The organism is Lacipirellulaceae bacterium, from assembly GCA_040218535.1.
GTDB lineage: Bacteria > Planctomycetota > Planctomycetia > Pirellulales > Lacipirellulaceae > Adhaeretor.
In genome coordinates, this window is record JAVJRG010000005.1 from 115,344 (window position 1) to 230,686 (window position 115,343).

At 56.1% G+C, this 115,343-nt stretch carries 92 protein-coding genes, 3 tRNA genes, 1 other RNA gene and 1 pseudogene (2 of these 97 cut by a window edge); 48 read left to right on the top strand and 49 right to left on the bottom strand.

Going from position 1 to position 115,343, the window contains the following annotated elements; all coding sequences use genetic code 11:
* Positions 1-1,144, top strand: the end of a protein-coding gene (locus RIB44_00665; GenBank protein ID MEQ8615085.1) for a hypothetical protein. Its footprint begins 2,405 nt before the window's first position; the window shows 1,144 of its 3,549 coding nt (coding positions 2,406-3,549); its start codon lies off the left edge, out of view; its stop codon occupies positions 1,142-1,144.
* 13 nt (positions 1,145-1,157) lie between these two features.
* Here RIB44_00665 and RIB44_00670 read toward each other — a convergent pair whose 3' ends face one another.
* Complete coding sequence (locus RIB44_00670; GenBank protein ID MEQ8615086.1) at positions 1,158-2,603, bottom strand: sulfatase; 1,446 nt, start codon at positions 2,601-2,603, stop codon at positions 1,158-1,160.
* A gap of 216 nt (positions 2,604-2,819) precedes the next feature.
* Here RIB44_00670 and RIB44_00675 point away from each other — a divergent pair, with 216 nt between their 5' ends.
* From RIB44_00675 to RIB44_00690, 4 genes are all read left to right on the top strand, one after another.
* The gene (locus tag RIB44_00675; protein MEQ8615087.1) at positions 2,820-3,971 is read left to right on the top strand and encodes a GntR family transcriptional regulator; all 1,152 of its coding nucleotides are present in this window, start codon (positions 2,820-2,822) and stop codon (positions 3,969-3,971) included.
* Between the two features lie 76 nt (positions 3,972-4,047).
* Positions 4,048-7,224 carry a glycoside hydrolase family 38 C-terminal domain-containing protein gene (locus RIB44_00680; GenBank protein MEQ8615088.1) on the top strand — a complete coding sequence of 1,059 codons (3,177 nt, stop codon included), beginning with the start codon at positions 4,048-4,050 and terminating at the stop codon, positions 7,222-7,224.
* An 11-nt stretch (positions 7,225-7,235) separates the two neighbouring features.
* A complete protein-coding gene (locus tag RIB44_00685; protein MEQ8615089.1) occupies positions 7,236-8,528 on the top strand; it encodes a glycoside hydrolase family 71/99-like protein in 1,293 nt (430 codons plus the stop codon).
* Positions 8,529-8,617: 89 nt separating this feature from the next.
* Positions 8,618-10,603 carry a hypothetical protein gene (locus tag RIB44_00690; GenBank protein ID MEQ8615090.1) on the top strand — a complete coding sequence of 662 codons (1,986 nt, stop codon included), beginning with the start codon at positions 8,618-8,620 and terminating at the stop codon, positions 10,601-10,603.
* 409 nt (positions 10,604-11,012) lie between these two features.
* Here the strand turns inward: RIB44_00690 and RIB44_00695 are convergent, their stop codons facing one another.
* Positions 11,013-13,043 (bottom strand): transglutaminase domain-containing protein, encoded by a 2,031-nt coding sequence (locus RIB44_00695; protein ID MEQ8615091.1) that lies wholly within the window; start codon positions 13,041-13,043, stop codon positions 11,013-11,015.
* 587 nt (positions 13,044-13,630) lie between these two features.
* Between RIB44_00695 and RIB44_00700 the strand changes: the two genes are divergently transcribed.
* Positions 13,631-13,978 carry a hypothetical protein gene (locus RIB44_00700; GenBank protein MEQ8615092.1) on the top strand — a complete coding sequence of 116 codons (348 nt, stop codon included), beginning with the start codon at positions 13,631-13,633 and terminating at the stop codon, positions 13,976-13,978.
* A gap of 149 nt (positions 13,979-14,127) precedes the next feature.
* On the opposite strand, the gene RIB44_00705 is transcribed toward RIB44_00700, so the two are convergent.
* The gene (locus RIB44_00705; GenBank protein MEQ8615093.1) at positions 14,128-15,567 is read right to left on the bottom strand and encodes a folylpolyglutamate synthase/dihydrofolate synthase family protein; all 1,440 of its coding nucleotides are present in this window, start codon (positions 15,565-15,567) and stop codon (positions 14,128-14,130) included.
* Positions 15,568-15,751: 184 nt separating this feature from the next.
* Positions 15,752-16,303: a hypothetical protein gene (locus RIB44_00710; protein MEQ8615094.1), complete on the bottom strand. Its 552-nt coding sequence runs from the start codon at positions 16,301-16,303 to the stop codon at positions 15,752-15,754.
* A 593-nt stretch (positions 16,304-16,896) separates the two neighbouring features.
* On the opposite strand from RIB44_00710, the gene RIB44_00715 reads away from it, so the two are divergent.
* From RIB44_00715 to RIB44_00735, 5 genes are all read left to right on the top strand, one after another.
* Positions 16,897-18,687 carry a serine hydrolase domain-containing protein gene (locus RIB44_00715; GenBank protein ID MEQ8615095.1) on the top strand — a complete coding sequence of 597 codons (1,791 nt, stop codon included), beginning with the start codon at positions 16,897-16,899 and terminating at the stop codon, positions 18,685-18,687.
* Positions 18,688-18,904: 217 nt separating this feature from the next.
* A complete protein-coding gene (locus RIB44_00720; GenBank protein ID MEQ8615096.1) occupies positions 18,905-19,447 on the top strand; it encodes a sigma-70 family RNA polymerase sigma factor in 543 nt (180 codons plus the stop codon).
* A complete protein-coding gene (locus tag RIB44_00725; protein ID MEQ8615097.1) occupies positions 19,444-19,695 on the top strand; it encodes a hypothetical protein in 252 nt (83 codons plus the stop codon). Before RIB44_00720 ends, RIB44_00725 begins: the two co-directional genes overlap by 4 nt.
* 26 nt (positions 19,696-19,721) lie before the next feature.
* Entirely contained in the window at positions 19,722-20,648 is a 927-nt protein-coding gene (lepB, locus tag RIB44_00730; GenBank protein MEQ8615098.1) for a signal peptidase I, read from the top strand.
* Positions 20,649-21,228: 580 nt separating this feature from the next.
* Positions 21,229-22,269, top strand: coding sequence for a hypothetical protein (locus tag RIB44_00735; GenBank protein ID MEQ8615099.1), 1,041 nt, complete (start codon positions 21,229-21,231; stop codon positions 22,267-22,269).
* A gap of 50 nt (positions 22,270-22,319) precedes the next feature.
* Here the strand turns inward: RIB44_00735 and RIB44_00740 are convergent, their stop codons facing one another.
* Positions 22,320-22,739, bottom strand: a complete 420-nt coding sequence (locus RIB44_00740) for a secondary thiamine-phosphate synthase enzyme YjbQ (GenBank protein MEQ8615100.1) — start codon at positions 22,737-22,739, stop codon at positions 22,320-22,322.
* 467 nt (positions 22,740-23,206) lie between these two features.
* Here RIB44_00740 and RIB44_00745 point away from each other — a divergent pair, with 467 nt between their 5' ends.
* Positions 23,207-23,437 (top strand): hypothetical protein, encoded by a 231-nt coding sequence (locus RIB44_00745; GenBank protein MEQ8615101.1) that lies wholly within the window; start codon positions 23,207-23,209, stop codon positions 23,435-23,437.
* An 88-nt stretch (positions 23,438-23,525) separates the two neighbouring features.
* Here RIB44_00745 and RIB44_00750 read toward each other — a convergent pair whose 3' ends face one another.
* Both RIB44_00750 and RIB44_00755 read right to left on the bottom strand, forming a co-directional pair.
* A complete protein-coding gene (locus RIB44_00750; protein ID MEQ8615102.1) occupies positions 23,526-23,783 on the bottom strand; it encodes a carbon storage regulator in 258 nt (85 codons plus the stop codon).
* Between the two features lie 809 nt (positions 23,784-24,592).
* Positions 24,593-25,927: a chitobiase/beta-hexosaminidase C-terminal domain-containing protein gene (locus RIB44_00755; protein MEQ8615103.1), complete on the bottom strand. Its 1,335-nt coding sequence runs from the start codon at positions 25,925-25,927 to the stop codon at positions 24,593-24,595.
* A 626-nt stretch (positions 25,928-26,553) separates the two neighbouring features.
* On the opposite strand from RIB44_00755, the gene RIB44_00760 reads away from it, so the two are divergent.
* Both RIB44_00760 and RIB44_00765 read left to right on the top strand, forming a co-directional pair.
* Entirely contained in the window at positions 26,554-28,380 is a 1,827-nt protein-coding gene (locus RIB44_00760) for a DUF1553 domain-containing protein (GenBank protein ID MEQ8615104.1), read from the top strand.
* A 148-nt stretch (positions 28,381-28,528) separates the two neighbouring features.
* Positions 28,529-29,803 (top strand): DUF1501 domain-containing protein, encoded by a 1,275-nt coding sequence (locus tag RIB44_00765; protein MEQ8615105.1) that lies wholly within the window; start codon positions 28,529-28,531, stop codon positions 29,801-29,803.
* A gap of 103 nt (positions 29,804-29,906) precedes the next feature.
* Here RIB44_00765 and ychF read toward each other — a convergent pair whose 3' ends face one another.
* Positions 29,907-30,998 carry a redox-regulated ATPase YchF gene (gene ychF, locus RIB44_00770; GenBank protein ID MEQ8615106.1) on the bottom strand — a complete coding sequence of 364 codons (1,092 nt, stop codon included), beginning with the start codon at positions 30,996-30,998 and terminating at the stop codon, positions 29,907-29,909.
* Between the two features lie 149 nt (positions 30,999-31,147).
* The gene (locus RIB44_00775) at positions 31,148-34,063 is read right to left on the bottom strand and encodes an FAD-binding and (Fe-S)-binding domain-containing protein (protein MEQ8615107.1); all 2,916 of its coding nucleotides are present in this window, start codon (positions 34,061-34,063) and stop codon (positions 31,148-31,150) included.
* A 76-nt stretch (positions 34,064-34,139) separates the two neighbouring features.
* Here RIB44_00775 and cutA point away from each other — a divergent pair, with 76 nt between their 5' ends.
* On the top strand, positions 34,140-34,454 hold the full coding sequence (gene cutA / locus RIB44_00780; GenBank protein MEQ8615108.1) for a divalent-cation tolerance protein CutA: 315 nt from the start codon (positions 34,140-34,142) through the stop codon (positions 34,452-34,454).
* Between the two features lie 105 nt (positions 34,455-34,559).
* Here cutA and RIB44_00785 read toward each other — a convergent pair whose 3' ends face one another.
* The 8 genes from RIB44_00785 to wecB all read right to left on the bottom strand — a co-directional run bounded on the left by RIB44_00785 (position 34,560) and on the right by wecB (position 45,990).
* On the bottom strand, positions 34,560-35,933 hold the full coding sequence (locus RIB44_00785) for a hypothetical protein (GenBank protein MEQ8615109.1): 1,374 nt from the start codon (positions 35,931-35,933) through the stop codon (positions 34,560-34,562).
* A gap of 161 nt (positions 35,934-36,094) precedes the next feature.
* Positions 36,095-37,003 carry a sulfotransferase gene (locus tag RIB44_00790; GenBank protein ID MEQ8615110.1) on the bottom strand — a complete coding sequence of 303 codons (909 nt, stop codon included), beginning with the start codon at positions 37,001-37,003 and terminating at the stop codon, positions 36,095-36,097.
* Positions 37,004-37,060: 57 nt separating this feature from the next.
* Positions 37,061-38,248, bottom strand: coding sequence for a glycosyltransferase family 4 protein (locus tag RIB44_00795; protein ID MEQ8615111.1), 1,188 nt, complete (start codon positions 38,246-38,248; stop codon positions 37,061-37,063).
* On the bottom strand, positions 38,245-39,153 hold the full coding sequence (locus RIB44_00800; GenBank protein ID MEQ8615112.1) for a sulfotransferase: 909 nt from the start codon (positions 39,151-39,153) through the stop codon (positions 38,245-38,247). Before RIB44_00800 ends, RIB44_00795 begins: the two co-directional genes overlap by 4 nt.
* Positions 39,150-40,334 (bottom strand): glycosyltransferase, encoded by a 1,185-nt coding sequence (locus RIB44_00805; GenBank protein MEQ8615113.1) that lies wholly within the window; start codon positions 40,332-40,334, stop codon positions 39,150-39,152. Before RIB44_00805 ends, RIB44_00800 begins: the two co-directional genes overlap by 4 nt.
* A 64-nt stretch (positions 40,335-40,398) precedes the next feature.
* A complete protein-coding gene (locus RIB44_00810) occupies positions 40,399-41,940 on the bottom strand; it encodes an MraY family glycosyltransferase (protein MEQ8615114.1) in 1,542 nt (513 codons plus the stop codon).
* Positions 41,941-42,387: 447 nt separating this feature from the next.
* Positions 42,388-44,724 carry a hypothetical protein gene (locus RIB44_00815; protein MEQ8615115.1) on the bottom strand — a complete coding sequence of 779 codons (2,337 nt, stop codon included), beginning with the start codon at positions 44,722-44,724 and terminating at the stop codon, positions 42,388-42,390.
* 117 nt (positions 44,725-44,841) lie between these two features.
* Complete coding sequence (gene wecB, locus RIB44_00820) at positions 44,842-45,990, bottom strand: UDP-N-acetylglucosamine 2-epimerase (non-hydrolyzing) (GenBank protein ID MEQ8615116.1); 1,149 nt, start codon at positions 45,988-45,990, stop codon at positions 44,842-44,844.
* A gap of 245 nt (positions 45,991-46,235) precedes the next feature.
* Here wecB and RIB44_00825 point away from each other — a divergent pair, with 245 nt between their 5' ends.
* Complete coding sequence (locus RIB44_00825) at positions 46,236-47,276, top strand: glycosyltransferase family 9 protein (GenBank protein MEQ8615117.1); 1,041 nt, start codon at positions 46,236-46,238, stop codon at positions 47,274-47,276.
* Between the two features lie 88 nt (positions 47,277-47,364).
* Here the strand turns inward: RIB44_00825 and RIB44_00830 are convergent, their stop codons facing one another.
* Together RIB44_00830 and RIB44_00835 are read right to left on the bottom strand one after the other, a co-directional pair.
* Positions 47,365-48,492, bottom strand: a complete 1,128-nt coding sequence (locus RIB44_00830; protein MEQ8615118.1) for a glycosyltransferase family 4 protein — start codon at positions 48,490-48,492, stop codon at positions 47,365-47,367.
* 101 nt (positions 48,493-48,593) lie between these two features.
* On the bottom strand, positions 48,594-49,232 hold the full coding sequence (locus RIB44_00835) for a DUF4254 domain-containing protein (GenBank protein ID MEQ8615119.1): 639 nt from the start codon (positions 49,230-49,232) through the stop codon (positions 48,594-48,596).
* Positions 49,233-49,430: 198 nt separating this feature from the next.
* Between RIB44_00835 and RIB44_00840 the strand changes: the two genes are divergently transcribed.
* The 3 genes from RIB44_00840 to RIB44_00850 all read left to right on the top strand — a co-directional run bounded on the left by RIB44_00840 (position 49,431) and on the right by RIB44_00850 (position 51,712).
* Positions 49,431-50,540 (top strand): M28 family peptidase, encoded by a 1,110-nt coding sequence (locus tag RIB44_00840; protein MEQ8615120.1) that lies wholly within the window; start codon positions 49,431-49,433, stop codon positions 50,538-50,540.
* Between the two features lie 10 nt (positions 50,541-50,550).
* Entirely contained in the window at positions 50,551-50,910 is a 360-nt protein-coding gene (locus tag RIB44_00845) for a hypothetical protein (protein ID MEQ8615121.1), read from the top strand.
* Between the two features lie 145 nt (positions 50,911-51,055).
* Positions 51,056-51,712: a hypothetical protein gene (locus RIB44_00850; GenBank protein MEQ8615122.1), complete on the top strand. Its 657-nt coding sequence runs from the start codon at positions 51,056-51,058 to the stop codon at positions 51,710-51,712.
* 29 nt (positions 51,713-51,741) lie between these two features.
* Here RIB44_00850 and RIB44_00855 read toward each other — a convergent pair whose 3' ends face one another.
* Entirely contained in the window at positions 51,742-52,056 is a 315-nt protein-coding gene (locus RIB44_00855) for an ASCH domain-containing protein (GenBank protein MEQ8615123.1), read from the bottom strand.
* A gap of 523 nt (positions 52,057-52,579) precedes the next feature.
* Between RIB44_00855 and RIB44_00860 the strand changes: the two genes are divergently transcribed.
* The 5 genes from RIB44_00860 to RIB44_00880 all read left to right on the top strand — a co-directional run bounded on the left by RIB44_00860 (position 52,580) and on the right by RIB44_00880 (position 57,201).
* A tRNA-Gly gene (locus RIB44_00860) sits at positions 52,580-52,651 on the top strand.
* 174 nt (positions 52,652-52,825) lie between these two features.
* Positions 52,826-54,295, top strand: coding sequence for a trigger factor (tig, locus tag RIB44_00865; protein MEQ8615124.1), 1,470 nt, complete (start codon positions 52,826-52,828; stop codon positions 54,293-54,295).
* An 84-nt stretch (positions 54,296-54,379) separates the two neighbouring features.
* Positions 54,380-55,024, top strand: coding sequence for an ATP-dependent Clp protease proteolytic subunit (locus RIB44_00870; protein ID MEQ8615125.1), 645 nt, complete (start codon positions 54,380-54,382; stop codon positions 55,022-55,024).
* Positions 55,025-55,088: 64 nt separating this feature from the next.
* Positions 55,089-55,676 (top strand): ATP-dependent Clp protease proteolytic subunit, encoded by a 588-nt coding sequence (locus tag RIB44_00875; protein ID MEQ8615126.1) that lies wholly within the window; start codon positions 55,089-55,091, stop codon positions 55,674-55,676.
* 160 nt (positions 55,677-55,836) lie between these two features.
* Positions 55,837-57,201 carry a hypothetical protein gene (locus tag RIB44_00880; protein MEQ8615127.1) on the top strand — a complete coding sequence of 455 codons (1,365 nt, stop codon included), beginning with the start codon at positions 55,837-55,839 and terminating at the stop codon, positions 57,199-57,201.
* Between the two features lie 399 nt (positions 57,202-57,600).
* Here RIB44_00880 and RIB44_00885 read toward each other — a convergent pair whose 3' ends face one another.
* Positions 57,601-59,196 (bottom strand): adenylate/guanylate cyclase domain-containing protein, encoded by a 1,596-nt coding sequence (locus RIB44_00885; GenBank protein MEQ8615128.1) that lies wholly within the window; start codon positions 59,194-59,196, stop codon positions 57,601-57,603.
* Positions 59,197-59,208: 12 nt separating this feature from the next.
* Positions 59,209-59,910: a haloacid dehalogenase-like hydrolase gene (locus tag RIB44_00890; protein ID MEQ8615129.1), complete on the bottom strand. Its 702-nt coding sequence runs from the start codon at positions 59,908-59,910 to the stop codon at positions 59,209-59,211.
* A 107-nt stretch (positions 59,911-60,017) separates the two neighbouring features.
* Here RIB44_00890 and RIB44_00895 point away from each other — a divergent pair, with 107 nt between their 5' ends.
* Positions 60,018-60,275, top strand: a complete 258-nt coding sequence (locus tag RIB44_00895) for a hypothetical protein (protein MEQ8615130.1) — start codon at positions 60,018-60,020, stop codon at positions 60,273-60,275.
* Between the two features lie 20 nt (positions 60,276-60,295).
* Here RIB44_00895 and RIB44_00900 read toward each other — a convergent pair whose 3' ends face one another.
* From RIB44_00900 to RIB44_00910, 3 genes are read right to left on the bottom strand one after another with little or no spacing between them, the layout of a single operon-like run.
* Entirely contained in the window at positions 60,296-60,793 is a 498-nt protein-coding gene (locus tag RIB44_00900; protein MEQ8615131.1) for a peptide chain release factor-like protein, read from the bottom strand.
* 33 nt (positions 60,794-60,826) lie between these two features.
* Entirely contained in the window at positions 60,827-61,513 is a 687-nt protein-coding gene (bshB1, locus tag RIB44_00905) for a bacillithiol biosynthesis deacetylase BshB1 (protein ID MEQ8615132.1), read from the bottom strand.
* 37 nt (positions 61,514-61,550) lie between these two features.
* Positions 61,551-62,030, bottom strand: coding sequence for a DUF1569 domain-containing protein (locus RIB44_00910; GenBank protein MEQ8615133.1), 480 nt, complete (start codon positions 62,028-62,030; stop codon positions 61,551-61,553).
* Between the two features lie 118 nt (positions 62,031-62,148).
* Between RIB44_00910 and RIB44_00915 the strand changes: the two genes are divergently transcribed.
* The 6 genes from RIB44_00915 to mutY all read left to right on the top strand — a co-directional run bounded on the left by RIB44_00915 (position 62,149) and on the right by mutY (position 70,320).
* The gene (locus RIB44_00915) at positions 62,149-63,675 is read left to right on the top strand and encodes a carboxypeptidase M32 (GenBank protein ID MEQ8615134.1); all 1,527 of its coding nucleotides are present in this window, start codon (positions 62,149-62,151) and stop codon (positions 63,673-63,675) included.
* 237 nt (positions 63,676-63,912) lie between these two features.
* The gene (locus tag RIB44_00920; protein ID MEQ8615135.1) at positions 63,913-65,823 is read left to right on the top strand and encodes a hypothetical protein; all 1,911 of its coding nucleotides are present in this window, start codon (positions 63,913-63,915) and stop codon (positions 65,821-65,823) included.
* Positions 65,824-66,011: 188 nt separating this feature from the next.
* Entirely contained in the window at positions 66,012-67,232 is a 1,221-nt protein-coding gene (locus RIB44_00925; GenBank protein ID MEQ8615136.1) for a Re/Si-specific NAD(P)(+) transhydrogenase subunit alpha, read from the top strand.
* A gap of 145 nt (positions 67,233-67,377) precedes the next feature.
* Positions 67,378-67,644: an NAD(P) transhydrogenase subunit alpha gene (locus RIB44_00930; GenBank protein ID MEQ8615137.1), complete on the top strand. Its 267-nt coding sequence runs from the start codon at positions 67,378-67,380 to the stop codon at positions 67,642-67,644.
* A gap of 43 nt (positions 67,645-67,687) precedes the next feature.
* Entirely contained in the window at positions 67,688-69,157 is a 1,470-nt protein-coding gene (locus RIB44_00935; GenBank protein MEQ8615138.1) for an NAD(P)(+) transhydrogenase (Re/Si-specific) subunit beta, read from the top strand.
* 77 nt (positions 69,158-69,234) lie between these two features.
* Complete coding sequence (mutY, locus tag RIB44_00940; GenBank protein ID MEQ8615139.1) at positions 69,235-70,320, top strand: A/G-specific adenine glycosylase; 1,086 nt, start codon at positions 69,235-69,237, stop codon at positions 70,318-70,320.
* Between the two features lie 48 nt (positions 70,321-70,368).
* On the opposite strand, the gene RIB44_00945 is transcribed toward mutY, so the two are convergent.
* From RIB44_00945 to RIB44_00975, 7 genes are all read right to left on the bottom strand, one after another.
* Positions 70,369-71,901: a dicarboxylate/amino acid:cation symporter gene (locus tag RIB44_00945; protein MEQ8615140.1), complete on the bottom strand. Its 1,533-nt coding sequence runs from the start codon at positions 71,899-71,901 to the stop codon at positions 70,369-70,371.
* A 239-nt stretch (positions 71,902-72,140) separates the two neighbouring features.
* Positions 72,141-73,883: a tetratricopeptide repeat protein gene (locus tag RIB44_00950; GenBank protein ID MEQ8615141.1), complete on the bottom strand. Its 1,743-nt coding sequence runs from the start codon at positions 73,881-73,883 to the stop codon at positions 72,141-72,143.
* A 99-nt stretch (positions 73,884-73,982) separates the two neighbouring features.
* Complete coding sequence (locus tag RIB44_00955) at positions 73,983-75,254, bottom strand: hypothetical protein (GenBank protein ID MEQ8615142.1); 1,272 nt, start codon at positions 75,252-75,254, stop codon at positions 73,983-73,985.
* An 82-nt stretch (positions 75,255-75,336) separates the two neighbouring features.
* Positions 75,337-75,873, bottom strand: a complete 537-nt coding sequence (locus tag RIB44_00960; protein ID MEQ8615143.1) for a hypothetical protein — start codon at positions 75,871-75,873, stop codon at positions 75,337-75,339.
* A complete protein-coding gene (locus RIB44_00965; protein MEQ8615144.1) occupies positions 75,870-78,725 on the bottom strand; it encodes a protein kinase in 2,856 nt (951 codons plus the stop codon). The genes RIB44_00960 and RIB44_00965 overlap by 4 nt, the downstream gene beginning before the upstream one ends.
* Before the next feature lie 12 nt (positions 78,726-78,737).
* Entirely contained in the window at positions 78,738-79,349 is a 612-nt protein-coding gene (locus RIB44_00970) for a sigma-70 family RNA polymerase sigma factor (protein MEQ8615145.1), read from the bottom strand.
* A 138-nt stretch (positions 79,350-79,487) separates the two neighbouring features.
* Entirely contained in the window at positions 79,488-80,249 is a 762-nt protein-coding gene (locus RIB44_00975) for a hypothetical protein (GenBank protein ID MEQ8615146.1), read from the bottom strand.
* 178 nt (positions 80,250-80,427) lie between these two features.
* Between RIB44_00975 and RIB44_00980 the strand changes: the two genes are divergently transcribed.
* The gene (locus RIB44_00980; protein MEQ8615147.1) at positions 80,428-81,519 is read left to right on the top strand and encodes a DUF1080 domain-containing protein; all 1,092 of its coding nucleotides are present in this window, start codon (positions 80,428-80,430) and stop codon (positions 81,517-81,519) included.
* Positions 81,520-81,630: 111 nt separating this feature from the next.
* Here the strand turns inward: RIB44_00980 and RIB44_00985 are convergent, their stop codons facing one another.
* Together RIB44_00985 and prfB are read right to left on the bottom strand one after the other, a co-directional pair.
* The gene (locus RIB44_00985; protein ID MEQ8615148.1) at positions 81,631-82,233 is read right to left on the bottom strand and encodes a hypothetical protein; all 603 of its coding nucleotides are present in this window, start codon (positions 82,231-82,233) and stop codon (positions 81,631-81,633) included.
* Positions 82,234-82,423: 190 nt separating this feature from the next.
* Positions 82,424-83,482: pseudogene (gene prfB / locus RIB44_00990) on the bottom strand (peptide chain release factor 2).
* Between the two features lie 255 nt (positions 83,483-83,737).
* Here prfB and mnmA point away from each other — a divergent pair.
* Positions 83,738-84,850 (top strand): tRNA 2-thiouridine(34) synthase MnmA, encoded by a 1,113-nt coding sequence (gene mnmA, locus RIB44_00995; protein ID MEQ8615149.1) that lies wholly within the window; start codon positions 83,738-83,740, stop codon positions 84,848-84,850.
* Between the two features lie 88 nt (positions 84,851-84,938).
* Positions 84,939-85,928: a flotillin-like protein FloA gene (floA, locus tag RIB44_01000; protein ID MEQ8615150.1), complete on the top strand. Its 990-nt coding sequence runs from the start codon at positions 84,939-84,941 to the stop codon at positions 85,926-85,928.
* 11 nt (positions 85,929-85,939) lie between these two features.
* Here the strand turns inward: floA and RIB44_01005 are convergent, their stop codons facing one another.
* Positions 85,940-86,485 (bottom strand): SpoVG family protein, encoded by a 546-nt coding sequence (locus tag RIB44_01005; protein MEQ8615151.1) that lies wholly within the window; start codon positions 86,483-86,485, stop codon positions 85,940-85,942.
* A 33-nt stretch (positions 86,486-86,518) separates the two neighbouring features.
* Positions 86,519-87,517: a 4-(cytidine 5'-diphospho)-2-C-methyl-D-erythritol kinase gene (locus tag RIB44_01010; GenBank protein ID MEQ8615152.1), complete on the bottom strand. Its 999-nt coding sequence runs from the start codon at positions 87,515-87,517 to the stop codon at positions 86,519-86,521.
* Positions 87,518-88,091: 574 nt separating this feature from the next.
* Here RIB44_01010 and RIB44_01015 point away from each other — a divergent pair.
* Positions 88,092-89,033, top strand: a complete 942-nt coding sequence (locus RIB44_01015; GenBank protein MEQ8615153.1) for a DUF368 domain-containing protein — start codon at positions 88,092-88,094, stop codon at positions 89,031-89,033.
* 70 nt (positions 89,034-89,103) lie between these two features.
* On the opposite strand, the gene tmk is transcribed toward RIB44_01015, so the two are convergent.
* From tmk to ffs, 6 genes are all read right to left on the bottom strand, one after another.
* Positions 89,104-89,709, bottom strand: a complete 606-nt coding sequence (gene tmk, locus RIB44_01020; GenBank protein ID MEQ8615154.1) for a dTMP kinase — start codon at positions 89,707-89,709, stop codon at positions 89,104-89,106.
* A 49-nt stretch (positions 89,710-89,758) separates the two neighbouring features.
* On the bottom strand, positions 89,759-90,745 hold the full coding sequence (locus RIB44_01025; GenBank protein ID MEQ8615155.1) for a WYL domain-containing protein: 987 nt from the start codon (positions 90,743-90,745) through the stop codon (positions 89,759-89,761).
* Complete coding sequence (locus RIB44_01030; protein ID MEQ8615156.1) at positions 90,687-93,146, bottom strand: TolC family protein; 2,460 nt, start codon at positions 93,144-93,146, stop codon at positions 90,687-90,689. Before RIB44_01030 ends, RIB44_01025 begins: the two co-directional genes overlap by 59 nt.
* A 330-nt stretch (positions 93,147-93,476) precedes the next feature.
* Positions 93,477-95,744 carry a hypothetical protein gene (locus RIB44_01035; protein ID MEQ8615157.1) on the bottom strand — a complete coding sequence of 756 codons (2,268 nt, stop codon included), beginning with the start codon at positions 95,742-95,744 and terminating at the stop codon, positions 93,477-93,479.
* Between the two features lie 132 nt (positions 95,745-95,876).
* Positions 95,877-97,772 (bottom strand): DNA polymerase III subunit gamma/tau, encoded by a 1,896-nt coding sequence (gene dnaX, locus RIB44_01040; protein MEQ8615158.1) that lies wholly within the window; start codon positions 97,770-97,772, stop codon positions 95,877-95,879.
* Positions 97,773-97,932: 160 nt separating this feature from the next.
* Positions 97,933-98,027, bottom strand: an RNA gene (ffs, locus tag RIB44_01045) — signal recognition particle sRNA small type.
* Between the two features lie 175 nt (positions 98,028-98,202).
* Here ffs and RIB44_01050 point away from each other — a divergent pair.
* From RIB44_01050 to RIB44_01080, 7 genes are all read left to right on the top strand, one after another.
* On the top strand, positions 98,203-99,165 hold the full coding sequence (locus tag RIB44_01050) for an alpha/beta fold hydrolase (protein ID MEQ8615159.1): 963 nt from the start codon (positions 98,203-98,205) through the stop codon (positions 99,163-99,165).
* A gap of 71 nt (positions 99,166-99,236) precedes the next feature.
* Positions 99,237-100,109 carry a triphosphoribosyl-dephospho-CoA synthase gene (locus tag RIB44_01055; protein ID MEQ8615160.1) on the top strand — a complete coding sequence of 291 codons (873 nt, stop codon included), beginning with the start codon at positions 99,237-99,239 and terminating at the stop codon, positions 100,107-100,109.
* Positions 100,110-100,149: 40 nt separating this feature from the next.
* Positions 100,150-100,641, top strand: coding sequence for a 6-pyruvoyl tetrahydropterin synthase family protein (locus RIB44_01060; protein MEQ8615161.1), 492 nt, complete (start codon positions 100,150-100,152; stop codon positions 100,639-100,641).
* Positions 100,642-100,773: 132 nt separating this feature from the next.
* Positions 100,774-101,763: a flagellar motor switch protein FliG gene (fliG, locus tag RIB44_01065; GenBank protein ID MEQ8615162.1), complete on the top strand. Its 990-nt coding sequence runs from the start codon at positions 100,774-100,776 to the stop codon at positions 101,761-101,763.
* A gap of 90 nt (positions 101,764-101,853) precedes the next feature.
* Positions 101,854-101,926: transfer RNA gene (locus tag RIB44_01070), tRNA-Ala, on the top strand.
* Between the two features lie 250 nt (positions 101,927-102,176).
* Positions 102,177-102,314: a hypothetical protein gene (locus RIB44_01075; protein MEQ8615163.1), complete on the top strand. Its 138-nt coding sequence runs from the start codon at positions 102,177-102,179 to the stop codon at positions 102,312-102,314.
* Positions 102,315-102,617: 303 nt separating this feature from the next.
* Positions 102,618-103,007: a hypothetical protein gene (locus RIB44_01080; protein ID MEQ8615164.1), complete on the top strand. Its 390-nt coding sequence runs from the start codon at positions 102,618-102,620 to the stop codon at positions 103,005-103,007.
* Positions 103,008-103,679: 672 nt separating this feature from the next.
* Here the strand turns inward: RIB44_01080 and RIB44_01085 are convergent.
* Positions 103,680-104,894 carry a sulfatase-like hydrolase/transferase gene (locus tag RIB44_01085; protein ID MEQ8615165.1) on the bottom strand — a complete coding sequence of 405 codons (1,215 nt, stop codon included), beginning with the start codon at positions 104,892-104,894 and terminating at the stop codon, positions 103,680-103,682.
* Positions 104,895-105,185: 291 nt separating this feature from the next.
* Between RIB44_01085 and RIB44_01090 the strand changes: the two genes are divergently transcribed.
* Positions 105,186-105,419 (top strand): hypothetical protein, encoded by a 234-nt coding sequence (locus RIB44_01090; protein MEQ8615166.1) that lies wholly within the window; start codon positions 105,186-105,188, stop codon positions 105,417-105,419.
* 56 nt (positions 105,420-105,475) lie between these two features.
* Positions 105,476-106,600, top strand: coding sequence for a radical SAM family heme chaperone HemW (gene hemW, locus RIB44_01095; GenBank protein MEQ8615167.1), 1,125 nt, complete (start codon positions 105,476-105,478; stop codon positions 106,598-106,600).
* Between the two features lie 68 nt (positions 106,601-106,668).
* Here hemW and RIB44_01100 read toward each other — a convergent pair whose 3' ends face one another.
* Both RIB44_01100 and RIB44_01105 read right to left on the bottom strand, forming a co-directional pair.
* On the bottom strand, positions 106,669-107,238 hold the full coding sequence (locus tag RIB44_01100) for a hypothetical protein (protein MEQ8615168.1): 570 nt from the start codon (positions 107,236-107,238) through the stop codon (positions 106,669-106,671).
* A 507-nt stretch (positions 107,239-107,745) separates the two neighbouring features.
* A complete protein-coding gene (locus tag RIB44_01105) occupies positions 107,746-108,561 on the bottom strand; it encodes a uracil-DNA glycosylase (GenBank protein ID MEQ8615169.1) in 816 nt (271 codons plus the stop codon).
* A 217-nt stretch (positions 108,562-108,778) separates the two neighbouring features.
* Here RIB44_01105 and der point away from each other — a divergent pair, with 217 nt between their 5' ends.
* Complete coding sequence (gene der / locus RIB44_01110) at positions 108,779-110,164, top strand: ribosome biogenesis GTPase Der (GenBank protein MEQ8615170.1); 1,386 nt, start codon at positions 108,779-108,781, stop codon at positions 110,162-110,164.
* A gap of 14 nt (positions 110,165-110,178) precedes the next feature.
* Here the strand turns inward: der and RIB44_01115 are convergent, their stop codons facing one another.
* A complete protein-coding gene (locus RIB44_01115) occupies positions 110,179-110,343 on the bottom strand; it encodes a hypothetical protein (GenBank protein ID MEQ8615171.1) in 165 nt (54 codons plus the stop codon).
* 295 nt (positions 110,344-110,638) lie between these two features.
* On the opposite strand from RIB44_01115, the gene RIB44_01120 reads away from it, so the two are divergent.
* Positions 110,639-110,712 (top strand) — tRNA-Val (locus tag RIB44_01120).
* Positions 110,713-111,155: 443 nt separating this feature from the next.
* The gene (locus tag RIB44_01125; GenBank protein ID MEQ8615172.1) at positions 111,156-111,533 is read left to right on the top strand and encodes a hypothetical protein; all 378 of its coding nucleotides are present in this window, start codon (positions 111,156-111,158) and stop codon (positions 111,531-111,533) included.
* Between the two features lie 30 nt (positions 111,534-111,563).
* Here the strand turns inward: RIB44_01125 and RIB44_01130 are convergent, their stop codons facing one another.
* The 3 genes from RIB44_01130 to RIB44_01140 all read right to left on the bottom strand — a co-directional run bounded on the left by RIB44_01130 (position 111,564) and on the right by RIB44_01140 (position 114,838).
* A complete protein-coding gene (locus RIB44_01130) occupies positions 111,564-112,412 on the bottom strand; it encodes a carbohydrate ABC transporter permease (GenBank protein ID MEQ8615173.1) in 849 nt (282 codons plus the stop codon).
* A gap of 112 nt (positions 112,413-112,524) precedes the next feature.
* A complete protein-coding gene (locus tag RIB44_01135) occupies positions 112,525-113,928 on the bottom strand; it encodes an extracellular solute-binding protein (GenBank protein MEQ8615174.1) in 1,404 nt (467 codons plus the stop codon).
* A 10-nt stretch (positions 113,929-113,938) separates the two neighbouring features.
* Entirely contained in the window at positions 113,939-114,838 is a 900-nt protein-coding gene (locus tag RIB44_01140; GenBank protein MEQ8615175.1) for a sugar ABC transporter permease, read from the bottom strand.
* Between the two features lie 191 nt (positions 114,839-115,029).
* Here RIB44_01140 and RIB44_01145 point away from each other — a divergent pair, with 191 nt between their 5' ends.
* Positions 115,030-115,343: the 5' portion of a penicillin acylase family protein gene (locus tag RIB44_01145; GenBank protein MEQ8615176.1), read on the top strand. 2,005 nt of this gene lie beyond the right edge of the window; 314 of the gene's 2,319 nt are visible here — the first part of the coding sequence; the start codon lies at positions 115,030-115,032; the stop codon falls past the right edge of the window.

A 115,343-nucleotide genomic window follows, 5' to 3' on the forward strand; every position in this document is an offset into this window, starting at 1 on the left:
CGACGTTGGCGCTGGCAGCCTGAATATTCAGTACGATTCGACGACGTCGGCTTTCCAGCCTGCCACGCCGGTGACTCTCACCAATAACGGACAGTGGCGGACGGCACGCTTTTATTTGGACGACGCCTTCTTCGGTAACCGCCAGAATGCCGCGGCAGATTTTCGTATCGTGGGCAGTAACATCCCTATCGACCGCGTGCGTGTCTTGCACTCCTTCGCCGATCTTATCGATCCGGAATTGCAAGCAGCCATAGCTACGTCTAATCCGGCGCAGAATACGGCCACCGTGCAGTGGTCGCTAGCTGACGATTGGAAAACCGGTGCGATGGACGAGTGGACAGTGCGTGAAGATATGCAAGCGTTGCTCGAGTGGTCGAACAATGGCGGTACCTCATGGAACGCTCTGGATCACGTCTATCAACACGCCAGCGGAACTTCGCAGACAGGCTATGACATGGCGACGGGGCGTAGCACCTGGTCCGACGAATTTGCTTGGGATACCTCAAGCTTGGCGTCGGGGACGTATCAAGTGCGCGTGACACCCACTGATGGACAAGGCAATCTTGGTGCGAGCATGGTGACTGCCGCGCTCGAAGTAAATCTGCCTCCCGACTTGCCGGGCGACTACAACTATGACGATGGCGTGGATACTGGTGATCTCACCGTTTGGACCGACAACTACGGGACGAGCGTACCGGTGGGGACTGGCCCGGACGGTTCGATGAATGGTTTGATTGACGGCGGCGATTTCCTCACTTGGCAACGAAACTTCGGGGCATCGGCTGCAGTTTCATCTGGGGTTCAGACTTTGAGCACAATTACGACAGGCACGGCTGTAGTAGCAAGTGAGATAGAGGCAACCAAGCCATCGGAACCACAACCAACCTCGCGACTCGCAGTTCTCGACGCTAGCTTCTCGCAACAAGCACTCAACCGAGAAAGTAAAGAAGTTGAGACAGTTGAAGAAGAGTCAGAAGCGTTTGTCGAGAAACTTACTCGTTTCACCACGAACCATTCGGAGCTTCCTAGCTCAAACGAAGCGGCACCGGAAAATGCGGTTTTCGACGAAGTTTACTCTGAAGAGGAAGAGTCCATCAATGCATTCTTCACACAAGGCGATCCTTTGAAGATTGCATGGGGCTAATAGACAAACAGGTCTAGTTCAAGGCGGGGAAGCCCTGTTTCAATAACTTGTCCATCCGCTCGCGCACCTCCGCGAAGTCAGGGTCGTCAGCTAGGTTGTAGTAGCCCGCGTGATCTTTGGAATGATCATAGAGTTCGTACCCACCTTGTCCTTTCTTACCCCATTGCGTGAAGCGGTAGGAACCTTGGCAAACGCTGTAGCCCATGCCTACTTCACCGCGTGTGACTTGCGTATAAGCTGACTGGTCCCATGTCTTGGCAGGTTCTTCCAGGACGGGACGTAAGCTCTTGCCCGAGAGCTTATGCGGATTTTCTAGCCCGCAGTAGTCGATAAGCGTCGGGTAAAGGTCGAGAAATTCAACGACAGAATCAGTCGGCTGCCCCATCCCTTTTTCTCCCGGCACCCAGATCATCATCGGCCCGCGGGCACCGAGTTCGAAGACGGTTACTTTGTTCCACCAGCCGTGCTCACCCAAATGGTAACCGTGGTCACCCATCAGGACGACGATCGTGCTGTCCCAAAGCTCCAGTCGATCGAGGGTCTCAAACAATTTTCCCACCTGGGCATCGGCAAAAGTGGTGCAGGCACGATAGGCACGCTTGATCTCACGGCAATCTTGATCGTTGAACTTGGAAAAGTCGTAGCTATGGATTGGCAGCGCATGTCTTAGTAACGGAGTTCGATCAGCAGGATTCTTAGCCAGCTTGACCTGATCCAAAGGATAAGGCTCGAAGTATTCCTTTGGTGCGTGAAACGGATCGTGGGGCTTGTGAAATCCGACGCTGATGAAGAAAGGGTTATCACGGTTTTCTTCAAGAACTCGTACCGCCTCGCTGGCCAGCATGCCATCGGGCTGCGCCTCGTCGCCCCCTTCCGCGGCCAGCCACGAACACCAAGGGATGCTCTCACCGCCTACCTTGCGACCTTTTCCTTCGTGCCCGATGGCTGGGCTCTTCCCGAGCGCACGGTAAAAGTGATCGAAAGAAGCCATGTCACGAAACAGTGTTTTCTTGCCTGTGTCATCGAGTCCTACGTGAAAGAGCTTTCCTAGTCCGGCGGTGTAATAACCGTTGTTGCGGAAGAGTTGCGGAAGCGTAACCAAGTCGGGCCACTTCTGCCGCAGCGAAATTTCATTATTCAAGATTCCGAGCTCATCAGGGCGTTTGCCTGTGAGAAAAGAAGCGCGGCTCGGATTGCAAACCGGGTACTGACAATAGGCGTGGTTGAATTTCACGCCTTTCTTCGCCAGGCGGTCCATGTGGGGCGTAACCATCGATGCTTTGCCGTAGCATTTAACTTCGGGACGCAGGTCGTCGACCACGATGAACAAGACGTTGAGTTTAGGGGCCGCCGTAGCCATGCCTGTAAGCACTGCGCTGACCAATAAGACGCTCAAACCAGTCGATGAATTGCGAAATGCTGATTGAAGAAGGCGGCTGGTTGCGACTTTGGACTTCATTCTCGCGACCTCATGTTCGTGCGTGAGATATCCGAGCGGCAGCAGGGAAGAGAGTTTTGGGAGACGAATCTGATGATGGACAAAATATACCAAATTTGGTACACATTGCAAAATCGTTGGGGTAATTAGCCACAAAACCAGTGAAATTCGTGCGGGATGTTTCAAAAAAGGCTCGTCGAGACTATCATGTTCTGTATACCAACTTTGGACTACCCGATGGTCTACGTCACCTCCGAGATGTCTCACTTCGAGTCAGCGCATCTTGAAGAATTGGCGATAACCCACACTCCTGCAATGAAGCACCTCCGCATTGCCAATCTGCTCGAACGCAGAATCCAGAAAGGGGATTATGCCCTGAATGGGATTCCTGCCGAACGCGATTTGGCCGACGACATTGGAGTCAGTCGAGTTACCCTTCGCAAAGCACTCGACGACTTGGAGCAAAAGGGCCTTCTCGAAAGGGCTGCGAATCGTCGACTTGTGCTTAGTCCGAATGCGCGCGCGAAAGTTGGTGGGATGCAGATTGCATTCGTCTCGCCGAGCATCGCCCCGAAGTCATTCTCACCTGACTTGCAACTTTGGCTAGCGGCTATGGAAAGTGTGGCACGTAAACGAGGGGATCGCGTGCGTGTGATTAACTACCACCACTGGGACGATCCGGCGATTACCGAATCGATACGGGCCTTCGATGGTGTTTTTCTCGTCACCAGTTCTGAGCCAATCCCTGCGTGGACGGCTGAGTTGCTTACCGAAGCGAATGGAGTGGTTGCACTATCTGAGGATTTGACGCACTTCGATATGCCGTCGATTGTCCTGTTCCCGCCGCGATTAACTGATTCCATGATTGAGCGTTTGCAAAATCTCGGTCATCGACAGATCGATTGCATCAATGTTCAAGGCCACAACACAATTACGCAAGCAAGAATCGACGAGTGGACCAAATGGAGCGAGGGTGAATCAGTTGGCGGACGGCTCTTTGATGAGCCGTGTGACGTCGATCGAAACATCTTCGACGTTGGTGTCGAGGTCGCGCGTAAATGGATTCGCGAGAAGGATAAGCAAACCACGGCTGTCTTCTGCATCACTTTACCGGCAGCGATGGGCGTAGTCCGAGCCGCTAGCGAAGCCGGCATCTCGATCGGCGATGAGCTATCCGTCTGCACGATTGACTGCGAAGGCATTGGAAAGTTTATCAATCCGCCGATCGCGTCTTTCGAACGTCCTGAAGCCGTGGACTACATGAATACCTGTGCTGATTGGTTTGCTGGCGGAGGTGAAGTAGATAACTGGGATGGGCCGCTCTTGATCGAACCGCAGGAACTCAAAATCTTCGATGGCGGTTCAATCGGGTCACCGACAACGAAATAAACGCCACTTCTGGAATCACCTAACGTCTTTTTGCTGACGCCTTCAGCACGAACAACTCCTTTTCTAATTCACGACCATGCACCAACAGCAGGACAAGCCGAGAGTTGAGCGCGCACCTGATGCTCCTCAGCGAAGCCATCCTGCTGGCTCGCCTCCCTTCGTTGGTGAAAGTACTTACATTGAAGGTCGCGTAAAGGTTCTAAAAGATCGGCTCGCCCAAGCAATCTACCCTCGGCGATCACCGGTCAAATCAATCGAGTTTGCCGGACCTGTTGAACGCATTTCCTTTGATGAAGCGAAAGACCTTAATTTTCGTCCGACAGAAATCGGCGTATCACTTGGGCCGACCTTCGCGACTTACTGGTTTCGACTCAAAATTCAGATCCCGGAAGATTGGCAGGGCGAGCGGATCGATTTCGCTTGGAGCAGCAACAGCGAAGCAGAACTCTGGATCGAGGGGCAAGCGGTTCACGGTTTCAATCCGGGTCGCGAAACGTCACAACTTATCAAAGTGGCCGAAGGTAATGAGGAACTGACTCTCTTCGTCGAGGTGGCTTGCAATCATTTGCTCGGTGCCGACGGAGTGCCCGGCCTTCCCTGGCCGACTCCCTCGCCACGCTCTTCTCACTGGCTCGAAACTTGCGAGATTCGCTGTTTTGATCGAGCGGCATGGGATCTCTATCACGACATTCGAGTGCTCTACGAACTTCTCGTTGACCGCCTGCCGGCACAGGAGTCGCGTGCCATCAATCCGGGTCAGAAAGCGTTGTCTCGACCGGCGCTCGACACTGCTTGGGCAGGCCAACTTCTCTATGATTTGAATGCCGTCTGCAATTCGTTGGACCCAGACAATCGCCAAACGTGGGCGGCAGCTCGTGAACAACTTTCCCAATTGCTTTCTGTCGGCAACGGCTCAGTTTGCCACGAGCTCAGCGCAATCGGACACGCCCACATCGATACCGCTTGGCTGTGGCCCTTGGCGGAAACGTATCGCAAGACCGTACGAACTTTCAGTTCCGCTGTCCGCAATATGGATGACTATCCTGAGTTTCTGTTCGCATGCTCACAAGCCTATCAGTACGAGTGCATCCAGCAGCGAAACCCCGATCTCTTCCGCCGGATTCAAGAAAAGGCTGACGCCGGTCAATGGATTCCCGTGGGAGGGACCTTTATCGAGCCCGACTGTAATCTGCCTTCTGGTGAGTCACTCTGTCGGCAGTTCCTTTTTGGGCAGCGCTACTTCGAGAAACACTTTGGGCGTCGCTGTACCGAATTCTGGAATCCCGATGTCTTTGGATACGCAGGGCAACTTCCGCAGATCATGCGTCTGGCAGGTATCGATAAGTTCCTGACGCAGAAGCTCTCTTGGAACCGCTTCACATCGCCCCAGCATCACACATTCTACTGGGAAAGCCCCGACGGCAGTCGAGTCCTTACGCACTTCCCACCCGCCGACACTTACAACGGCACTTGCGAGGTCGAGGAACTCCGCTATCACGCGGCAAACTACAAGAATGCTGACCGTGGCCGCGATGCTTATTACCTTTTCGGGCATGGCGATGGTGGTGGGGGGCCGACGACCGAGATGCTGGAGACGTTGCGCCGCACGAAAAACTTGCTAGGTGTCCCGAAGTGCGAGCATCGTACGCCGGAAGACTTCTTCCAGCGACTTGAGAAAAATACACGGTCGATTCCCAGCATCGTCGGCGAACTATATTTCGAGCTGCACCGTGGCACTTACACCAGCCAGGCGATGATGAAGCGCGGTTTGCGAAAAAGCGAGCGGCTATTGCATGACATTGAGTTGGTCGGTGTCTTGGCTCGCCACCAGTCGCAAGCGAGTTACCCCAAGGAGCGGGTTGATCAGCTTTGGAAGAAGCTGCTGCTGAACCAATTTCACGACATCCTGCCGGGTTCTTCGATCGCTGAAGTTCACGAACAGGCCCGCGGCGACTTTGCTTCGATTTTGGAGTTCGGACAAGCCATCCGCGAAGAATTGCTTGATCAACTTTCGCACGGAGAGTTGGAAAGCGGAGAACCAGAAGGCAGTACCTTGCTGCCGCTGAATACCACCAGCTTCCCGCGACGTGAAGTCGTCGAGACGGCTGATCGAGGGTTGCATTTGGTAGACGCACCGTCTGTTGGTTTTGGTGAATTCTTGCCGCGCAACGAGCCACGTATGCCGGTAACCATCGAGCTTCGTGATGGCGTGCTGCATTTGCAAAATGAGTCACTCTCGGCAAAGCTTTCCGAGAGTGGAGAGCTGTTAGAACTGAAGGAAACCGAATCGGGTCGGCAAGTTCTCAGTGGACCTGGCAATAAATTCGTTCTCTACGACGATCATCCCAGCCTCTGGGACGCCTGGGATGTTGAACCTTCGATTCTTGAAACAGGTCATGACTGCCAACCTGCCTCGCGGTGTCACATCCAAACTCCCGGACCCCTACGGGCGGAAGTCGTTTTTGAGCGAGCCATCGGCACGAGTAGCTCATTAAAACAGACCGTCCGTTTGGACGCTGATTCACGACGGTTGGAGTTTCACTGCGAGGTCGATTGGCAAGAAAAGCACAAGCTGCTCAAAGTGCATTTCCCAACCACGGTTCGCGCTAGTAACGCCACTTTCGAGATGCCCTTCGGTTTTGCTGAACGACCCACACACTGCAATACTTCTGCCGACGCAGCCCAGTTCGAAGTCCCGGGGCATCGTTGGGCAGATCTTTCAGAGCCAGGCTACGGAGTTGCCTTGCTTACTGATTGCAAGTACGGCTATAGCGTGAGTCGCGGTGATCTTGCTCTGAGCTTGCTGCGTGCTCCGACTTATCCTGACGAGCAATGCGATGTCGGTAAGCACCAATTTGCCTATGCTGTCGTGCCGCACCAAGGTGATTGGCGGTCTGGCGACGTCGTTCGCGAAGCGACCAGCTTCAACCAGCCATTGCTGTGGGCAAAGCGACCGGAAATTGAGGCTGGCCGCTCGCTATTTACCGTCGAAGGCGGTCTCGTGCTCGATACCGTCAAGCCTGCCGAAGACGGCGAAGGAGTGGTTGTCAGGCTTTACGATCCCTACGGCTCAAGCGGGCGAGCGGTCCTGAAAACACGCTTGCCATTCTCTTCCGCGTGCAAGTCCAACATCCTTGAGGACAATCTCGGGCACGTTGATCTTTTCGAGGAGATGTCCAGTGAAGGCGAACCTTGGCGTTGCCTCTCGCTCGACTACCGACCCGCGGAAGTCGTTTGCCTGCACCTTATCTAACGAGTACTTCAGTGACTGATCGGAAGACGCAACTCACTCTCTTCGCACTGCTTCTTCTCGTCCCGTTCAGCATGGCTGCCGAGAGCCAAGCAGTACCACCACTGCAGAACAACGAACTGGACGGGAAGGTTTTCTGTGGCTATCAAGGCTGGTTCGGTGCGCCTGGGGATGGCACGGAGATCGGTTTCGATAACTACCGTTTCGCAGGTAAGTTTGAGCCCGGTACGTGCGTCATTGACTATTGGCCCGATCTGAGCGAGTTCGACGAGTATGAAAAATACGGAACGTCTTTCCGTCATGCGGATGACTCAGTCGCTCACGTATTTAGTGCCGCTAATGCGAGAACTGTTGATCGTCACTTCCAATGGATGAAAGAATACGGCATCGACGGCATTTTCCTGCAGCGTTTTGGTTGGGCTCTCAAGCAGCCAGAAACGCTAGCACATCGCAATCAAGTTCACGAGAACGTCCGTAAAGCGGCTGTTAAACATGGTCGAATCAGGGCACTGATGTACGATCTCACTTCGCTGGAAGCGGGAGACATCGAAAAGTACGTTATCCCCGACTTCAAGCGAATTGCGCGACGAGAGAACCTCGCCAGCGACTCCTCCTATGTCCGTTTCCACGGTCAGCCTGTGGTGGCTGTGTGGGGCATCGGGTTTAACGACAATCGTGCTTACAGTCTGGAAGAGTGCAGCCGACTTATCGAGTTCCTCAAGAACGATCCGGTCTTCGGAGGCAACGCGGTCATGCTGGGCGTGCCTTACTACTGGCGGGAGCAAGGCCCCGATACCGTGGATGATCCGCGGTTCATCGAAGTCATCAAACAGGCGGACATCATCTCACCTTGGGCCGTGGGCCGTTACGGCACAGTCGAGGATGCCCAAAACCTGATGAGTGAAACGCTGAAAGCCGATGCCCAGTGGACGAGCCAGAACGATCAAGGCTACTTGCCGGTGATCTTCCCAGGATTCAGTTGGCACAACTTGACAACGGCTGAGGGTAAACCCAAGCCACTCAACCGAATACCACGCCTAGGCGGTAAGTTCTTGTGGACGCAAGCGGCCGAAGTCAAGCGAGCAGGCATCGATATGGTTTACGTCGCGATGTTCGATGAAATGAACGAAGGAACCTGCGTGTTCAAATGCACGAACGATCCGCCCGTTGGTGAAAGTCCTTTTCTAACCTACGCCGTCGATCAGCTTCCTTCGGATCATTATCTCTGGCTAACGGGAAGAATTGGCGATTTGATGGGAGGTGAACTCGCCGATTTGATTGAACTGCCTCAGCGAAATCCCGAATAACTTGAAATACAACTCTTCATACCTCAATCAGCCACTTCGTCTCACTCTTCTGCATTGTCGGCACATTTCTCTGAAAGAACCCCTCCAGTATGTCCGACTACCTGAACCACTTCGATTACGCGATTATCATCGCCTACGTGTGCTTGCTGGTGGGGATGACCTTCTATCTGAAGAAGTTCGCTTCAGCCAGCCTTGAAGATTACTTGGTCGGAGGCCGTTCACTTCCTTGGTGGATGCTCGGTGCGTCAGGGATGGCCAGCTTTCTCGATGTCGCGGGCACGATGTTGATTGTCTCTTTCCTCTACATGCTAGGACCGCGTGGGTTGTTCATCGAGTTTCGCGGTGGAGCGGTCTTGGTTCTCGCATTGATGATGCTCTGGACCGGTAAATGGCATCGCCGCTCCGGTTGTCTGACTGGGGCGGAATGGATGATCTACCGTTTTGGCGATGGACCTGGTGGCCGCTTTGCTCAGTTAGCGAAGGCACTGGCAACCATCGCTTGGCTGATCGGTATGTTGGCCTTGCTGATCAAAGCGATTGGCCTGTTCCTATCCATGCTGTTGCCGTTTTCACCAATGCAGTGTGCGGTGGTGCTGATCGGCTTTGCGGCCGTTTACACGATGTTTTCAGGTTTCTATGGAGTCGTGTTCACGGACCTCTTGCAGTCGGTGATCATTGTGGCTGCAGTTGGCTTGGTCTCTTACCTGGCAATGACCGAGGTGCCCGACGCTCAGACGCTCCAGGCACTGGCTACGCAAGTCACGGGCAACGCAAAGTGGATCACGGCCACGCCGGAGTGGAACACTCCTATGCCAGAAGGCTACAAGGATTACGAAGCCTTGATTGCTTTTGCGGGGATTTATCTGCTACGTAATGTTTTCTTTGGTATGGGCACTGGAGACGACCCAAAATACTTTGGCGCAAAGTCCGATGCCGAGTGCAGTAAACTCTCATTCCTGTGGACCTGCCTGATGTCGGTTCGTTGGCCCATGATGATCGGTTTCGCGATCTTGGGGCTTGTGCTCGTGAGCACTTTGTTTCCTGATCAAGCAGTCATTCGAGAAATCTCCGATCTCATCAAAGAGTCTCATCCCGAAGTGACTGAAGAGACCTGGCAGGATGTGACCTCGAAGTTGATCAACGCCGAATCACCAAGTGATCAGCAACTTGTCGAGGAGCTTCAATCACGACTTGGCGAACGCTGGAAGGACCAACTCCTGCTGGTGAGTTACAACGGCACCGTGAATCCCGAGCGCATTCTTCCGGCGGTCTTGCTCTTTAAGATTCCTTCCGGCTTTCGCGGGCTGATGCTCATTGCTCTGCTTGCCGCGTCGATGTCGACATTTGATTCAAACGTCAACATGACCGCGGGCTTGTTTGTTCGAGACATCTATCAGAAGTACATCCGCCCTGCGGCAAACATTCGTGAGTTGTTGATCGCGACTTGGGCATTTATCGCGGCGGTGGTGCTGGTGAGTTTCGCATTCGCCTACAGTGTGAAGAACATCCACGAGATTTGGGACTGGATCATCATGGGACTTGGCGGCGGCATGATGATGCCCATCATCCTGCGGCTTTATTGGTGGCGTTTCAACGGCGGCGGATTTGCCTTTGGCATGGTTTGCGGAATGGGAGCCGCTATTTTGCAGCGTTGGCTTGCTCCGGAAATGGGCGCACACTACCAATTACTTCTGATCGCCGCAGTTGGCCTCGTCGCCTCCGTAGCAGGTACGCTGCTAACTCCTGCCACTGACTCGGAAGTGCTCAGAAACTTTTACCGCACGACATGGCCATTCGGCTTGTGGAAGCAATTCAAAGACGAGCTCCCGGAGCACACGAAACAGCAGGTCACCAGCGAACACCGCCGCGATATCACAGCTTTGCCCTTCGCTTTGACCTTCCAGGTCATGATCTTCCTAGCCCCAATGCTCGTAGTGATTAGGAATTGGACCGCCTTCGCCACCTGCTCACTGATCGGAGCAGTCGCCTTCTTCGGGCTCTATAAGATCTGGCTACGCCACATAAATACTCCCGCGCCTCAAATTAAGATGCGCGTAGGTGATCCCCTTCGATAGTGGAATCATTGACCATTCGATCGTGACTCCTATGGTTGATATCAATTTGAGTCAACCGGATTTTTTCAAGTTGAGAACCAATTTGACTGTGACATCTAACTGATCCTCTCATACCACACAGGATTCGATTGCAGTCCGCATCAGTGGCAACGAATTGGAAGGTTCCGAGATCCAGTTCCGAGTTGCAACCTGTTGGTTCAGTCAGTAAACCCCAGCGTCGGCGACTTGGCACGTCGTGAATCTCGCTTCGGTCTCTCCTCGTCGGGAACAACTCCTGCAGTTCTCCGGTTACCGTCATCGCATCGACTAATGCACTCTCAGCGTCCCGGCGAGCGTCAGAGACCGCGGCGGTCGACATCACGGCCACGAACGTAGTCCCGCCGATTTCGGGAGCGGAAGACCGCGAGAGTCAGTCTGCGGCTTGCTCGATCTTCTCCGACTTTACCTCGAATTGGTAAGTCCATTCGTCAAAGTAAAGGTTGCGGCCATCGATCTCGATCTCGCCACGCTGGAAGTCGTTCGGCTCGCTGCGGAAACTCGTCTTGGGCGGCGCGAGCTCTCGGGCGTAGTCAAGATTGACAATCAACCGATACGGGTCGGCGTGCCCGCAGAGGAAATCACGGACCCGAGGATCGGCGTGGTCGCGGGCGCCGTGTGACGCGTCGGCGGGGAGCCAGCCCCACGGCTCAATGTAGACCTCCGACCAGTCGTGCATGTTTTCGCTGCCGGGTTGCGTCTGCCAGCCGCTCTGCCAACGAGCCGGTACGCCGGCGGCGCGGCACAGCGTAACAAACACAAGCCCCTGCACGCCACAATCGCCGCGTCGGGCGGCCAGTCCTTTGGTGGAAAGGCTCGGGATGATGCTGTATTCCATCTCCGCACACCACGGAATGTTCACTGAGACCCAACGAAAAATCAGCCGGGCCTTCTCAAGCGGGTTGCTCTCGTCGCCGACAATGTTCTTGGCCAGCCGCCGAACGCTCGGGGGCAGGGCGATGTGTGGTAGCCGCTCTGCCGTGTAGCGGCGGTAAAGTTCGCTCGACGTGTCGTAGGGCTCGACCGTCGCCGGGTCGAGTCGCGGAATCCACGCTGACGTCAAGTACTCGAACTCAATCTCAAAACGGAGCGGCGTGTTTGTGTCGGTGATGGTCTGCTCAAAGTAGACGCTTCGATGGGGCGCACCGTTCGGCGCGATGGAATGATGCTTTGGTGTCGACTTCAGCAATCGGACCTCGCGCTGCTGGCGGTACTCTTGCGGGAACGGCAGCCATGCACGGACAATGGCCCCACGCCGCACAGCCGGGCATTCAGGCTTCACCTCGAGGCGATAGCGAACGCGTTGCCGAATCGGAGAGACGCTCGGCTCGTCGGCCGCTTCAGACAACTCGACCAGCTCGGCAATATGGCTGGTAAGGTCGAACCCCTTGCCCGCTGGTGCCGCCTGTCGACGCATCCGCGCGTCATCATTGAAGCGGTACAGGTTCGACACGGCCCGCCGGAAGTAACGCGGCGAGCCGTCGATCACGCGGTACTGCAAGTCTCCCGCGTCGCGCCACCGCATGAGATCGGCGAGTGTCGCGTCGGGTATCGATTCGCGGATCTGCTGCAAAACCGTATCGGTCGTGAGAGAGAAATCGTGCCGGACGCGGCGGATCAGCTCCAGTTGAATCGCTGGGTCGTGCGTGGCAAGATTTTCTTTAGCCTCGACTTGCTGACTGAGCGCCGACTCGGCCTCAGAATACCGTCCTTCGGCAATGAGCGTGGCAATCTGCGGCGCTAGCTGATCGGCCGTTTCCACAGAGTCGGAGTTCAGCCGGCAAACGTAGGTCTGCTCGCGCGAGACGGCGCCACGGCCTTTCGGGTCATCACTGAAGTACTCAGTGCGGTCGCCGATACCATCGGTCGATTTTTGCGAACTCCGGTAGCGGAAGCCGACCAGCACGCCGTCCTCCTCAACCGGCTCAAGGAAAACGACGCTGTGCCCCGATCCGCTCTGTCGCCAAAACTGGACGAAGTCGCCCGACTTAGCGTCGGCCAGGTCGACCGCACGGCCGATGCCTAGCGACTCAACAGCTAACACGCAGAGTGACTTGTCGCCTGGCTTGCCGTCGCCATACCAGAGTTTCTGGAAACGCCTGAGGTCGTCGGCGGTCTTTCCTTTGAAAAGGCCTCGCGTTTTCGCTACCTCGGTCGCGATCGACAGCGTGTAGCCACAGCAGATGGTACCGTCGCCTTTCGCCAAGATCACCTCGCCATCGAACTCGATCGCAGCAGGCGTACCGGAATTGCCCTTAACCCAGTTGTAACCGCCACCGTCCGGATAGCTGTACGCCTGCGTCAAAACATCGTTGGCGATCACTTCACCGGCGCAAAGCACGGCTATCGCAGCGAGAAGAGCCGGCAGGCGGCAAGAGACCAGAATCCAAGAGACCTGAATCATAATTGGCTCAGCTGGCAGAGGTGGCGAATACCCAAGGCAAAGCGGGATGCGGATTGATTATACACTAGTAGCTCTTATTGAGTACGCACGCCTTCGCGTTCAGCCGCTCGTTCCGGATCGCCCCAAGGTGGATGGCTTCCTTTCGTGGCGAATGGGGGGCCGTCCTCAGCCGCAGTGCCACTTTGTGATGTCGTCGACCACGCTCCTACCACTGGTTCCTTCTCGGTAACTCGTACACGCCCAGAAGCCCAGCTAGCAATTACAAGCTCTTTTGTAAAAACGTACCTTCGTCAGCTTGTAGAACTTTCCCTTGATGGGGCGTTGTGCAAAAAAACCACTTGGTTTTGGCTGTTTTCGCGTCGCAGCCCCAGGTTTGGCACGCGATCTGCATCATCATTCTCTCGTCCGACATGCCTCGCACGTTGGGCCGCTTCGCGACTCGCGAGAACCAGAGCCACACCCGTCGAGCTTGGTCCGCACCGCAGTGCTTTTCAAAAACTTGATCTACTCGAAGCTTCTAATCAAAACATAAGTCGCGTGCCCGACCAAAGTCACGGATGGCAGCGATTTCCGAAAGGATTTCAAAAATGGTTGCCCCGAAAAAGAACAAACGTATTGTCTGCACAGTGATTCGTCTCCCTGAAAACCCGATGTCCGCGAAGAACCGCCTCAGCGATACCGGCGGTGTCCGTCCCAGTGAACTCTTGCCTTGGGCAGATCCGATGATCGCCAAGTTGGTGAGCCGGCTGCAAAACGAAGTTAGATCGGAACGCGACAGCAAAGGTCCTTTGCTCAAGCCACTCGACCCAAAGGTGAGCTTCGGCATCACCTCGGAACTCGAACCGGTCACGCCGTCCTTCGACACGGACTACGAGTTCAACGACGAGCCCCGCTTCAACTGGGACGAGCGGACCACCGAGCAGGTAGGCAGGTAGGATCGCCTGACTCAAAGATTGATAACGAACGACATTGTGAAAGGATGCACCATGTTGACTGCTTTGGCCTTATGCTGCCTATTTGCTCTCTTCCGCTCCGTACGGCGTCAAGAGGTACTCGACCCGATGGACCTGCCAGGGTCGAGTTCCTATGTCCGCGTCTGAGAAGTCTCCGCTAACATCAGCGGACGTAACTCGGCTGCAATAAAGAAAGATCCCGTCACGCAAATTAATTCGTCAGCGCTAGCCCCCTGCCAAGCCTTTTGCCAAGCACTGGTAGGATCGTCATCGTAGTTGATTTCCGTTTTCTCGTACTGGCTTGGCGATTCTGCTCTAACCCGTTCGCAAAGCGACTGAAGTTGTGACACGGGGACTGCCCTTCCGTTTTCTTGATACTCGGTAAGCGTGACGTGGCTGAAGTAAGGTAGCAGCACCCGTAGCATCCCGAGCACGTCTTTCTCCTTCGTGGCAGCGAACACGAGGTGCCTTTGGCCACCGTTGAAGTTCGCTTGTAACGTTTCAACCAGAGCTTCCGCGGAAGCCACGTTGTGGGCCACATCAAGCACAACGGCCGGACTCTTTGAAATCAGCTCCACCCTGCCTGGCAATGTGGTTTCAGCTAGCCCTCGCCGAAGCGCACCCTCCGGCAACAGCCACCCCTGGCGACGAAGCTCGATGGCTGTGGCTAGCGCAACCGCCGCGTTAGCGACCTGATGTTCGCCCAAGAGCTTGAGATCGATCCCCTTAAGTGCATAGCCTTCTTCCGAAGGAAATGCCGGATCGGGCTCCATTCTGAAATTGAATTTTCCTGAGCGAGTCCTATTTCGCGCGTCCTCTCGTCCCGTCGTTTCGGTGCGGTAGCTGAAATGCTGACCGCCCGTTCGCATGCGGGCCCCGTGTTGCAGAGCGATACTTGCGATCACCACATGGGCTTCTTCCGCGAGTGGCCCGGTGATCAAGGGGACACCTGGCTTGACGATTCCCGCCTTCTCCGCGGCAATTTCGGTCAGCGTGTTGCCGAGCTGCTTCATGTGGTCGTAGCTGATGCTGGTGATCACGGTGCAGCAAGGTGAGCAAACATTTGTCGAATCGAGCCGTCCGCCAAGACCAACTTCGAGAATCACCAGATCGACTTCCTTCTGTGCGAAGTACAGGAAGGCGATTGCCGTGGCGATCTCGAAGAACGTTGGGCGAAGTTGCGCGTCAGGAAAGGCGTCCGCTTTCTCATCCATACGATCCACTGCCGCGCGTACTTGTTGGACCAGCGCAACCAATTCCTCTGGAGAACAAGGCTCGCCATCCACCACGAATCGTTCTTCGATCCGCTGCAAGTGAGGCGAACTGAACACGCCGACGCGATAGTTGGCCGCCTGAACGATTCCCGCCAGCAAGGCCGAGGTCGAACCTTTCCCCTTGGTCCCCGCAATGTGTACTGTGGGGATGCCGGCGGCGGGCTGCTCCAACAAATTGAGCAACTGCCGCATCCGATCAAGCTTCATGTGCCGTTCCGCATAAGGCGGCGATGGCATCCGCTCGTAATTGATACGGCTGAAGAGGTAATCGACTGCGTCGGCGTAGGCATCGGGCATCGAAGCCACTCGGTGGGAGGGAGATTTCTCGTCAGTTCCGAATTCTAGTCGATGAAGCTGAACCGGTCAGCCATTTGCATCAGTAGAGTTGACTATTTCTTCTTCGGTCGTCGTTGGCTTTGAGCAAACAACCGAGGATGGAATCGATCGAAGAAAACTTGTCACCCGGACTGGCATGTGGGGATCACTTCTCATGTGGAGAGCGTCGACGTGCCCCGCAGCCCAACCACAGAAGGCCCAGAGCGAAAAGGCTACAGCTCGGTTCTGGCACTGCGACAACTTGTAGTGTTCCGCTAATTAATCGTTGATTAAAGAAAAGATACACGGCGGCATCAGCGCCGACCTCAGGCACGCCCGGATCGTAGTTGACTTCGATGGCTGCGACTCCAAGTAGTGGATTTGGCCACCAGAGACTGGCACCGCCCGACTGCGTGTGTACGGTCGAGCTCAAATCGATCTCGGTGAGCAGGATGCTACCTTCCTTATCAAAAAAGGTGATCTTCTTCTGCGCGGAGTAGTTCTGCGACAGGTCGTGATTAAAAACCCGCATGCCCAACCGCCAGCGCTGACCAACGTCAGGCAGCAGGTTCAGGAGTTTTCCATCAGTAACTTCGAAACGGACGGTGCTCAAAGGCTCATCCAGCGGAAACTCTGCCGACTGCCAGTAGCCGTCAAACGAACTTCCGATGGGACCTGGATCGAACGTGTAGAGGGGCGTTGCACTTGCATGCTTCATCGCAGGGCAAGTGATAGCAAGAATCAATAACGAGGTCGCAGTCCGTGTTTTCATTTCTCGACAAGGCGGGGTTGGCATTCGGGAAGTTGGAAACTTTGTTCTTTACGTGAATCTAGTATGGCAAATTCTCCCGACCAAGCGAACACAATCGCTGCGATCAACGAGCCAATTCCGTGAAACACTCAATGCAAGACAGGGAGAACACTTGCTCTATCCAAAAAGTCTATGCTTAGTGTTCCTAGGCTGCAAAGAGAGACCCTAGGTCGCGGTAACGGCACAACTTCGAGGATTCAGGGGGGATTGCGATAGGCGATCATGAAGTACGACGCGTTGCTGGCTGCGGTGTGAGTTGGTTGTTGGCGTAATGCTCGAATCAAGAGGATTTCGGGCCAGAATTCGCCGCCTAAGGCGAAATGAAAGCACTTGCCCAGCTCGCGTTCGGCGTGAAGACGCTCAGTCGTTACCCCCGAAAGTTCGATCGGTCACAAGCTGGTCACCACGACGTAACAAACCGGTAACGTCAGATTGCTATCGTTAGGCCAACTGCCGAAAACCTTCCAGCCATTGAGGCCATCATGTTCGCAAATAGCCTTATGAACAGACACAACTTAGTCGACTCTCGAAATCTCCTGCTATTAGCCCTGCTGCTAGGTTGTTATTTCAAAGCCGACAGCGCGTCCTCTCAAGAACCAAAACGAAATTTGACCGACCAGTGGGTTGAGCAAGCTGCGAAGCCACTGATCAAGGAACGCAAAGTCGACGGCATGTCGATCGGCTACCTACAGGGCAAGCACTACGGTGTGGTCCATCTGGGCGCGGCCAATCGTTCCAAAAAGAAAGCCACCAATACGACCATCTACGAAGTTGGCTCCATCAGCAAAGTTTTCACCGGCCTGCTGCTCGCCGATGCGGTCGTGCGGGGCGAGATCGATCTCCAAGCGGCAGCAGCGACGGCGAACGCCGCTGGGGTGCAGTTCCCTGCATACGAGGGCACGCCCATCACGTGGACGAACCTCGCAACGCATCGCTCCGGCCTGCCACGGTTGCCCAACAACTTCTCTGCATTCAATCTGCAGAATCCCTATCAGAAGTACGACTCTCGATTGGCTGCCGCGTACCTCGAAAACTTCGAACTCCGCCGTAAGCCGGGCGAGAGTTACGAGTACTCAAACTTTGGTGCTTCGGTTCTTGGTTACCTCGTCGCGGAGAATGCGAACTCGACTTACGAGCAACTTTTGCGTGATCGTATCGCGAAGCCGCTGAAGATGACCGACTGCACGACGAAGCTCTCATCCGAGCAAAAGAAACGCCTCGCCACGCCGCACAGCAGGTTCAGCGGCGTCACTCCCGCCTGGCACTTTGCCGATCTGCCCGGTGCCGGAGGCGTGCGGGCGTCGATCCGTGACATGATGCGCTTTGCCCGTGCCCAACTCCAACCGCCCAAAGGTGAAATTGGCGAGGCGATTGAGCTGGCTTGGAAACGACACGCTGTCGGCGATGAATCCGGCCCCGCCTTGGGACTCGGCTGGCACATCATGGGCGACGGCCAGACCCGTTGGCACAACGGCCAGACCGGCGGCTCACATGCGTCACTGTTCGTGAATCGCCAAACGAAGTCCGCAGTGGTCATCCTCTGCAACACGGCTGCGGGTAACCAGATCGACGAACTGGCGATGCAAATGATGAGAAAGGCTGCCGGAGAGAAGGTGGAATTAGCCACCGCAGAGCAAGCTTCAGGCAAAGCCGCCCTGAAAACGGCTCCCTTCCAAGCGATCCGCTGGCAAGATGAGCAGCCGGAGGTGAAGGTCAAAGGCAGGTGGTACAAACTGGTCAAGCTCGACCACCTGACGACCGAAAAAATCCTCGCCTTCAGTCGGCAGACCTACAACAGCAAATGGCAGAAACGCTTCGAGGAAGATCTGGTCGAACTGCTCCAAGCCATGGGCCACGCACCGAACAGGCGAGTGACGCTTGAGGTGCAACCGCTCGATTCCGCGGAGACAAAAACACTCAAGCGAATCCCGATGACGAAGGCCAATCGCGAGTCAATCCGTAACGCCGCCATGGACCAAGCAAAAGATAAACCGGCCAAAGAAAAAGTTGACGACGAAAAACTCGCCGCCGATCCCCAACATCGCCGCCGCCTCGAAGGCCGCTACCAACTCAACCCCAACTTCATCTTCACCATCCGCGACCGCGACGGCCGCATGATGGTGGCGATCACCAACCAAGCGACTCAAGAAGTCTTCCCCGACAGCCCCACCCGTTGGTCGTACAAGGGAATTGAAGCAACGCTGGAGTTCGAACTCCCCAAGCAAGGCCAGGCCACCGGGCTGATTCTTCATCAGAATGGGTTGAAGCAGAAAGCGCGGCGGCTCAGATAACCGCGATTTGCCTAAGCAGACCTGCGGTTTTAGCTTCCCACGATCTCCAAGATTCGCCCTTCGATTGCGAATACTAACGACTGCTCTATCGGGCTGCCCGTTGCTCATCGCCCAAAGCAAAAAGTTTTAGGGAACTTTCTGCGTTCGAATCTGTATAAACCTCCAGCAAGCAGAAATCGCTGGATCGATATCACTTAGATGACGGGGATCGCAACGCGTGGAAATCGAAGATCAAGAGCTCGTGAGGCGGGTCCTGTCTGGACAGACAGCCGCCTTTCGCCAGCTTGTTGATCGTCACCAGCAAGCGATCTACCGCTTTGCTTTGGGGCTGCTTGGCAAGCACGAAGACGCGCAGGACGTTACGCAAGAAGCCTTCCTCGCTGCGTTTGCTCATCTGTCCCGTTACGATCCGGCGCGGTCAGCCTTCGCAACTTGGCTGTTCACGATCGCCCGAAATCGGTGTTTCAACTTGCTCGGACGAAGTCGAACCGTCGAACACAACGAACTCGATTCGATCGCCGACGTTAGCCCAGCGGACCCAATCGTAAGACAAGAGATATCCGAACAGCTTGATCGCGTGTTGGCTGCTCTACCCGTAGAGCAACGCTCGGCGTTCGTCCTCGCCGAAATCGAAGAACTACCCTACACCGAGATTGCCCGCATCGAACAAACCACGCTCGGCACCGTGAAGTCGCGGATTCATCGAGCGAAGCAGAAACTCCAATCCCTACTTAAACCCGTGATGAGGGATTCGCCATGAACGGTGACCTTTACCAACAATGGCTCGCCCAGCGACGTGAAATCGCTCCACCTGAGACCTTGCCGGATGAAATCATGGGCGAAGTCTTCGAGTTGGAGCAACGACGCCAAGAATTCTGGTGGTTGCTCTTAGCTCAGCAAGTCGAACGCTCGCGGATTGCCCGTTGGGGGATGTGTGGCGGGGCGCTCGCCATCGGCGGATTGCCATTTCTATTTCTTACTTACGTAGCCCGCTTTGTGACTTTTTGAGCTCGGCTAATTTTTAGGAGTCCAACATGTCAAGTGAAGTGACATCACCACGAGTCCCCTGGGTTGCTCTCGCGCTTTCATTCCTCTCAGCCGGCGTAGGGCACGTCTATTGCGGACGGATTGCTAAAGGGCTGCCGCTCTACTTTGCGTGGCTGCTCGTACCGCTCTCGACAACGATCGCGGCGCTGTCACCACCCTCGACGGCAAGCCTGTTGCTCCTGGTGATCTTGCCAGTTGTCATTGTCACAATGGTCTACTTTTACGCAGCCGCGGACGCGTGGCGACTCTGCAATCATGCATCACCGAACTATTCGCTCCGCGATTACAACCGCGTCGGAGTTTATTGGCTGTTGATCGTCGTGCAGATGATTTTCTCGATTGGCCTCGTCGCAGGTGCCCGCGGGTTCGTTTACGAAGCATTCCTGGTTCCCACCAACAGCATGAGTCCGACCATCCTCAGCGGAGATCGGATCTTGGCTAGAAAACTCTTACCACAGGATCACTTTCCCAGGCGGGGAGACTTAATCGTCTTCCGCAATCCAACGCCGACGGGAGCCACCGTCTTCATGAAACGCGTCGTGGCGGTGGCGGGCGATCAGATCGAGATCGAAGGGGAACGCATTCTAATCAACGGCAACGAACTGAAGAGAGATCGTCTTCCCGCCGCGAGCCGAAAACGACTTGGGCAACAAGTGGAAGGACAAGTCGCCCATGAAGAGAACGCCGGCAGCCGTTATCTAGTGAGCTATAGCGACGCTTCCGAGGACAGCAAGGAACAGAAAGTTTTTGAAGCGACGGTCCCCGAAAACCAAGTCTTCGTACTCGGCGACAACCGCAACCGCTCACAAGATAGCCGCCATTTCGGCTCGATCCACCGGGGCGACATCATCGGCTACGTTGACTATATCTTTTGGCCGGCGGAATCGTGGGCACGGTTTGGGGTGGTGAACTGACGAGTGCTTTCCTTTTCAACCAACAGGTTGTCTGGCACGTTCTCATAGGTGGCCAAAAACTGTTGCTGAACCCGTCGCCAAAAGCCCATAAAATGACTCCTGTTCGACGGCGGCTCTTGGGAGCGACAGCGGCGGACTGCGAAAAGGTTACGGCACACGCTTGAACAACGCGGCTGACGATTCTTAGCGGGATCGACTCGACCGCTTCCCGGGGGCGTGTGCGGCAGCCCGAGTAGCAGTGATCGCGAACGCGGTTCTCAGAGCCGACGAACGAGCGGCCCGAAGGATCGCCCGCTTTTCGAATGATGGACGTCCATCTTGTTTATAGTTTTCAGTTGGCAGTTTTAAGTGTTCAGTGTTCAGTTACCAGTTCGAAATCGCTTGAGAGTATTAGCTGCAGGTGGCGGATTTAATGTTAAAACGGTTTCCAAGAAACAACGAATCTTCACGAATAACACGAATCTTAGGGTGCCAAAATACCCCATAGGCTTACCAACAAACCATTCGTTTTATTCGTCTAATTCGTGGTTCAAAAACCTTTGCGATTCTTCGCGTCCTTAGCGTCTTTGCGTTAAAAACCATGAACGAACCAAACGACAACCAAATAGCCCCCGATTCCCCTCCGCCGCCGACCGACGCGGTGCGGAATTACTTGCTGTACACACTCAGCCTCCCCGAGCGGGCGGTTCGCAGTTCTGTGGGCGCGGTTGGCGGGGCCGTGCGTGAGTCGACGGGGCTGCTCGTGCCGCAGGCGATTCGGGACAGCACGACGTATTCAGTGCTGGTCCAGCAAACGCTCGACTTTCTGACCGAAGACGTCGGCGGCGTTAAAAAGCAGACCGAGGAAACGAACACAGCGACACCGCGGGTGGAAAACTTTGTCGCTCGCAAAACGGTAGGCAACTTTGTCGAGATGGCCGGCCTGGCCACGCTGCACCTCTCGCCATTGATGGTTTTGGCGATGGTTAGCGACGTGGCGCACGGTTCGCAAACCTACTTGAAGGAGCTGGCCGACGAACTGCGTCGTGAAGGGGTGATCGACGAGCAATCCACCATCGACAGCACGGGCGATTTGCTCGAAGCGTTGGGTCGCACTTCAAAGACGGCGTCCGCGGCGTTCGATACCCCGCCACTTTCACTCGACGGCCTCAAGGAAACGCTCAGCCAGACCACCTCGGCCGCTGGCGAGATTGACCTCACCAAGGCGTTGCCGCAGAGCGAGATCAACCGCATGTGGCAAGAGATGCGTGACTTGGCTTCGGAGGAAGAAGTGAGCCTGTTGGAGCTCTCCAGCGCGATGACGCTGCACTCGCTGGGCAAGATCGCCAACGTGGGTCGCGGTGCGCTTTCGACCGTGCGAGTCGCAGGAAACCTGTTCGACCGTCACATTCTCGACCATTACGCAAACGCCCTGAGCGACATCCACAACAAAGGCTACTACGCGACACTAGCCGAAGTTAGCGGACCCTATGTTGAAGCGCTGTGGGAGAACTTCTCGACCGAGCGTTCGACGATTACCGAGGACTTGCTCAACGGTCGTATCTTGGGGCAAGCCAAAGCAAAGCTGGGGAGTTGGCTCGGGCTAACGGAAGAACAGATTGAAGAAAAACAAAGCGACTGAATCCCATTTAGCCGCCGAGCTTGCTCGGCGTTTCCGTAAGACGCACTTGATCATTCCCCCCACAACGTCGCAACAATCCGTCGCCCGCCGGCCCGATTGCGATGTTCACAAAGATAAATCCCCTGCCAGGTGCCAAGATTCAAACTTCCCTGTGTCACGGGGAGTGTTAGCGAGCAACCTAACAGCGAACTCTTGACGTGTGCCGGCATGTCGTCGGGACCCTCACAAGTGTGACGATGCGGAAAGTCTTCGGGGGCGATTGCCGACAGCGAGCTTTCCAAATCAAGCGGCACATCCGGGTCGGCATTTTCGTTGATCGAAAGCGCCGCCGAAGTGTGCTGCAGAAACAACTGCAAGACGCCAACTCGCAGATCAGCCATCTCAGGAAGGGCGTTGACGACCTCGCGTGTAATGAGATGAAACCCGCGGCTTCGAGGGGCGAGCTGTAACATGGTTTGATGCCAGATCATCGTTGGACGTCCTCCGTGCGTGAAGTGGCCATGAATGTTAAGTGAGGGCAGTTGGATCGTCTGGGCTGCCAGCAGTTCAGGTGGAAATTCCCCGCAGAAAACCGCAGCCGGAACAGATTCGCGCTGTCAAGTGGTCGACTCGCTGAAAAGCGATCTTTCAGCGCAGAAAAAACTTGACTTCCTTAACGTGTTGGTAATAATCCCTTTCTAAAGCAACACATTCCCAAGCCCGGAAAGACGTTGTTAGAGTTGAACTTAGGGCAATATAGCAGAGGCATGCCGCCCCCTTCCTGCGACGCTGTCCTCCCCTAAGTTACCAGACTTTCGTCTTTTGGCCGTGTGATCGGCTTGGATATCCAGTTTCGCCGCCCCGGTACGGACTACGGCAGTCCGCATGACGTGATGGGCAGCAATAGTCTAGGGTGATCGACAATCTGTTTGCACCCTCTAGATGAGAGAGAAACCCAATGCCAGACCACAAGCTCAAGAACGTGTTCGAAGCCATCCTGAAGTACGGGCACGACGAAGATTTTGCTCCACGAATGGACGAAGATTTTCGTGCTACGCAGGCTCCTGCCGGTTCTCGCGAGAAGCTGGACGTCCTCGCTGAACGCGTCCGTATGGGACAGCCCTTGTGGCATGAGGAAGACCGTGCCGACTACAGCGGCCTGACCGGTGCTGTTCGTCCTCGCGACTGAGCCTTCAGGCATTGAGTCCTTGAAAGCCATCGACTGTAACTTAAAGCCCACCCGAGCATTGCTTGGGTGGGCTTTTTATTGTTCTTGGCTACGCGACGGCTAAGCCGCAAGCGGCCGAGCAACAGTTGCCCAATTGGGGGAGCGATGTGTTTGCTGTCTTCTTGGAGCCGCTTTCAGGCGACGCGGCGGCCTCCTCAAGCGGTTCTAGTTCGTCTCGAAGCACTAACATATCCCGAGGGGCGTCGATCCCCAGTCGGACTTTGTCGCCGGCCAGCCGCACGACGGTGATGACAATATCTTCGCCAAGTCGGATTCGTTGAGACTCTTTTCTTGACAATACTAGCACTGGTGGAAACCTCCGTGTTTTCCCGTGACGGGTAGTTGTGTTTGAACTCTGCAATCTTCACTGAGTGCACGGGCGTCCAGTATACCTATCCGCCTGTTCACTGCAAGTTGGTTTTCAAAAAACTTTCTCACCGCTAGCACTCGAAACCAATTAGGCAGCGCTAGCGACACATTGCTCGATGGGCGGGGCTGAAACCAAGTGCGTCCGTTGCACACGCTCGCCTCCTGATCCATAGAACAGAATCGTATTTCTCTCAGCCTCCCAAACGGCACTGAGGCGAACGGCGCGCGGTCCATGCAGACAGAAACTGATTCCGCATATCTCGCTGCCTCGCCAAAGAGTTGACTGGCTAAGAGGAAATTGGTTGGGCCTTAGTTGTTCGATCTCGCTGAGGGTTTGGTTAATGAAGCTGCATATATCGTTGAAGTTAGAAAGGCTTTCGTGGCTTTCCACCATGACTGCTGAAACCTCGGATGGGTGATGGTCTTGTAGTCGCTCTCCTCGTTGCACACCAACGCTCGATCGTTGCTTTGGATGCGGCTAGCAGCTCTCTCAAAAAGACGCGCGGCCGACATGTTAAAATAGGAATGTTGGGGCTACCCTATTACTTCGGTAGATCTTGCCGCATTTCTCCATCAACGCGACCTGAATAGTTGCTTGAACTTTTCTGGTTGTTTTCCGGCAAGACTTTTTAGGAGACCGCGTGTGCGCAAACGCATGCGTATGCCATGTTGGTTTAAAAAGAGGGCAGCGTAATCTTGAGAGAGAACGATCCAAGGCTATACCAGCGAAGAGTGGTACGTCTCGAATCAGCCGAACACGCGCTCAAGTAGCTCGTCAGTCAGCCAGACCTGCTCACGTACGTCGACTTGATTGAACACCGCGTTTACTTCTTGCGTGTCGTCAGTTGCGCTCGCTGGGACGATTGCGGACTTCACGTGGCTTTCGCTTACAACTGGTTCAGAGAGTGGTTTCGCAATCAACGCGATAGTTTCTGATTCGGCTAGCTCGTGTCGAATCTGGTTATGTTCAATCGCTGCGTCAATCAGTTCAAGCCTTGTTCGCTCTGTCGTATGGACTTGAGCCTGCTGCACAGGCGGACTTGTTGCTGCTTGGAACTGTAGCGCCGCTTGCTGGGAGTTCTTTTGCCAAGTGAGAAAGTCGAGGCCGTCAGCGTCGCCATCTTGGTCAGCATCAGCGACGGCGCCGCTTGAGGTGCCGTAGTCTCCTTTCCAGAGGTTGAGGTCGGCTTGATCGACATTCCCGTTGACGCCGAAATCACCAGGCAAGTCTTGAACAAATGTAGCCGTCGTTAACGCCGACCATTGACCATTAAAGAGAGCGCGAGCCTGAATCGTTTGGCCATTGCCTGGCGTAATCGGAGAGTTGTAAACCTGCGCTGAGCTCAAGTTGATGCCGCCACCGATCGCACGCGGATCTGAACCGTCGAGCGTGTAATAGATTGCCCCCTGCGCTGCCGAAATCTGTAAGGCAAAACCTGAGGAAATCGTCCCGCCATACTGGTTGTAAGATGGCGCTGAAATGGTCGGGTAAAGCAAGCCTCCTTGAAGCTGACCTAGTACAAGCGAATTTCGGCTGCCGAAGTAGCTGCCGGTAATCGAGTTGATCTCGTTCTGCCAATGGGTCTTGTTGCGTGGCGTATTGCGGACTGAATCACCCCAACGGGCCGATTCGGCGATAATGCCTGGCTCGACCTGCGCTGCACGAGCCAAGATAAGAGCCTGACTCGCCGCAGGAGTCATCACCCCGCCGTCGAACATGTGTAGCCGTACGCGATCCGCGAAGGCGAGTCGATACTCAGGGCTGGCCAATAAGTCTTGGTGGAGGAACCCGGGATTAAACTGCGAGAACAGTCTATCGTTGCTGCTCGTGAAAGGCTCTGTGCGATCGATATTGTTGCTGAAGTTTGCGCCTAACGAGTGCTCGTTGTCGTGAATAAAGAACTGAAATCCGTGGTCGTTGGTCACTCGGTTGCGGATGCCGAACCAGTTGTTTGCCTTTTCATCTGCTAGAAACTGCGAAATCCCTGTATCGAACGCACCCGTGGAAAAATCGTAAGCATGTAGTCGGCAAGATTCTCGACATCGAGCAAGATGGGGAGGCGAAGCTATCAGTGCGATCATGCTCTTCGAGCCGGCTCCAAAAGATGGAAGTAAGCCCGACTGTAGATGGCAATTGATTCCCTGCGGCCGTTTCAGGAGCGCTTAGCAACTCACCCAATCGGCGAGGAGTTTACCTTTGTTGGGTGGATGAGGACTTTTGGCACGTAGCTTGCATAAGACTTACTAGCCGCCAAGCAGCGGCCCTGATTCGCCGGAACACGAATCATGGGGCCGGGACAGAGAAGAGGCACTGCAACTGGGCCGGCAAGAGAAGAAGCAGCAACCGCAAGACCTTTGAAAGCAATAGTTTAGGGCGTTTTTCGACTTAATTACCCTCCCCGTAAGTCGAGGAACTCCCGCTCAAAGGTCACGTTCAAGGCGGGTCTGGGATGCACCTGAAGAGGCATTCCCAGGCCCGCCTGTTGCTTTTGGTGTGTTGCAAAATTGAACACTTGGGCGATTTTGCTTCACCTCGAAATAGAACATTTGCGGTTTGCCTATCCTGATTGGCAAGTCGATCACTAGGCTCCAACTTTTAGCCGCGTTGAAATCTCAAGGCTGCGTTTCCAATCGCTTTTCAACTTCCTGTACGATAGAGGGTAGAGATAGCCAGCTCGACATCTCCAGAAAGCACTCGACGGGGCATTATGCGTTTCACTTGCCAGACATTAGGTCGCAAACACACGGTCAACCTGTTACGCGTCTTGTTGGCGACGCTAACTGGCTTCGCCGTCATGCTTTCTTTCGCACACTCAGCAAGTGCAGAGGATTCAGCTCGCGACTCCAGCGCTCAGTTCTCCAGCCAACTGATTGACGACCTCATCACGAGGGGTTGGAAGGAATATGGCTTCGCACCTTCGAAAGAAGCCACCGACACTGAGTGGTGTCGGCGCTTGTATCTTGATGTGCTTGGTCGCATTCCAACGGTCGAGGAACTAGAGAGCTTCACCAATCAGAAACGAACGGCTGACCGTGATGAAAAACTAGTCGAGAAGCTCCTAGGACCCGAGTACGTCGACGAGTACGCACGCAACTGGACCACGATTTGGACCAACACGCTCATTGGTCGCACCGGTGGCACGGATCGCCGTGCGTTAACGAGCCGTCCGGGCATGATGCAGTACCTGGAAAGAGTGTTGCTTGAGAACAAGCCCTATCACCTGATGGCTCGCGACCTGATCACGGCCACAGGCGATGCTCGGCCTGATATGGAAAACTTCAACGGGGCGGTCAACTTCTTGGTCGAGAAGCTCGATGAGAATGGTGTCCAAGCCACGGCGAAGACCTCCCAGATTTTCCTTGGCATGAACGTCCAATGCACTCAGTGCCATAATCATCCATTCAACGAGTACCAGCAAAATCAGTTCTGGGAACTCAACGCCTTCTTCCGTCAAACGCGAAACGAGATTGAGCGGATGATGGACGACGACAATCCAAAACCTTTCGCAACACTTATCGACGACAACTTCGGTGGCGAAGGGCGCATGTTGGGTGATCGCCGTCGCGAGGTCGTGCTAGAAATGCGTGACGGCAAGCTGGTCGATCGCGACGCGGCAAGCGTACACGCAGCACCCACTTATTACGAACTTCGCAACGGCCAAGTCCGCGTCGCCTACCCCGTATTTGTGGACGGCACCTCACTGGCGGAAAAGTACGCCGACAAAGGCGAAGACTACGGCAACAGCGGGGCAATCGAGCAGATTAACCGCCGCGCTGAGCTCGCCGAGATGATTCTTGATGCAGATCAGTTTGAGCAGGCCTTAGTGAATCGCTATTGGGCACATTTCTTTGGCCACGGCTTTACCAAGCCGATTGACGATATGGGGCCTCATAATCCTCCCTCGCACCCTGAGTTGCTCGAGCAATTAGCTCAAGACTTCCGGCGTTCCGAGTTTGACCTCAAGGGCCTGATTCGCCGCATTGTTCTGAGCAAGCCTTATCGACTCAGCAGTCGTATGAATAGCAGCAATGCCGAGGACGATCCGGCGTTGGGTCGGCCACCCATGTTCAGCCGTTTTTATGTTCGCCAAATGCAGGCAGAGCAGTTGTTCGATTCATTGTTGATCGCGACCGAAGCCGATGCCCAGGCTACGAGTGATAAGAATCGCGACATGATGAAAGCTCGCTGGCTCCGTCAGTTCAGCACGGCTTTTGGTAATGATGAAGGCACGGAGTCGACCAGCTTCAATGGTTCGATCCCCCAAGTGCTAACGCTCATGAATGGCGATCTCACAAAGAAGGCCATCCGCACGAAGGGAGAGAGCTTTCTTGGACGTGTTGCGAACGACACTTCTCTGAGCAACGCTCAGAAGTTTGAATATTTGTACAAGGCGGGGCTCAGCCGCAAGCCCTCGAAAGAAGAACGCAAGGTTTGCAATCAGTTGCTCGCCAGTCGCAAGGGCGATGTGGCTGGGACTTTGCAAGACGTGTGGTGGGCGGTGTTGAATAGTAATGAGTTTATTTTGATTCACTAATGTCGTGTCATTCCGACAGGTGTCTCAGCACCGGAGGAATCCGGTTCGTATTCTAGTTGGCTTTCAAAGCGAACAAGAATACAGACCGGATTCCTAGGTCGGCGAGCCTCCCGTCGGAATGACATGAAAACCTAACTCCTAACGAACAATGACCATGCACTCATCACCACGCACCTCCGGAATGTCCCGCCGTCACTTCATGTCACACCTGGCCGGTGCTTCGGCGCTCGCCGGGCCTGCTTGGGCATTCACCAATACGCTCCGCGCGAACGCGGCGACACTTAAGAAGAATCAGAAGTCGTGCATTATGTTGTGGATGGGTGGTGGTCCGCCAACGATTGATATGTGGGATATGAAACCCGGCGCGACGACCGGCGGCCAGTTTAATCCGATCGCCACCACCGGTGAATCGCAAATTAACGAGCTGATGCCGAAGCTCGCTGAGCAGATGAAGCACCTGTCGGTCGTGCGTTCGATGAGTACCCGTGAAGCGGACCATACCCGCGGCACCTACTACATGCGTACCGGCTACGTGCCGAATCCCAACATCGAGCATCCTAGCTACGGGTCGGTCGTGGCACACGAAATAGGAACGAAAACGAAGGGCTTGGAAATCCCACCTTTCGTCGCAATCGGCGGCTCGGGAGGCGGGCCAGGATTCCTGGGCATGACTTACGCGCCGTTCCAAGTCAATTCCAACGGTCGCATGCGGGACATGCAAATGGGCGTTGAGGATTGGCAACTCGCGGATCGGATGAAGCTGCTGAGCCTTCTGGAACGCCGCTTTGTCAATCAGAAACGTGGCCCCGCACCGGAAGAACACGCCAAAGTGCTCGAAAGCACTCTGCAGTTGATGACAAGTGAGCAGTTGGTTGCCTTTAAGGTGGATCAAGAGCCGCAAGCGATGCGCGATCGCTACGGCAACGATTCGCTCGCCCGCAGTTGCCTGCTTTCGCGTCGCCTCGTGGAAGCAGGCGTACCTTTCGTTGAAGTGAACTTTGGCGGATGGGACTTGCACCAGAATTGCTTCACGTCGCTCGAAGAAAAATTGCCTCGCCTGGATCATGCACTGGCGACGCTGACTCAAGACCTAAGCGAGCGTGGTTTGCTGGACGATACGGTGATCGTCTGCATGGGCGAGTTCGGACGCACTCCGCGTATCAACGAAAACGCCGGTCGCGATCACTGGGCACGCAGTTGGAGCGTCTTGGCCGGTGGCGGCGGACTCGCCGGGGGGCGGGTGATCGGTTCAACCAACGCCGATGGGACCCAAGTCACCAGCGAGCCCTACAGCAGCGAAGATCTAATGGCTACCGTCTGCCAAGCGATGGGCATTTCGTTGCAGACCGTGTTCACGGCGAACAACGGTCGACCGATGAAGATTGCGAACAGCGGGAAACTCATTGAAGGGCTTATTGCTTAACATCGCTGTTAGTTTTCAGTTTGAAGTTTTCAGTGTTTAGTTCTACGGAGCTCGTTTGCTTTGAACTTGAGACTGAAAACTGAACACTGACAACTGAAAACTCTCACACATTAAACAAGAAGTGACACACGTCGCTGTCTTGCATGACGTACTCTTTCCCTTCGACGCGCATCTTGCCGGCTTCGCGAATGGCTTTTTCGCTGCCGTGCTCTTGAAGGTCGTCGACGGAGTACGTTTCGCAGCGGATAAAACCGCGCTCGAAATCGCTGTGGATCACTCCAGCGGCTTGGGGGGCGGTGGCACCGACGGGGATCGTCCAAGCGCGGATTTCTTTCTCGCCTGCCGTGAAATAGCTTTGCAGGCCCAGTAACTTGTAGGCTGCCCGAGCTAGTACTGCCAAGGCAGGTTCTTCCAGGCCAAGGCTTTCGAGCATCTCGGCTCGCTCGTCGTCGTCGAGCTCGGCAAGTTCTGATTCGAGACTCGCACAAACGGGGACGACGGCCCCTCCTTCAGACGCTGCACGTTCGCGAACTTTCGTCACATGCGTGCCTTCACCGGCTAGGTCGTCCTCATGAACATTCGCGACATACAACACTTGTTTGGCGGTGAGTAGCTGGCACTCTTTGAACGCTTTCGCGAGTGCGGCATCATCAAAAGAAAGCGAACGAACCGGCTTGCCATCGGCAAGCAACGCCTGACAGGCTTCGAGGACTTCCACCCGCTGCTTCGCCTCCTTATCGCCAGTGCGAGCCGTGCGTCGTGCTTTATCGAGCATCGTTTCGACCGACTGCAGATCAGCCAACATCAGTTCCGTATCGATTGTCTCAATGTCACGAATCGGATCGACCCCGCCATCGACATGCACGACGTCGGCATCTTCAAAACAACGCACCACGTGCAGGATGGCGTCGACGGTACGGATGTGCGAAAGAAACTTGTTGCCAAGACCTTCCCCTTCGCTCGCCCCGCGGACGATGCCCGCGATGTCGACCAGTTGCAAAACGGCGGGAATGACCTTCTGTGTTTCGATGAACGACTCAATCGTCGCCAGTCGCGGATCGGGGACCGGGACCGCGCCGACGTTGGGTTCGATCGTGCAGAAGGGATAATTCTCACTGGCGATCCCCGCCGAGGTGAGTGCGTTAAACAGCGTTGATTTGCCGACGTTGGGAAGGCCGACGATGCCTGCTTCCATGGAATTTATGATTGATGAATGATGATTGATGAATTGCTGAGGCGTCGATTCTAGACGAACCAACCTTCAAGAAATAGCGGCCAGTTGTGAACCACGAATAAGTCGAAAACCACGAATCTGCAGCGCCATCCTTATTCGTGCTATTCGTCTTATTCGTGGTTCCTACCTGAAGATTTCGCTCGCACCACTTCGACCCAGTGCTTCGCTTCGACGCCCAGAAAGTCGCTTAGTTGTTGGCGGCAAGACGTGCCGGGGGCGACGACCGTGTGGCCTGCTTTCACGGCTTCTCGCACTGCGGGGAAGAGGCGATCCTCGCCGATTTGCTCTGAGAGATCGTAGTGCGAGTAGCCGAAGGACCCCGCCATGCCGCAGCAGCCGGCTTCGATCTCGGTGAGCGTTGTTCCCTCAATCGAATCGAACAGCTTATGCAAATCCTGCGTGCCAAACACGGCCTTCTGATGACAATGGCCGTGGAGCTTCAGCTCGACGGCATCGCACTCAAGTTCGATGCCTTCACTCAGCAGGAAGCTCTCCAAGAGCTGAACCTTCTCGGCGACGCGCTTGCCAGCAGCTTGATCATCGACCAGATCAGGTAAGTCGTCCGCTAATGATGAAGCACACGACGGTTCCAGGCACACGATCGGCAAACCTTCGCTGGCATACTTGTCGAGGTTCGCGATCGTCTCCGCCCCGTGCTGCTTCGCCTCGTCAACGAGGCCCACAGAAATCCGCGGACGCTGACAACAGCCGGCTCTGGCGAGGATGACTTCGTAGCCGAGTGACTGAAGCAACTCGAATGCCGCTCGGCCGATGTTCGGCTCAAGATAGTTTGCAAACGTGTCGTCGAAGAGCACAACCTTTCCACGCGTGACGTTGCTTCGAGACGAGCTTTGAGCGAGTAGTTTTTCCAAACTCTCTGGAGCCGGGGTGGGAAGCGGTCGTCGCGGATCGACACCGGTCCCATATTCGATGAGTTTGCGTGCCCCTGGAAGCTTTGTCACGAAACTCGCGAGCTTGCCGAATCGATTGCCATACTTGCGGAGCTGATCAGGAAACTCACCAAAGAGCTTCGCCGAACGTGGCACACCGTGTTGCTTGTAGCGCAACTGGAGGGAATCGGCCTTCATCTTTGCCATGTCCACGGCATTGGGACATTCGCTTTTACAGGCCTTGCAACTGAGACAGAGTTCGAGAACTTTGTGAACTTCATCGGAGCCTAGCGCGGCCAACGCATCTCCATCGAGTTGCCCACTCATGGCGAGACGTAAAGCATTCGCCCGACCGCGGGTGCTGTCCTGCTCCTCGCGTGTCGCCATGTACGAGGGGCACATGACGCCGGAGCCAACCTTGCGGCAGGCACCAACGCCGTTGCATTGCTCGACCGCTAAGCGGAACCCTCCTTGGTCGCCGTAGCGAAAGCCTGTCGGGATTTCCGGTGCCTTGTAAGCGGAGCCATATCGGAGCATGCTCGGGTCGATCATAGAGGGGGCATCGACGATCTTACCAGGATTCATCAAGCCTTTGGGATCAAACAGTCCCTTCACCTGGCGAAAGGCTTCGTAAAGCTTCGGTCCGTAAAAGCGAGGCACGTACTCACCACGGAGCTGGCCATCGCCGTGTTCGCCGGCAAACGCTCCACCATATTGAACCACCAATTCGAATGCTTCGTCGGCGATGCCCTTCATGTGCTCCTGATGTTCGCGGAGATGCAAGTCCAGCTCCGGCCGGAAATGGATGACTCCCACTGAAGCGTGTGCATACATGGTGCTGGCAACACCGCGTCGGTCGCAGATAGCTTTCAGCTTGTCGATGTATTCGGCGAGAACTTCAACAGGCACGCAAGCATCTTCGACGAAGGCCTGGCCTTTGACGGATCCTTTCACGTTGGAGATGAGGCCCAAACCGAGGCGGCGAGTCTCCCACACTTTTTTATGTTCGGCAGGGTCGAATAGGGTAGGGGAGTCGTAACAATCGCGGGAGTGTGTTCCCCAGACGGCTAAGCCGCGAGCGGCTTGTTCGACTTCTTCTTCATCGCCAGAGAATTCAACAATGAGAATGGCGCCGGGCTCACCGACGATCCAATCGGCCAGCTTGCGTGTCGAGGCGTTCGTCTTCGCTTCCTTGAGGACTTTTCCATCAAGCATCTCGATCGCTGATGGACCATGTTTAAGAATCTCCGGGACGGCTGCGAGCGATTCGATCTCGTCATGAAAATGCAGCAGGCACAGGGCGGTTTTCTTGGGAAGCGGTACCAGTCGGAGTTTCGCTTCCGTGACGGTGGCGAGTGTCCCTTCAGCGCCGACGATCAACGAACTTAGATTCCAAGCACGTGGACCTGCATTGTCGCGCGGGCCGATGGGCCCCGTGTAGCCGGCGCCGTCGACGAACTCATCAAGGTTATAGCCCGCGACGCGACGCATGATGTTGGGATAACGGGCGAGGATCTCCTCGCGATTGGCATCAATGATTGACTGAAGACCCTTTTCAAGATCGTTGTTCGAATCGGCACCGGGAGTGAACTGCGAGAGTGAAAGCGTGCGTCCTCCCGCGAGTACGACCTTGGTTCCCAGCACATGGTCAACGGTCCTTCCATGAACGACCGATCGCGTTCCCGAAGAGTTATTGCCAATCATTCCCCCAACCGTGGCACGAGACGATGTGGCCGGATCGGGGGCGAATTGCAGGCCGTGTCCGACGAGTTGCTGATTCAGGTGATCGCGGACGACGCCTGTTTCGACGCGAGCCCAGTTTTCGTCCGCGTTGACTTCCAAAACTCGGTTCACGTGGCGAGAGAGATCGAGCACCATCCCGGGGCCAAACGTCTGCCCGGAGAGGGCAGTGGCTCCGCCGCGGGGCGTGATTGGCATGTCGTAGGCGGCAGCAAACGCGAGTGCTGCTCGCACATCCTCTTGGTCCGCCGGGGCAACGACGCATGCTGGGGTGATTTGGTAGTGGCTCGCGTCGGTGGCGTGGATGCCACGGATCACCGGGTCGAACGAAACTTCGCCACGAACTGCCTCGCGAAGATCACGCTTGAGTTTTTCAGTGACTGGAAAGGTTTTCATGCGTCGAGTATACCATCGGCACAACGAAAAACATCATGCGAACAACATCATGCCGTCTTGCGGGAAGAACGAACTCATGACCGAATTCTTACAGGTAATGATCACTGCCGGAACCCGTGCCGAAGCGGAAAGCATCGCTCGTGTGCTTGTCGAAAAACGCTTAGCCGCGTGTGTGCAAGTTTCCGGACCGATTACCAGTGTCTACCGCTGGCAAGAGAAGATCGAGCAGAGCGAAGAGTGGAAGCTCACTGCGAAGACTTCACCGGCGCGATTTAAAGAACTCGCTGCGCAAACCAGCGAACTTCACTCTTGCGATTGCCCAGAGATCGTTGCCACGGCGATTTCCGATGGGAGTAAAGCTTATTTCGAGTGGTTGGCCGAGCAGTTGTAGAAACAGACTCAGAAGAAGGAGTTTCAATAAGACTTCAGCGTCTTGAGGTTCTGGTTTTGGGAACCCGACGCCGAATGTCTAGCAGATGCTCTCGCTCAGCTAGCTCTAGTTTGCGCGAGAAGGCTTTGACCGCAGGATCCGTCCGGGTGCTTGTGCTAGGTGAGGCTGCAGGCGACTGCGACCGAAGAGGAATCGACCGGAGTAAGCGAGGACAAGCATTGCGAGGAAGCAGAAAATGATCTGGTTCGTAAAGGTCGAGATATCCCCACGCGCCCAGCCAATCAGGTGACCGCTGGCCGCAGCCAGGAACGCAATCAAATAAGAGTTGTTCGGTTGGGTGATCAGCAGTTGGTCAACGAATCGCAGAGCGAACGCAGTTAGGAACGCATAGAAGACGAGCATGTGCAGCCCTCCTTCGTGGTAGCCGTGGCCGACGATTCCCGGGCCCCACGTCGCACGCGTATTGGCCTTGGCATCCTTGGGTAGTTCAAAGCCAAGACCAATCGGTTTGTCTTCCCAGATAGCACGCGGAATGGGCGTCAAGAGGACGAACTTCAGGGCATTGAAGGGCTTGGTCTCGACTTCGTTCCGATAAATGTGGATCGCAGTCAAGGAAAGTTGCGCGCAGTTCTGCCCTAAGAAGTGATCGGTCGAGGAACTCATCAGGCGCTTGGGGATCTCTTTCAACGCTGCGAGAGAACTCGACGCACTGCGATCTTCGGCAGCGACATTTTTAATGTCAATTCGGCTAAAGTGTCTAATCTCCGAATAGGCGGCGATGACCGCCATGCCACAGAAGCCGGTTATTCCTAGTACCATCAACGCGTAGCGAGGAGTTCGATTTCTCAGTGTTAACCAGTAAAGAGCAATCGGGACCACCGAAAGTACGCCGACCATGTTTCTGCGGCCACCACCAACAACAATGGCAAGCAAAACCGCGTAGAAGAAAGTTCCCAGCAAAATGCTCAGCAGGAACGGATTCTTCCGCTGCTTCCACCAGGCGACGAATGCAAAGGCAAAGGCAAAGATGCTTCCCTTGCCACCGACCTGGAAGATGACCTGTCCAATTCCCTGAATGTTCAACGGGAAAAGCACAGCTAGGCCCATTAAACAGGCGATGGCTACCATGCAGAACAAAGTGGCAGGGGATTGGGGAGGCCATTTTCGGAAGCGACGATTCGCCAATTTTGCGGCGAAATTCAATTTGTAATAGAAGAGAAACAGAAAAACGGTGAAGACGATCGCACCGACCATGTAGTCCATGTAGTCACGTCGTTCGAACTCTTTGACGCGAAAGAGTTCGGGCCAATAGCCGGCCGTGAGTCCCGAAATTCCAATGAAGTTGATGAGGCTCAACAACATGAAGTTCCACGTCGTGAGCAGATCGCTCTTGCGACGCAGGTAAGGGAGCAGAATCGCCACGCCGAGGACGAACATGTAGACCCAGCAGAACCAGACAAGTAGTCGTTCAGGGGGCATGATTTACCTCTTCAGGGGAACTAACGTGGCCGGGCCGGGGCCCAACCCTGAGTTATGCGATTCAAAGGGGGACTGGTAACCACTGTAAAGGTTGCTTATCTGCAGCCATTATAGGGGGTAATGCTGATTTACTTGGTAACATAATCAAGGAAATAAGTCGTCTAGCTGTCACATCCGGCAAAGTCGTTCCACGGGATGTTTCGTCCAAGCTCAAGCTGTCTCAGTCGACGAACATCTTCCCGGTAATACTGAATGAGTCGGTTGTGAAGTTGCTCAGATAGTTTGGGGGCTGACTGGCCGAAGAGCCGAGCCCAGCACAAGCGATCTAAGGCAACGTTCATGCGATTCGCGATTCTCGAAAGCGGGTCTTTGCGGCGCTCGAAGAACTTTCCGCCGTGCTTGGCTTTTCTCAAAAGGCGGTCGATTCCGTTCCAAAGGCGAAGTCGCGTCAGCGAATAGCTTGCCGCCATAGGGCGACTCCCTCCAGAGCTTGGCTGGAACGAACGCTCGACTCCGAGGAAGTCGTACAGCTCCTCGATGGTCTGCTGCCCCGCCTGCTTGATGTTTTCCAAAGTGACGACTCTTAATTGTTCCTCAGGGAAAAACTTGAGGTAATTCGCCAGGTGCTCGCCATAGAGACCAAACGTGAGGACCTCTGACGCTCGCGGGTACTCGGTGTATTGGCCGTCTAGTATTTTAGGCATTCCGACCTCAAGAGGCACGATAGGAAGGAAGCCGGTCTTCATGTAATGGAAGTAAGCTGAGACCGCTCGCGCTACGGGGTTCCGCAACACGGCGATCAATTTCGCCTCGGGCAAATGCTTTGCGAGGCGTTCAGGACATTCGGGGAGCCCAAGTAGGTTGGGCCGCTTGAAACCGACCAGTTGCCCAGCTTGCGCTGCTTGAAAATGACTCTCGAAGGCATCCATTCGCTCAGGCGAATAGAGCTCGCCCTCGAAAAAGGCGACTTCATACGGCGGCATGAAGATCTCGGGGTGCTCTTCAAGACACCGCAACACGTAGGTTGAGCCTGCTTTCTGGGCACCGATGACGACGAACTCTGGATGCATAGTGTTGACGATCGAAGTTGATGGAAACGTTGTTGGAGTCGTCGCTTGCGCGGTTGGTCAGCGATTTTTCGAATAGCAATAGCGGATGGCAGCCTCGAAACCATCGATCATGTTGCCGAGCGTAAATTCCTCGGTCGCCGTTTGCCAGGCGTTGCTCCCTAACTTATTGCGATACTCGGAGTCGGAGAGAAAACGCTCCAACGTGGACGCTAGTGCGTCGCTATCACCGTGCGGGAAAAGTGCCCCGTTCTTGCCGTCACGCAATGCGGCAATCTCAGGGTTGTGGCTGGCAATATGGCTGCCGGTGACCACAGGTAAACCATATCCGAAGGCATGCAGGAGACTCAGGCCGATATTCGCCGGGTAGCAGAAGACGTCAGCGGAAAGAAACCAGGCTGCCAGTTGCTCCTCCTCGTAGATTGCGCCTAGGAAGCGAACGTTTTGGGTGACACCGAGTTCCTCTGCGAGTGCTTTCAGGCGGAGCTGTTCGTCATTCTCTTTGCCAATCAGAATCACGTTGAGATGCGGGTGCTTGTTTCTCAGTTTCGCCGCTGCCTCGATCAACAGGTCGACCCGGTTGCCCGTTTCGAAACGTGAAACGTACAGAACAGTGGGGCCTTCGTTAAGTTCGTTCTCGTGCTTAAACGCTTCCAGTTCGTCCGGTCGGTCTAACCAGTGCTGACGAGCGGCTTGGACGGGTGCCTGGTCAAGGCTGTTGCATGCCACATAAACGCGATTCTCAGAAAAGCCCTCCGCCAGATACTGATCGGCCGCTGGCTGATTGTAGAATAGCAACGCATCGCTCAACTTGGCGATGCTCTGGCGGATGAGCCTTCGCGGCGTTGATTCGGCTTTGGAGTATCCGTGCCCCCAGAGGATCGTCTTGACGCCCGTGAGTTTTGCTTTCAGCAGCGTGGGGATTAGGCTGAGGTATCGAGCATTCCAGACAAGAACGGCGACATCCGCGTTGCGTTTGCTGACGGCTCGCCCCTGGGCGGTGTGCCAGAGGAGTTCGGTGCCAAGAAACCGATGCTGACCAAGCGGGACAAGCTCGGAGCGAAAACCCTGAGCATCCACGTTCGGGATGCCGTCCAAGTCACCGTATAGGAGGTCGAACTCGATCCCCTCCCGAGCGGCAAGTTCTCGGAACACGGGGACGCGATACTTCGCGAGCGAAGGCTGTTGAATAACTACACGGATCGTTTCGCTAGGGCACTGATCGTCGTTTTCACTCTCCGTGGTCATGGCTGGTCCGAGTGCTCCTTCGAGTCACAGGGCCATTGGTATCCGAGCCACAGCATCGTAGGTTCGATCCACTTGCGGAGAACGGTTAGGTCCTGCTCGGTCGCTGAGGATCGTCGGCCAGTCGCGAGTTTGGGGTTGATGATGCTTTGGAAGTTTTCGAGTACGGCAGGCTCTGGGTCGAGGTTTGCGAAGCGAAGAATCTCTTCAAAGGCGGTCAGATCGAGTTCTTCCAGCTTCAGCTCATGGTAATTCTCCGCAGCTAGTCGCAGGCCGTCGCTACGGGCCGCTTCTGCACAGCTGCGCCATTGCAACGCGGCGACTTCAAGAAGGTCGAGCTCTTTGACCATGCTTCTCAAGCCTGGAATGCGAGGCCCCCAAAGATTCTGTCCGACCGCTTTGCTTAAAGGCTTCGGAGCCATACGACGCAGAAGTTCCATGCTGTAATAAGGAACCTGACGGAGCTTCACTTCGCTGAGCCGTGACTTCCATTTGCCGGGCATCATCTGCTGTGTGCCGTGGCTTGTATTCTGCCAAAAGGCGCGGATCGAAAGGGAAGAGTCGATGCCGTTCCGGGTGATGTGAATCACTCTAGCGTCCGGTAAGACTTTCAAGACGAATGCGATCCTGACCGAGTTGCTCGGCGTTTTTTCCAAAAGCCGCGTCTTGCCGGCTTGGCGGACTTGCTGAGCGAAACGCTGGCGGATGTGGGCAATGACTTCGGGCCGGGCGTCTTCGGGGCGGAGGGCGTCTGACTTCTTGTCGTTGCCATAGCGCCATGTGAGTCTAGGCTCTTCGACTTCGCAAACGGTCGAGTGCGCACTGATCAACTGGCCGAGACGTGTCGTGCCGGATCGCGGAGCTCCGACGACGACAATGGGCTGCCGCAACAATTCGTCGTCAGTCATTGCGAAGCTCCCGCAGCCAGTGCTCTGCCGACCGCTTCTTCATACATTTCGACCATTTGTCCCGTCACGTGATCGGGAGCGAGCCAATCATGCACGTGCTGCCGACCCTGCTGACCTCGCGTGGCAAGCTCTTCAGGGTCGGCAACAAGATCGGCGATTCCTTTGGCCACCGCTTTTGAAGTGTTCTCGACAATCGTCGCGCCGCCGTTTTGCAGATCTTCCCAAATGTCGACTCCGTAGGTCGTGAGTACTGGTGTCCCGCAAAGCATGGCTTCGACCGAGACGAGTCCGAAGTTCTCCTGGCTAGTTGGTAGGACGAACAGGTCCGCCGCCTCGTAGAGCGACAGCTTCAAATCGCCACGGACCATGCCTAAGAAGTTTGAGCAGTCTTGCAGGCCCAGCTCTTGGGCCTTGTTCTTGAGCATGGCGACATAGTCTTCTTCGCCAGGACCAGCGATCCAAAGTTTGAGATTGGGATTTGAGTTCCTCAAGGAGGCGACCGCTTCGAGCAAGCGTTCGATCCCCTTCTTCACGTGCAGCCGACTCAAGAACAATAGATTGATTCCCACGGACGCCAATTCCGGGAAGTGTTCTCGCGCCAGTTCGGGCCCGGGCAAGTTTGCGTAGGCCGGAAGATCAACCAAACAGGGAACCACTTTCCAACGTGCGCCGGGGGCATGTTGGCTGGACTGACGCTGTTCCTCTTGTGCCGTGCAATGGACGAAGGCAGCCTCCTCGAGCAATCGTCGTCCGCCGAGTGCAAGGTAGAGTTTTTTCTTCCAGCGTTTCTGTTCGATGCACCAGTCGTCGAGCATGCCATGCAGGGTGATCACGTAGGGGGTCGCCATGCGTTGACAAAGCCCCCCGACCTGATGATTGCTGGGGACCCAGGGCGTATGCAGGTGGACGACATCGCTGTCTTGGAGGTGCCTGGACAGAGTGCGTAAATCTGCCGCACGCATGCGTTTGCTGCCAGGTAGCAACGACCCAAGCTGCACGACGCGAGGGCCGTTCTCGTTCGAATCGGCTTCTTTCCACTCGGGTGGGCAGTCGAGCGCATCGTGTGTGAGAAGCGTCACCGATTGCCCTGCATCAGCCAGCGCCGTGACGCCATCTAGGATCGCGCGCACGACACCACCATCTTCCTCAACCATCGCGGGAAAATAATGGACGATATGCACGCTTACTGCTCGCAGGATCGAGAAGAGTTGGACACGAGGTAGTTTGACGAGAGCCGCCTGCGAGTCACACGGATTCGGCCGCGGTCTTGGCTAAGGCGTGTCCTTCGCCGTTGGTTTCCTCGAGAGCTGGCTCTTCGGGATGAAGGGCTTCTTGCTTGTGGCTTTCGAGGAGTTGGATGATCTCCGCTTCGAGCGGCTCGAGCATCTCGGCGAGGCGTTCGATGGTCTCGCAGTAGGTCGAACCTTCTTTCCGCTCGCCAATGACTGTCAACTTGCCGACGGCATGGCCCCCGGAGATCAACGGTAGTTCGGTCCGCCATTGCTCGCGGCGTTCCGTGTCCGTGGGACGACGCCAGGTGGCGTGATAGCCTTCTTGCACGGCGGCTAGGTTGATGTCGAGACGCGCCTCGACCAGTTGCATTTTTTCGGCGAACTCGGTGACCGATTGCCAAAGCAAATTCCACTCTCGAGTGCCCTGTAGACGGAATGCCTCGCTACGGGCACTGTTTTGGCGAACTGGCTTAAGCAGGTTGTAACTGAGTGACTTGGCGCGACTGGCAAGCATGAGAAACTCAACGTGGCCGAATGCTTGGGTGAGAATCAGGATGCAAACCACAATTCCAACACCAGCGAGGGCAAGCAGATCGCTGTGCATCAGCATGCTCAACAAGGCACCAATGCATGTGACGGCACAGCAGACGGCAACCACAGCGAGGACGCGTGTGTTCGTGCCGAACTTGTTCATCAGACGGTGATGCAAATGGCCGCGGTCGGTGGCGTAGATGCTTCTTCCCGTCATTTTGCGACGCACGATGGCAGCCATTGAGTCGAACATCGGTAGTGCCCACAAGGCAATCGGCGCGGCCATGGCGACGGTGGCGGTCCCTTTCATCGCCCCTTCAATCGACAGCGTACCAACGACCAAGCCAATTAGCATGCTCCCCGCGTCGCCAAGGAACATCGAGGCAGGCGGGAAATTGTATTTCAAGAAACCAATGAGACCGGCGGCAACAGCGGCGGCTATTAGCGCGACATCCATGCGGATGGGGTTCGAGACGGTCGTGGCCATCGTCGCGATGGCGATGCACAGGATGATACCAATGGTCGAAGCAAGGCCGTCGATTCCATCAAGCAGGTTGAGTGAGTTAATCGCTCCCAGCAGCCAGAACATCGTGAACGGAATGGCAAGAACACCGAGCTTCACACGCCAGCCGAAGGCAACGAACTCGGGGATGACCAATCCCGAGGTGATCAGGATCAGCACGCCTAGAATCTGCCCAAGCAGTTTGTACTTGCCGGGCATGCCGTAGCGGTCGTCATAGAGACCTAGCATCACCATCCAAGCACCGGCGAGTGCCAGTGAACCCATCGTGGGCGAAATGTACTGGCGAATCTCAGGCAGAAAGAAAAAGGCTCCCGCGAGCGTAACGATCACGGACAGAAAAACTGCGAGACCGCCACCCAGGGCGACGTCTCCCTCGTGGTACTTGTGATGGCCATCCGGCCGATCGACGAACCCTGATTTCCTCGCTGCCCAGCGAACCAGCATTGTCATGAAGTAGCTGACAATGACTCCAGCACAGGCAATGGCGAGTAGTTGCTTCATGTTTGGTTAGCTTCCGACGATTCCTAAATGATCGAGGAGACCGAGCCGGACTCGGGGGTTTGAGTTGAATCCTTAGAGCAACTGGCGGGCCGTTTCTGGCCGAAAGTGCCATACGATGAGAGAAGAATCGCAAGAACACCCGATCCGGGATGATGCTCCAGGATCGGTCTTTTCGCGGAAAAACCCTTGTCCCGTAAGGGTTTGCTGCGATCTGAGTGTGCCTACTATCCCCTGCCCCCAACTTCACTGTTCACGGTACCAAATGCCATAGGCTTGTCAATGAAATGGTAGGCATCGCGGACGTTGATGACAATTTACAACCTCTTGCGGCATAACGCGTTGGGCTGAGGCAACGTTCAGATTTGGGTGTTTGTAGGGGTTACACGGAGTGTGCAAATCCCCATGGGTTGCAGCAGACGCCGTGCTCGAAATACCGATGGACACTCGCTACCTGCTTCTCAGTCCAAAAGTGTTGACCGAGGATGGTTCGGCAGGAATCGGGGAAATCGTCGCGGCGACAGGCTTCGTGCCACTCCACAGCAATGCTTCTTCCCCCTTTTTCAGGTCGATGCTGAAGACCCCTGGCTCGATCTCTTCCAGCAGGTGTTCACGATTGCCCGTGATTTTTACCTGGCCGCTCAAGCTGGGGCTGATCACGCAGGGTTCACCGGCAAGGCTTTTTACACGAACAAACTTTGTTTCGCCATCGTTGCGTTTCGCACTGACGAGAAACGCGCCTTCGGTGCGTAGATCGTGAAAAACAATGTCGGGCCATGCGTCGGGCCCTGCCGGGAAGACGCGGATACGATCGCCCCAACTTTGCAGGAGCATGTCGTGCATGCTTTGCGCTGCGGAGAGCGGCGTTTCCATCACGGGGCCGGCTTCCTTGTAAAGCCCGTTGGGTTGGAGGAAACGTTCGAGCCCCTTGAGATACTTCAAGGAATCGTTTCCGTTGCCGATCGCTGCTGAAATGGAAGAAGCTCCAGTGAATGAGTAGCCTTGCAGAGCCCCCTTGAAGCTGATCCAGTGTTTCAGAGACTTCTCGATGAGCTCGCGCTGGCCGGGCTGGTCAACGTTGACGAGATACAGGGGGTAGGCCATTAACAGATGCGAGTAGTGTCTGTGAGAGCGACTGAACGGTTGCCCTCGACCGATCATGAAGCCGTTTTCGTCCGCGGGGTAATCAGCCAGTCTTTCTAAGAGGTCTTTCCAAGCAGGTCGGAGCGGGTCGGCGATGTCGAGTCGCTCGGAAGCCTCGAGTAGCGCTTCGCAACCCCAGCGGAGTAAAGCCAAATCGTAATTGCAATCGGGAGCGGTTCCGCCATACTCAGGGGAGTAGGTTGGTGGAAGGTGCAAGCGGCCATCGTCACCCTCTTCGAGTAAATGGCGTTGGAAATTGACTGCTCGTCGCAACAGCGGGTAAATCTTCTTGCGGAGCAGCTCGTCGTCCATCGAATAACGGTAGTGCATCCAGCAGTTGTGCATCGCCCAGGTGAGATTCCCCGTGCAAGCCCAGTAGCGCATGTCTCCATTGCGGGGTTCGATTAAGTCTTGAGCGGACGTTACGGGAATGTAGGCGGAGTCCTCCTGCCATTCTTTCGGACTTACATTGTTGATCAGGTGTTGCTGATTCTTGTGGAGCGTGTTGATGAGCGACTCGGCCAAATGCAATCGGTTCGAGGCGCAGGTCGGCCAATAGCAAAGCTGGACGTTGAGGTCCCAGGTGATGTAGGGCCAGGGAGTTGGCTGAATCCATGGGCCGGCGGTATCCATCATTGGTCGGTCCGAACGAGTCGCGCAGGCCATTTTGTACATTTGGTGCCAGTAGAAGCTCTCCAGTCGTGTGTCGGGGATCGAGACGAAACTTGCAGGATAGTAACTGTGCCACCAGTCCAGATGCTCCTCGGGAATCTGGTGATATTTGTTCTTAGTTGCTTGTTCGACATTCGCCTTCGCGCGGTAGGCTGCGGTGGTTTCCGGAAACGTTTTTTCGATGCTGACGATGTGTCGCTCGTGATGATTTCCGGTGGGCGTGCTTTCCCAGGCAACCGCATATTGGCCGCCGGCGAGTAGGTTTTGAACCGAAAAACCTTCCAAGGCGTGCGCAGAAGCGTCTGGCTGCTGGACGGGGGTAACTTCGACCGGCGGGTTGGGCTCGAAGAGCTTGAGCGTCTTACGGTAATGGTTGCCGTACCTTTCCGCGAAATCTTCAACTTGCTTTTCGGTTCTGGGATAACCTGGACGGGTCGTTTCCGCTTTCGCTGGCTCCCAGGTCCAGTGGCAGGATTGGAAACTGCCTGAATTGACCCCCGTCAAGAACGTTTCAATGAGCATCTTGTCGGCGTGAACGTAGTGCTCAATTCCTACCTCGCCTGCATCCGTGGTAATCGTACCACGCAGGGCGGCGTCGTAGAGATTGAGACGCCAATTGCAGCCAGTGACCTTTTCCTCGAAATTCAGGTAGAAGGAACCGATCATTAGTCGCGGTCGACTGTAAGCGGTCCAGCCGTGGGTGTTGTCACGGTGGTCTTGGATGTCGACACGGAAGAGTTGCAGGCGAAGAGCCTCACGCTTCTTGTCCCAGTAGAGCATCGTGCCCAGATTGCCGTTGCCCAGGTAGGGAGCTTCTTCCCAGCGTGTCGGCACGCGTTCCCAAAGAAGATCGTGTCGGGCCATGAATCTTGACCAGTCAACTTCGAGTTGGCAGAGGTCTTCAGATTTAGCAGTCTGAACAAACGTGCTGATCAGCACGAACAGGAGCAGAGAGAGCGACTTCGTTTTCATGGCGTAGAGGGGAGAGTGTTTGTTGATCACGCGGAAGAATCACGTAGCCGCCGTCGCCAGATGGTGGAGGGCAGCCCACATTGATTCAGCCCATTGTCCACGTTTTCGCAAACGTCTCTACACGCTATCTGACATCAGAAACGCGCGAACACCCTCGACGATGCGTTCTGCGGCATTTCCATCGCCGTAAGGGTTGGCGGTTTGGGCCATGCGCTGGTAGGCCTGATCATCGGTGAGCAGCGTCATGGCCTCGCTGACGATACGCTCGGTGTTCGGCCCCACCAGTTTGACGGCCCCGGCAGCGACGCCTTCGGGGCGTTCGGTTGTGTCTCGCATCACCAGGACCGGTTTGCCGAGGCTGGGCGCTTCTTCCTGCACTCCGCCCGAGTCAGTCAGGATAAGACGGCTAGCGCGAGCGAGTGCAACGAACTGCGTGTAGGGTTGCGGAGCGATCAACCGAACATTCTTGAGGTTACCTAGCTTCTTGTGCACCACGTCTTTCACGCGGGGATTCAAATGAACCGGGTACACGAACAAAGCTTCAGGGCGAAGCTCCGCAAGTTGGCGAATGGCATCACAGATTTGCAGGAACCCTTCGCCGAGGTTCTCACGGCGGTGGCCGGTGATCAGGATCATCTCGCGGTCAGCGATTTCTTCACCAACGAGTTCGGCAAGCTCGGCTTGAAGCTGGGGAGCAACCTCAGGCTGTTGCTGCCTTTCGACTTCCATAAGCAGTGCGTCGATCACCGTGTTACCGGTCACGGTGATTCGCTCCTCGGAAATCTTCTCCGCTAAGAGCGCATCGCGCGAAGTCGTCGTCGGCGCGAAGTGCAGGTCGGCGAGCGGGCTTACCAAACGGCGGTTCGCTTCTTCGGGAAACGGCGAGTGGAGGTTTCCCGTCCGCAAGCCGGCCTCGACGTGTCCGATGGGTATTTTGCGATAGAAGCTCGCCAGTGCTGCACAAAGGACGGTCGTCGTATCGCCTTGGACGAGAACAAAGTCAGGCGTCAGTTCAGCGAGTGCCTCGTCGATGCGACTCACCAGCCGCGAGGTAAGCCCCGCGAGGGTTTGGTCCTTCACCATCACGTCCAAGTCCTTATCGACTTGAATGCCGAACAGGTCGATTACCTGGCGGATCATTTCGCGGTGTTGCCCCGCGTTGATGACGACTGGTTCGAGCTGGTCGTCGGCTTTCAACGCTGCGACAACCGGGGCCATCTTGATGGCTTCGGGGCGGGTTCCAATGAAGACAGCAACGCGATGCATATGGAGAGGCGAGAGGTTAGGGGAGAGAGGCTAGTGCGAGGCAAGTGCTATCATCGCAAGCAGCGTGGGCGTTTGCAAATTCGAGGAAGCAAAAGTGATCAAGAGTTATCGATTCTCATTTCGCCGCTGAGCAAGCCAGCGGCGAAATACGAGCGATCTGTGAATCCCTCTTCCAATTGCTGTATTCACAAACAATTGCTATCGTTCAGATTCTCAGCACTTCTCAAGCCTGCAAGGAAGCAGCAATGTCGTCGAGTTCCCCAAGAATCCTCATCGTTCGCCTAACCGCTGTCGGCGACGTGATTCACGGCATGCCGGTGGCGTGTGCTCTGCGCGATGCCTTTCCAAACGCAACTCTTGGCTGGGTTGTTGAGGGTGGTGGCGGCGATTTACTCGAAGGGCATCCGGCGATTGATCATCTGATTCGCGTGCCGCGGCGGTGGTGGAAGTCGCTGCGGACGATACGCACCGCTGGCAAGCAGCTTCGGGCGCTTGAGTTTGACACCACCGTCGACCTCCAATGCCTGACCAAGAGCGCCGTGCTAGCAAAGTTCAGCGGTGCCCGCAGGCGGCTCGGGGCCGGGGGAAAGTCGGCCCGTGAAATCAGTGGCTGGTTAAACAATGAGCTGACGGTCGTGAAAGCGGATCACGTTGTGGACCTTTACCTGGGGATACTCAAGCCGTTAGGAATTACCCAACCAGAGGTCCGCTTCGACATGCCTGAGCGGGAAGTCGATGGGCAGTTCGCTGATAGCGTCCTGCAAGAATTGAGTCTTCCCGCCAAACAGTATGTCGTCCTGAATCCTGGAGCGGGGTGGAACTCGAAGCTCTGGCCAGCGGAGCGCTACGGCGAAATTGCGAAGCGACTGTTTGAGCGGTTTGGAGTACGTTCGCTGGCGGTATGGGGAGGGCAGGAAGAGCTGGCGATGGCGGAGACGATTGTTCGCACGAGCGACCGTGCGGCAATGCTCGCCCCGAGCACATCACTGCGTGAGCTTTCTGCTCTTCTACGGCGGGCGAGACTATTCATTGGCAGTGACACAGGTCCGATGCACTTGGCAGTCGCGGTCGATACGCCGGCCGTGAGTTTGCATGGCACCAGCCGTGCCGAGTGGTGCGGGGCCTACGGAGCTTCAAATCGTCGCGTGCAGGCTTACTACCAGGAAGGCTCGGCCAAAGAGCGGCGGAGTGCTGAGAACACCGCGATGCGTGCGATCACTGTCGAGGACGTTTTCGTCGCGGCGTCGGAATTGCTTGAAGCGGACGAGTTGCGGCGGTGTGGGTGAGGCCAGTTTTCAGTTGGCAGTGTTCAGTTTTCAGTAAAGAAAGATCACCAACCACTGTCCAATTCTGTGATCGAGAACTGAGAACTCACTATCCCAACACACGATCGTAGACGCCTTCAAGCGTTGACGTGAATCGGTGCCAGGAGAACACGTCGCGTGCTCTTTCGCGACCAGCTTCACCCATCTTGCTTGCGAACTCGCGATTGTCGAGTAGCGTGAGAATCGCTTCGGCCACTGCCGGTCCATCACCGACGGGGACCAGCAAGCCGGTCTCGCCGTTGGCAATCGATTCGGGCGCTCCACCTGCTTGGCAGCCTACGATGGGGCGAGCGCTGAGCGCCGCTTCGATGTAGACCAACGCACACGGCTCGCGATGTGAGGGCAGAGCCATCACATCGATCGCGTTCATCAGGTCTGCCGTGTCACGACGGAAGCCGTTGAAGCGAACATTTTCGAGAAAGCCTTCGTCACGAGCTTTTGTCTCTAGTTCTTCGCGAAGCTTCCCAGTGCCCATGACCCAGAACTGTGTTGTGGGGAAGAGGTTGAGGATTCGTGGGATCGCTTCGAAAAGTTCGCGGTAACCTTTCTTGATGGAAAGATGGCCGAACGTGCCGATCACCGGGGTCTCGGCGTCGGCTCCGAATTCCTTCCGCACTTCGAGTGGATCGCGTGTGGGGACGAACTCGTCTTGCTCCAGTGCGTTATAGAGGACGGTAATCTTTGCTGGGTCGATGCCTTGGTCGACCATGTGTTGTTTGATCGCATTGGAGACGCACAGCAAATGGGTCTGCTTGGAGTGCCATTTGGCCGAGGTGAAGCCTTGGACGTGACCGATCGACTTCGGCCCTCCCAAGGTTTCCATCCAGCCGCACCACCAGCTGGCAGAGGACAGCGTCGATTGGACGACCTGCACGTGATGACGCTTGGCGGCCCGGGCGATCAGCGCGGGTGCCGCGACGTTCACTTTGCCGCCAATGCGTGCCACGTCGACATCCATTCCTAAGTGTTGCATCTCAGGGATGGCAGGCGAGCCGCTCTTCACGAGGACCGGCATCACGTGGCCGCGAGCGGTCATTCGTTTAGTGAGACGCACCAGTTGCATCTCCGCTCCCGACATGTGCGACGGGGTGATGACTTGCAGGATGCGCCGCGTCTTGACCTTCTGCGCGTTGGCGAAAAGACGCTTGTTGTTGGATGTCTTGAGCGTGGAGGGCATGGATTTAGCCGTAGGGTATGCCGAGGTACGAGGCATACCATGAACATCGGTTAGGTATGCCTCGTACCTCGGCATACCCTACAAGTGAAGCGAATCGGCGTCTAAGCAGCCTTCTTGTAGAGATAAGGATTCAGCGTTGCGTCGTTGTACATTTTCATCTGGCGATAGACTTTCAGTAGTTTCTCGCCCGAGAAGAGGTCGCCGAGAAGTTCAGCAAGTGAGTTGGAGAGGTCCGCCTGTTGCAAACGGCAGCGGTCGAGACGTTCGTTGACCTTGTCGCAGTGGGCTTGGTCTACATCGTCGCGATCGAGCTGTTCTTCCAAGTGATAAACCCGCAGCGACATGATCGAGAGCCGGTCGATCGCGCTGCCGGGTGTTTCCGTGTTGAGTCGCGCATCCGCCTTGGGGGTCACGCCAGACTCGCCAAGCGCGTCGATGATCGCTTCGTCAACACGTTCGATCCAGTCGTTGCGGTTTTGGTTGTAACCATCGATGGCGCGCTTCACCATCGCGATTCGCGCGTCGCTAACGTCTTTGCTGCGTGCGATATCTTCCTCGTGCCACAACAGGAAATTGAATTGGTGTTGTTGGCAGATGGTAGCCATTAGGCCCACGTAAGGATTGTCCGGATCACGCTCATGCCAGCCAGCGACGGTGTCGCGATGGAGGCGATTGACCGACGCCACAAAAGCGATGGAGTCTTTAGGAAAGGGAGCACCCGAGAGGATTTGGGAAGACATGGCACGCGTCCTTGCGAGGGATTGGGTATTTGTAAGCGTGGGGATACTAGGAACCGTACCCGTTGTTAGCAAGGTAAGATGGGTAAAAGAGTTACTAGCCCGCGAGCTACGTCTCGCGCGGAAGATTAGCTTCTAGGTTCCGCGCGAGGCGTAGCTCGCGGGCTAGGTATCAATAAACGAGTGGCTTACAATCAAATCATGAGTTCAACCACGATGAAAAAAGCCCGAACAGCAGATCCGGTTAAGCCTAGTCAGATGAAACTGCTTGTCGGTTTTCTGCTAGCACTCGGTTTGGGGATCGTCGTGGTTGCACTTTTTCAGAGGAAGCCGCCGAAGCTGGATCCGGGGCCACTCCCTCTGGAAACGGGCACGGCAGCTTCTGCTCGTGAGATATTACGTGTTGGGAAACCACTCCCGAAGTCGGAACGGTTCTCGGGGAGAGTTGCTTATGCCCATCTGCTGGCGATTTGCGAACTGGGTTCGCGAATGAGCGGGTCGCCAGGAATGAAAGCCCAGCAGGAGGTACTCACGAAGCACTTCACGCAGCTTGGGGCGCAAGTTTCGCTGCAGGAGTTCAATGCCGGCCGAAACCCAGCGACGGGACAAGAGCAACCGATGCAGAACTTGATTGTCGAGTTTCACCCCGAAGCAACTGAGCGGGTTTTGCTCTGCGCGCACTACGATACTCGACCTCTGCCCGACCGCGACCCCGATCCCTGGCAGCGTCGCAATGGCGTTTTTCTGGGGGCCAATGATGGGGCCAGTGGCGTGGCTCTGCTGATGGAGTTGGGACATCGGTTGCCGAAGGATCCCCAGTTGGGAATCGACTTTGTGTTCTTCGATGGCGAGGAATACATCTACGACGAACGGATCGACGAGTACTTTTACGGCAGTACTTACTTTGCCCAGCAGTATCGTTCGAACCCACCCGCCCATCGATACAAGTATGGCGTGCTTGTCGATATGGTCGCTGACGCGCGTTTGGGAATCCCCATGGAATGGCACAGCAGCAACTGGCCAGACACACGGCCCCTGGTCCAAGAGATTTGGGGCGTCGCCAAGCAACTGCGCGTCCGCGAGTTTATTCACAAAGTGAATCCCGATCCGGTGCTTGACGATCATATTCCGTTGAACAAGATTGCGCGGATACCGACGATCGACATTATCGACTTCGCTTATCCGAACCCGCGCAACGGTTATTGGCACACGACCGCGGATCGCCCCGAGAACTGCTCAGCCGATTCCCTTTACAAGGTTGGTTGGGTTTTGCAGGAATGGTTGCACGCGAAATTGAGCGAGAATAAGTAGACTCCAAGAAATGATCCTCTTCGGCTACGCATTGATCGCACTCTCCGCCGGGCTTCTGGCTTTGCACTGGCAAGCATGGCGCGAGGCGGAGGCGACGCGTGGGGAGTTTGAGTCGCGGCAACTCAATCGACGCAGCCAAGCGAGCGCCCTGATCGGCGTGGTTGGACTGGCCGTTACGCTGTTCGAGCAGATTCCGCGACGCCCCTGGCCCTTTACGATTTATGCTGCTTGTTTGGTCGTCGCGACCGGTCTGATCTTGTGGCTGGCTTTCGCCGACGTGATGGCAAATCGGCAACAAGAGCACGAGCAGCGGATGAGTGACCTGGCGGAGGCGCTCAAAGAGCATCTGGCCGACAGCGAAGAGCAGTGACCTACGCGGGAAGCCAGTTTCGCCGCTGAGCTTGCTCCGCGTAGAAGCCTAGCGCGGAGCAAGCTCAGCGGCTATATGTGGATGCTAGCGATTGCCATGCGTTGCGTTAGAATAGAGTTTCGCAATCCGCTCTTTGGACTTTTCCATGCTTCCTGACCCCTTACGCCTCGCTATCGCTTTGCTTCCGCTGGCGGTTTACTGTTTGCTGATCGGGTTGATCAACGCGCGGCGACGGCCTTTCATGACCACGGGTGGCTGCGACCTAGCGGCCTTGGGGGCGGCCTTGTCGGGGTTGGTGCTGATTGGTCCGATCGAGTTATTCCGTCCCGAAGCAACGCGGATTGAATTCGGACGCTATGTCTGGCTGTTCCTGCTGCTGTTCTATTGGCTCTGGGTTTGGCTGGCCGTGCTGCTAACGCGACCGCGGATGGTGATTTACAACGCCAGCATGGATGAGATCCGCCCGGTGCTTTCTGAAGCAGCTCGGAAGGTTGATGACCAAGCACGTTGGGCGGGCGATAATCTCGCCTTGCCGACACTCGGCGTGCAGGCGCATCTTGAGAGCTTCGACGCAATGCGACACGTCTCGATTGTCTCCAGCGGCGCGAAGCAGAATCTCGAAGGGTGGCGTCTGCTCTCAGCAGAGCTGCACAATCACCTTGATGATTTGCCAGTAACGCCCAACCCACGAGCGTTGGGACTGTTCCTAGCGGCGACGGGCTTGGTCGTGGTTAGTCTTTCGCGAGTATTGGCAAGCCCCGAGCAGGTAGCCCAAGCGATGACTGAGATGTTTCTTTTCTAGTCGGCAGGGGGCAGTTAGGGATAGGTTCCTTATGTGGGATCTGGCTCATTCACCTTGTGGAACGTCACGCGGAACGCTTGGTAGCCTGCGGCTAGCTTCTCGCCGTAGATCGTTTGCAATTCTTCGCGGAGAGCTTCTGCCGTTTTGAAACCGTCAGGCACTGCGTCGGCGTCGGTGAGTTCTTCCAGGCGGACTTGGCCTACCGTGTCGATACGGATCGGTCCGATTCCCGGGATGTAGCTACGTTGGCCTGATCGCATCATGCGATGCTTCCAGAGCCGGATGGTCTGCGTCTTTTCGCCTGAGCGAATCGCGGGCAGGAATTTCTTCTTGAAGAGCAGCATGGGGCTAAATCGACGAAGGTCTGGAGTCAGAGATTGCAGTTTATCAGGGTTTCGCCGCGTGTGCTTGCACCGCGGGCAGTGAGTGGGCTTACTTGTTGAGTCTTAGCCGTGCAGCATTAGCTAAAAAGACGAACGCTGGCAGCGAGTACCCTCTCCCCCACGATTTCGCACTTTATAATCTATCCACTCTCAAACGCGTTGATGCGAAATTGTGGGGGAGAGGGCAGGGTGAGGGGGCTGAAGCGGGTACCCGGCGCACCCCCTCACCCCGGCCCTCTCCCCCAGGTTGCTGTCCACAACGCACTTAGAAAGGTTCAATCCTAGACGGTCTAGCAACCTGGGGGAGAGGGAGCACCGTGGTCGCAAACCTAACCAAATTTGAGACGCTCCCACTTTGCGATACCTCTGAGGACGACCGCGGCTCGCCCCTTCGCCTAGCTCACTTCCCCCTTGCGTGGACCCCTAGGCGACTTATAATTCGGGAACCACTGGAGTTCATCCGGCTACAGTGGGCGAAGCAGTCGCGGGTGTAGCTCAGTGGTAGAGCATCACGTTGCCAACGTGATTGTCGTGGGTTCGATCCCCATCACCCGCTCTTAGTGGAAGTCCGAGAAGCGAAAAATACGCATTTGGTGCTGTCGGCCCATGCTTTCTCATATCAGAGGATGCTGGGCTCTTGCACTTTCTGGACCCTTCGTTTTCAGGCGAATGAAAGCGAAGCCTACCGTACCGTCGAGTCAATTTAGCCGAGTTCAACCGAGCAAAAGCCATGAGTGAAGAATTACTAGAAGACGATGTCGCCGTCGAAGAAGCTCCCGAAAAGCTCAATCTAGAAGTCGAGGTGACCAGCCCCAGTGCCTGCGAACGGCATGTGACCGTGACCATTTCGCGTGAGGACATCGATCGCTACCTCGACGATGCCTACGGCGAGATGATGGCAACCGCCTCGGTGCCGGGCTTCCGGATCGGGCGGGCTCCGCGGAAGTTGGTTGAGAGCCGCTTCAAGAGCGAAGTGGGCGATCAAATCAAGGGCTCGCTGTTGATGGATAGCCTTGGTCAGATCAGCGAAGAGCAAGAGTTCACGGCGATCAGTGAGCCGGAACTGAATCTCGACGCGGTTGAGGTTCCCGATGAAGGGCCGATGACCTTTGAGTTTGATATCGAGGTCCGCCCCGAATTCGACATGCCGAAGTGGAAGGGCCTGAAGATCGTTCGCCCAACGCGCGACTTCACCGACGAAGATGTCGAGCGGCAGAAAGTTCAGATGCTTGCCCGCTACGGCAAGCTTGCCCCGCACGATGGCCCGGCCAGTGAAGGCGATCACGTCACGCTCGATATCACGGTTACTCATGAAGGCGAGCAAGTCTCGAAGGTCGAGGATCGTGTGGTCCGCGTACTCGATAACCTCAGCTTCCAAGATGCCCGTCTTGAGGGCTTCGCGAAGTTGATGGAGGGTGCGAAAGAGGGCGACAAGAAGACCGCAAAAGTTACGCTGACTGCCGACGCGCCCAACGAAGAGCTTCGCGGCAAGGAAGTGGATGTCGAATTCAAAGTGCTTGAGGTCAAGAAAATCAAGCTGCCAGAACTGTCGGAAGACTTCTTGGCAGAGATCGGCAACTTTGAGTCGGAAGAGAAGTTCATCGAGGCGATCAAGGCGAACCTTGAGCGTCAGCTTGAGTATGAGCAGCAGCAGAAATCACGTGAGCAAATCACCGCCGAACTGACCAAGCAAGCGGATTGGGAGTTGCCACCAGGACTGCTCAAGCGTCAATCGGTCCGTGAAGTCGAACGTGCCACGATGGAACTTCGCCGTGCTGGGTTCAGCGAAGCGGAAATCCGGGCTCGCGAGAACATGCTTCGCCAGAACAGTGCGCAATCGACCGCTCGGGCACTCAAGGAACACTTCATTCTGGAACGTATTGCTGAAGAAGAAAACATTGAGGCGGAACAGGGCGATTTCGATAAGGAAATCTTCCTGATGGCCATGCAGAGCGGCGACTCGCCACGTCGCGTACGTGCTCAGATCGAAAAACGTGGCCTGATGGACGTTCTGCAGAACCAGATCATCGAGCGGAAGGTGCTCGAAAAAGTTCAAGCCGAAGCCAAGTTTAAGGACGAACCATTCGAACCGGCCAAAGACGATACCGAGGCGATCTACATGGCTGCCGGTGGTGGAGCGGGTGAAGCGAACATTCCCGATGCCACGGAAGCCGACGAAGAGGAAGCTGCTGAGGGCTAGCCCTTCTAAATCAACAGAAGTCAGTCGACCAAGTGGGAAAGTCTACTTGGGCGAAGGAAACGGATACTGAAAAGGACATTCTCGATGAACCAACTCGACCCGCTCGCGGTATTGGCCCAGCGCGACCCACAGCTTGCAGCCGCGGCTAGTGCCTATCAGCGGCAGCGTCAAATGACGCTCGGCGATTTGCTGCTCGAAAACCGCGTGATCTTTCTCCAGGGAGAGATTTACGATGGCAACGCCAATGAACTGGTGATGAAGCTGCTCTACCTGCAGAGCGAGAATCGCCGGAAGGATATTCACTTCTACATCAACTCGCCGGGTGGCAGCGTCACAGCAACGCTGGCCATCTACGATACGATGCAGATGATCTCACCGCCGGTTTCGACCTACTGTGTGGGCTTGGCAGCGAGTGGTGGCTCTGTGCTACTTGCCGGTGGAGAAAAAGGCAAACGCTATGCCTTGAAGCACTCCAAGGTGATGATTCACCAACCTCACGGTGGCGTTGGCGGACAGGTTTCCGACATCGAGATTCAAGCCAACGAGATTATCAAGACGCGTCAAACACTGAACGAGATCCTCGCCGGTCACACGGGAAAAACCGCCGACGAGATTCAAGCCGCCTGTGATCGCGATCATTATCTGACGGCCCAAGAGGCGGTCGACTTTGGTCTTGTTGACGACATCCTCATCAAGCCGCCCGGTAGTGACGACGAAGACGAAGATTAATCTTTAGCTGCCGAGTTTGCTCGGCGCTTCAACTCACATAGAGATTCAACGGATTGCCACGGTTATGAACCTGATTCCCTACGTTATTGAAAAGTCCGGCCGCGAAGAGCGGGCGATGGACATTTACAGCCGGCTCTTGAAGGATCGTATCATCCTGATGGGTTCGGGCGTGAACGATGACATCGCTAACAGCATGGTCGCCCAGATGTTGTTCCTGCAGTCGGACGACCCGAAAGCAGACATTCACCTCTATATCAATTCGCCCGGCGGCAGCGTCACTGCGGGCATGGCGATTTACGACACGATGCAGTTTGTGACCTGCGATGTGGCGACCTATTGCCTCGGACAGGCGGCTTCGATGGGGGCCGTGTTGCTAGCAGCAGGGGCACCGGGGAAGCGTCACGCGTTGCCGAACTCGCGGATCATGATCCACCAACCTTCGGCCGGCATGCAGGGCACCGCTGAGGACATCATGATCCACGCGACCGAGTACAAGAAGACCAAGGATAAGCTCAACCGCATCCTGATTGAGCATACCGGCCAATCGATGGAACAGATCGAGAAGGACACCGATCGCGACCACTTCATGTCCGCTGAGGAAGCGCTCGAGTACCGCATCATCGACAAGGTCGTCGAACACATGGAAGGCTGACCTCCGTTTGCGGCTAAGCCGACAAGCGGCTGCTAGCAGTTTGATACACCCACGAAGCCCCGGATCGCAATTGACGCGATCCGGGGCTTTTTCTATTTCTCCCGATGCTTAAACGCCCAGAGTTTGCGCTCGGGGTACCCAGTGCGTGAGAAATAGCATGATGAAACAGCCAGAAGCTCTTTGCTTAATGTTCCTCGTAGCCTTGGTGGCGAGCGTCACCGGCGGTTGCCGTAGCGTGGATAACGCCCAGGTTGATGTTCTCGAACGCGAGAATCGTCAGCTGAACGACTACATCTGGGAATTGGAAGATTACCTCTTGGAGTACTCAGACAAACTACGCGATTGCCGTTGCTCACAGCCTGCTCCGTTCCACAGTTCCGTTGAGCATGGGACCGTTAGTTCTGGCGAAACCATCATCAGCGAAGGTGCCGTGACGCCAGCGCCAACTTCTTCGAAATCGAAGAAGCCGCCAATGGCTGAGCCGGAACTGGCCGACGACACGCCTATCGATATTGATGAGGAGGAAGTGCCGACGCCGGCTGACTCCGTTGAGGAAGAGATTCCCACGCCAGCCCCTTCAACGCCGGAGCCCGAATCGATTATTCCAGAAGAACTCGATATTCCTGAGTTGGAAATTGAACCCACAAGTGCGACAGAGCCTCGTAGGAATCGAGGCTTAGTCATTCCCGACCCGGCGAACTTTGCGGAAGCTGAACCGCCGAGGCCGAATAACACGGTAGAAGCTGAAGGTAAATACGTTGTTACCCAGGAAGAAGCTCCCGAAAGATTTGATGCTGAGCAGTTGAAAGTACGACGCTTGTTGCGAGGCTCTGAGGAGCCAGGAAGCGGACTGCTCGTGGTGGTCGAAGCGCTTACCGAGATGAACGAACCGGTCGATGCGGTCGGCGATCTGTCCGCGATGGTTCTTACGGCCGGTGGAAAGCAAAAGCGTGTCGAACGCTGGGATTTCACGCCCGACGAAGCGGCTGCCGCTTGGCAATCGACGGCGATGGGCGACGGCTTGCATCTGGAGCTGCCGATCACGCGCGGTCAGCTTCCTCAGCAGCCCTTAGAGCTATGGATTCGACTCGTCACAGATGATGGGCGAAAGCTCCTTACGAAGATGCCCTTCGTCGAAAATACCTTGGCGACGCTGGCCGAGGTTGAGCAGGAATTGATGCTCGTTGACGATCGCGATGCCCAGGATGAGTTTGCTGAGCAGGATAACCAGCTTTTTGAAGTGGCCCAGCTCAAGCGAACTTCTGATGCGAGTGTTCAACAGGCAATTGCCGTTGAGCCCGCGAAAGCTGAAGACAAGGACAGCTCTCAATGGCGGAACTCCACGGCTGCCAGCATGCCAGCAAGACCTGCTAACTATGCTTCGACCAAGGATCGGAGAGTCGCGCGTTGGTCGCCAGGCAAGCCGGCGAAGGAACGGCCTTCGACGGTTGTGAATCCCTTGCGCGAGGCAAAGCCGGAGAAGAAGCCTGCTACTAATTCGACGCGCTGGGCTCCGTTTCAGTAGTGCGTTTTCGCCTAGGGTGCCGGTACGTTGATTCCTAGAGCTATACGTTTGCCCTCCAAGTACCTTGGGTCGACGCTTGTGAAATAACGACCAGGCTCATATTTTTCGATACGATCTTTGATGATTTCTAGCAAGAGTCGACGACTCGATATTTCAAGGTCGGCGACTGCGATAGTAGGAATGCGTTCGTGATGCTGGAAATATGGGTAGTATCCTAAGTCGAAAAAGTCCCAAAAAGCATCCTCACATTCCGTGATACAGCTAGGTAAGCACAAAGAGTCAAACTTTTCACGGTTTTTGAGAACATAGTCTTCCCACTCTTTCGTACGAATGTATTCTAGTTTTCCCTTACGTCGAAATGACATAGTGGATTCCATATGGGCTTCATGCTCAGTGTATTCAAATTTGCTTACTGTTCTTATCTAAAGCATACACGCAAATTGCTTCGCCTTTGCCTTTGACATTTTGCGGCGGAAGTTCTTCTAAGGGCAAGTCTTCTGGCAATTCCTTGCGAGTTGCAGCGGTCACCAGCAGCGGTCTGCCGACTTGTTTGGTGAGTGATTCCACCCGAGCGGCGACGTTCACCGTGTCGCCGATCGCGGTGTACTCCTGGCGGGCGGGGGAACCGATACTCCCCACGACGGCCGTGCCGGTGTTGATGCCGACTCCGATGGCCAAGCCGGGCCAACCCGCGGCGGCCAGCTCGTCGCAGGCCGATTCGACGCAATCAATCAACGCGCACCCGGCTTGGAAGGCTTGGTTAGCGCCACTGGCGTCTTCCTCATCGGGGTTGCCGATCCCGAACAGCGCCATGAACCCGTCCCCGAGGAACTTGTTGACCATGCCACCGTGCGACTCGACCGTTTCCACGGCTATCGTGAAGAAGAGGTTCAACGCCTCGACGACTTCCTCAGGCGAATGGCGTGACGAGTGGTCCGTAAAGTTGCGGACGTCGACGAACATCACCGAGATCACTTGCTCCGTGCCGGTGAGGCCATCCCCTTGGGCGAGGATCTGCTCCGCAGCGGCTTGGCCCACGTGACGACCGAAGGTCTGCTGGATGCGTTCCCGCTCGCGCAAGCCTGCGACCATGTCATTAAAACTGGCGATCACCGTGCCGAACTCATCAGCACGGCGAAGGTGGATGCGAGTGTCGAGATCGCCGCCGGTTATACGTCGGGCAGCTTTTTCGAGTTGCTGAAGCGGCCTGTTCATCAGGTCCTTCATCATCCACGCGGTTGCCATTCCGAAGATGATCGAGACGACTCCCACGGCGACCGGGTAGAGCGGCGCTTCGCTGGTTGCCTGCGGGATCACTTGCAGCAAGATGAGGATGATGATCGGGCTGACGACCGCCGAAAGGGCCCACATCCAGCCGCGTGTGGTCATTGACATCGGAGCGGCACCCGGCACATCCGCTGGATTCTCCCGGCGAAAGAACACGGGGTACAGCGTTCGCATGCTGACCATTTCCACGGCAAAAAAACTTTGCGTCACCGCAATCATTCCCGCGGTCAGAAACGAGATGACTAAGTGCCACACCACGGTTCGCGTGAGCGGTTCCTCCAGACTGGCCAGCGCCAGCGGAAAGATGGGAATGCATATGAGCCAACTCATCGCCGCGACGGTAAGAATCCACCAGGGCAAATTCACGACCGTCCGTTGGGCTTGAACCAGTTGCTCGTGATCGGTTGGCTTCCCCGTGATCAGCTTTTTGTGTATCGAGCGCAACCAGAAAATCGGCGCTGCCCAACTTGCGACGGCCAACGGATAGACGATCAGGTTAAAGACTTTCCAACAGCCATCGAAGCGTTCGATCTGCGCGGCTGAGAGCTCGGGACGAATCTGCTGCGTGTTGTACCAGATGTTGAACGCGCTACCGATCAGGTTGGCGATCACGGGCGAGATCGCCACCAGCAGTAGTCCGTGGCGCTGGAAGAAGCTCCATTTACGGAGATTCTTTGGTGCTTCCGTATTGTCGGGCTCGTTTGACAAGAGTTCTTGTAATTACGCTGTGGCGCGATACTCATTGAGGGCTGCGGTGATTGCTTGCAATAGCGGTTCGGCTTCGGTGAGATCGTTTAGCAACACATGAGGCTCAGCGGCTTGGAGTTCCTCTGCCGTGGTGTGGCCTGTCGGTAGTGCAACGGTAAAGGCATCGACGGATTTGCCGCAGGTGATGTCGTGCACGGTGTCGCCGATGACCATGGTGCCACAAAGAGGTTGTTCGCCAATGTGCCGTTTAGCCTCAACGACGGCTGCGGCGGCGATGTCGTCGCGGTTGGTGGCTGTGTCGCCGTAGCCTCCGAAGGCAAAGCGGTCCCAGAGTTCGTAGTGTATGAGTTTCGCGCGGGCTCCTGCTTGCATGTTGCCGGTGAGCAAGCCGATCACCACGTCGGGAATCTCTGCCAGGCGATCGAGCAGTTCGCGAACACCCGGAAGCACGCGCCCGTCGAGTTCGTGGAGTGTCGTCGGTAGGCGGCTCAAATAGCCGGCTTTGAACTTCTGCCAGTTCTCTTCGGAGGGATCGATTCCCGCATGTTGCATCAGGTCGAGCGTGATCGCCCGATCGCTCCGGCCTGCGAAAGGAACTTCGCGTGACATCTCCTCAACGCCGAAATCTTCAGCAAAAGTTTTGTTGAAAGCCCCTTGCCCGGAGCCTCCGGTAAGGATGAGCGTTCCATCAATGTCGAATAAGACAGCGTACATGCTGGGGTTCTCGTTCCGGAGCGAAGTTGAATCAATGAACTAATAGTGTACCCCGAAGGGGTTTCATCCTACAGCCCAGGGTTCGATCATCACGAGCGACAGCGAGTGTGATCGTACCCTGGGTTGAGAGAGATCGGCATCAATCGACCGAGGAGCAAGTTCTGTTTGCCGGATTGACGGTACCGAGGTCGAAATCGGCATGGATGGCTTCGGGCTGTTGCGACCTCGTTTACGTGCCGCCTGTAGTCAAGCCGCATTGCTCGGTCGCGCTGTCGGTGGCGTTAGTCTACCCAGGGTACGCCCACACTCGCTGGGGCTCGCTGCCCGCCAACCCTGGGCTGTGGGGTGTAACGCCTTCGGCGTAGCTCGATATTCGAAACAAAAACTAACTTAACGTTTTCAACCCCAACGCTTCGCGTTGCTGATTCACCAACCTGAATGCCGGTGGATGTTGCTTGCAAAGCTTGATGAGCTGCGAGCTCGAAACCCCGAGCCTATCGGCAGCGTCTGAAGGCTGCCACGCGAACTCGACCAACTGATCGAGTGCCTCAGCCAGCAAAGCGGGGTAATCATTGTGCTGATCATTGACGGAAACTTTTCCGGCTCGGCAACGGCTTTGCCAGAGCGTTGATGGAGATTCGTTTGCCGTGTGCCGGACCTCCACCGCCAGTTTCAAACGCAGCCGGAAGATTGCCATCGCGCGATTCTGCTCTTGGCTACGCCGCTCAGAAGCTTCCCCGCGAATGCCTGTTGGAGTATGGGTGATGACGATGGCCGTCTCGACCTTATTGCGATGCTGACCGCCAGGGCCCGAGCCACGAGTGCGTTGTGTGGTGCAGTCGGCAAGCAACGCTTCGAGGGAAAGCTGTGAAGGATGCGACATCGTAGCTCGCGGACTAGACAATCATATGAACTTCTAAACAAGTTCGCTCATCGATTGTAAGCCAATCGGCTCGCGGCTCGTGAAGGGCTCGCCGTAGTCGACACCGATCGACTTTCCCCAGTAGGCCGCTTCGTCGCGTAGTCGATCAAGGAATGAGGGATTCGTGGGACGGCCCGTGATGAACTGGCTCTCGTAAGCAGCAATCGCGGCGAGCTTCTGCTCCCAAACGTCGCTGATATCGAGGATGAAGGCGGGCTGCGGGTTCATCTTAAGATGGACACAATAATAGTTGTAGATGCGCTCCGGATGAAAGGGTTCGCCCGGCATGTCAGTCTTGCTGAGCTTTGCCCAGAAGCGGGCATCATCCACGAGCTGCGTCGCGGCAACGTGATCGGGGTGGGCATCGACCCAGTAGGGGGCGAATAACCAGCGCGGCCGTTGCTCACGGATGACGCTGGCGAGCTTCTCACGAGCTTCCAAGGTCGCTTGTAAGCTGCGATTCGGGAGTCCTAGATTTTCGCGCCAGTCGAGCCCGAGGATCCCAGTCGCTTTGGCGGTTTCTGCCGCACGAAGTTCCAAAGAGCCATGCGGTGTCGGCTCGCCGGTGGTAAGGTCAAGGACACCGACGCGTTTTCCCTCGGCTTTGAACTTCAGAATGGCACCCCCCATGCCAAGTTCGGCATCGTCGGGGTGTGGGGCGATGACAAGTAGATCGAGCATGGTTGGCTATTTGCAGTCGGCTATCAGCTGATAGCCCTTAAAGATTGATAAAGCTCATGTGTAGGCCCGCATGGCGGCGGTGGAGCAAGTCGTACTCGTCATAAGTCATTTTGCCAAAGAATGGATGATGTGCCACCTCGGACGAAGACTGGAAACGACGAATCGAGGTGCGTAAGTGATCGAGTGCTGCCGAGGTTTCAGTTTCCGATGGGCCGATAACGGCTGCAGCTTCTTTGGAAAGCTGAAACCCAGCGGGCATCGGCTTGCCGAGAAACATTTTTCTCATCAATGGTCCGGCGATTCGAAAGAAGAACGGAGCCTTGAAGCCGAAACCGTCGAGCGAGCAATCGATCGTTTTCGCCAAGTGATCAAAGATCATCGCCAGCGACCAGTTGCCTTGGGTTGAGGCATTTTGAGCAGCGGCTTGTTCTGCCTCGGCGAGGACTTCGTCGAGGGAAGCGTAGTCAAGTTCACGCCGTTTGACTTCCTTCGTGTTAACTGGGGTCGCCGTGAACATGGGGGCCTCTTGAGCCAGTGGAAATAGAAACGGGGGAGCCGTTGCCACTGCTGGCAATTTCGCTTAGCTTCACTTCAAAGTCAACGCATAACGTGAAGATACTTACAGAGAGAAATCCATGAGTGCCAACGCTCAGAAATTACAGAAAACTTACGCCAAGCTCTGCGAACACGTTCAGCAGACGGCAATGCTCTCAGGTGTCGAGGAGCTGTTGCAGTGGGACGAATGCACGAAGATGCCTCCCGCGGCTGGTCCCTATCGGGCGGAGCAAGTCGCACTGGTGGCGGGAATGTTGCACGGGCGGCGGACGGATCCTCAGTTGGGCGAGTGGCTGGCTGAGCTTGTCGATAGCCCTTTGGCGGCTGATCCGCACAGTGATTTTGGCACCAACATTCGCCAGATTGCTAAAGACTACGAAAAGAAAACCAAGCTGCCACAGAAGTTGGTCGAGGAGCTCTCCCGGACTAGCGTACTTAGTCAACAGACATGGGCGGAAGCTCGCAAAGAGAATGACTTTGACGCGTTCGCGCCGATGTTGGAGAAGACCTTTGACCTGAAGCGGCAAGAAGCGGCAGCACTTGGTTTCGAGGAGACGCCCTACGATCCGTTGCTTGATGACTACGAACCGGGCGAGTCGACGGCGAATGTCGCGAAGGTGCTGGGTGACCTGAGGGAAGCGATCGTCCCGCTAGTCCAGGAAATCGTCGGCAGCGACCATCAGCCGGATCGAAAAGTTCTCGAGCAGGACTTCGACATTTCGCAGCAAGAGAAGCTCGGTCGACATGTCGCTGAGAAAATCGGCTACGACTTCAACGCGGGCCGATTGGATACGACCGTTCATCCGTTTTGCTGCACGCCGGGGGCTGGCGATGTGCGGATTTGCACCCGTTATAGCATCGACAACTTTGAGAACGCGCTGTTCAGCACGATTCATGAAGTCGGGCACGCACTTTATGAGCAGGGACTCGTCAGCGAGCAACACGGTTTGCCGACGGGCTCGTCGGTTTCGCTTGGAATTCACGAATCGCAGTCGCGGATGTGGGAGAACCAAGTGGCGTTCAGCCGTGGTTTCTGGCAGCACTTTTTTCCTGTGACCCAGCAGCATTTTTCAGAGGTCCTCAAGGGAAGTAACGTCGAAGAGTTCTATGCCGCACTGAACGTGGTGCGACCTTCGTTGATTCGCGTTGATGCTGATGAGGTGACTTACAACCTTCACATCTTTGTGCGGTTCGAGTTGGAGCAGGCTTTGCTGGAAGAGAAGCTGACAATCAAGGACTTGCCAGAGGCTTGGAACGCCAAGTACGAAGAGTATCTGGGCATCAAGCCGCCGAACAATGCTGAAGGCGTCATGCAAGATGTGCATTGGAGTGCGGGGCTCGTGGGATACTTCCCGACTTACTCTTTGGGCAATCTTTACGCCGGGCAGTTTTTTGCGAAAGCTGAGGAGGATCTCGGCGACTTGCAAACAGCTTTCGCCAAGGGGGAGTTTACCGAGCTGCTCGATTGGTTGAGGAAGCACATCCACAGAGCAGGGCAACGGTATTCGCCGTCGCAGCTTGTGGAGCACGTGACAGGAAAGCCGTTGTCGCACGAGCCGTTGCTGGCTCAGCTTCGCAAGAAGTATGGGGAGCTGTATCAGTTGTAACCTTGTGCGAGAATCCCCAGTCCGCAAAGTCTAGCAAGGTGATCTTGCTAGCAGTGCAGGATTTGTGGGAGATTGCCACGGCTAAGCCGACAAGCGGCTGCTGGATTGGTAGACTGAGGGCTCATTTGTAGGGCCAATACTGAACTTTGGAGTCGCGTTGCGATGTCGTCGATTGCTGCCTGTCCCCGCTGTACTTCTACTTTGCAGATCCCCTTCGGTGCTTTTGCCGAGAGCACAGTGCGTTGCCCCGTTTGTGGAGCGGAGTTTGCTGTGAGCGAAGCGCCCGTGCAGGCGCTGCCTGAGGCGGAGGTGATTCTTTCTGGCCCTGAGGATGAGCGGAAGATGACGGTTAATGTTGAGCCAGACGGTGCGGCGAAACCGGCAAGCGTCGCGGACGGAGCAATTGGCCATTCAGAAGAGTCGTTAGACCAGTGGGAGCAACTTCGTGCCGAGTTGAGTCCACAGGCCGGCAAGAGTATTGAAGAGAAGGAGAGTGATGAAGCGACGAAGCAGGCGGGCGAAACGCTCGCAAAGCTAACCGAGAAGATGAAGAAGCCGACGCTGAGCAGCCTGATCGAGAAGTCGGAGGCCGAAGAGGAAACCGAGGAGCAGTTCGTTCAGCATGACTGGGAACAAATCCCTGACGCGACCGATTCCGCTGCGAGAGAAGAACCACAGGCTGAATCTCCAAAGCGTTCTCTCGAAGAGATGCTCGCCGAGTTTCGCAAGCCTGTTGAAGAGCAGACTATTGAGCCAGAGCATGTCGAGCCCAAGACTGTCGAGCCAGCGGGAGCTGAGACTGCCGGGATAGCTGATGCATCCGATACCGAGCAAGAAGAAGCGGGTACGGTTGAGCCAGCCTCGCTATTCCAGAGCCGTTTGAGTCTTCCTAGCGAGGCAGACAAAGTTGCAGAGACTCCAGCGGTTTCAGAGGCGGAAGCCTACAAAGCGGTTGAGTTCGATCACTCGCTAGAGCACACAGTGCGTAGTCTGGAGCAGACAACAAGTAGTCGCGACACAGAGGAGCCTGCCAGTTCTTCTTATGAATCTCGGGATGCAATCGTCACAGAGAAAGCGACCGATTCGATCAGTCGCCATTCCTATAAAACATACCAGGACGAACCGCTCGATCTGAGGATTGATTCAGCCGAAAGGCAACGCAGCTTGAAGCCTTTGGCGAAGGTTGCTGCTGGTGGCCTGCTTGGCTGCTTAGGTTTGGCCTACAGCTTGCTTTGGATCGCCGGACCGAGAGCCGACCTTTTGCAGATGGGACGCTGGGCTCCTCAGGCTATGCTGCCCGCTTCGATGCGTAGTCAGACCGAGATGGTCGCCGCGCGTGAAAAATCAGTACCCGAAGAGCCTGCCGATCAACCAGGTACGCAGTCTGCCGATAAATACCTTGCAGGGGCGTCTCCTTTGCAGCAGGACCGTGACGACAGGCCTACTGAACTTCCCGTTGACAGCGAAGTAGCCCCTGCGAGTGCCGTTACTCCAGCCGCAGGGCAAGACGATGATGCGCAAGCCTCTGAATTGCTCAAAGCGGGGCAACTTAGCGCCCTGTTGGTGAGCCCACGTGCTGTTTCTACCGCTGCGCTTGCTGAAGCCGTGGCGGAAGCACGCGCGGCGCTACCCGACTTGCTGACTGGGAATCTCTCCGACGCCAATTCGATTGCACGTAAAGGTGGTGCCTATAAGTCGTTCGCCAAGTTGGCGGAATGCGTTGCGCTAGCAGGGGCGTCAGGCTCAGGCGGGCAAGTTGGGGATGATTCGGACTTCGTGATCGAACTGGCCGAAGGGAAGCAATTGCTCCGACGTGCGATCAGTGACAAGTACGAACGTGATGAAGTCTCGCAAATCGCCGCCCGCTGGACAGAATACACCAAACGTCCCAGCTCGGGGATTGCCTTTGTGGGCACCATCATCGACGTGCGAGCCGTTGGTGCGCTGACGGAGTATTTGGTCGAGATCCGTTGGCAGGACGAGCAACTCGCCGTTCCTGTACTGATGCCGCGGCTCCGCTTTACCACGGGTGATCAGATCGGCGTCGTCGGTGTCGTCGCGGCGAATCCTCGCGAGTCGCTCCGTGGCTACGAAGGGGACGCGCCGCAGACGATTGTGGCCGACGATTCGTTTCTGCTAGAGGAATGAGTGCTCTGACTTGCTTAATTCCCTAGCCCGCGAGCTACGTCTCGCGCGGGGCGTAACGGCTAAGCTGCAAGCAGCCATGCGAGCCAATTCTAGTATGACAGTGCTCGGGCCAGGGGTGTTTGTGCGAGAGGATTTGTGGCACAATCTCACAGGTGGACACAGCCTGAGTTGCCCTCTGCGAGCCCCCTATGAAGATTGCCGTCCTCCGCGAAACCTTTCCTGGCGAACGCCGCGTTGCGTTGGTGCCCAGCGTCGTTGCTCAAGTGAAGAAGCTCGGTAATGACATGCAACCGGTGGAGGTTCTCGTCGAAGCCGGAGCCGGCGAGGCGGCTGGCTTTACTGATGAGATGTATCGAGAAAAAAGTGCGGAAGTCTGGGACGATCGCCGGTCGCTCATCGAAAAAGCCGATGTCTTGCTGCAAGTCCGGACTTTGGGCGCAAATCAAGAGGCGGGGCGTGACGATCTGGATTCGCTCCAGCGAAATCAAGTCATTATCGGCACGGCAGATCCCTTGGGTGCCCCGGAAGCCGTGAAGGAACTCGCCGAGAAGCACGTCAGCCTTTTCGCGTTGGAACTCATTCCACGCATCACGCGTGCCCAGAGCATGGATGTGCTCTCCTCCATGGCGACCATCGCCGGCTACAAAGCGGTGATCTTGGCGGCCAATCATTTGCCGAAGTTGTTTCCGATGCTGATGACTGCCGCGGGGACGCTCACCCCCGCGAAAGTGTTTGTCTTGGGTGCGGGCGTGGCGGGCTTGCAGGCGATCGCTTCGGCCAAGCGATTAGGAGCGGTCGTGCAAGCGTATGATGTACGACCGGTCGTGAAGGAGCAGATCGAGTCGCTGGGGGCGAAGTTTGTCGAGCTTGACCTCAATACGGGCGATACCGAAGACAAGGGTGGCTATGCTAAGCAGTTGACCGAAGAACAGCTCGTTGAACAACGCAAGCAACTGGCCGACATTGCCGCTGAGAGTGACGTCGTGATCACAACAGCAGCCATCCCTGGACGGCCCTCACCGCTGTTGATCACTGCCGACGCGGTTGAGCGGATGGCACCGGGGTCGGTGATCGTCGATTTGGCGGCTGAACGTGGCGGCAACTGTGAACTGACCGAGGCGGATCAGACGGTCACGAAGCACGACGTCACCCTCTGCGGCCCGACGAACCTACCCAGCGAAGCACCTCAACACGCGAGCCAGATGTTCGCCAAGAACGTGGCGACTCTGCTCGGACTGTTGATCAAGGAGGGAGAAGTCGACATCGATCTGAGTGACGAGGTGATCCGCGACACCCTCGCCACGAAGGATGGCACTGTGCAGAACGATCGGCTACGGGAAATGTTGGGGATGGAACCGCTAACGAAACCAGCCACGGAGCCGCCAGCGGAGCATTTGGCGGAGAAGTGATTAGCTTATGTGTCATTCCGACCGAGCGACAGCGACCGAGGAATCTGGTTTGTGCTCTTGTTAACTTAACACTTACTTCAAGGCAGATTCCTCGGTCGGCGAGCCTCCCGTCGGAATGACAAGTACTGAAAACGCGAATCCCCCCATGACCATAATCACCGCCCTTACGATCTTCGTCCTCGCCATCTTTATCGGCTTTGAGATCATCACGAAGGTCCCGCCGACCTTGCACACGCCCTTGATGAGCGGTTCGAACGCCATCAGCGGCATTACGCTCGTCGGGGCGATCCTCGCAGGCGGGAGTACGTTGGGATCGTTACTCGGGTTCCTGGCGATTGTGTTCGCCACGCTGAACGTCGTAGGCGGTTTTCTAGTCACGCATCGCATGTTGGAAATGTTCAAGAAGAAATAATACCGCTTGCGTCATAGCCGCACCAATACGAAGAAAGCCAACCGTGCTTGAAAACCTACTCCTACTCGCCGAGACCACGACCGTTACCTTGAAGAACGGTGATCTGACCGTGACTGAAGGTGTTGATGCTGCAGTAACGGAGAACTTCGCGCAGATCGGATATCTCGTTGCCGCGGTGTTGTTCATCCTCGGCATCAAAGGCATGACGCACCCGCGGACCGCGGTCCGTGGGAATTTGCTCGGCGCCGTCGGAATGTTTGTTGCCGTGCTGGTGACGGTTGTGCAGCAAGGGGTTTCGCTACCGACGGTACTTGCCGGCATCGCTGTTGGTGGTGCGGGGGGGATGTGGCTTGCCAAGAAGGTCGAGATGACGCAGATGCCGCAGTTGGTGGCGTTGTTCAATGCGTTCGGCGGGATCGCCTCGGTGTTCGTCGCTGGGGCGGAAGTCTTGAAAGGTCCGGCTGCCGATGTCGACGGAACGGTTGCTGGGCTGGCGGCCGGACTGGCGGGACTGATTGGGGCGGTCACGTTCAGCGGCTCGCTGGTTGCCGCGGGGAAGCTTCAGGAGCTGCCCCAGTTCAAAAAGCCTTGGACCTTCGGTGGGCTGCAAGCGGTTTGTGGCTTGCTACTGCTGGTGGGTTTGTTTTTTGTCCTGGAAATGGTCGACAACACCGGTTGGGAATATTTCCCGCTCGTGATTCTGGCTTTGGTACTCGGGGCTTTGCTTACGTTACCCATCGGCGGTGCCGACATGCCGGTGGTAATTGCGCTGTTGAACAGTTACTCCGGCCTGGCCGCGGCTGCTGCCGGTTTTGTGATCTCGAACAACGTGTTGATCATCGCTGGCTCGCTAGTGGGGGCATCGGGGCTGATTCTTACCAGCATTATGTGCAAGGCGATGAATCGCTCGCTGACAAACGTGTTGTTCGCAAAGTTCGAACCGGCAGCCGACGGCCCGTCCGCCGACAGCGTGTACGAAGGCAAGATCAAGAGTACGTCACCCGAAGAGCTTGCCATGCTGCTTGATGGTGTGCAGCGGGTGGTGATTGTCCCCGGGTACGGCTTGGCCGTGGCACAAGCTCAGCACACGGTGCGTGATTTGGCGAACTTACTGGAAGCCGAGGGCGTCACGGTCGAGTACGCCATCCACCCGGTGGCAGGTCGGATGCCGGGGCACATGAACGTGCTGCTCGCTGAGGCGGACGTGCCGTACGAGCAGCTCAAGGAAATGGATGAGATCAACCCAACCTTCGCTCAGTGCGACGTGGCAATCGTCATCGGCGCCAACGACGTCGTGAACCCCGTCGCCAACACCGACCCCACCAGCCCGATCGCCGGGATGCCGATTCTTGATGTGATCGAGGCCCGAACCGTGGTGGTCATCAAACGGAGCTTGAGCCCTGGTTTCGCTGGCATACCCAATCCGCTCTTTGCTGCTGATAACTGCCTGATGTTGTTCGGCGACGGCAAGAAGGCACTTAATGAGTTGGTAGCGGCACTCAAGGAAGGGTGAGTTCTCGCAAAGGCGCTAAGGCGCGAAGTGAGTTTTTAGTCTTTGTGCTTTGGCGCCTTTGCAAGAGTTCCTTTGTCGTGACCAAGTTAGATTCCAAGTGGAAACAGACTTTTCGTCGAAAGCTGCTCGCTTGGTACGCAAAGCATGAGCGAGATCTTCCTTGGCGGAAGTCGAGCGATCCTTATCGCGTGTGGGTCAGTGAGGTGATGCTGCAGCAGACCCAGGTGGAGACCGTCAAAGCCTATTTCCAACGCTTCATGACGGCTTTCCCCACGGTTCACCGCTTAGCCGCTGCGGAGGAACAAGAAGTCTTAAAGCTGTGGGAGGGGCTCGGCTATTATCGTCGCGCTCGGGGATTACACGCGGCGGCGAAGGTTGTTGTTGAAGAATATAAAGGGGCGTTTCCTGAGGATGTCCCCACTCTGATGAAGCTACCGGGCATCGGACGCTACACCGCAGGGGCAATTGTTTCAATTGCGCATGACAAGCCGGCACCGATCCTCGAAGCGAACACGATTCGATTATTCGCGCGGCTGATTGCTTACCGAGATGACCCGACCAAGTCTGCCGGGCAGCGCCGGCTGTGGTCGACCGCTGAGGAAGTTCTTCCGCGAAAGAATGTCGCTCGTTTCAATCAGGCATTGATGGAGTTGGGCTCGCTGGTCTGCAAACCGGCTTCTCCGTTGTGCGAGGAGTGTCCGGTCAATACGCTATGCGAAACCAATCGTCTGGGACTTCAAGAGAAGATTTCTGGTGCGAAGAAGAAGCTGAAATTCGCGGAAGTACGCGAAGCAGCAGTTGTCGTGCGAAAGAACAGCAAGTTTCTTCTAAGGCAGTGTGCCGAAGGGGAACGCTGGGCCGGTTTGTGGGACTTTCCCCGGTTTGAAGTGGAAAGCGAGGGGCCGCTTTTTGTTCAGAACGAGTTAGCAAGAAAGGTGAGTCAGCAAACCGGCATCACGATTGGAAACGCTCAACTGCTGAAGACCCTCAAACATGGCGTGACGCGATTTCGGATTACGCTGGATTGCTTCGAGGCGGATTGCAACGGTGGCAGGGTGCGCTCCACAAAAGAAAAGCCCGTGCGCTGGGTGAGTGCCAGCGAGCTTGCTGAGTTGCCCCTCAGTGTGACGGGGCGGAAGATTGCGAAGATGCTAGGCAACTAATCTCTTGCGGCTTAGCCGTTGCTGTAAGGCCTAAGCCACAAGTGGTAGTTATATGTTCAACTCACCCTCGACCGGGACTTTTGGCGTCTCTTCTCCCTCCGCTTCAAACCGTGCGATCACCGCACAGCCGCAGGAGTCGCTCCAGACGTTCACGGCCGTGCGGCCCATGTCGAGGACACGGTCGACAGCGATGATGAGGGCTTGATCTTCAGTCGGCAGGCCGACGGCTTGCAGGATAATGGCCATCATCACCAGCCCCGCGTGCGGGATTCCTGCGGCACCGATGCTCGCCAAGAGTGCCGTGAAGGCGACGATCATTTGGTCGGCAAGGCCCAAATCGAGTCCGTTAAACTGGGCGATGAACAGCACGGCAACCACTTCGTAGAGTGCCGTGCCGTCCATGTTGACGGTTGCCCCAAGCGGCAGCACGAATGAGCCGACGCGGTTGCTGACTTTCGCGCGTTCTTCTACGCAAGTCAGCGTTAGCGGCAAGGTGCCGTTGCTGCTGGCGGAGCTGAATGCCGTGAGCAGCGCGGGACTCATCGCTTGGGCGTAGGCCCAGGGGCTACGTTGAGCAATGAACCGCACGATCAGTGGTAGCGTGATCAGGGCGTGGACGCCAAGCGCCATCGCGACCGCCAACATGTACCAGCCGAGCGTGCCGAAGATGCCGATCCCTTGCGTTGCAGTGACGGCAAGCATGAGGAAGAACACGCCGATGGGCGCGAGGGCAATGATGATCGTCGTGAGCTTCATCATCACCGCAAAAACGGCTTCGACCAGTTCGCGAATCCGCTCGGCTGCGGTCCCGCCGACGAGGATCGTGCAAACGCCGAAGAAGATCGTAAAGGCGATGATCGAAAGAAAGTCCCCATTTGCGGCTGAGGCGAACGGGTTGGTGGGGATCATGTTGAGAAGTTGCTCGTAAAGGACTTCTCCTAAGGGTTGGGCTTCGTGCGCCTCAGCTACCACAGGTTCTGCTTCAGGTTTCTCAGCTCCGCCAACTCCTGGCCGGATGAGGTTCACCATGAGCAGGCCGGTCATGATCGCCAGCAAACTGGTTGAAACGTAATATAACAGCGTCCGACCAAACATTTTCCCGAGCCGTTCGGCTTGGCCGAGTCCCGTGACTCCTGAGAGTAACGAGGCGATGATCAAAGGCACGGAGACCATCTTCAACATACGTAAGAAAAGGTCGCCGATCAGCTTGGCCGTATCGCCGCACCAGCGGGCGGTGCTGCGGCCATTTTGGTGAAAGGCTTTGAAAGCTGTTGGGTCCTGCTTCTTGAGCTCCGCCAGTGTCGGGAAGAACTTTGGCCGGGGGGCTGCGTCCACCAGCGGCGGATTCGGCCAATCGAGCTTCTCTTCTGTTTTCTCGCCGACAACGATCCGCCGAGGCGACTTGCCATCATCAATCGCCAGCAAGATGCGGTCCGGTGAATCCGCGGACCAAATCTTCGCATTCTTGAGTTCAACCGGTTTCTCAAGTTCGTAAGAACTGGCCCCTGCGTTGAGTACGACACCGATGATGGTGCCAAGAATCATGGCGATAAGAATCTGCCAGTGGAGAGCTAAGCGCATAAGGGCTAGTCGTTTTGAGAGGAGAGTCTTGGTAGTTGGCCATCCCGACGAGTCGGGACACGGATGACACGGATTTGGGCTGACGAAGAGAGGGGAATCCTAACCCGAAGCGTAAGCGAGGGGGAATGCGTGTTGGCGATTTCTCTCGCTTACGCTTCGGGTTAGGATCTCGAATGCGATCTGCTCACTACCTGATTCCTGAACGATCCGTGTCATCCGTGATATCCGTGGCCAAAAACTTATTCAGCCACTGCGGCATCGGTCGATTCCACAGGCTCAGTTTCAATCGTTTTCGCGGCCTCTTCGAGTTGTTCCTTCAACTGCTCAACCGTCTGTCGTTCGCGCATCGGTTGGTTTTGCTTGTACTTTTCGAGTTCTTTCTTCAGTTCCTCAAGTTGCTCGGGCTTGCCGACTTCGATCGCTTTGTTCGACCACTCCTTGGCTTTTTCGAAGTCGCCTGTTTCCGCGTACGCGGCAGCGAGGGTGCTGAGGATGTGCCCGGCTTTGTACTCTTCGATTTCACATGCTTTGGTGGCAAGTTCGATGGCGAGCTTGCCGTTGCGGACCTCCTCGTCAGGGGAAGTCGCGAGCAGCCAGGCGTAATTGTTTAAGAGGAACGAATCATCCTGCCTTAGCTCATAGGCCTTTTGGAAGTCGACAACGGCCGAAGCGTGGTCGCCGAGGTTGAGGTGTGCGTCGCCGCGACTGCGGAGCGCCAGATAGTTTTCAGGGAAAGCCTGGAGCACTTCCGTGTAGGCTTCGATGGCCTGCTTGGGCTTCGCGCTGAGGTAGAAGTAGTTGGCAAGCTGCATTTTCAGTTCGGGCTGATTCGGCGAGGCGGCGATGGCTTGCTGGATGATGTCGATGGCTTCGTCAACCTGACGGTTGTTTGCGAGGATCTCCGCCTTGAGTCGGAAAGCTGTCGTTTGGTTGGGGCTTTTCTCGAGTACCGCATCAACGTCGGCCATCGCTTCGTCAGATTTGCCTTGCGAGAAATAGATTTCCGCACGTTGGATCAGCGTGAATAGCGAATTCGGCTGCAACTCGATGACCTTCGAGTATTGTCGGAGTGCTTCGTCAAGGTCGTTCATCTGACGGTAGATTTCGCCGCGATTTTGATAGACCAAAGCCAAGTCGGACTTCTGTTCGTCGATCGCGTCAAAAACGGCCAGCGCCTCCTCATTCTTGTCGAGCCGCCGCAGGACTTCTCCTTGGAAGATCTGGAGTGGAATGTTTTCCTTGTGTTCCTCAAGGAGTTGCTCAACTGCGTCGAGTGATTCTTGATAGCGTTTCTGCGTGCGCAGAAATGTTGCTCGCGCGACGCCGAAATTGAGATTATCGGGGTCGAGCTTCACCGCGGCATCGAAGTCTGCCATCGCTTTGCCGGGATCGCGTTGCAAGCTGCCGCGAAGAGCCAGCGCCTCGGCCTTCATCGAATCGGTAATCACTTCCGGTTCTTCCGGCAGATTGCCGCCTTCGGAACTGTCGACTTGTTCGGTGGTCGGTTCGTCGATCTCAGCGCTCTTGAGAAACTTATCAAGGAGACGTCGCGCTTCTGCCGGATCGCCGCCAGGGTTGGCCAACAACTTGCCCAACATCAGGCGAGCTTCTTTGGGAGGATCGTCGTACGCCAGCACGGTCCGCAGGTCGGAGATAGCCATGCGAGCCAACTGTCTGCTTTGCTGCGGATTGACTCTGCCGGAGCCGAGTAATTTCACCAGGACGGTGGCTCGTTCGTACTGAGCACTAGAGAGCATCGTCTCAGCGAATTCGGTATTCTCCATGTCGAGCCCTTTATCGAGGGCCGACTGCAAGAGCTCGATCACGCCGTTAAGGTCACGCATCCCCTCGCCGGTGATGCGAGTGCGTAGGGCCTCGTCAAAGTCGTGTTGCCCGGGGCCTTCAGCAAAGCAGGGGATGGGGAAAAGGAGAAGCGAAACGAACGCGACGGCAAGCGAAGCGAGTATTGAACGGCGAATCATTTCTGAGCTCACAAGGGAAAACGATGCTAGCAGACCTTCCGTGAAGTCCGCCAGCATTATTGCGTTTTCAGTGAGCTATGACCACAGGAAGCGGTCTGGCTAGTTGATCCAGAACGCGAACCAAGTAAAGCGACCGCCGAAGGTGCGTTGGATGTCTCGCCACATGGCCGGGTCGGTGATCTCGCCTTCTTCAAGGAACGGTTCTAGTCCGCTGCCTTGAGCCCACAGAACGAGATCGAATTCGGCGGGCTCAGTGAACATTTTCTTGACGTTCACGCCCCGCCGATTCTCCTTGCCAGCAGGCTCACGCCAGAAGGGGGCCAGTTTCTCGCCGTTGAGTAGCCGCTCGAACTCGTCGAGTGCTGTGTCCCAGCCCTTCACCATCTGGCCGGTGATTCGCATCCCAGGGATGACGCAGTTCTCTTGATTCGGCCCGGGAAGCCATTCGCGATCGTCGTCGGTCTCGGCTTGAATGGCTTTCCAGTTTTGCCGACTGAGTGCGATGACTTCGAGTAAATGTTTTCTCGCGCTTGCCATGCGATCGGGCTCGGCCACAGGTAGCTTCAGCAGGTGGATGAACGCGATTGCGTCGGCAATGTTATTGGGTGTGAATCCGGCACTCGTGCCGGGGCGTTCGTAGCGGTAACGCATCTTTGCGTTCGGGAAGAAAAGGTGAGCGCAGCTATCGTGTAACTCTTGCGTATCGTACGCCAAATGAGCGTCGCACAGGGCTTGCAGCACATGGCAGTAGCCGCGCAGCCAAATTGCATCGGCTGTGTCGAAAGCGATCGTAAACTGTTCCGCCTGTTGTTGAGTGATGCCCTGGTTGCGTCGTCCCCGCGTAAAAACGCGATTGAAGATGATCCACAGGGCTTCCTTCTCGTCAGCCACGCCATCAGAGTTGAAGTCCATCCGAAACATGCCGACCGAGAGCGGCACTTTCACGTTCGCGTCGGTGGGGATCTTCGCGAGTGTTGCCTCCGCCTCGGCAAGGTCCGCGGAGAAGTCCGCGATCATCTGGCGGAAAGCCTCGTTGGTGAGCGGCACTGGATTGTCATTCTTGGGAACTGGCAAGCGCACGAAGGGCAGCATCGTTTGCCAAGAGGGGTTTAGCCCGTGCTTGTGGAGCGACTGCATGAGGTCTTCAACGGCGTCGAGTGTCTGGACCGCACCCAAGGCAAAGCGAGCATTGGCGTCTTCGCCATGTGTTTCAGAATTATCGGCCAATTGAGCTTCGAGCTGCTTTTCCGCGTCGGCGAGCTTGCCCTGCACGAGCATGGCCTCAACCACGGGAGAAAGAGGTTGCTGGGCGTGGGAAGTCAATGCGAGCAATACCGTGAGAAGCACGAAGAGAAGGATTGAGCGTAGCATAAGAATTTTCCTTGTTGATTTGGTAAGCGTTATTTTTTGGCCACGGATTGCACGGATGACACGGATTTTGGATTGTTGCGTTCTAACCTGGCGGTCGCTTGATGATTTCTGTGAGTTGGGGGAACCATTTCTTGAAGAACTCAAAGGCTTCGGGGTCGATATGAGCTCCGCTGACGACGTACTTGCCAAAAGCTCCACCCCCGAAGGCGTAGTAACCGACTGTACCGCCACCGACCGCGATCAGTCCAACGGCTCCACCACCAACGGCAATCGTCCCTAAGGCGAAGCCCCCGAATGCGAGTAGCAGTCCGATAGCGCAGCCGCCGATTGCGATTCCGCCAAATGCAACACCACCGAGCGCAATCAACCCGCGGGCGATTCCGCCGAAGGCCGCGACGCCGGTGGCGATATCGCCAACAGCAAAAATGCCCCGTGCATGCCCACGCATTTCTCCGCTTGCCGGATCGGGACCGAGAGCGATGTCGTAGAGGGGAAGCCCGAACAGCGTTGCTTCTGATCGTCGGCGGACGCCGGCTTTTCCGAATGAAGCGTTGAGGCCTTCGACTTGCGATTCGAGTTCGGCGATCCGGTCCACGAGTTGGCTAGTTTCGTCTTTCATCGTTTGGCCTCCGCTGATGGACTTCCCGGCATCGGTGCGACGATCACCTCCACATCATTCAGAAAGATGGTGCCCGCCCCTTCAGTGACAACATTAAGCTTCAGCAGATCAGCCTGCTCGCCCTTTTTCAGGAAGAACGGTGTTTCGTAAGTTGCCCAGTCGTTGGTGCCGCTTACTGCGTGGTGGAAGCCTTTGGAGAACGCTTCAGGATTCGGGGGGACGCGGACCCACATCTCCAGGTAGGCTTTGCCTTCGAGATCCTTGGTCTTCATTTTCGCGCGGAACGTGACGACGCAGTTCTCAACGTTTTCAGGTTTGTTGATTTCGAAAAGCCGTAAAGTGGTTGGCTCAGTAGGATTAAATTGCCACTCGCTGGCGACATAGCCACCGCCATCCCTTTCTTTCACTACCCGCTTGTGTTCGCTGATCGGTGCGTCAACGATGGGGCTGAATCTCCGAAGTACCCCTGGCTCTTGTCGCTTCAGAGCTTGCTCGCGTTTTTTGATTTCAACCGCTTGCTTGAGCTGTGAAGCTAGGCGTAGTCCAATTGCATGCGACATTTTGGCAGTACAAATTGGGTTCTTTCGTTGCTTCGCTTGCGGATAAACCTTCAACTCGAGAGGAAATCGATCAGACTTGTCACTCGACTTCCCGAATGAAAACCAAGCGTCCTCTGGCAGTTGAATTCTTCCGATTTCATCTCGTGGTAATTGTTCAACATCCATCGTGGCCGATAGGCGGTGAGGCATGGCTTGCAGCATTCTTTTTTCTGAGACGCTCGCAACGACCCCCTGAAATCCACGTGCCTGCTCAAGAGACAGCTTCATGATCATTGGCCAAAAGTTTTTGCTATCGTCCACAAGAGCGATAGTAATTCTCGGATCGACAACGGGGCCCTGTGGAGTGTTGCCACGATATTCTGACCGCACCTGCCAACGAAGTTTGTCGCCAAGATCGATTGTTTGATTCCCATCGAGTTTGTACGCCTTCGTATAGAGCGTACAATCGAGACTCCACTCGCTGCGTTTGGGATCGGCAGTCAAGTCGAGAACGGAGACTTCAGCAGCCTTCACCTGGCGGTTCGTTGCTTTCTTTCGATCCAGCACGATCCGCACCAGTTCCTGCTCACCGCGCTGGATGGTCACCTGATCTTTGTCGAGCTTCAAATCGTCGCCAGCGTTCTTCAGCATGATTTCCCAGTTGCCTTCGTCGAGTCGAGCCTCCCACCCTTCCTCGGGATTAAGAACCTTGATTTGATCGCCCTGGCGGACCTCGACTTGCACTTGATCGCGGGCCTCGGGAGGGACTTCGACCGTGAGTTGGCCCTCGGGGGTTTGGAGCTTTAGCAGCACAACTGCAGCGACTAGGAAGCCAAAGAAGGCGGCACCGACGAGCCACTTACGGCCGAACCCCGATGGCGGCGAAGACTCAAGCGATGGGGGGACTTTGTCTGTGACGCTTGCGTCTTCGCCGTGTAAGGTCGTTAACAGATCCTGCACTTTTGTGGCGGAAGCCAAGGGTTCAAGCAACATTGCAACCTCTGCTGCCGTTTGAGGCCTGCGATCAGGGTCTTTCTCTAGCATCTTCTCGATGAGCTTCACCAGCTTGGTTGGCAAATCCTGACGGTGTGTCGTTACTGGAGGAACCGGGCGTTCTGTCAGTCCTGTGATTTTCTTGGCGAGCGTGTTGAACTCGCTCCCGGAGTAGGGAGCGTGTCCCGTGAGCAGTTTGTAGAGGGTCGCCCCTAGGCTAAACACATCGCTCCGCGCGTCGACTTTGGCTCCGGTGCATTGTTCAGGGGCCATGTAGTCGGGCGTGCCCATCACTTGATCCGTGCCCGTCAGGATCGGGTCGAGTGTTTGAAAGTTACTCCCCTCAAGGGAATGGCCATCAGAACCGTCAGGGTGCAACTCATCACCCGAGTCGCTCAATAAACGGGCGAGCCCTAAGTCGAGAACCTTCACCGTACCCGTCCGGTCGAGCATCAGGTTTGACGGTTTCACATCGCGATGCACCAGACCCTGGTCGTGGGCGTATTGCAAGCCGAGAGCTGCTTGGCGGACGAGCTCACAGGCGATGCCTACCGAGAGTTGGCCTTGTTGTTTGGACAATGCCGAAAGATCAATCCCGTCAATGAGCTCCATGGCCAAGAAGTGCTTGCCGTCGATCTCTCCCGCGTCGAACGCACGGACGATGTGGGGGTGATCGAGGTTACCGACCGCTTGCATTTCCCGTGCGAAGCGTGCGATGGCTTGGGGCTGACGCATGCGTTCACGCGGCAAGACTTTCAGTGCCACCTGTCGACCGAGCCGCTCGTGCTTCGCGCGATACACGGTTCCCATCCCCCCACTGCCGAGCTTTTCTAAGAGTCGATAGTCGCGAAGGGTTTGCGGGGTGATTGCGTCTTCGGGATCGTTCTGGCCTCGCTGGAAATCAAGCGTTTCTTCCCGTGGTTTTTCCTTGAGCGATTCCAGCACCGCTGCCAGATCGGCCTCGGACTCGTAGGATGAAGTTTCAAACTCCATCGCAAGTCCGCGAACAAGTGTGTCCTCGCTTGCGAGAGAGGTAAGCGTTTCCTGACAGTCGTCGCACTGGTCGAGATGCTCGGCGATTCCCTCCAGTTCCGCCTCATCGAGGCGTCCGAGAGCGTAATCGCTGAGTAGTTCGAGGGCGGGATGCGATTTTGATTGGTAGCGTGCGGCAGTCATCACGATGCATTCTCCTTGATTGGCGTCCTCAACGGCAAGTTTTGCCTTGCCAGGAGAAGAACGTAGGAGTCTGCCACCTTTTTTCAGAAAACTGTAGGGAACGCCCTCCGTGGCGTTCCGGTGCCCGAGTTTGCGGAACCCCACGGAGGGCGTTCCCTACAGGAGTCCATCAAGTTCCTCACGTAATCGCCTCAGAACCTTGCTTTTTGCCTTGTAGACCGCATTCACGGAGATGCCCAGCGACTCAGCGACGTCAGCCGGGACTTGTTGCTCAACGGTAGTTCTCAGAAAAGCCTGCCAAGTGTTGGGCTCAAACTCCGCCTGGACGTACTGCAGCGTCCGATGCAAGACGCTGCGTGATTCGACGCTGGCCGTGCTAAGACCATCGAGACTGGCGTCGGCGTCCCCATCGGGCAAAACATGGTCGGGCAGGTCTTGGACCCGCCTGTTGAACTCGGTCCCACCCCGCACTTGCGGCCGGTTGGCAACCCGACGGTAGTGGTCGCGGATGCGGTTGCGGGCGATCGTGGTCAGCCAACCGCGAAATGAGTCGCCCGGACGATCTCGGCGGAACTTCTCCAGGCCGGTTGCCACCGAGCGAAAAACCTCTTGGGTGACATCGGCGGCATCCGCTGAGTTTAATTCCGCCCGCCGACACCAGCCGTAGACGATGGGGCCGAAGAGCGTCGTTAGGCGCTCCCAAGCATCGGGCTGTTGCTGGCGAAGTCGAACCAGCAAGGTTGAGGAGATAGAATCAGCGGAGGGCATAGCGTATAGAGAAGGGATGGCGATCGAGAGTACACCGGCGAGCTGTTAGCTCGCGGCTCGCTGGAGAATTGCAGAGTAGCAAGCCAGCCGCAGGCTAACAGCCTGCCGGAGAGGACTCTCTGAGAGAAACCAAGCCGCTCAGGCATCTGCCTGACGGCAGTACGCGATCATCTCATCGACACTCATTGAAGCCTTGTCGACTTTCCCGCCGCTGGGAGCCGCAGCCGCGGGCTCAGGGGCCGCTTCTTCAGCGGATTCCTCAGCGGCTTGCTCTTCCACTTCTGGTTCTGGCTCGTCGGCGGGCGCTTCTTCTTTGGCCGCAGGTCCCGCGCCACCACGGGCTGCAGCGAGCATATCGGCGACCGACATCTTGGAACGGTCGACTTTCGCTGGCTTGTCGCTTGCGGCGGGTTTCGCAGGTGCTGAAGCAGCCGGCGCCGCTTTTTTCGCTTTCGGGGCAGCTTCGGTTTCTGCTTTCGCACCGCCTCGTGCCGCGGCGAGAATGTCTGCTGTCGAGCTGGGCTTGTTCGCCTTGGCGACTGCCTCTTTCCCGGCTGAACCTTGTTGGCGAGCCAGTTCTAACGGTGAGAGTTTCTTCTCGCCGTCAGCTTTGGGCTTGTCAGCGGCCTTCTTGGGAGCCGCTTTCTTGGCCGCTGGCTTCTTCTCTTCCTTGGGCTTGGGAGCCGGCTTGTCGACGACCTTCAAATAGTCCAAGTCGATATCGAACCAACCTGTGCTGAGGTTGTAATCGATGAACTCCACCAACGCGCGACCACTCATGTTGACGGTCTTTACTTGGCCGACGAGGTCCTTGAAGCGTGCCAACTCGGCACGGCTGGGGTCAACGGCGACGTACTTGTCGGTGTACTCAGACTTGATCTTTTCGATTTGGTCGAACATCTTGCGCGAGGGTATAGGAGGCGTCAGTGGCTTAGTGCGAACTGCCTATTTTGACGCACCAATCGCGTCCTGACAATGACCGAAGTGCTGCCGTTTCGCGGGGTGTTTCTTGCGGGTCAGCCTCCTGCGGGCCATAATCCGAGGACATCAATTCCTTAACCTCGCCCGAAGGCCCCTCATGCTCTCGAAACCGACCCGTTTTACCGTATCCGTATTGTTTGCCGTTTGTTTGATCTCAGGAGCGATCTGTTCACTCGCTAACGCGAAGGAATACCTCTCTGGGATTCAATGGGAAGAGCCGAAAATCGTCACGCCAGGCAAGACGAACGACAGGGCTCCTTCCGACGCCATTGTGCTGTTCGATGGGAAAAACCTCGATGCTTGGAACAACGGCGAGAACTGGAAAATCGAGGACGGTGTCGCGACCGTAGGTAAGGGCGGCATCACGACGAAGCAGAAATTCGGCGACTGCCAATTGCACATCGAATGGTCTTCGCCGACGACTTCAGGCGACGCGAAGAGTCAGCAGCGTGGAAACAGCGGCGTGTTCTTCGGTCGCTACGAGCTGCAAGTTCTTGATTCCTACGAAAACAAGACTTACTTCGATGGCCAGGCGGGTGGCATCTACAAGCAGACCCCACCTTGGGCGAACGCCATGCGACCACCGGGCGAGTGGAACACTTACGACATCATTTGGACTGCGCCACAGTTCAACGAGGACGGTTCGCTCAAAAGCCCCGCCTACATCACCGCGATTCACAACGGCGTGGTGGTTCAGAACCACTTTGAGCTACAAGGCGATACGCCTTATGAAAGGCCGCCTAGCTACAAGCCACATGGAAAGCTGCCGATCTTTCTTCAAGACCACAACAACCCGGTCCGTTATCGCAACATGTGGGTGCGTGAAATCAAGCCTCCCGTTGGTGAGCGAGTGCATCCGCCGAGCATCAAGGAAGGTGATAAGTTGGTGCCGGTGGAGAAGGAAAACGAAGTCACTGGGAAAGTAACTGTCAATGGGGCGCCCGTTGTCGGTGGCACGATACGCTTTTTTCATGAGATCAAAGATCCCGAAGGTGCTATGCGCGTTTATGAAGTTCCCTTAGATAAGCAAGGTGGATTCAGACATCGGCTTAAGGCGAGGTCCTATAAAGTGCAACTGGCGGACAACGAGGCGATCCCTAAAAAATATCAACTTAAGCAAACGACAGGCTTGGTGGTTGAAGTTGTCGACGGTGACAATGTCTTCAACTTTGACCTCGCTTCGAATTAGGCCTGTAAGGTGCGTGAGCGACAGCGAACGCATCATCGTGACATTTCCCGGTTCCGAGCCGTGATGCGTTAGCACTCGGGTTGAAGCTTTGGCGAAGTGCTACCCGTGAGCTTACGCTTCACGGCTCAGTGAGAGTGTATATCGCCACCGCACGGTTGCAGGCAGTTGATCTGGTGGGGCGATCTCTCTACGCACCAACAATTCTTGCTGATGGTAGGCGACTTCAACCGGCGGGGTTCCCTGAGGTTCATCCTTGAGCGGCAGGGCAGCGATGTCGAGCTTGCCCAGAGGTGTTTTCACGGAGTGAATGGCTTCACCAGACGCGAGTGTCGATTCGTAGGAGAGCTGGTAGACGCTACTCACCCGCGGGATGGCTGCCTTCATGCGACAGGCGGCGTCGAACAGGATGCCGGGCTTCTGGGGGTCGTTCGAAGGTTCGACCGTGAGCGACCAATGGCAGGACCCGCTCATGCCGACCAGCGCGGCAAACTTGCGTCCCGCGATTTCTTCCAGGTTAAGATCCTGATAAGCGGGGCTTTCATGGTTGCTCGAAATTCCAGCCTCGACGGATTCCAGGGCTAGCACGCTCCGTTCGCCCGCGACGAGGTAGATTTTGTGGCAGTAGCGGTCGGCGAGTTGAAAGAACTCGACGCGGACGCCACGACTGTTCTCATCCAGTGACTCAACCGATTTATTATTAATCACAGAGGACACGGAGAACACGGAGGTTGTTGGAGAGCCAAAGCTCGAAAGGGTAATTGCAATTCGAAATGTTAGTGTTTTTTGGCGAGAGTATTATGCAGTGAAAGACGATTGATTTCGCTTAATTTCTTGCAGCTTGTCAGCCTTGCGAGAATTATGCATCGAACCTCCGTGTTCTCCGTGATCTCTGTGGTAAAAAAATCTAATCGTCGCCTTCCTCGACAGGCTGCCCTGCCCTCCAGCGTAAAGTCGACTCGAGAAAACCTTGAATGTCGCCGTCGAGCACTGCGTGGAAGTTACCCATTTGGAACTTCGTGCGGGCATCTTTCACGCGTTGGTCGGGGTGAAGGAAGTAGTTGCGGATTTGCGAGCCGAAGCCGGTCTTGGCCTGGTTCTGGTATTTGGCAGCGTCCTCTTGCTCGCGTTTTTCTTCCTCGTGGCGGGCCATTTGGGCGCGGAGCATTTTCCAGGCGGTGGCGCGGTTTTTGTGTTGGCTTCGTTCGTTCTGACATTGCACGACGATGCCGGTTGGCTCGTGCGTCAAACGCACAGCACTGTCGGTCTTATTGACGTGTTGCCCTCCTGCCCCGCTGGCACGGTAGGTGTCGACACGCACGTCGGACTCGTTGATCTCGATCTCGACCGAATCAGAAATCTCCGGCGAGACGTCCACGGCTGCGAAACTGGTCTGTCGTTTTCCTTCCGAATTGAACGGACTGATCCGTACTAATCGATGGATGCCGGTTTCGCCTTTGAGGTAGCCGTAGGCCATCGGGCCGCGGAGGGCGATCGTGGCGTTGTTGATGCCGGCTTCCTCGTTATCTTGGCGGTCGATGAGTTCAGCCGAGTATTCGTTCTTCTGCCCCCACTGCAGATACATCCGCAGGAGCATCTCCGCCCAGTCGTTGGCGTCGGTCCCGCCATCGCGGGCGTTGATCGTGATGATCGCCCCGGCGGCGTCGTGCGGGCCGCTGAGCAGGGCTTGCAGTTTTAGTTCTTCGACGATTTTTTCCAAACGGACGATTTCGCCCTGAGCTTCCGTGGCGAAAGCCTCGTCCTCAGCCGCCATTTCGACCATCGCATCGAGGTCATCGCTGGCGGAAAGGGCCTCATCGAGCGGCTTGAGAATTGCCACGAGGTTACTCCGCTCTTGAACGAGCGGCTGAGCCGTCTCCTGATCGTCCCAGAACGTAGGGGCGGCCATGGCTTGGTCGATTTCGGTGACCCGCTGCTGCTTGCCTAGGCAGTCAAAGAGAGTCCCGCAGTTGGGTGATTGCTTGGCGAATCGCCTCGGCCCGGTCGAGCCATTCCTTTTCCAACATCAGTGCGGGACTCCTGGTAAGTTTGCATGTAACAAGCGGTATTCTAGCTGAAAGTGTCGAACCGCAAAGGACACAAAGAAACAATGTTTAGCCGCCGAGCTTGCTCGGCGCTCGGACTAAACGCGGTGCTAACGCCGGGCAAGCTCGGCGGCTAAACGCTTGTTTGCAGAGAATGCGGCTCATAAACTCGGTGTATGGCCAGAGTCGTACTAGCAATGTCAGGAGGCGTCGATTCGAGTGTCGCTGCGCACTTGCTTCTTGAAGCGGGGCATGAGGTGATCGGGGTGTTCATGCGGCATGGGCACGAGTCGCCAGTCGCCTGTGCCACTGAGGCGAGCCAAACTTCTTCGCTCGTGGAGTTGCCCGTGGTCAACCGACTCGACCACAAGCAGGGTTGTTGCACGGCGGCGGATGCTGAGGATGCACGGCGCGTGGCGGATCGGCTTGCGATTCCGTTCTATGCCTTGAACCTCGACCGCGAGTTCAAGCAGATTATCGACTACTTCGTCGATGAGTACACTGCCGGTCGAACGCCGAATCCGTGCGTTCAGTGCAACAACTGGATCAAATTCGGCAAGCTGTTCGACTACGCGGATAGTGTTGGTGCGCAGTACGTGGCGACCGGGCACTATGCGCGGCTGGAAGGCGAAAGACTGCTGCGGGGCATCGATCAAGGCAAAGATCAGTCGTATGTCCTGTTCGGCATCAAGCGAAAGTACCTCAGTCGAATGCTGCTGCCGGTTGGCGGATTTGAGAAGCCAACCATCCGTCAGATCGCTGGCGAGATGGGGATGAACGTCGCGGAGAAGAAAGATAGCCAAGAGATTTGCTTCGTCACACGCGGCCGCTACGATGAGTTCGTTCGCAAAGAGCGAGGAACTGAGCAGCATGTAGATACTTCCGGCGAACTCGTCACAACTGAGGGCACGGTCGTTGGCGAGCATCAAGGGATCGAAGGCTTTACGGTAGGACAGAGAAAGGGGCTCGGAGTCGCGCTCGGCGAGCCGAAATTCGTGGTGCGGATCGAAGCCGATTCTCGCCGGGTGGTGCTTGGGGATCGTGAAGAATTGGGACGTAGCAACCTTACTGCTCGCGATTGTAACTGGCTGGTCGACCTCCACTACGTTCCCCAGCGGTGCGAGGTGCAGATCCGTTACAACGCCCCGGCTGCCCCGGCGGAAGTCGAGATTTGCAATGACGGCACGCTAGCGGTGCTGTTCGACGAGCCCCAGTTTGCCGTTGCTCCTGGGCAGGCAGCCGTGGTGTTTGACGGTGATCGGGTCCTGGGAGGCGGGTGGATTGAGTAGTCGGCCTACTTCTCTCGACTCCTACGATCGATTATTCTTCAACAAGTAGAGACTTCCGAATCTGATCGAACAATTTAGGAAATCGATGATGTCCGTTCCTCTCCTCCTTGGAATCGAAACTAGCCAGGTAGTCATTCTTGTTGCCATCGGCTTTGGGCTGTTGATCTGCCTTGTCGTTGTCGGGCTGTTCATCAAGTTTGGGAATCTCTGGTTGCAGGCTTATACATCCAATGCGCGAGTGAGCATGCTAAGCCTGTTGGGTATGACGCTTCGCCAAGTGAACCCGCGGACGATCGTTGATGCGAAAATTCAAGCGATGCAAGCCGGTGTTGGAACCGACGCTCAAACCGGCATCACGACGCAACGACTCGAGGCCCACTATCTGGCTGGTGGTGACGTGCCACGCGTGATCAACGCGATCATCGCGGCTCAGCGGGCGGACATCGATCTTGATTTCGACCGTGCGGCAGCGATTGACCTCGCGGGGCGTGACGTTCTCGACGCGGTGCGGACGAGCGTCTATCCCAAAGTGATCGATTGCCCCGACCCTGAGCGTTCCTCGAAGACGACACTCAGCGCGGTCGCCCGCAATGGTGTCGAATTGAAGATCCGCGCTCGCGTGACGGTGCGGACGAACTTGCAGCAGTTGATTGGCGGTGCCACCGAGGAAACGATTATCGCTCGTGTGGGTGAAGGCATCATTACCTCGATCGGCTCCGCGGAGGATCACCTCGAAGTGATGGAGAATCCAGATCGCATCTCCAAGGCAGTATTGGAACGCGGGCTCGACGCACACACGGCATTTGAAATCGTTTCGATCGATATCGCCGACATCGACATTGGCGAAAACATCGGTGCCCGTTTGCAAGCCGATCAAGCCGAGGCCGATACGCGAATGGCTCAAGCTCGAGCTGAACAACGCAAGGCGAACGCAATGGCCCGCGAACAAGAGATGAAAGCCGACGTGGCTTTGAATCGGGCTCAGGTCGTCCTCGCTCAGGCAGAAGTTCCTCAGGCCATGGCCGATGCGTTCCGTCAAGGGAACCTGGCAACGATCGGGAGTAACGGGGCGGGCTAGGCCGCTAGCGGCTAGAAGACCCCCTCGCCGAAGCCGTCGCTTCTCTTTTCGGTGCCCTGCCCTGCTTGTTTTTTCGTTGGGCTCTTCGTCCCGTCGTGAGCTTCGTCGACTCGATGATTTTCGGTTTTTGGCGTGCGATAGTCGAGGTCGAAGTCGTCGTATCGCGACTTGTAGTTGGGCTGCTTCGCGAGTTCGAGCTCTTCGTAGTAGGCACTGACTACGTGTTCCTGGATCATCTCGCGGCAGGAAGAGTTGATCGGGTGCGCGATGTCCGCGTAGAGCTTGGCCCGACCATCGTTGTCCGTTGGAAGCCGATCTTGCGGGAGCTTCACTCCGCACTGATTACAGTGGGGAGCACGCAGATGGTTCTTCATACCGCATTTAGGACAGTGGGCGGTAAGCTTGCGGCTAGGCATGGCGACGAACGGGCCGCTGGTGCCTTCAATAATCTTTAAATCGCGTACGACGAAGCAATCGTCAAAGGTGATCGAACAGAACGCTTTGAGGCGTTCTCCCGGTTCATCCATGAGCTTGATGCGTACTTCAGTGATGTCCACGGTGGTCTCCCTGCGTGCTTCCTGCCAAGCACGCTAATGGCAAGTCGATGTCGTCCAAACCGTCCCGTGTGTCCTGTCATGTGCTCCGCCAACAGCAGTTTCAGAAACAGTCCCTCGCTGATTGCTACCCTGCATCCAGTCTAAATTACTTCTCAATCTCCCTGCAACGTGATTCGCATGACTCGCACTTCGGCAAAGGCAAAAGAACGCAGAGCCGCTGCCGGTCATCATGCCCCCCCAGGGGTTGGTCTCATTGAGTCTTTGCACAAGACGCTGGAGACTAGGCTCAATTTGGCAAATGACGTCTTGGAAAGAGTTTCGCATCTGACTAGCGGCTTTGTGGAGGCGGCCTCCCCGCAGCAACCCGATGAGTGATTCCAACGCGGTTGTTTTCTTCGCTGTTTCGGGATCGTCGTAGGGCACAGCTTGAAGCGCGGAGAAAGCTTCACGTGTTGAAACCGTTTCCGTCGGCTTAACAACGACAAAGTGAAGCTTTTGTAAACCTCGGACAGCTTGCGTTCGTTCACCCCGTCCTTGGCAGACGGCGGGACCTCCCGCGAGGAAGAAGGGGACGTCGCTGCCGAGTTTTGCGGCTAAGCGGGCGAGCCGCTGGTTTGGGTAGTTAAGTCCCCAAGCACGGTTCGCCAGCATCAAGGCCGCTGCGGCGTCGCTGCTGCCGCCACCCATTCCCGCTTGCGTGGGGATGCGTTTCGTCAGAGTGAAAACGCCCTGAGGAGCGGTGCCAGCCTCTTTGGCGAGCAACTCAACCGCTCGGACAACGAGGTTCGTTTGGTCTGCTGGCGTGTCGCCGGAAGTAGGATTTGTAAGGCGAAAACTAAACGGGGAACTCTCTTTCGATGCAGTGGGTGTCCATGAGAGCGTATCAAACAGGCGAACGGGAACCATCAGGGTTTCCAATTCGTGGAACCCATCGTCACGCTTACCCAGTACCTCAAGAGAAAGATTCAGCTTGGCCGGGGCTAGTGCGGTCCAGTTTTCGGGGCTCTTCGTGAGAGTTCGCGAGACAAGCATGGGGTTGGTCGAAGTTGTGAATCAGCGCAAGGTTCGTTGCGAAAAGCGTAGCAGCTAACGCGGCTACAAGTTACCTTCTTTGAACGGTCGTGCCCCCACTACCGTCATCTGCTACTGCCCGACTCTTCATTCAACCGAAGATAACAGCCGCGTCACAACCTTAATTCGCTAGATTCGGCGAAGAGGCAGGTCGGGACTAGAATGACGCTTCGTTCTCTAAGGTTGTTCGGATTCACGCGTTGAGACCCAGTCAGTCTCGACGGAAAGCTCCGCGACGATTCAAGGCACCACTCCAGGGCAAGCAATAATTTGCTCGCCTTCTGAGGCGACCACCGTTGGAATCGATCACGACTCTGTCGAATCCACAGGGTTGCAGAATAAGGCGTTTCAGATACCGGGTCAACTTAATCTGACGTGCTTAGATGGACATTAACCCGCAAAATCAGGAGATTTGCGCAGAACATTGTTCCGTAGTACATTATCTGAGAAAGTGAGCGCAATCGTGGCTTAGAGTTTAAGAAAGACGTTCACTGAATTTCCAGATGAACAAGTCGAAGTCTAGGAGCAGTCGAGTTTGAGCAAATCAATTTCTGAAACAGTTGCATTGTTCGCCAAAGGCTTGCTGATGGGCAGTGCGGACATCGTCCCGGGGGTCTCTGGAGGGACCATCGCGCTAATTGTCGGGATCTACGAAAGATTAGTTACCGCGATCAGTCGGTTTGATGCTCAGCTAGTGAAGCTGATTGTTGGAAGGCAATGGAAGGAGGCCGCGGAGCGGGTCGATCTTCGCTTCCTAGTAACGCTCGGCGCGGGGATACTTACTGGTGTGGCCGCTTTGGCAACCTTGATGCATTATTTACTTGAGCATCAACGCAGTCCCACTCTGGCGGTGTTCTTCGGGCTGATTCTCGCTTCGGCACTTTTGGTTGGGCGAATGGTAAAGCCGAAGGACTCGGGACAGGCGCTGCTCTGTGTTGTCGCAGGAATTCTTGGTGCCGCATTTGCCTTCTGGTTGGTCGGGCTCGAAGCAATTCAAGCTTCCGAAAATCTTGGTTATTTCTTCCTCTGCGGGATGGTCGCGATCTGCGCAATGATCCTGCCCGGGATCAGTGGTGCGTTCATTCTGCTGATCCTGGGAGCCTACGAATCGGTTACCAAGATCATCAAGGACCTGACGCACCTAGAATTCACCACTGCCGGATTGATGCAGTTGGGAGTTTTCGCTGCTGGTTGCGCGATCGGCCTGATCGGGTTCGCCAAGCTGTTGCGTTGGCTACTGGAACACTATCACAACTTAACGATGGCCGTGTTGTGCGGCTTCATGATCGGTTCACTGAAGAGAATCTGGCCCTTTCAGGTTGATACGACTCCTGAAGTTGAGCGACTATCTCTGAAGAAGTTTGAGATCGTTATGCCGGATTCCTGGAACGCACAGTGCACAACCTGCTTGTTGTTGGCAGTCGTGGCGTTTGTCGCGGTGTTGGCGGTGGAGCGTTTGGCCAAAGTGAAAGAATGATGACTGTAGGGAACGCTCTCCGCGGCGTTCCGTAAGTCCAAGGCTAGCGGAACGCCGCGGAGGGAGCTCCCTACAGAGAGCTTGCCGCGATCGCTTGAATCTCTGCCTGAATCACCTCCGGCTCGCGATCCGCATCAATGACGTGCAAGCTCTTGCCCATCACTTTGGCTTCAGCCAGAAAGCCCGCGCGAAGTTGGTTGCGATAGTCGTCGCCACGGCTTTCGACGCGGTCGAGTTCGCGATTCAATCGTTGTAGTGCCTTGGCGGGATCCATATCGAGTAAGAAAGTACAGTCGGGTGAAATGCCATCGGTGGCAACTTTGCCTACCGTGCGAACCTCTTCGACCGACAGACCTCCCGCATAGCCTTGGTAGACGATATTGGCCAGCAGGAACCGATCTGAGACGACGGTCTTTCCTTGCGACAAAGCAGGTTTGATGATTTCCTCAACCAGTTGCGCTCGGGCCGCCATATAAAGGAGCATCTCGCTCCGAGCGGAGATCGTCGTTTCTTCACCGCTATTGAGAACAATCTCGCGAAGCTTTTCGCCCAGCAGCGTCGTGCCCGGATCGCGACAGAAAACGACTTCCCTGCCCTGCCCTTGCAACCAATCGCAAAACTGCTCGATCTGAGTCGTCTTGCCGACACCGTCGATACCATCGAAAGAGACAAACATAGCGTGCTTAGTCTACTGAGTTTGTCGCTATGACGATACCAGCGTGGTCTCAGGTTGCCTCTGCTCCGTTGTATCTTTCGTGCATCCGGTTGATTCGACCCGCGACAAGCTTTCGGAGTTTCGTTGGTTTGAGGACCTCTGCCTGATCGCCGTAGCCAAGGATCCACCAAGCGATTTCATGCAGCCCTGAGACCTGGACCCTAAAGTCGAGACTGCCGTTAGGGAGTTGCTTCGTGCGTTGCGTTTTGTGCCAGCGGACTTCGGCCACGTTGCGAGCGACAAGCGGATCGAAACGGATGTGGACTTGCTGATCTCGGCCCGACTCTGGCATGATCCGCCAGGCATTTCCCAAGTACTTTTCCAGCGAGAACGCTTTGGGAATCGAGTAGTCTGTGTTGCTAGGTGTTAGCAAGCTAATGCGATTGACACGAAAAGTTCGCACTTCCCGATGTAGCGAGCTGCGTCCGATGACATACCAACTGTGCTGGCTGAATAGCAGTTGGTAGGGGCGCAGGCGTGTCTTGATCTGTTCCCACTCGGTGAGGCTCTCATACTCGATTGCGACGACCTTACCAGTCTTCAGTGCCGTCTGTAGGTCGCGGAACGTTTGGCGATGTCCTGCGATTTGACTCACAGCGCCCAAGCGGATGTCGAGTGATCCGGCGACGGTGCGAACTTCTTCCCGCAACGGTTCTGGGAGCATGCTCTCCAGCTTCATCGCCGCTCGGCGTGCCGGCTCTCCGAAGGGGAGTTGCCCTTTGCCGTTGCCTAGATTATCCGCCAAGGCAATCAGTGAGAGCGCTTCTTCGGCGGTGAAATTGGTTGGCGGCAGAAAGAAGTCGTCGTCGATCCAGTAGGCGTCCCGCTGGCGGTCGAACTTCAGGGGGACACCCGCTTCGCGAAGTGTTTCCAGGTCTCGAAAGATAGTTCGTCGACTGACACTGCAGGCTTTGGCAAGGCCTGCTGCGTTCTCGTGGTTACCTGCCTGCAGGGTTTCCAGCAGCTTGAGGAGTCGCGTGATTCGCTTCGAATTCATCTTGAGGGGCAAGCGTCGTGAAGGCGGAATTCTGAGGCGGCTGACTCGCTGGCGGTTGAGTGTTGTTAGAGAGCCAACCACTCAGGCCGTTCGCGGGCGACGAGGTGTAGATTATATCTTGTGGAATCCTCTGCGCCGAATTGCCGCCTCCAGTTTGCGGCAAGGGCTGCAGATGGGTGGCTTGCAGCACTTGGCCGACTCGATTGGGCATCTGCGGCCAGGCTTGGGCGCTCGGATCGGGTAACGGTGCTGGGATGTTTTCCTGCTGCACGGCAGGGTCTTCCGTTTGCAGATTGCTACCTTCGGGTCCTTGCTCGGTTGCCGGAATCGGATCGACGGTCGTCTGAGGGAGTGCCTCGACGGGCTGCATCATCGGCATTGCCATTTGAGCCTGTGGACCACGGCTAATCACGTTTGGTCTTGTGTAGCCGTAGTCGAGATACTTGCTCGCGTCACGCTGACGAGCACGCCACAGGGCGTCGAACTTCGCCTTGTTCGGCCACGGCCCTTCTGCCAGGTAGACACCGTTGTATTCCAGGAGCGTCCCTTTGCGGAAATGAACTCGCATGATCGCTCGGTTGAAATCGACGAGCGAACGATAGTAGGCACTCTCCGCCTCCGCACGACGACGTTGTGCGTCGAGCAGGACATCCAGTGTGACGGTTCCCGAGTCGTAAATAGCATTGAACGCGTCGACCTCATCTTGGCTGGCAACACGACGCATGAAGTTGGTCTTCACCACTCCAAAGTTATGATCGACGTCACGGATAGCATCGCCAAGCTGGTGGGAGACTTCCAGTTCCAAGTCTTGGAGGACTGCTCTCTCGCGAGCGAGTAACAACTGGTGATGTCTGACGCCACTGAGAGCCCTTCGGAAGCCGATCGGCAGGGTGAATTGGAGATCGATTTGCCATTCCTGATAATCACCGCCGGTGAGGACCTCGAAGGCGTTTGAGCCATCCAAGAAGGGGTCGATTCCGTTGCGGTCGGAGCGAAGGAGTTGGTCGCCCGCACCGAGCCAACGATAGCGTCCGCCCAAATCTAAACGCGGCAGGAGGTGATTGCGGGAAGCAATCAATTCCAATTCACGGCGTTTTACCTGCCACTTTTGGCGACGGAGTTCAGCACGACCTGTGAGGGCCTCGCCATGGATCGCTGCCCAATCGAAATGCACCTGAGCCGTGGTTGGCTCGTCAATCGGTCGGAAGAGCCGTCCGTCGGAGTGGCTGAGCCCCATGATGTAGCGTAGTCGGTTCTCGACGCGGAAGAGGTTTGTCAGTGCCGTCTCGACTTGGGAGCGGAACAAGTAGTATTGGGAGCGAGCCTGGGCTTCCTTGTCCGCCTCGCCCCCTTCACCGCCTGCTTCCTGCAGGGCTTTGATTTTTCGCCACGTTTCCAAGGCACTGTCCCGTCCGATCTTCCGTGCGTCGAGGTCGCGATAGGCGAAGTAGAGTTCCCAGTAAGCGTCCTCGACGTCACGCATCAGGTTGCGGACGCCAATCTCGAAGTCGGCGAGCGTCACATCGTGACGAATCCGTGCGATGATCACACCGTCGATGTTGTTGACGAAGCCGCTGGCGGCTTGTTGGAACGTTTGCACGCCGGCGATCCGGTTGTATTGCGTGCCCCGGCCTTGCAACAAAGGATGTGTAAACGCAGCTTCGAAGTTGGTGGTCCAATCACTGGCTTGCGTACGGCTGCCGTTGTTGTTTTGCTCGTAGTTCGTATTGTTGCGAAATTCGAAGGTACTACCGTCGGCAGTGGCTTTTGTGATGCCGATCGTGCCTATGCCTAGGTCTTGGCGGAATTGCGGAGCGAAGAAGTCAGGTGCGGCAGCGAGACCGAAGTTTTGGGGGCGGTCGTTGTAGTTCCAGGTGATGCTACTATCTAACTGAGCATCGAACTCGGCGAGCGCGGCCTCGACACCGGTGCCGCTAAAGGCACTCCCTGTGCCCGTGCCGTTGCCACTCTCGACGAGTGCCGCATCATAAGTCGTGGTGATGTTCGCGCCGTTGCTTGCAGAAATCGTTTCCGGTGTCGTGGCTGAGATATTTTGTCCGCCGTCAGCAATCCGCCCGCCAAGCTGACGCATCACATTGCTGTTTTCCAAAGTGATGCGAGTGACTTGTTCCAGGGTGATGTCTTGAACCTCGAAATTCTCAGAATTCGCGAGCGTTAACGGTGCCCCCGCTGCGGTCACTTCTTCGAGCGGCTGTTCGCAGACGTCCGGGTACTCGATGTCCGTCGCGAGATCCATGTAATGAGAGAGATCGCCGTCTTCACGGAAGAAGATCGGTTGCACCGGCTGGCAGCCAGTGGCAAATGTCAGAACGCACAGGAGAAGTACCAAGGACTCCTTGGCCTGGTTGCGTGTTGTCGCGGTGAGTCGGAGGGGAGGCATGTGCTGGTTTTCCTAGCCTTGGTTCGCCCTAGAGCGAACACGTCGATACCCCGACTGGCAGTTTGCCAATCGGCTTGCCCCCCCGGGCAGGACTGCTCAGAGTCAGCCGCGCGAAATCCAGCGCGCAGCCGAGACGTTAGAGCCGTCATAAACGGTATCGGCGGCCTAATCGGCAAACTTTCACAGCAGTTGCCGGAATTGCGAAGAAGTGGTGCTAGCAGTGCTTGCAACGGTCTCCGAGCCGTCAGGCGTAAGCCGGCGGGTAGTGGCTTGAGAGAGTTTCACCCGTCGGGTTACGCCTGACAGCTCAGGAGGGAAACCAGCGTAGTATTAGGGCAAGCCCCAGCCGACCGTGAGCCAACCGCTATCACTCTCTAGCTGGCGCAGAGTGAGTTCCCCCAGGTCGGGGATACGCAGCGCCGGGATGGGAATCTCTTTGGGGATCCCCTCGCCTCGCTCAGCCCGGTCGTTCATGTTCTTTGCTAGCGTACTGCGAAAGCCACTCTTGGCGGTGGACATCTTTTTGTCCCATGCGGGATCGAATCCGGTGGGCAAGACTTCGATCTTTCCAACTCGTCTCAAGAGAATGCCATTGCCGTCTTTGAGGATTTCATAAGTGACCACGAAGTCCCAATTTTTGAACTCTCGCTCCTCAGAAGTCAATTGCGAGGCCCTCATCCGGATGGCAACCTTACCGTCCTTAAACGCAACACTTGCCGGGAAGTCATTGTTGAGCGTGATCGACCATGGCTGGAAGTTGCTCTCCTGATCGCCTTGGTCGGGATTGGTTTCGCCGGTGGGATCAGCCAAGACCGGTTCAGCGACAACTTCGGCCACTTCTTTCACCTTGCGGCGAGATTGCTGAACCTTCTTCAGCCACTTCGGGGCGTCGCCAGAAACCTGCTGGGGTTGGTCCGCATCGTCCTGCGAGAGGGTCACTCCTGACAGCACAAGTGGCAAGTAATTGTTGACCGCCGACTCGTGCAATTGGAAATAAAGATCGTGGCCCAAGCGTACGGGCGTTGGTGGGACCGACGCACCTAGCTGCGTCGAGCGAGCAATCGTTGCTTCAACACCCAGGTCGTGACTCGTCGAGTTCCAGCGGAAGTACTCGGGGACTAAGTCTCGACGCGTGAGCGGCGTAACAACGCGATCCAAGTACCGCTTTCTGCCGTTGACCATGAGGGCATTCACTTCTTCATCAAAGCCGGTGGCAACCTTGACCTCGGCATGTTGGGCGGCGATACGCTCAGCCTGATGCTTGCTCTCGCCGACGCGTTTCCAGGCAATTTTTTCAACGATCCGTCTTCCGAATTTGCCGCCAGTTTTACGAATGGCGTTCGTGCGGGTCTTGGTACGTGCTGTTGCATCGGCGGTGTTCACGAAGAAGGCGTCGTCGCTGAAGAGGAGTTGCTTCGTCGAAGTGAATGTTGTCTGACCCGTGCTGTAGATTTTCACTGGTTTGTTGTAGCCCACGGTCCGCGACGAAGTTCTTCCCGTGAAAACTGTCTGGAGTACGATTTGGCTGTCCGACGGCTCCGTGCGAAACGTCACGGTCCCCTGGGTACAGGCGGTGCCCCGGATACTGGTTCCCAGGATGCAATCCACCACCGGCTGCTGGTTGGTGACGGGGCGTTGTGCTGTCCGATTGAGGAAATTCAACGAGACGCGAGCCACGACGTTCGGCTTCGAGAGCCGACCTTTGATTGCGGAGACTAAAGAAGGAGAATCCCCAAGCTGCTTGGCAAGCCGGTAGACGTTGGTAATCTTCCAATGGGTTTCACTCGTTGGTTTCTCGCTGTGGCGCTCAAGTTGCTGCTCCAGCCCCTTGAGAAGTCCGTCGAATGCGGCACTGGCGTCACGAACCTTGGCGGTCGTTGCCCAAGTTACCGTAGGAATAAAGCTCTCTAGGTTGTCTGCAACGCCACGGAAGACATCAAGCTCGAGCCCCGGTTCATTCCTGCGGAAGCGAGCGAGCACTTTCCCTAAGTTGCTAAGCGATTCTCGTGTCAGCTTATGATCGTCCTCAAGTTGAGGCTCGAGTAGGTCCCAGTGCAGGTAGTCTTTCCACGTTGCCGCTAAGGATGAGCCGAGGTCGAGCGTTTGCTCCAAATTTCTCGCCGACTGGCGAAGCTGAGCACGGGCTTCGGCGAGTTGCGACTCAGTGATGGGCGAATGATCGCCGCGGGCCGCTGCTGCGTAGTCGGATAGCTTGCCGCTGTCTGGTGTTTTTAGTTCGCGGGACCAGTTAGTCAGCGCGTTCCGTGCCTCAACGAAGCGTCTCATCCGCAGTCCGTCAGCTTCGCTGCGAAACTTCCGCAGGGAACGCATCACGACTGCGGGGTCGGGCTCGTCGGACTCAAGTTCGCCGCGAAGATCCTCAAGAAACAGGTAGCGTCGCCAACGCTCCAGCTTCGGGCTTTCCTCTTCGCCCTTGGCAATCCAAGACTCCAACTCGTCGAGTTTCGATTCGACTCGCTGTGCAGACAGAGACTTCGCCGCCTCGTCCTCATTCGCTCTTAAGGGGGACAATGGAAGTAGGGCAAAGCCGAGAAGGACGAAAAGTAATTGCTTCCTGCGATAGTAGATTCCTGGCATCAACCGCCTCCCCAAAAGTCGTTCAGTTCATCCTCTATTCTAATTGGCCCGTAGAGTTTGCGTAAATCCCCTGGTTTGCGGGGAGAATGCTGCAAATGGAGCCTTGAAGCAAGAAGACGCTCAGACGGAGATTCAGTCTTGCTGAGGCGGAACGTAGCGGAGTCGTCCTGGATCGCCCTCGAAGAGCTCCATTGCCTTTTGAACGAAAGGTTGGGCTGCCGCCTCAGACTGTTCGCGGCGTCTTCGTTCGACCACGCTCTCGGTGGGCTGGGCTGCGGCGTTGGGGTCGTCGTGCGTCCCCAGAATTAGCTTCACGGGCCGTCCTGCCGCCTTCGCTAGCGCCGCTTCGAGCCGGTTACGATTGGCCGGTCGCTCGCAAGCATCGCGGTGAAATTGCTGGTGGTCGGGAAAACTGGCTAGCACGCGGCCTTGGGAATCGATCGAGATGCGATTCGCGAACGAAGCGCTGTCGGCGGTCATCCCTTCGATAGAAGCGAGAGCCTGCGCCCAGATCGCTTCGATCTGCATTGGGTCAAGTGCCTCATCAGCCGCTGGGGTCTCAGCAGGCTTCGGTGGTGTTGCCACAGCGACAGCAGGCTCAGTTTCTTGGGTTGCCACCGCGTTTGGAGCGGCAGCCGAGTCCGGGGGAGACTCCTGCGGGCGAACTTCAGCCACGGTAGCCGCAATGACTTCCGGGGGCGTTGGCAACTTTGAAGTCGCCGAAGAACTTGGCTCGGCTTGAGACGGCTCTGCTGGTTGGACTGCGGGGTGCTCAGTGTCGTTTTTTTTTGAGTCTGTTACTTGAGATCTCGACGCTTGAGAGCCCGCGGCCTGAGAGTTTGACGCTACTTCGACCGGACTACCGGCGGCAACACGGGCTGCGAGTGCCGCGAGCTCGTCGAGGTTCTCTAAGTGGCAGATTCTGACGATTGCCATTTCTGCAAGCGTGCGTGTCTGGGTGCTTACCCGGAGTCGCGCAGCGGTTTGGTCTAAGACTTGGGAAATCGCCAACAAATTCTGCACACCGAGTTTTTCAGCGAAGCCCTGCATTTCGTCCCGTTGGCCAGGCAGGGCGTAGAGCAGTTGGTTCTCGTCGCAGCCGACGGCTTGAGTCATGACATCTCGGAAATAGCCAAGCAATTGATCGATGAGTTGTCCGACTTCCGCCCCTTCGTTGATGGCGGCGTCGAGTTCAGAGAGGGCTTGGGACGCGTTACGGGCGACGAGTGGCTCAATGAGGCGGCTAAGTCGCGAAGCGGGGGCGATGCCTAGCAGTTCAGTCACGTCAGTCGTCGTGATCTGGGTGCTGCCGGTCGAGAGAAGTTGCTCAAGCAATGATTGGCTATCACGCATCGAACCGGCGGCCCGCATCGCGAGGATTTGCAAGGCATCATCCTCAACTTCAACGCGCTCGGCGGCGGCGATCTGAGCGAGGCGGTTCTGGATCGACGTGGTTTCGATCCCAGCGAAATCGTAACGCTGACACCGAGAGAGGATCGTGATCGGGATCTTGTTCGGCTCAGTTGTCGCGAAGATGAACTTCACGTGCTCTGGCGGTTCTTCCAACGTCTTGAGAAGCGCGTTGAACGCTTCTTTCGTCAGCATGTGGACTTCATCAATGATGTAGATCTTGAAGCGAGCACGGCTGGGCCGCACGGCGACGTTCTGGCGGAGCTGGCGAATCTCGTCGATACCACGATTGCTGGCACCGTCGATTTCCAGGACATCGACATCATCGCCGCTGGAGACGCTTTCGCAGATTTCGCACTCGTTGCAGGGCTGCTGTGCCGGGCCTTGGACGCAGTTGAGCGCCTTGGCCAAGATCCGCGCCGCAGAAGTCTTGCCAACTCCACGAGCTCCAGTGAAGAGATAGGCGTGGCCGACGCGATCGCTGGCAATCGCTCCAGTAAGAGCCTTGGCGACGTGCTGCTGGCCAATGAGCTCCTCAAACGCCTGTGGCCGATACCGCCGTGCCACGACGACGTAATCGCCATCGTTTATCGCATTTGGGGCGGTGGTGTCGCTCATGGAAGGAAACTTGCGCAAAAAATGTTTCGCCGCCGGGCTTGCTCGGCGTTGGGCTCACCGGCAAGGATTTGGCTTTGCAGGAGTGCCATCGCTGAGCAAGCTCAGCGGCGAAATGAAGATGCTGAGTCAAACGCGAATTCTAGGAGAGAACGTCGATCGTCGGCGAGAGGCCCCCACACAAAGAAGCTCAAACTTATGGCTGCTGCGTTTCCACCCTGACCAGGTTCGTAAGGCCCCCATTGCAGGGACCCCTCGCCGACGACCGTCGTAACGCTTATCGTAGGTCACGTGCCGAGGAGAGTCAAAGGGGCACGTTTTCATCGCAGAAACAGGAAATAATCCCGCGCGGAGGGCGCGGAGGTCCCCAATTCAGTCCGGAAGGTTTACGTCTCCGCGCCTCTGAGTGAGGCCAGAAAGCCGAAGTAGTTGATTGTCAAGCTCCGTCGATCCACCGTCTGACGCTATACGCATACGCGCCGAGCTGGGTGACCTTTTCCCGTTCGCTTCGCACTGGCACGAATCGCCGAAGGGGCGGCTGCACTACCTCGATGAGGGCCCGCGAGACGCCCCCGTGTTGCTGTTTGTCCATGGCAATCCGACCTGGTCGTTTCATTGGCGCGAGCTTATCAAGGCATTTTCAGATCGATTCCGTTGCGTTGCGCCTGACCACCTAGGCTGCGGCTTGAGCGATCTGCAGCCGTCTCCGCAGGGCCTGGCTGATCATATCGATAACCTTGCTGGTCTGGTCGAATCGTTAGACTTAAGCAGCGTTACCCTCGTCGCTCAAGACTGGGGAGGCGCAATTGGACTCGGGACTGCGTTAAGGTTGAAGGAGCGGTTCGAGCGGATTGTACTGCTCAACACGGGGGCCTTCCCGCCTTGGTTTATCCCGTGGCGGATTCGCGTTTGTCGTTGGCCTCTGGTAGGTAAGCTCATGCTCCAAGGGGCGAATGCCTTTTCGCGAGCGGCCCTCACCATGACTGTCAACCAGACAACGCTCACCTCGGAAATCGCCCACGGCTACCTCGCTCCCTACCACAATTGGCAACGTCGCGCGGCCGTGTTTCAGTTTGTGAAAGACATTCCGCTTTCAGCAAGCCACCCCACCTGGCAAACCCTCGCCGATATCGAAGCAGGATTGCCGACGTTGAAAGACGTGCCGAAGCTGCTCGTTTGGGGCGAGCAGGATTGGTGCTTTACAACCGAATGCCTCGACAAGTTTGTTGAGATTTGGCCAGGGGCAGAAGTGCTACGCATCGCCGACGGCGGGCACTGGATTGTCGAAGACGCCACAGAAGAAGTCATCAATCGCATGGAACGCTTTCTCACCAGTGACGCGCAGCCGATTCATGTTGACCTTCCCGAAGATACCAAAGGAACGCGGACCATTTAGAAGAACGAATCGGTGGGCTCGTACCCAGCCATCCGTTGAATGAACAGCTATCCGTGTCATCCGTGAAATTCGTGTCCCAAACTAACGTCTCCAATCCGCTACCCATTGGCCAATGTGCAACGCTTGCGTGCATTTGGGAAGCCACTGCGGCCAAGCCGGGAAATGTTTATCGAGGCGCGGACTTTGAAGACTTAACTTACGTCGATTTCCTGAACAGTGCAGCAGTCATCGGGCCGATCCTTGAGAACACCCCGCAGGAGCGAGTCGGTCGAGTTGTACGTGACGCGGTCCAAGCGACTCAGCAAGCAGTTGGCACCAACACGAATCTGGGCATCCTCTTACTCATTGCGCCATTGGCGGCACAGGGTCTGGGCGATGAGCAAATCGAGCTTGAGAGAGTTCTTGATTCACTTACAAGCGACGATACGGAAAATGTCTACGAGGCGATTCGCTTGGCTAACCCCGGTGGGTTGGGTGAAGTCAATTCCGCTGATGTCAATGAGAAAGACGTTCCCAAGATCACATTAGTTGAAGCAATGGAACTGGCTGCAGACCGCGATTTGGTTGCGCGGCAATATGCCAATGGATTTTCAGAAGTGCATTGGTTGGCTGATCGAATCGAGGAGTTTTATGGGGGCGGGGACTCACTGAACGATGCGATCGTTCGTGGTTTCCTAGAACTGCTGGGTCGTGAGCCGGACAGTCTGATTGCGCGGAAATGTGGGGTTGAGTTTGCGCGTAAGGTTTCGGCTCGTGGGGCCGCCGTGCTGAAGTACCATGGCCAGCGGAGCAATGAATATCAGGGGGCACTGGCTGATCTTGATTTTTATCTGCGTAGTGACGGGCATCGTTTGAATCCTGGCACCAGTGCCGACATGGTAGCCGCGGCACTGTTTGTTTTGCTTAGAGATGGTCGCCTGCGCTTGCCTGTGCGATATTATTGATCAGATAGCGAGCTAGAATCCGGCAGCGAGTATTCACGACATGAACGAATCCTACCGTGTGAAAATCGAGAAAGAACGGCTTGTTTTCTCTGCTGCGCACTTCATCACTTACAACGGCGATGTTTGTGAGCCACTGCATGGCCACAATTACCATGTTCGTGCGGAAGTTGCCGGGCCTTTGGATGAGAATCATTACGTCATCGACTTCATTGCATTGCGTGATAGCTTGCAGAAGATCGTTGACGGCCTTGATCACCGCATGATCTTGCCAACCGAGCATCAGACGATCTCTGTGAAGAGCGAGAACAACGAGATTATCGTTCGCCATGGCGAGCGTCGCTGGGTCTTCCCAGAGCAAGATTGCGTACTCTTACCCGTCGCCAACACCACGGCGGAACTTCTCGCACGCTGGATCGGTGGGCAGCTTCTCTCTGCCTTTGAGGAAAAGTCGCTCCCGCGTCCTGAAGTATTAGTGATCGAAGTGGACGAGTGCGACGGGCAGTGGGCAGTTTGGCAGATATCTGACGCTTGATCTGTCGGCAAAGTCGACTTAAGTTTCCCAGTCTTGCCGACCGATACACTCAAGTAGGTCCATGGAGACCGCTGCGCGCATTTGATTTTGCCGCACTATTCTCGTTATCTGCTAAGAGTGTGTTCGCCTGCCATGTCCGATCTCCATCGCGCTGCCATCTTGCTGACAACGCTTCCTGAAGAAGAAGCGGCTGCCGTGATGTCGCGGCTGGAGCCAAAGCAGGTGGAAGATGTGTCGATCGAGATTGCGCGGCTGAAAAACGTCTCCGGGATTGAGCAGGAGCAGGTCATCCGCGCCTTTGCCGACTCGAACCCTTCGATGGGTACTGACTCGGGCGGGCTTGATCGGGCGAAAGGGCTGATTCAGAAAGCTCTCGGCCAGAATGCCAGTGCTGCGATCGACAACGTGCGACAGTCAATCGAAGCGGTTCCGTTTTCGTTCTTGCGAACCGTTGATAATCAAAACATCCTCACCTACATCGTCGACGAGCATCCGCAGACGATTGCGTTGATCCTTTCGCATCTGCCACCGGCGACGAGTTCGGAAATCCTCGGCGGGTTGGATCCGGAGAGGCAGATTTCAGTCGTTCAGCGGATCGCCAACATGGAGCAGACGAACCCTGATATTATCGCCGAGGTGGAAAAGGGTCTGGAGCGACGCATGGCAAGCGTCATGAGCCAGAGCTTCGAGAACGCCGGCGGCGTCGACGCTGTTGCAGAGATTCTGAATGTTTCCGACCGCTCGACCGAGAAAGCGATCCTAGAAACGATGTCTCAAGAGGACCCAGAGCTCGTGGAAGAGATTCGCCGGCTGATGTTCATCTTCGAGGACATTGGAAAATTTGGCGACAAGGAAATCCAGACGGTACTCAAGCATGTCGAGACCTCGCAGTGGTCGTTGGCACTCAAGTCGGCCAGTGGCGAGTTGCGTGAAAAGATCTTCAACAACATGTCACAACGAGCCGCCGACATGTTGCGCGAGGAGATGGAATTCATGGGCGCGGTCAAACTATCTGCCGTCGAATCAAAACAGCAGGAGATCGTCGACGTCATCCGCCGCCTGGAGGACACCGGTGAAATCGAAATCAACGCCGGTGGCGAAGCGGAACAACTCGTGTCCTGAGCTGAGTTGCATTAGCACTCGGTGCCACTCCGCGCTCGTCTCGCTCGCTAGACAGCATGAGCCGACGCTCTATAATCGTCCTGAGAACTTGGGGCGGTAGCTCAGTTGGGAGAGCGCTGCGTTCGCAATGCAGAGGTCGGGAGTTCGAATCTCCTTCGCTCCACTTGAGTCTCTCCTCCGCTACGTCTCGACAAGTAGAGCATCACGGCAACTGCCAATAAGATCGCAGCCGACGGTTCGGGAACAGCCTCTGCAGACGACACGCCAAGTCCAAACTGACGCTGCCAGCTCAAGAGATCTTGTCCGGTGAGCAATCCGTAGGTGTTCTCCCAATGTGCTAAGTCGTCCGAATCGACGCGTCCATTGAGGTCGAAGTCCGCCGAGTAGGTTGCGACGAGTGTTACTCGATCGAAATGATAATCGATGAACCAGACCATATCGTTGGACAAGGTCGGGGCGATGAGCGTATCGAAGGTGCCCGTCAGTTTTCCGCCAACGGTAAGAAGGTCGAAAGAGTCGCCTGGACTTGGGTCGAACAGGCTGCCGCCTAGGTTTTCGAGCATAAGCTCGAGTGTGCCGTTAAGGGAGGCATCGCCGGTGACGACAAGCTGGTCGTGCTGGGTATCAGGAAGCGTCCCGCCGATGCCCATTTGAAGCGTCCCGTCGGCGAGTTGAATGTAGTTGCCATCAAGAGTGAGTCTGCCTACAGGACTGCCCGTGGTCTCACCAAAGCTGTTCGCAACTCCGGAGAGGGCGAAGGTGGCCTCCATTGATACTGCTGGAATGTGCGTATTCGCTAGGCCATCGTTGGCGTTCCAGCCGTAGAAACGGATTTCCACCGGGCCGGTTGTGACTTGCCCGCCGTTATAGTGTGCGGTGAATGTTTGCCGAGAGGATGCACCCGCGGACGTGACATTGTTGAGTTGTGCGAGCTCGCTGCCCGCGGTGAATCCACCAAGACTCGTCAGAATCGCATAATCGTTGGCCGCATTGCCACCATTTCGCCAGAGATCGAAACTGACACTGTCGAGGGTCATCTCGAACCCGGCGACTGGCTGTACGGTATACGTCAGGAAATCTTGGGCAGCGATCGAGGCCGCCAGCGAATTTGTATCGAAACCGCCGACGTTGAATTCGTTACCGGCGTCGGTTGTCGTAATGCCATTGGGCCCGGCACTACGTGGGCTAACACCCAGGCCGAAATCGAGTCCACTGACCAGCGTCAGGCTCGGATCAAGGGATGACGTCTGAGTCAGTGGTGCATCGTCTTGGATGCCAGCGAAATCGAAGACTAAAGCGCTCTGGGGAGGAGGAGGGGGAGGTGAAGAGGCCATGCTGTCGGGTGAGATCACGCCTGAGTTGACCGTATCACCGTGTACCGTACCACGACCTGTTAGCGCACCACCGTAAAGTTCGAGTCTTCGTGCCGTGGAGGCGGTCGCCTGCTCAAGCCGGAGGATTGAACCCACCCTGACGCGGATACCGTTTGCTGCGTCGACTGATTGCGCTCCTAGGACCACCAATCTCGTCGGTGCTGGACCATTGCCGATGTCTAGAGCAAGAACGTTAACGGGAAGCTGAGCAAAGAGGTCTCGCGCTTCGCTCCCGCCGCCCGCAAGCGTAGCGATCGAGTTCGCGCCTGGCACCACGTTGCCTGTCCAGCCCGCGGCGTCTTGGAACGAATCGCTACCCGTCCAGGTTTGGTACTCAATGAGTCCGCCGTCCTGAGCGGCGGCAATGTCGATCATCTCTTGAGCTAGCGATTGATTTTGAGTAAAGACGTTGTTGCTCTCGTTTGGGTCCGTCAGCAGGTTGTACAATTCGATTTGTCCGTTGTTGAACTCGATCGCTTTCCAGCCGTCGCGGATGAGAGCACGACGTGGCGGGACGCTTGGTAGACCGTTGAGCGAGCCCGCTCATTCGAAGTACTGAAAGTCACGCTGGAAATCGGTCTCGTCGGTGGTGCCCGTGAGCACATGGGCGTAAGATTCGCCATCAATTCCGATCGGGATCTCCGCGCCCGCTAATTCCGCAACTGTGGGGAGGAAGTCAGCGAAATCCCCAAAGTGCGAGTCGTTCTCTTGCCCCGGAGCGATGGTGCCCGCCCAACGAGCGATAAACGGCGTTTTGATTCCCCCGTCGTAAACGTCGCGCTTCCAGCCACGGTACTGACCGTTGCTGTCAAAGAACTCAGGATCGTGCGCATCGTCGCTGAAGACGCCTAGGTTGGGCCCGTGATTCCCTTTGCAGCAGGCGGCCGGTTCGATGTGCGTGCCGTTGTCGCTGGCAAAGACGATCAGCGTGTTGGCGGCAATGCTATCGGAGGTATCGCCATCGTTGTTGGGATCGTCGACGGCATTGAGCACATCACCCACCATCCGATCAAGCCGCGTAATCATCGAGCCGTAAATCTTGCGAGCCAACGGCCAAGATTGACCCTCAGTGAAAGGTTCCAGCTCGGGCACTTCCAGGTCGAAGTGAGCGAGCTGTAAGTTCAGCTGCGTGTAGAAGGGCTGGCCTGTTTGGGCTTTCGCTCGGATGTACTGCGATGCCTCGTCTGTGAACAGATCGCCCGTGTAGCGAGGGTTACCGTTGTCGAAATTATTTGCGACCGGGATGACCGTACTGGGCGAGGCACTTGTGTTTCTTTGCAAGTTCGGTTGGTAGTGGTCCCAAGAGTCGACTGCGCCAAGGATTCCAAAGTATTCGTCGAAGCCTTGTCGCGCCGGCAGCGAGGCACCGCTTCCGCCCAGATGCCACTTGCCAAACGCCGCCGTCTGGTACCCAGCAGACTTCAGAGTCTCGGCTACCGTGACGTTACTGTCACGCAAGTTGACACCATTGCCATTGTTAAACCGCCCATTATGCAGCCCCGTCATCAGTACCGCGCGGGAAGGCGAACAGACCGACGCCCCCGAGTACATCTGCGAGTACTTGATTCCCTCGGCAGCCATTTGGTCTAAGTTGGGCGTCGGGATCGTTTGCTGCCCGTAGGTGCCAATGTCGCCGATGCCTACGTCGTCGGCCAGAATAAAGATCACATTGGGTTTGGGCGGCTGGGCGAAAGAAGCAACCGTCGAGCAGTAGCTGCAGAGCACTGCGGTGATTAGTCCAAACGCGTGAAATCGCATTTCTTTTCCGTTCCGCGAGACCAAGCCAGATAGTCGGACGCCACTGAACCGCGAGTAGGGTCACCCGCAGTCCTTCTATCCTATTCAAATTTGTTGCTTCAAGCGAGCAACAGTGAATATCGAATTCAAGTAGGATGTCGCATGTATGTCTCAAGGTCTTCCGCCTTGCGTCGTCTGTGATCGCCACTAGTGAGTGAGACTGAAATTGGACGAGACTCCCGAAGATAAGAGGCTGCTGTTTACAGGTGCCGTTCCCAGTCTCTAGAATGCCGGCACTTCGTGAGAAGTCCCTTGCTCAAGTCCTTCCATTTCACCACTTTGCCAGAGCGATTTGCCATGAACTTAAGCCAGTTTTACAACGAAGTTGCCCGTAAAGCCGACACCAAGGGAACTTCAATCAGCGCTGCTGAAACGAAGCGGGTGCTATCGGAAATGTTCTTGCTGCTGGCGAAGATGGACGCGACTGATGCAACCGCGATCTTGTCGAAGGGGCTGACGGCGGCGAAGAAGAAGGGCAAGAAGTAGCCGTTTGTCTCGGAGTTACCCGAGAGCTGACGCTGCTCGGCTCAGGGTATTCGTTCATGACCGAGCCACGTGCCGCTTATCTACACACGCCGTTTTGCCGTCATCACTGCGGCTACTGTAATTTTACGGTCGTTGCAGGTCGTGAGGATCTCGTTGGTGACTTTCTTCGCGCGATTGAGTTAGAGCTACAACAACTCGACCAACCGCGAGAAGTCGACACGCTCTACTTTGGCGGAGGCACACCAACGCACCTTTCGCCTCCAGAAATACAACGGCTCTGCGAACTGGCCAAACAATGGCATCCGCTTGGCAATGGATATGAGTGGACGGTCGAGGCGAACCCCGGCGATTTAGATGCGGAACGCATTGGCGTTCTCTCGTCGGTAGGCGTCAATCGGGTAAGCCTGGGCGTTCAATCGCTCGACGACGGGAAGCTTACGCGTCTCGAACGAGATCACTCGGCAGACGACGTCGCGCGGGTAATCGAACTTCTTGGTGATGTGGGAATCGCTGTCTCTCTTGATCTGATCTTCGCGGCTCCTGAAGAAACGCTCGCCGATTGGCAGGCGGATGTGGAGGCGGCATTGGAATTCCATCCCCAGCACTTGTCTGTCTACGGATTGACCTACGAGCAGGGGACGACCTTCTGGAACCGCAAGCTGAAGGGCGAGTTGTCTGAAGTTGATGAGGAGCTTCAGCGCGAAATGTACCTCTGGGCGATCGACCGCTTAGCAGAAGTGGGAATCGAGCAGTATGAGGTTTCCAACTTTGCCCGACCTGGACACCGCAGTCGGCACAATCAAGTTTACTGGGCGGCCAAAGAGTACTATGCGGCAGGTCCGGGGGCAGCTCGTTATCTTGCCGGCGTCCGGGAAACGAATCACCGTAGCACGACGACCTACATCAAGCGGGTCTTGGCAGGAGAGTCACCAGTCTCTGAACGGGAAGTGTTAACCGACGAGCAGCGTCACCGCGAGCGCTTGGTTCTTGGCCTGCGTCGAATCGAGGGGGTGAAACATTTGGAATTCGAATCCGCTACTGGCAAGACCATCTCGGACTTGGCAGGGGACGAGATTAAAAAGTTCGTCGAAGTCGGATTACTTCAAGACGACGGGGTGGGTGTGAAGCTCACGCGAGAAGGTTTGCTGGTAAGCGACAGCCTCTGGCCGGAGTTGTTGTAGCTCGGGCCTCCAGGACTGAGTCATCTTCTTAAAGCATCTCCTCAGGCCTGGAGGCCCGAGCTACTGCTCTACATCGGCGCCCTTGGCAACTCTCGTGGATAAGGCGGGTCAGCAATTTCGGGAGGCTCTTCGTCCATTTCATCCGCCCAGACTTGCCGTTCTTCGTTACTGGCGTAGTACTTGAGCCAAACTTCCGGGTCGCCGTTGGTGTTCGCGCAGTCCCAATGCAGGTAATTGTTCTTCCGTTGCAGCATCTTTTCTGGCGAAGGGAGAATGTCGCGGTAGACCAAGCAGTAGAGTTGGCGGTCGGTCAAGTGATCGGTGAAATCGAGGACGACGTGCTTTTCGAAAAGCTGGCCGATCGTTCGATAGAGAACCTGGCGGAGGGCTTGGTCCTCGAGATCATCAGGATGAGGGAGCTTTAGCTTCGGTTCGAACCAATCGCTGATCGGAAGGATGGGAGCACGTTCCCACTCAAGCATCGATTCGAGAAATTCATTCTCCGTCGATGTGCTCATCACACCCGCATTGACGCGGCCTATCGATTCGTCGAATAGCGGTTCAAGCGCATCACGCAGTTGGGCGTTGCGGAGCAGGTGGTCGACTTCTTCGGAGCGTGGTGAATTCGGGTAGATCATAGTAGCGGATGCTGGAACTGGGTTTTTACCCGTCGCAACTGACGGGTCTTTGTTTCTCGTCTCGACAGCCTGCCCCTAGCTGCCCCGGGTCTGAAGTCCGGCGGACGAACTTGCTGCGCCATGCTTGGTGCAACCTCGCGACGATTCGACTGACCATGCCATGCCCTTGGCATGTTGCAAAATCGCCTCGCCAGTCTCGACTTTATCAAGCCCGTCGAGCAGTGAGAACAGATTTGAGCCTGTTCTCTAGGTAGTTCTCAAAATGGCCAGAACACGACCGTTACGACCGGTAATCTCACCCCAGGCTGCCGCCTTACAGCTAGCACCGGCAGCAAAGCTTCGCATCCTTCATTTGCGGAGTTACTGTTGCCAGATGCCAAAGATCACGGGTGTCTGGGGACAGCTTGAGGCTGCCCCCAGTCGTCAGAGAACTGGGCCATGTTTCTGAGAACTTGGGCTCCACTCGTCGCCAGCCACCCGATGCATTGTTGTGAAAGACATCCCCAGTCATTCCACTGGCGTGCCCATTTCCCTCATCAGGAATTTCATATCCTCCCAGCAGTCTTTTTTCGCACCGGGATTCCTGAGCAAATACGCGGGGTGGTACGTGCAAACCACTTTGATGCCACGGTAATCGTGGAGCTTGCCTCGCAGACGTCCGATCGAGGTGGTCGTCTCCAGGAGATTCTGAGCTGCCACGGCTCCCAGGCAACAGATGAACTCCGGCTCGATGAGTTGAAGTTGTCGAATAAGGAATTGACGGCAGTTATCAGATTCACTCGTCGTGGGATTGCGATTGCCTGGAGGGCGGCACTTCAGGATGTTCAAGATGTAAACGTCGTCGCGGGCCAAGTTGCACGCACCGAGAATCTTCGTCAGCAATTGCCCCGATCGTCCGACAAACGGTTCGCCCTGGGCATCCTCGTCCGCACCGGGCGCTTCGCCAAGCATGCAGAGCCTGGCGTTGGGATTCCCCACACCGAAGACGGTCTGCTTGCGCGTCGAGGCGAGCTCATCGCAGAGCGTGCAAGCGGCGACTTCCTGGGCTAGCACGGGTAGCGAAGCTGCGGTTGAAACAAGGGGCTTGTCTTCAACGTCCGCGATCAATTCCGTTTGCCGCGACGCTTGCGGCTTAGCTGTGGGTGGCTTTTTTTCTTGTGGAACTCTCGCAGTCGGTTCGGCTAAGCCGCGAGCGGCTGGCTTTTCGGAGGATCGAGCGGGGGGCGTGTACTCCACGTGCGGCAAATGCTGGACGCCTGCCGCTGATAGCGAAGCAAGCTGCTGGTCCAGGGCTCGCTGCACATTGAGTTTCTGCTCGCTCATTTGCTCAGCTTACGATGAACCAAGAGCCCTCAGCTACCGTCTATTGGTTCAAGCAACGCCACTTCGGTCAATCTGAGTCCAAAGATTTCGTCGAAGTGAGCAAGAACTTCCACGGAAAATCGAATTCCGTGCATATGCGCTGGGCTTCTCGGTTGACTATGATAGAAGGTCCCCTCGGCAAGCGATTCCTGACTCGCCAAACTCCCCGAATTGTTCAATGGCTGTTCCTAAAGTTGTCATCGTCGGTCGCCCCAATGTGGGCAAGAGCAGCCTGTTCAACTGGCTCGCCGGGCGGCGTGTTGCCATTGTTGAAGATCGTCCCGGGGTGACGCGTGACCGGGTTGACTACCTGATGTCGCACAACGAGCGGTTCTTCGAACTGGTAGACACCGGCGGGATGGGGATCCAGGACGAGGACGACCTCACGCAGCATATTGAGGACCAGATCACCACGGCTGTGCAGTCGGCTGACGTCATACTTTTTGTCGTTGACGTGAAGGAGGGGCTGACAACGCTCGACGAAGAAGTGGGCCGTCGACTGAGGAACATCGACGTGCCTATCCTTTGCCTGGCGAACAAAGCCGATGCTGAAAAGCACGATGAGCTGGCAAACGAATTCTACCGGCTCGGTCGCGGCAAGATCGTGCCTGTGAGCACCAAGGAGAATCGCAACCGTAGCGTATTGCTCAACCTCATTTTGGAGCGGCTGCCGGCGGAAGAGATTGAAGAAGAGAAGGCTGGCGAAGAGCCCGAAATGAAAGTAGCGATCGTGGGGCGTCGCAACGTTGGCAAAAGTACCTTCGTCAACACGCTCTCGCAGACCAAGCGGATGATCGTCAGCGAAGTTGCCGGAACGACACGTGACAGCGTAGACGTCCGCTTCGAGCTGGATGACAAAGCTTTCGTCGCGATCGATACGCCCGGTTTACGTCGCAGGGCAAGCCGTGGGGCGTCGATTGATTTTTACGGTGCCCACCGAGCCGAGCGGAGTGTCCGCCGTGCGGATGTTGTTTTGCTGTTTCTCGATCCTACGCAGCGAGTCAGCAAAGTCGATAAGCAGCTTTGCGATTACATCAGCAAAGAGTACAAGCCGTGCATTTTCGTTGTGAATAAATGGGACTTGATGGTCGACTCGATGCCGACAGAGAAATGGGTGCGGTATCTTTATGACACGTTCCGCACCATGCGCTACGCACCGATTGCGTTTATCACTGGCGAGACGGGCAAGAACGTGAAGGCACTGCTGAATCATGCCCAGAACTTATTCAAACAATCACGGCTAAGAGTGCCCACGGGGCAACTTAACCGTCTGCTGCGTGATGCGGTGCGACGCAACCCGCCGCCGATGTATCAAAACCGTCGCCCCAAGATTTACTACGGCACGCAAGTGGGCATCCAGCCCCCGACAATCGTGCTTTTCTGTAACGACCCGGCGGCAATCTCACGACCTTACCAGCGTTACTTGCTGGGGGCAGTTCGCGATCAACTTCACTTTGAAGAAGTGCCGATCAAGCTCTACCTGAGGAAACGCCAGCAGAACGACATTCGCGACGATGTTGCCGTCGATGATGAGCCAGCGGCTGAAGAGGCTGCGACCGAGTAAAAGCCTAGACGTTTCTACTCGTACGAAACGTCGTTCGCAGACTCAGCGGGAGCGACCGACGCGCTGCGAGCTTCTTGCGGCGCATCGGAACTCGCAGCACCAATGGTGGCAAGTAACCCAGCGGTCCATGCTGCTAGAAAACAAAAGAGTTCGCCGTAGGCGACCAATTGACGTCGCATCTTATCCGTTTGCCTGAAAAAACTTGCTGTCGCGAGCCTTCGTGAGGAGCTTCGGCACAACCTTGTGCACGGGCCGCAATCTAAAATTGCGGAGAACCGACCTTTGGCTGCGACGGCATCCCAGCAATAGAGCGGAGGTAATTTGGGTTATCAAGACCAATCAGGGCCGCTCAGAACGATTTTTCCAGACATTTGCCCGTCATTTGGTCCCCACCAAGCCGATGCTAGCACTACCCACCGCCGGCGCCGTGGGGTAAACTGGCGAGTCTGCTGTGGGCAAGCCCACGGTAGCTGAGGGCGATTAGCTCAGTTGGCTAGAGCACCAGCTCGACAAGCTGGGGGTCACAGGTTCGAGCCCTGTATCGCCCACTCGCAGTGTTTATTGGGGCAAGCTGGAATATTTCTGTTGGCGGCCGCGCTTCCGAGCGGGGCATGAGTTAACAGGCCACAGAAAATCCATTTGCCCCGTTTTCGCAGAGCGGTTGGAATGAGCGGTTCATTCCGCAATCCGCTATCCCACTTCCGCAATTCAACCTAAAGGTCGAATGACGCACGACGAGCGTGCAGGAATCAACAACTTAACTCTGGAGCATTTCCCTTGGGAACTAAGAAATCAGGTAAAGGTCGCCGTAAACAGGGCCGAAAGAAACGTCGCATGAGAGCGAAGATTCGCCATCGCAAGAAATAGTTTTTCTGCAGTAGGGCTCGCTAAGGTAGAGATGCTCAGAGAAGGTTCGCCAGCCGGGCGGTTCGTGAGAACTGTGCCGGCTGTTTTTAGCTACAGCTTCTGGGTTTGAGTTGAAAAAAGTGTAATGACTTCAGAATTTACACACGTAATCGCCAAAGTAACATTTCTAAAGACTGAGGAGGGGGGCCGGCAGAAGGCACCTGCTTTTCGAACGAGCCATAAGTACTTTCCCCATGTCGTCGTTCAATCTCCAGATGCTAGAGAGGCTACCCGTGACGAAAACGGCTACCTTGTCGAAGACTACTTGGGGGTTCAGTTTATCGATGATCCAAACGACTATGAACTTGGTCAGACGGCTGAAGTCAAACTGCTGCTTTTCTATCACCCAAGAGTTGACTATTCCAAACTAGTTCCTGACGCTACTTTCACGATCCGCGAAGGTGGCAAGATTGTGGGATTTGGCGCTGTCCAGTCACGTCATAGGGCTAGTGATGAGACGTAGCCGTCCCTCTCATTAGGAGGTCTTGGCTCGCTACCCCTTCAACCCCGTTGTCGCAATCCCTCGCAGAAACAACTTCTGAGCCAAGAAAAACGCAACCACAATGGGCAGAGTGAACAGCACCGCCGCGGCTATCAGCAAGTGCGTTTGGCTCGAATGCGAACTGACGAACCGTTCCAGCCCGTAGGCCAACGGAAAGTGTTGCGGGTCGCTCAGGTATAAGAGTGGGCCGCCATAGTCATTCCACGCGGCGACGAACTGCAATAGGGCGACCGTTGCCAACGCAGGGCGGGCCAGTGGTAGAGCGACGCGCCAGAGGATACCGAGCTCGCTGGCACCGTCGATGCGGGCCGCTTCGATCATTTCTTCGGGGATCGTGAGGAAGAATTGCCGGAGGAGGAAAATGTAGAACGCATTGCCCAGGAATGTTGGCACGATCAGGGCGGCCAGCGAGTCGTAGAGGCCCAGTTCGCGGATCAGCAGAAACCGCGGGGTCATCGTCACTTGCCAAGGGAGCAGCATCGTCGCGATCAGGACCGCGAAAAGCAGATTGCGACCCGGCCAGCGCAGCCGAGCGAACGCCCACGCTGCCAGCGTGCAGGAGAACAACGTCCCTGCGACACTACCCACACAAAGCAGCAGCGTGTTCAGCAGGTATCGCAGAAACGGCATTGAGCGTACCGCTTCGCCGTAATTCTCCCACCGCCACGGGCCCGGCCACCAGGAGTACGGATGCTTAGCAATCTGCTCGGGGCTCTTTAGTGAAGTTAGGACCATCCAGGCAAGCGGAATCGCGAATAGAGCCGTGGCTGCAATCACGAGGATCTTTCCGACTAGAGTCGATCGTGCCTGTGCTTCGTTGGTAGTGCTGGGAAAACTCATCGGTTCGTTTTTTCTCACTCGTAACGGATTCGCAAACATTCGTGGGGTATGAGCACTGAGCAAGCTCGGCGGCTAAACAACATATCAATGATTTTAACATTCCCGTATTCCATCATTCCTCTTCTCCTAGCACCTCCTTGAGCCGACGCGTTACTCGCTCAGAAACCGCCCGCAGTAACGCTTGCGGTTTCGCCGTACCGTCCGTATACATCACGTCCTGCGCTGCCCGATTCACCTGCTGAACGTAGTACGACGCAACGGGCAGCGGTGGGGTAGGGCGTTGGTTTTCGCTGCTGGCAAGCTCGACGAAAACCTTCAGCAACGGCTGTTCTTCGAGTACTTTTTGGTAGGCTGGTGCGTCCACCACTTGTTGCGAAACAGGAATCCAACCGCCGTCCGCACAAGCCCGGGCGGCACGTGCTTCGTTATTCACTCCGGCCCAGAACTTCATAAACGCCCACGCTCCTTCGGGGCATTTCGAGGCTTTGGGGACGACGAAAAAGTTTCCATTGACCCAGCCGGCGTTTTTTCTTCCGTTCGGTGCCAAATCTTGGGTTGGTGGCGGTAAGGGTACGACCGTGAACTGGTCGGACTGTTTCGCGGTCGCGATGTCACGGAGTCGCCATTGGCCGTCCATCATCACGGCGTAGCGGCGGTCGACCAGCATCGGAAACGTGGTCCCGGTGAGTGCCTGCTCGCCTGAGCGAAACGCTCCTACGACGCTCGGCCCGTAACGATCGCTGTACTTGGCCATCCACTCCAAGGCTGCGACGTTTGCCGGATGTTCGGCAGTAATGAACTGGTCAGCGTTCTCGGCATCCGGGTTCCAGAATTGCCCCCCAAACACAACGCCCCAAGCCCACAAACGATCAGGGTTGGGTAAGAAACCCATCCGGCGGTACTCGCTTCGTCCGGGTGGCGAAACCGTCTCGGCGATCTGGTCTAAATCCGCAATCGTCTCAGGTAATGGCAAGTCGTACTCGTCGAGCATAGTCTGGTTACAGTACAACGCCCGCATATCGAGCCCATTGGCCAGCCCATAGAGCTTGCCGTCGTACGTGCCCAGCTCCTTCGCTGCCGGAAAGAGCCAAGTATCGAGCAGTTTCAATTCATCGGCGGCAGCAAGCTCGTCGAGCGGCATTAGCACGTCGCGGTGGGCCCAGTCGGCGATTACTGGATCATCTTGGTTCAACAGGTCGGGCGGATCGCCTCCGGCGACGCTGAGAAAGAACTTCAAGTCGAGGTTGTTCCCAGGCATCGCAATCGCCCGCACGCGATACTTGTCTTGCGAAGCGTTGAAGTCCTCAACGATCGAATCAACGATGGGTCGATCTTCCCCGCCCCAAAAGTGCCAGAAGAGGACCTGTTGGCGGTTTGACGCTTGCTCATTTCGTGACGCTTCTTGGCAGCCTAGCGCGAGTACCAGTAGCAGCAGTAATGATGAGTGGTGAATGATGAGCGATGACTCCAAGCGGATCAGTAGCTGGCGAAATGCTGAACACTGAAAACTGAGCACTGAAAACTCCCTACCGATGCACCCACCGCTTCGAGCTGCGGAACAACCACCACGTTGCCAACGCCACGATTACAAACAACAGCCAAGCCATTGCCGAGGCGTAGCCCATGTCGAGGTCTTTGAATGTGGTGAGGAACAAGTACAGCGAGACGGTCATCGTTGCCCCCGCGGGGTCGCCTTGGCCGTTACTTACGAGGTACACATCGGTGAAAGCCTGCACCGATTGGATCAGGCCCATCACCACGTTGAAAAAGATCACGGGGGTGAGCATCGGGAGCGTGACGTGCCAGAATTTCCGCAGCGGGCTGGCGCCGTCGATTTCTGCCGCTTCGTACAACGACTTGGGGATATCACCGATTGCTGCCAGATAGATCACAAGTAGGTTGCCAATTCCCCAAACGCTCATCAGTACAAGCCCATCCTTCGAGCCGAAGATTCGTCCCGCGGCATCCGCAGGCCAGCTCGTTGGCCAGGCCGCTGAGGAGGTTCCCTTGAACCAGTTCTGTGCTGGAATCCCAACTGCGGAGAGTGTTTGGTTGACCAACCCCGCTTGTGGATCGAGCAACCACATCCACAGAACTGCCGCGGCAACCGTGGGAACGACGGCTGGTAGGAAGCAGACTGTTCGTAGAAACGCGCGACTACGTAGCGTTTGTGAAAGCAAAGTTGCCAGTGTGACGCCCACAATGACCGAAAGCGAGACGCTCATCACAGCGTAGTAGGCGGTGTTGGCCAACGCTTGCAAGAATTCCCCGTCACTGGCGATGTCCTTGGCCAAACGCGTGTAGTTGTCTCCGCCCACCCAGCGAGGCTCTGCAAGCAAGTCGTACTCGCAGAAGCTCCAGTAAAGCGACGCCGCGAATGGAAAGAGCGTGAGCGTCAGCAAGCCAACGATCCACGGCCCGGCCATCGTCAAGCCAGCAACTAGTTCAGTGCGTTTGAGGGAAGTAGTTTTCAGTGTTCAGTTTTCAGTGTTCAGTCTTGTGGCAGCGTGCCAACGCAGCACCGTGCGACTCCAGACCTCGGGCTTCGGACTTCCGGTCTCTTACGGTAACATGACGAGCACTGAAAACTGAACACTGAAATCTAAAAACTCAGCGCATGGAAGTCATCCCCACCAAATCCGCCAAGTGCCAGTTCAAGGCAGTTCGAGACGAGCATGGCACGCCCCATGTGACGGCTCCCACTTGGCGGGAAGCGATTTACGCGCTGGGCTTTTTGCACGCGACGGATCGGCCCACGCAGATTTTCTTTTCCCGCACCGTTGCGAGCGGTCAGGCGGCCGAACGGATTGCGGACAAGCCGGAACTCGTCGAGACGGACCGTTTTTTTCGTCGGGCAGGGCTGCATCTTGGAATTGAACGGGATGCGGACCTTTTGCGTCCCGACGTTCGCCAGCAACTCGATTGGTACTG

Excerpts from the sequence above, each read along its gene's own strand:
- RIB44_01100 (MEQ8615168.1), bottom strand. The coding sequence starts at position 107,238 with ATGATCTACCCGAATTCACCACGCTCCGAAGAAGTCGACCACCTGCTC.
- RIB44_01105 (MEQ8615169.1), bottom strand. The coding sequence starts at position 108,561 with ATGAGCGAGCAGAAACTCAATGTGCAGCGAGCCCTGGACCAGCAGCTT.
- floA (MEQ8615150.1), top strand. The coding sequence starts at position 84,939 with ATGTCCGTTCCTCTCCTCCTTGGAATCGAAACTAGCCAGGTAGTCATT.
- fliG (MEQ8615162.1), top strand. The coding sequence starts at position 100,774 with ATGTCCGATCTCCATCGCGCTGCCATCTTGCTGACAACGCTTCCTGAA.
- RIB44_00890 (MEQ8615129.1), bottom strand. The coding sequence starts at position 59,910 with ATGTACGCTGTCTTATTCGACATTGATGGAACGCTCATCCTTACCGGA.
- RIB44_00960 (MEQ8615143.1), bottom strand. The coding sequence starts at position 75,873 with ATGAAAGACGAAACTAGCCAACTCGTGGACCGGATCGCCGAACTCGAA.
- RIB44_00825 (MEQ8615117.1), top strand. The coding sequence starts at position 46,236 with ATGTCGTCGAGTTCCCCAAGAATCCTCATCGTTCGCCTAACCGCTGTC.
- RIB44_00680 (MEQ8615088.1), top strand. The coding sequence starts at position 4,048 with ATGCACCAACAGCAGGACAAGCCGAGAGTTGAGCGCGCACCTGATGCT.
- RIB44_00800 (MEQ8615112.1), bottom strand. The coding sequence starts at position 39,153 with ATGACTGACGACGAATTGTTGCGGCAGCCCATTGTCGTCGTCGGAGCT.
- RIB44_00815 (MEQ8615115.1), bottom strand. The coding sequence starts at position 44,724 with ATGAAAACGAAGTCGCTCTCTCTGCTCCTGTTCGTGCTGATCAGCACG.
- RIB44_00950 (MEQ8615141.1), bottom strand. The coding sequence starts at position 73,883 with ATGATTCGCCGTTCAATACTCGCTTCGCTTGCCGTCGCGTTCGTTTCG.
- RIB44_00875 (MEQ8615126.1), top strand. The coding sequence starts at position 55,089 with ATGAACCTGATTCCCTACGTTATTGAAAAGTCCGGCCGCGAAGAGCGG.
- RIB44_01085 (MEQ8615165.1), bottom strand. The coding sequence starts at position 104,894 with ATGCGATTTCACGCGTTTGGACTAATCACCGCAGTGCTCTGCAGCTAC.
- RIB44_00765 (MEQ8615105.1), top strand. The coding sequence starts at position 28,529 with ATGACCATGCACTCATCACCACGCACCTCCGGAATGTCCCGCCGTCAC.
- dnaX (MEQ8615158.1), bottom strand. The coding sequence starts at position 97,772 with ATGAGCGACACCACCGCCCCAAATGCGATAAACGATGGCGATTACGTC.
- lepB (MEQ8615098.1), top strand. The coding sequence starts at position 19,722 with ATGTCAAGTGAAGTGACATCACCACGAGTCCCCTGGGTTGCTCTCGCG.
- RIB44_01030 (MEQ8615156.1), bottom strand. The coding sequence starts at position 93,146 with ATGCCTCCCCTCCGACTCACCGCGACAACACGCAACCAGGCCAAGGAG.
- bshB1 (MEQ8615132.1), bottom strand. The coding sequence starts at position 61,513 with ATGCTCGATCTACTTGTCATCGCCCCACACCCCGACGATGCCGAACTT.
- RIB44_01075 (MEQ8615163.1), top strand. The coding sequence starts at position 102,177 with ATGATAATCGATGAACCAGACCATATCGTTGGACAAGGTCGGGGCGAT.
- wecB (MEQ8615116.1), bottom strand. The coding sequence starts at position 45,990 with ATGCATCGCGTTGCTGTCTTCATTGGAACCCGCCCCGAAGCCATCAAG.
- mnmA (MEQ8615149.1), top strand. The coding sequence starts at position 83,738 with ATGGCCAGAGTCGTACTAGCAATGTCAGGAGGCGTCGATTCGAGTGTC.
- RIB44_00975 (MEQ8615146.1), bottom strand. The coding sequence starts at position 80,249 with ATGTTCGACCAAATCGAAAAGATCAAGTCTGAGTACACCGACAAGTAC.
- ychF (MEQ8615106.1), bottom strand. The coding sequence starts at position 30,998 with ATGGAAGCAGGCATCGTCGGCCTTCCCAACGTCGGCAAATCAACGCTG.
- RIB44_00735 (MEQ8615099.1), top strand. The coding sequence starts at position 21,229 with ATGAACGAACCAAACGACAACCAAATAGCCCCCGATTCCCCTCCGCCG.
- RIB44_00810 (MEQ8615114.1), bottom strand. The coding sequence starts at position 41,940 with ATGAAGCAACTACTCGCCATTGCCTGTGCTGGAGTCATTGTCAGCTAC.
- tmk (MEQ8615154.1), bottom strand. The coding sequence starts at position 89,709 with ATGTTTGTCTCTTTCGATGGTATCGACGGTGTCGGCAAGACGACTCAG.
- RIB44_01115 (MEQ8615171.1), bottom strand. The coding sequence starts at position 110,343 with ATGCGACGTCAATTGGTCGCCTACGGCGAACTCTTTTGTTTTCTAGCA.
- RIB44_00705 (MEQ8615093.1), bottom strand. The coding sequence starts at position 15,567 with ATGCCCGATGCCTACGCCGACGCAGTCGATTACCTCTTCAGCCGTATC.
- RIB44_00855 (MEQ8615123.1), bottom strand. The coding sequence starts at position 52,056 with ATGCTGCTCTTCAAGAAGAAATTCCTGCCCGCGATTCGCTCAGGCGAA.
- hemW (MEQ8615167.1), top strand. The coding sequence starts at position 105,476 with ATGACCGAGCCACGTGCCGCTTATCTACACACGCCGTTTTGCCGTCAT.
- RIB44_00710 (MEQ8615094.1), bottom strand. The coding sequence starts at position 16,303 with ATGAAGCATGCAAGTGCAACGCCCCTCTACACGTTCGATCCAGGTCCC.
- RIB44_00915 (MEQ8615134.1), top strand. The coding sequence starts at position 62,149 with ATGAGTGCCAACGCTCAGAAATTACAGAAAACTTACGCCAAGCTCTGC.
- RIB44_01035 (MEQ8615157.1), bottom strand. The coding sequence starts at position 95,744 with ATGCCAGGAATCTACTATCGCAGGAAGCAATTACTTTTCGTCCTTCTC.
- RIB44_00845 (MEQ8615121.1), top strand. The coding sequence starts at position 50,551 with ATGATCCTCTTCGGCTACGCATTGATCGCACTCTCCGCCGGGCTTCTG.
- RIB44_00740 (MEQ8615100.1), bottom strand. The coding sequence starts at position 22,739 with ATGATCTGGCATCAAACCATGTTACAGCTCGCCCCTCGAAGCCGCGGG.
- RIB44_00670 (MEQ8615086.1), bottom strand. The coding sequence starts at position 2,603 with ATGAAGTCCAAAGTCGCAACCAGCCGCCTTCTTCAATCAGCATTTCGC.
- RIB44_00870 (MEQ8615125.1), top strand. The coding sequence starts at position 54,380 with ATGAACCAACTCGACCCGCTCGCGGTATTGGCCCAGCGCGACCCACAG.
- RIB44_00945 (MEQ8615140.1), bottom strand. The coding sequence starts at position 71,901 with ATGCGCTTAGCTCTCCACTGGCAGATTCTTATCGCCATGATTCTTGGC.
- RIB44_00690 (MEQ8615090.1), top strand. The coding sequence starts at position 8,618 with ATGTCCGACTACCTGAACCACTTCGATTACGCGATTATCATCGCCTAC.
- RIB44_00930 (MEQ8615137.1), top strand. The coding sequence starts at position 67,378 with ATGACCATAATCACCGCCCTTACGATCTTCGTCCTCGCCATCTTTATC.
- RIB44_00745 (MEQ8615101.1), top strand. The coding sequence starts at position 23,207 with ATGCCAGACCACAAGCTCAAGAACGTGTTCGAAGCCATCCTGAAGTAC.
- tig (MEQ8615124.1), top strand. The coding sequence starts at position 52,826 with ATGAGTGAAGAATTACTAGAAGACGATGTCGCCGTCGAAGAAGCTCCC.
- RIB44_01125 (MEQ8615172.1), top strand. The coding sequence starts at position 111,156 with ATGACTTCAGAATTTACACACGTAATCGCCAAAGTAACATTTCTAAAG.
- RIB44_00900 (MEQ8615131.1), bottom strand. The coding sequence starts at position 60,793 with ATGTCGCATCCTTCACAGCTTTCCCTCGAAGCGTTGCTTGCCGACTGC.
- RIB44_00790 (MEQ8615110.1), bottom strand. The coding sequence starts at position 37,003 with ATGCATCCAGAGTTCGTCGTCATCGGTGCCCAGAAAGCAGGCTCAACC.
- RIB44_01140 (MEQ8615175.1), bottom strand. The coding sequence starts at position 114,838 with ATGGCCGGGCCGTGGATCGTTGGCTTGCTGACGCTCACGCTCTTTCCA.
- RIB44_00955 (MEQ8615142.1), bottom strand. The coding sequence starts at position 75,254 with ATGCTACGCTCAATCCTTCTCTTCGTGCTTCTCACGGTATTGCTCGCA.
- RIB44_00970 (MEQ8615145.1), bottom strand. The coding sequence starts at position 79,349 with ATGCCCTCCGCTGATTCTATCTCCTCAACCTTGCTGGTTCGACTTCGC.
- RIB44_00755 (MEQ8615103.1), bottom strand. The coding sequence starts at position 25,927 with ATGATCGCACTGATAGCTTCGCCTCCCCATCTTGCTCGATGTCGAGAA.
- RIB44_00910 (MEQ8615133.1), bottom strand. The coding sequence starts at position 62,030 with ATGTTCACGGCGACCCCAGTTAACACGAAGGAAGTCAAACGGCGTGAA.
- RIB44_00715 (MEQ8615095.1), top strand. The coding sequence starts at position 16,897 with ATGAACAGACACAACTTAGTCGACTCTCGAAATCTCCTGCTATTAGCC.
- RIB44_01010 (MEQ8615152.1), bottom strand. The coding sequence starts at position 87,517 with ATGCTTGTCTCGCGAACTCTCACGAAGAGCCCCGAAAACTGGACCGCA.
- RIB44_00880 (MEQ8615127.1), top strand. The coding sequence starts at position 55,837 with ATGAAACAGCCAGAAGCTCTTTGCTTAATGTTCCTCGTAGCCTTGGTG.
- RIB44_01130 (MEQ8615173.1), bottom strand. The coding sequence starts at position 112,412 with ATGAGTTTTCCCAGCACTACCAACGAAGCACAGGCACGATCGACTCTA.
- RIB44_00840 (MEQ8615120.1), top strand. The coding sequence starts at position 49,431 with ATGAGTTCAACCACGATGAAAAAAGCCCGAACAGCAGATCCGGTTAAG.
- RIB44_00760 (MEQ8615104.1), top strand. The coding sequence starts at position 26,554 with ATGCGTTTCACTTGCCAGACATTAGGTCGCAAACACACGGTCAACCTG.
- RIB44_00675 (MEQ8615087.1), top strand. The coding sequence starts at position 2,820 with ATGGTCTACGTCACCTCCGAGATGTCTCACTTCGAGTCAGCGCATCTT.
- RIB44_00925 (MEQ8615136.1), top strand. The coding sequence starts at position 66,012 with ATGAAGATTGCCGTCCTCCGCGAAACCTTTCCTGGCGAACGCCGCGTT.
- RIB44_00795 (MEQ8615111.1), bottom strand. The coding sequence starts at position 38,248 with ATGACCACGGAGAGTGAAAACGACGATCAGTGCCCTAGCGAAACGATC.
- RIB44_00980 (MEQ8615147.1), top strand. The coding sequence starts at position 80,428 with ATGCTCTCGAAACCGACCCGTTTTACCGTATCCGTATTGTTTGCCGTT.
- RIB44_00835 (MEQ8615119.1), bottom strand. The coding sequence starts at position 49,232 with ATGTCTTCCCAAATCCTCTCGGGTGCTCCCTTTCCTAAAGACTCCATC.
- RIB44_00785 (MEQ8615109.1), bottom strand. The coding sequence starts at position 35,933 with ATGCCCCCTGAACGACTACTTGTCTGGTTCTGCTGGGTCTACATGTTC.
- RIB44_00725 (MEQ8615097.1), top strand. The coding sequence starts at position 19,444 with ATGAACGGTGACCTTTACCAACAATGGCTCGCCCAGCGACGTGAAATC.
- RIB44_00695 (MEQ8615091.1), bottom strand. The coding sequence starts at position 13,043 with ATGATTCAGGTCTCTTGGATTCTGGTCTCTTGCCGCCTGCCGGCTCTT.
- cutA (MEQ8615108.1), top strand. The coding sequence starts at position 34,140 with ATGACCGAATTCTTACAGGTAATGATCACTGCCGGAACCCGTGCCGAA.
- RIB44_00700 (MEQ8615092.1), top strand. The coding sequence starts at position 13,631 with ATGGTTGCCCCGAAAAAGAACAAACGTATTGTCTGCACAGTGATTCGT.
- RIB44_01025 (MEQ8615155.1), bottom strand. The coding sequence starts at position 90,745 with ATGAATTCGAAGCGAATCACGCGACTCCTCAAGCTGCTGGAAACCCTG.
- der (MEQ8615170.1), top strand. The coding sequence starts at position 108,779 with ATGGCTGTTCCTAAAGTTGTCATCGTCGGTCGCCCCAATGTGGGCAAG.
- RIB44_00775 (MEQ8615107.1), bottom strand. The coding sequence starts at position 34,063 with ATGAAAACCTTTCCAGTCACTGAAAAACTCAAGCGTGATCTTCGCGAG.
- RIB44_01060 (MEQ8615161.1), top strand. The coding sequence starts at position 100,150 with ATGAACGAATCCTACCGTGTGAAAATCGAGAAAGAACGGCTTGTTTTC.
- RIB44_00830 (MEQ8615118.1), bottom strand. The coding sequence starts at position 48,492 with ATGCCCTCCACGCTCAAGACATCCAACAACAAGCGTCTTTTCGCCAAC.
- RIB44_00850 (MEQ8615122.1), top strand. The coding sequence starts at position 51,056 with ATGCTTCCTGACCCCTTACGCCTCGCTATCGCTTTGCTTCCGCTGGCG.